Origin of the sequence: [Anoxybacillus] calidus (assembly GCF_013760845.1) — a bacterium.
Lineage (GTDB): Bacteria > Bacillota > Bacilli > Bacillales > Anoxybacillaceae > Paranoxybacillus > Paranoxybacillus calidus.
This window is the reverse complement of record NZ_JACDUU010000001.1, coordinates 57672-172266: the sequence shown is the minus strand read 5'-3', so window position 1 is coordinate 172266 and position 114595 is coordinate 57672. Positions and strand designations below refer to the sequence as shown.

125 protein-coding genes, 1 tRNA gene, 3 pseudogenes and 1 riboswitch (2 of these 130 only partly in view) are annotated in these 114595 nt (G+C 38.4%); of the genes and pseudogenes, 26 read left to right on the top strand and 103 right to left on the bottom strand.

Features of this window, described 5'->3' with window-relative positions; translation table 11 throughout:
- The 6 genes and pseudogenes from HNQ85_RS00930 to HNQ85_RS00905 form a co-directional block, all read right to left on the bottom strand.
- Positions 1–176 (bottom strand): annotated as a pseudogene (locus HNQ85_RS00930) (vitamin B12-dependent ribonucleotide reductase) (its annotated part extends 958 nt beyond the left edge of the window); the annotation flags it as partial.
- 174 nt (positions 177–350) lie between these two features.
- A complete protein-coding gene (locus HNQ85_RS00925) occupies positions 351–833 on the bottom strand; it encodes a helix-turn-helix domain-containing protein (protein ID WP_181535319.1) in 483 nt (160 codons plus the stop codon).
- A 12-nt stretch (positions 834–845) separates the two neighbouring features.
- Positions 846–938 (bottom strand): GIY-YIG nuclease family protein, encoded by a 93-nt coding sequence (locus HNQ85_RS17975; RefSeq protein WP_181535317.1) that lies wholly within the window; start codon positions 936–938, stop codon positions 846–848.
- Between the two features lie 138 nt (positions 939–1076).
- Positions 1077–1733 (bottom strand): annotated as a pseudogene (locus HNQ85_RS00915) (vitamin B12-dependent ribonucleotide reductase); the annotation flags it as partial.
- A gap of 354 nt (positions 1734–2087) precedes the next feature.
- Positions 2088–2873 (bottom strand): annotated as a pseudogene (locus HNQ85_RS00910) (ribonucleotide reductase N-terminal alpha domain-containing protein); the annotation flags it as partial.
- Between the two features lie 405 nt (positions 2874–3278).
- Positions 3279–4115 (bottom strand): lipoate--protein ligase family protein, encoded by an 837-nt coding sequence (locus HNQ85_RS00905; RefSeq protein ID WP_181535313.1) that lies wholly within the window; start codon positions 4113–4115, stop codon positions 3279–3281.
- A 266-nt stretch (positions 4116–4381) separates the two neighbouring features.
- Here HNQ85_RS00905 and HNQ85_RS00900 point away from each other — a divergent pair, with 266 nt between their 5' ends.
- Entirely contained in the window at positions 4382–4756 is a 375-nt protein-coding gene (locus tag HNQ85_RS00900) for a rhodanese-like domain-containing protein (RefSeq protein ID WP_181535311.1), read from the top strand.
- Between the two features lie 271 nt (positions 4757–5027).
- Here HNQ85_RS00900 and gcvPB read toward each other — a convergent pair whose 3' ends face one another.
- The 3 genes from gcvPB to gcvT are packed head-to-tail and all read right to left on the bottom strand — an operon-like array spanning position 5028 to position 8947.
- The gene (gene gcvPB, locus HNQ85_RS00895; RefSeq protein ID WP_181535309.1) at positions 5028–6485 is read right to left on the bottom strand and encodes an aminomethyl-transferring glycine dehydrogenase subunit GcvPB; all 1458 of its coding nucleotides are present in this window, start codon (positions 6483–6485) and stop codon (positions 5028–5030) included.
- Positions 6478–7824 (bottom strand): aminomethyl-transferring glycine dehydrogenase subunit GcvPA, encoded by a 1347-nt coding sequence (gene gcvPA, locus HNQ85_RS00890; protein ID WP_181535307.1) that lies wholly within the window; start codon positions 7822–7824, stop codon positions 6478–6480. The genes gcvPB and gcvPA overlap by 8 nt, the downstream gene beginning before the upstream one ends.
- Before the next feature lie 22 nt (positions 7825–7846).
- Complete coding sequence (gcvT, locus tag HNQ85_RS00885) at positions 7847–8947, bottom strand: glycine cleavage system aminomethyltransferase GcvT (RefSeq protein ID WP_181535305.1); 1101 nt, start codon at positions 8945–8947, stop codon at positions 7847–7849.
- 200 nt (positions 8948–9147) lie between these two features.
- A riboswitch (glycine riboswitch) is annotated at positions 9148–9238 on the bottom strand.
- Positions 9239–9501: 263 nt separating this feature from the next.
- Between gcvT and HNQ85_RS00880 the strand changes: the two genes are divergently transcribed.
- Positions 9502–11163: a DEAD/DEAH box helicase gene (locus HNQ85_RS00880; RefSeq protein WP_181535303.1), complete on the top strand. Its 1662-nt coding sequence runs from the start codon at positions 9502–9504 to the stop codon at positions 11161–11163.
- Positions 11150–11950 carry a YqhG family protein gene (locus HNQ85_RS00875; protein ID WP_181535301.1) on the top strand — a complete coding sequence of 267 codons (801 nt, stop codon included), beginning with the start codon at positions 11150–11152 and terminating at the stop codon, positions 11948–11950. Before HNQ85_RS00880 ends, HNQ85_RS00875 begins: the two co-directional genes overlap by 14 nt.
- Positions 11951–12033: 83 nt before the next feature.
- Here the strand turns inward: HNQ85_RS00875 and HNQ85_RS00870 are convergent, their stop codons facing one another.
- From HNQ85_RS00870 to comGA, 9 genes are all read right to left on the bottom strand, one after another.
- On the bottom strand, positions 12034–12213 hold the full coding sequence (locus tag HNQ85_RS00870; protein ID WP_181535299.1) for a YqzE family protein: 180 nt from the start codon (positions 12211–12213) through the stop codon (positions 12034–12036).
- 38 nt (positions 12214–12251) lie between these two features.
- A complete protein-coding gene (locus tag HNQ85_RS00865; RefSeq protein WP_181535297.1) occupies positions 12252–12758 on the bottom strand; it encodes a shikimate kinase in 507 nt (168 codons plus the stop codon).
- A gap of 72 nt (positions 12759–12830) precedes the next feature.
- On the bottom strand, positions 12831–13217 hold the full coding sequence (gene comGG, locus HNQ85_RS00860) for a competence type IV pilus minor pilin ComGG (RefSeq protein ID WP_181535295.1): 387 nt from the start codon (positions 13215–13217) through the stop codon (positions 12831–12833).
- Positions 13214–13657 carry a competence type IV pilus minor pilin ComGF gene (gene comGF / locus HNQ85_RS00855; protein WP_181535293.1) on the bottom strand — a complete coding sequence of 148 codons (444 nt, stop codon included), beginning with the start codon at positions 13655–13657 and terminating at the stop codon, positions 13214–13216. Before comGF ends, comGG begins: the two co-directional genes overlap by 4 nt.
- Positions 13654–13983 carry a competence type IV pilus minor pilin ComGE gene (gene comGE / locus HNQ85_RS00850; protein WP_181535291.1) on the bottom strand — a complete coding sequence of 110 codons (330 nt, stop codon included), beginning with the start codon at positions 13981–13983 and terminating at the stop codon, positions 13654–13656. Before comGE ends, comGF begins: the two co-directional genes overlap by 4 nt.
- Positions 13967–14407 (bottom strand): competence type IV pilus minor pilin ComGD, encoded by a 441-nt coding sequence (comGD, locus tag HNQ85_RS00845; RefSeq protein WP_181536468.1) that lies wholly within the window; start codon positions 14405–14407, stop codon positions 13967–13969. Before comGD ends, comGE begins: the two co-directional genes overlap by 17 nt.
- Complete coding sequence (gene comGC, locus HNQ85_RS00840; protein WP_181535289.1) at positions 14400–14696, bottom strand: competence type IV pilus major pilin ComGC; 297 nt, start codon at positions 14694–14696, stop codon at positions 14400–14402. Before comGC ends, comGD begins: the two co-directional genes overlap by 8 nt.
- A gap of 20 nt (positions 14697–14716) precedes the next feature.
- Positions 14717–15751, bottom strand: a complete 1035-nt coding sequence (gene comGB, locus HNQ85_RS00835) for a competence type IV pilus assembly protein ComGB (RefSeq protein WP_181535287.1) — start codon at positions 15749–15751, stop codon at positions 14717–14719.
- Positions 15748–16806, bottom strand: coding sequence for a competence type IV pilus ATPase ComGA (gene comGA / locus HNQ85_RS00830; RefSeq protein ID WP_181535285.1), 1059 nt, complete (start codon positions 16804–16806; stop codon positions 15748–15750). Before comGA ends, comGB begins: the two co-directional genes overlap by 4 nt.
- Before the next feature lie 534 nt (positions 16807–17340).
- Between comGA and HNQ85_RS00825 the strand changes: the two genes are divergently transcribed.
- Positions 17341–18063: a helix-turn-helix transcriptional regulator gene (locus tag HNQ85_RS00825; RefSeq protein WP_181535283.1), complete on the top strand. Its 723-nt coding sequence runs from the start codon at positions 17341–17343 to the stop codon at positions 18061–18063.
- Positions 18064–18118: 55 nt separating this feature from the next.
- A complete protein-coding gene (locus HNQ85_RS00820) occupies positions 18119–18361 on the top strand; it encodes a DUF2626 domain-containing protein (RefSeq protein WP_181535281.1) in 243 nt (80 codons plus the stop codon).
- Between the two features lie 38 nt (positions 18362–18399).
- Here the strand turns inward: HNQ85_RS00820 and HNQ85_RS00815 are convergent, their stop codons facing one another.
- Together HNQ85_RS00815 and HNQ85_RS00810 are read right to left on the bottom strand one after the other, a co-directional pair.
- A complete protein-coding gene (locus HNQ85_RS00815) occupies positions 18400–19533 on the bottom strand; it encodes a class I SAM-dependent methyltransferase (protein WP_181535279.1) in 1134 nt (377 codons plus the stop codon).
- A 151-nt stretch (positions 19534–19684) separates the two neighbouring features.
- Positions 19685–20320 carry an MBL fold metallo-hydrolase gene (locus HNQ85_RS00810; protein WP_181535276.1) on the bottom strand — a complete coding sequence of 212 codons (636 nt, stop codon included), beginning with the start codon at positions 20318–20320 and terminating at the stop codon, positions 19685–19687.
- A 102-nt stretch (positions 20321–20422) separates the two neighbouring features.
- Between HNQ85_RS00810 and HNQ85_RS00805 the strand changes: the two genes are divergently transcribed.
- Entirely contained in the window at positions 20423–20857 is a 435-nt protein-coding gene (locus HNQ85_RS00805; protein ID WP_181535274.1) for a hypothetical protein, read from the top strand.
- 81 nt (positions 20858–20938) lie between these two features.
- Positions 20939–21112: a DUF2759 domain-containing protein gene (locus tag HNQ85_RS00800; protein ID WP_181535272.1), complete on the top strand. Its 174-nt coding sequence runs from the start codon at positions 20939–20941 to the stop codon at positions 21110–21112.
- A gap of 41 nt (positions 21113–21153) precedes the next feature.
- Here the strand turns inward: HNQ85_RS00800 and HNQ85_RS00795 are convergent, their stop codons facing one another.
- The 6 genes from HNQ85_RS00795 to HNQ85_RS00770 form a co-directional block, all read right to left on the bottom strand.
- On the bottom strand, positions 21154–21471 hold the full coding sequence (locus HNQ85_RS00795) for an MTH1187 family thiamine-binding protein (RefSeq protein ID WP_181535270.1): 318 nt from the start codon (positions 21469–21471) through the stop codon (positions 21154–21156).
- Positions 21472–21531: 60 nt separating this feature from the next.
- Positions 21532–22728: a M14 family metallopeptidase gene (locus tag HNQ85_RS00790; RefSeq protein ID WP_409994104.1), complete on the bottom strand. Its 1197-nt coding sequence runs from the start codon at positions 22726–22728 to the stop codon at positions 21532–21534.
- Positions 22729–22967: 239 nt separating this feature from the next.
- Entirely contained in the window at positions 22968–24857 is a 1890-nt protein-coding gene (locus HNQ85_RS00785; RefSeq protein WP_181535268.1) for an LTA synthase family protein, read from the bottom strand.
- Positions 24858–25146: 289 nt separating this feature from the next.
- The gene (locus HNQ85_RS00780) at positions 25147–26118 is read right to left on the bottom strand and encodes an ROK family glucokinase (RefSeq protein WP_181535266.1); all 972 of its coding nucleotides are present in this window, start codon (positions 26116–26118) and stop codon (positions 25147–25149) included.
- Between the two features lie 7 nt (positions 26119–26125).
- On the bottom strand, positions 26126–26341 hold the full coding sequence (locus tag HNQ85_RS00775; protein ID WP_181535264.1) for a YqgQ family protein: 216 nt from the start codon (positions 26339–26341) through the stop codon (positions 26126–26128).
- Positions 26342–26470: 129 nt separating this feature from the next.
- The gene (locus HNQ85_RS00770; RefSeq protein ID WP_181536466.1) at positions 26471–27934 is read right to left on the bottom strand and encodes a spore germination protein; all 1464 of its coding nucleotides are present in this window, start codon (positions 27932–27934) and stop codon (positions 26471–26473) included.
- A gap of 132 nt (positions 27935–28066) precedes the next feature.
- Here HNQ85_RS00770 and HNQ85_RS00765 point away from each other — a divergent pair, with 132 nt between their 5' ends.
- A complete protein-coding gene (locus HNQ85_RS00765) occupies positions 28067–28936 on the top strand; it encodes a hypothetical protein (RefSeq protein WP_181535262.1) in 870 nt (289 codons plus the stop codon).
- Here the strand turns inward: HNQ85_RS00765 and HNQ85_RS00760 are convergent.
- The 6 genes from HNQ85_RS00760 to rpmG all read right to left on the bottom strand — a co-directional run bounded on the left by HNQ85_RS00760 (position 28917) and on the right by rpmG (position 33679).
- Positions 28917–30446, bottom strand: coding sequence for a rhomboid family protein (locus HNQ85_RS00760; RefSeq protein ID WP_246326755.1), 1530 nt, complete (start codon positions 30444–30446; stop codon positions 28917–28919). The two genes, HNQ85_RS00765 and HNQ85_RS00760, sit on opposite strands and share 20 nt — an antisense overlap.
- A 138-nt stretch (positions 30447–30584) precedes the next feature.
- Entirely contained in the window at positions 30585–31313 is a 729-nt protein-coding gene (locus tag HNQ85_RS00755) for an HAD family hydrolase (RefSeq protein ID WP_181535260.1), read from the bottom strand.
- A gap of 30 nt (positions 31314–31343) precedes the next feature.
- Positions 31344–31529: a hypothetical protein gene (locus HNQ85_RS00750; RefSeq protein ID WP_181535258.1), complete on the bottom strand. Its 186-nt coding sequence runs from the start codon at positions 31527–31529 to the stop codon at positions 31344–31346.
- 597 nt (positions 31530–32126) lie between these two features.
- Positions 32127–32903: a DUF92 domain-containing protein gene (locus HNQ85_RS00745; RefSeq protein ID WP_220129082.1), complete on the bottom strand. Its 777-nt coding sequence runs from the start codon at positions 32901–32903 to the stop codon at positions 32127–32129.
- Positions 32896–33465 carry a 5-formyltetrahydrofolate cyclo-ligase gene (locus HNQ85_RS00740; RefSeq protein ID WP_181535254.1) on the bottom strand — a complete coding sequence of 190 codons (570 nt, stop codon included), beginning with the start codon at positions 33463–33465 and terminating at the stop codon, positions 32896–32898. Before HNQ85_RS00740 ends, HNQ85_RS00745 begins: the two co-directional genes overlap by 8 nt.
- Before the next feature lie 64 nt (positions 33466–33529).
- Positions 33530–33679 (bottom strand): 50S ribosomal protein L33, encoded by a 150-nt coding sequence (rpmG, locus tag HNQ85_RS00735; protein ID WP_181535252.1) that lies wholly within the window; start codon positions 33677–33679, stop codon positions 33530–33532.
- A gap of 159 nt (positions 33680–33838) precedes the next feature.
- Here rpmG and HNQ85_RS00730 point away from each other — a divergent pair, with 159 nt between their 5' ends.
- Both HNQ85_RS00730 and HNQ85_RS00725 read left to right on the top strand, forming a co-directional pair.
- Positions 33839–34207, top strand: a complete 369-nt coding sequence (locus HNQ85_RS00730) for a hypothetical protein (protein WP_181536464.1) — start codon at positions 33839–33841, stop codon at positions 34205–34207.
- Positions 34207–34683, top strand: a complete 477-nt coding sequence (locus HNQ85_RS00725; RefSeq protein WP_181535251.1) for an endolytic transglycosylase MltG — start codon at positions 34207–34209, stop codon at positions 34681–34683. Before HNQ85_RS00730 ends, HNQ85_RS00725 begins: the two co-directional genes overlap by 1 nt.
- An 85-nt stretch (positions 34684–34768) precedes the next feature.
- Here HNQ85_RS00725 and phoU read toward each other — a convergent pair whose 3' ends face one another.
- The 9 genes from phoU to HNQ85_RS00680 all read right to left on the bottom strand — a co-directional run bounded on the left by phoU (position 34769) and on the right by HNQ85_RS00680 (position 44224).
- A complete protein-coding gene (phoU, locus tag HNQ85_RS00720) occupies positions 34769–35428 on the bottom strand; it encodes a phosphate signaling complex protein PhoU (protein ID WP_181535249.1) in 660 nt (219 codons plus the stop codon).
- 68 nt (positions 35429–35496) lie between these two features.
- The gene (pstB, locus tag HNQ85_RS00715) at positions 35497–36273 is read right to left on the bottom strand and encodes a phosphate ABC transporter ATP-binding protein PstB (RefSeq protein ID WP_246326773.1); all 777 of its coding nucleotides are present in this window, start codon (positions 36271–36273) and stop codon (positions 35497–35499) included.
- 84 nt (positions 36274–36357) lie between these two features.
- Positions 36358–37239 carry a phosphate ABC transporter permease PstA gene (gene pstA, locus HNQ85_RS00710; RefSeq protein ID WP_181535245.1) on the bottom strand — a complete coding sequence of 294 codons (882 nt, stop codon included), beginning with the start codon at positions 37237–37239 and terminating at the stop codon, positions 36358–36360.
- Between the two features lie 2 nt (positions 37240–37241).
- Positions 37242–38195: a phosphate ABC transporter permease subunit PstC gene (gene pstC, locus HNQ85_RS00705; protein ID WP_181535243.1), complete on the bottom strand. Its 954-nt coding sequence runs from the start codon at positions 38193–38195 to the stop codon at positions 37242–37244.
- Between the two features lie 80 nt (positions 38196–38275).
- Entirely contained in the window at positions 38276–39247 is a 972-nt protein-coding gene (locus HNQ85_RS00700) for a PstS family phosphate ABC transporter substrate-binding protein (protein ID WP_181535241.1), read from the bottom strand.
- Positions 39248–39463: 216 nt separating this feature from the next.
- Entirely contained in the window at positions 39464–41629 is a 2166-nt protein-coding gene (locus HNQ85_RS00695) for a peptidoglycan D,D-transpeptidase FtsI family protein (RefSeq protein ID WP_181535239.1), read from the bottom strand.
- 153 nt (positions 41630–41782) lie between these two features.
- Positions 41783–43072, bottom strand: coding sequence for an MFS transporter (locus HNQ85_RS00690; protein ID WP_181535237.1), 1290 nt, complete (start codon positions 43070–43072; stop codon positions 41783–41785).
- A gap of 239 nt (positions 43073–43311) precedes the next feature.
- Positions 43312–43920: a superoxide dismutase SodA gene (gene sodA / locus HNQ85_RS00685; RefSeq protein ID WP_181535235.1), complete on the bottom strand. Its 609-nt coding sequence runs from the start codon at positions 43918–43920 to the stop codon at positions 43312–43314.
- Positions 43921–44150: 230 nt separating this feature from the next.
- A tRNA-Ile gene (locus HNQ85_RS00680) sits at positions 44151–44224 on the bottom strand.
- A 302-nt stretch (positions 44225–44526) separates the two neighbouring features.
- Here HNQ85_RS00680 and HNQ85_RS00675 point away from each other — a divergent pair.
- The gene (locus HNQ85_RS00675; protein WP_181535233.1) at positions 44527–45300 is read left to right on the top strand and encodes a DUF1189 domain-containing protein; all 774 of its coding nucleotides are present in this window, start codon (positions 44527–44529) and stop codon (positions 45298–45300) included.
- 31 nt (positions 45301–45331) lie between these two features.
- On the opposite strand, the gene HNQ85_RS00670 is transcribed toward HNQ85_RS00675, so the two are convergent.
- Entirely contained in the window at positions 45332–47092 is a 1761-nt protein-coding gene (locus tag HNQ85_RS00670) for a methyl-accepting chemotaxis protein (protein WP_246326753.1), read from the bottom strand.
- A 175-nt stretch (positions 47093–47267) separates the two neighbouring features.
- On the opposite strand from HNQ85_RS00670, the gene HNQ85_RS00665 reads away from it, so the two are divergent.
- Entirely contained in the window at positions 47268–47600 is a 333-nt protein-coding gene (locus tag HNQ85_RS00665; RefSeq protein ID WP_181535231.1) for a hypothetical protein, read from the top strand.
- 157 nt (positions 47601–47757) lie between these two features.
- A complete protein-coding gene (ispG, locus tag HNQ85_RS00660; RefSeq protein ID WP_181535229.1) occupies positions 47758–48867 on the top strand; it encodes a flavodoxin-dependent (E)-4-hydroxy-3-methylbut-2-enyl-diphosphate synthase in 1110 nt (369 codons plus the stop codon).
- A gap of 56 nt (positions 48868–48923) precedes the next feature.
- On the opposite strand, the gene HNQ85_RS00655 is transcribed toward ispG, so the two are convergent.
- Positions 48924–49292: a DUF4190 domain-containing protein gene (locus HNQ85_RS00655; RefSeq protein WP_181535227.1), complete on the bottom strand. Its 369-nt coding sequence runs from the start codon at positions 49290–49292 to the stop codon at positions 48924–48926.
- 156 nt (positions 49293–49448) lie between these two features.
- Between HNQ85_RS00655 and HNQ85_RS00650 the strand changes: the two genes are divergently transcribed.
- Entirely contained in the window at positions 49449–50009 is a 561-nt protein-coding gene (locus tag HNQ85_RS00650; RefSeq protein WP_181535225.1) for a hypothetical protein, read from the top strand.
- A 59-nt stretch (positions 50010–50068) separates the two neighbouring features.
- Here the strand turns inward: HNQ85_RS00650 and HNQ85_RS00645 are convergent, their stop codons facing one another.
- Genes HNQ85_RS00645 through HNQ85_RS00635 form a run of 3 tightly spaced genes read right to left on the bottom strand, consistent with a single transcriptional unit; the run spans position 50069 to position 52105 of the window.
- Positions 50069–50488 (bottom strand): Fur family transcriptional regulator, encoded by a 420-nt coding sequence (locus HNQ85_RS00645; protein ID WP_181535223.1) that lies wholly within the window; start codon positions 50486–50488, stop codon positions 50069–50071.
- A 5-nt stretch (positions 50489–50493) separates the two neighbouring features.
- Positions 50494–51327: a metal ABC transporter permease gene (locus HNQ85_RS00640; RefSeq protein ID WP_181535221.1), complete on the bottom strand. Its 834-nt coding sequence runs from the start codon at positions 51325–51327 to the stop codon at positions 50494–50496.
- A 16-nt stretch (positions 51328–51343) separates the two neighbouring features.
- Entirely contained in the window at positions 51344–52105 is a 762-nt protein-coding gene (locus HNQ85_RS00635; RefSeq protein WP_181536462.1) for a metal ABC transporter ATP-binding protein, read from the bottom strand.
- A gap of 316 nt (positions 52106–52421) precedes the next feature.
- Between HNQ85_RS00635 and HNQ85_RS00630 the strand changes: the two genes are divergently transcribed.
- The gene (locus HNQ85_RS00630) at positions 52422–52682 is read left to right on the top strand and encodes a DUF2624 domain-containing protein (protein ID WP_181535219.1); all 261 of its coding nucleotides are present in this window, start codon (positions 52422–52424) and stop codon (positions 52680–52682) included.
- Positions 52683–52723: 41 nt separating this feature from the next.
- On the opposite strand, the gene HNQ85_RS00625 is transcribed toward HNQ85_RS00630, so the two are convergent.
- Complete coding sequence (locus HNQ85_RS00625) at positions 52724–53617, bottom strand: deoxyribonuclease IV (RefSeq protein ID WP_181536461.1); 894 nt, start codon at positions 53615–53617, stop codon at positions 52724–52726.
- An 18-nt stretch (positions 53618–53635) separates the two neighbouring features.
- Positions 53636–54946, bottom strand: a complete 1311-nt coding sequence (locus tag HNQ85_RS00620; protein WP_181535217.1) for a DEAD/DEAH box helicase — start codon at positions 54944–54946, stop codon at positions 53636–53638.
- 176 nt (positions 54947–55122) lie between these two features.
- Between HNQ85_RS00620 and vrrA the strand changes: the two genes are divergently transcribed.
- Both vrrA and HNQ85_RS00610 read left to right on the top strand, forming a co-directional pair.
- Entirely contained in the window at positions 55123–55614 is a 492-nt protein-coding gene (gene vrrA, locus HNQ85_RS00615; RefSeq protein ID WP_181535215.1) for a VrrA/YqfQ family protein, read from the top strand.
- A 79-nt stretch (positions 55615–55693) separates the two neighbouring features.
- On the top strand, positions 55694–56644 hold the full coding sequence (locus tag HNQ85_RS00610; RefSeq protein WP_181535213.1) for a 4-hydroxy-3-methylbut-2-enyl diphosphate reductase: 951 nt from the start codon (positions 55694–55696) through the stop codon (positions 56642–56644).
- A 129-nt stretch (positions 56645–56773) separates the two neighbouring features.
- On the opposite strand, the gene HNQ85_RS00605 is transcribed toward HNQ85_RS00610, so the two are convergent.
- The 33 genes from HNQ85_RS00605 to gpr form a co-directional block, all read right to left on the bottom strand.
- Positions 56774–57895, bottom strand: a complete 1122-nt coding sequence (locus HNQ85_RS00605) for a Nif3-like dinuclear metal center hexameric protein (protein WP_181535211.1) — start codon at positions 57893–57895, stop codon at positions 56774–56776.
- The gene (locus HNQ85_RS00600; RefSeq protein WP_181536460.1) at positions 57892–58596 is read right to left on the bottom strand and encodes a tRNA (adenine(22)-N(1))-methyltransferase; all 705 of its coding nucleotides are present in this window, start codon (positions 58594–58596) and stop codon (positions 57892–57894) included. The genes HNQ85_RS00605 and HNQ85_RS00600 overlap by 4 nt, the downstream gene beginning before the upstream one ends.
- 134 nt (positions 58597–58730) lie before the next feature.
- On the bottom strand, positions 58731–59093 hold the full coding sequence (gene cccA / locus HNQ85_RS00595; protein ID WP_181535209.1) for a cytochrome c550: 363 nt from the start codon (positions 59091–59093) through the stop codon (positions 58731–58733).
- Positions 59094–59254: 161 nt separating this feature from the next.
- A complete protein-coding gene (locus tag HNQ85_RS00590) occupies positions 59255–59797 on the bottom strand; it encodes a hypothetical protein (protein WP_181535207.1) in 543 nt (180 codons plus the stop codon).
- Between the two features lie 79 nt (positions 59798–59876).
- On the bottom strand, positions 59877–61001 hold the full coding sequence (gene rpoD, locus HNQ85_RS00585; RefSeq protein ID WP_181535205.1) for an RNA polymerase sigma factor RpoD: 1125 nt from the start codon (positions 60999–61001) through the stop codon (positions 59877–59879).
- 44 nt (positions 61002–61045) lie between these two features.
- Positions 61046–62848, bottom strand: a complete 1803-nt coding sequence (gene dnaG, locus HNQ85_RS00580; protein ID WP_181535203.1) for a DNA primase — start codon at positions 62846–62848, stop codon at positions 61046–61048.
- 351 nt (positions 62849–63199) lie between these two features.
- Complete coding sequence (locus tag HNQ85_RS00575) at positions 63200–64012, bottom strand: pyruvate, water dikinase regulatory protein (protein ID WP_181535201.1); 813 nt, start codon at positions 64010–64012, stop codon at positions 63200–63202.
- 12 nt (positions 64013–64024) lie between these two features.
- On the bottom strand, positions 64025–64654 hold the full coding sequence (locus HNQ85_RS00570) for a helix-turn-helix transcriptional regulator (RefSeq protein WP_343046478.1): 630 nt from the start codon (positions 64652–64654) through the stop codon (positions 64025–64027).
- Between the two features lie 166 nt (positions 64655–64820).
- Positions 64821–65579 carry a DNA repair protein RecO gene (recO, locus tag HNQ85_RS00565; protein ID WP_181535199.1) on the bottom strand — a complete coding sequence of 253 codons (759 nt, stop codon included), beginning with the start codon at positions 65577–65579 and terminating at the stop codon, positions 64821–64823.
- A gap of 31 nt (positions 65580–65610) precedes the next feature.
- Positions 65611–65754: a YqzL family protein gene (locus tag HNQ85_RS00560; RefSeq protein WP_181535197.1), complete on the bottom strand. Its 144-nt coding sequence runs from the start codon at positions 65752–65754 to the stop codon at positions 65611–65613.
- Between the two features lie 99 nt (positions 65755–65853).
- Positions 65854–66762 (bottom strand): GTPase Era, encoded by a 909-nt coding sequence (era, locus tag HNQ85_RS00555; protein ID WP_181535195.1) that lies wholly within the window; start codon positions 66760–66762, stop codon positions 65854–65856.
- Entirely contained in the window at positions 66755–67153 is a 399-nt protein-coding gene (locus HNQ85_RS00550) for a cytidine deaminase (protein ID WP_181535192.1), read from the bottom strand. The genes era and HNQ85_RS00550 overlap by 8 nt, the downstream gene beginning before the upstream one ends.
- Positions 67154–67279: 126 nt before the next feature.
- Complete coding sequence (locus tag HNQ85_RS00545) at positions 67280–67648, bottom strand: diacylglycerol kinase family protein (RefSeq protein ID WP_181535190.1); 369 nt, start codon at positions 67646–67648, stop codon at positions 67280–67282.
- A gap of 4 nt (positions 67649–67652) precedes the next feature.
- Positions 67653–68123 carry an rRNA maturation RNase YbeY gene (ybeY, locus tag HNQ85_RS00540; RefSeq protein WP_181535188.1) on the bottom strand — a complete coding sequence of 157 codons (471 nt, stop codon included), beginning with the start codon at positions 68121–68123 and terminating at the stop codon, positions 67653–67655.
- A complete protein-coding gene (locus HNQ85_RS00535) occupies positions 68120–70231 on the bottom strand; it encodes an HD family phosphohydrolase (RefSeq protein WP_409994103.1) in 2112 nt (703 codons plus the stop codon). Before HNQ85_RS00535 ends, ybeY begins: the two co-directional genes overlap by 4 nt.
- Before the next feature lie 247 nt (positions 70232–70478).
- On the bottom strand, positions 70479–71441 hold the full coding sequence (locus HNQ85_RS00530) for a PhoH family protein (protein ID WP_181535186.1): 963 nt from the start codon (positions 71439–71441) through the stop codon (positions 70479–70481).
- Between the two features lie 7 nt (positions 71442–71448).
- Positions 71449–72636 (bottom strand): sporulation protein YqfD, encoded by a 1188-nt coding sequence (gene yqfD, locus HNQ85_RS00525; protein WP_181535184.1) that lies wholly within the window; start codon positions 72634–72636, stop codon positions 71449–71451.
- 10 nt (positions 72637–72646) lie between these two features.
- A complete protein-coding gene (yqfC, locus tag HNQ85_RS00520) occupies positions 72647–72931 on the bottom strand; it encodes a sporulation protein YqfC (protein ID WP_181535182.1) in 285 nt (94 codons plus the stop codon).
- A 122-nt stretch (positions 72932–73053) separates the two neighbouring features.
- Positions 73054–73500, bottom strand: coding sequence for a GatB/YqeY domain-containing protein (locus tag HNQ85_RS00515; RefSeq protein WP_181535180.1), 447 nt, complete (start codon positions 73498–73500; stop codon positions 73054–73056).
- A gap of 15 nt (positions 73501–73515) precedes the next feature.
- Entirely contained in the window at positions 73516–73689 is a 174-nt protein-coding gene (rpsU, locus tag HNQ85_RS00510) for a 30S ribosomal protein S21 (RefSeq protein WP_003393897.1), read from the bottom strand.
- 220 nt (positions 73690–73909) lie between these two features.
- Positions 73910–74578 carry a deoxyribose-phosphate aldolase gene (gene deoC, locus HNQ85_RS00505; protein ID WP_181535178.1) on the bottom strand — a complete coding sequence of 223 codons (669 nt, stop codon included), beginning with the start codon at positions 74576–74578 and terminating at the stop codon, positions 73910–73912.
- Positions 74579–74819: 241 nt separating this feature from the next.
- Complete coding sequence (gene mtaB, locus HNQ85_RS00500; protein ID WP_181535176.1) at positions 74820–76175, bottom strand: tRNA (N(6)-L-threonylcarbamoyladenosine(37)-C(2))-methylthiotransferase MtaB; 1356 nt, start codon at positions 76173–76175, stop codon at positions 74820–74822.
- Between the two features lie 10 nt (positions 76176–76185).
- Positions 76186–76938 carry a 16S rRNA (uracil(1498)-N(3))-methyltransferase gene (locus HNQ85_RS00495; RefSeq protein ID WP_181535174.1) on the bottom strand — a complete coding sequence of 251 codons (753 nt, stop codon included), beginning with the start codon at positions 76936–76938 and terminating at the stop codon, positions 76186–76188.
- 15 nt (positions 76939–76953) lie between these two features.
- Positions 76954–77892, bottom strand: a complete 939-nt coding sequence (gene prmA, locus HNQ85_RS00490) for a 50S ribosomal protein L11 methyltransferase (RefSeq protein ID WP_181536457.1) — start codon at positions 77890–77892, stop codon at positions 76954–76956.
- Positions 77893–77917: 25 nt separating this feature from the next.
- Positions 77918–79048: a molecular chaperone DnaJ gene (dnaJ, locus tag HNQ85_RS00485; RefSeq protein ID WP_181535172.1), complete on the bottom strand. Its 1131-nt coding sequence runs from the start codon at positions 79046–79048 to the stop codon at positions 77918–77920.
- A gap of 203 nt (positions 79049–79251) precedes the next feature.
- The gene (dnaK, locus tag HNQ85_RS00480) at positions 79252–81084 is read right to left on the bottom strand and encodes a molecular chaperone DnaK (protein WP_181535170.1); all 1833 of its coding nucleotides are present in this window, start codon (positions 81082–81084) and stop codon (positions 79252–79254) included.
- A gap of 19 nt (positions 81085–81103) precedes the next feature.
- Complete coding sequence (grpE, locus tag HNQ85_RS00475; protein ID WP_181535168.1) at positions 81104–81706, bottom strand: nucleotide exchange factor GrpE; 603 nt, start codon at positions 81704–81706, stop codon at positions 81104–81106.
- 118 nt (positions 81707–81824) lie between these two features.
- Positions 81825–82859: a heat-inducible transcriptional repressor HrcA gene (gene hrcA, locus HNQ85_RS00470; protein ID WP_181535166.1), complete on the bottom strand. Its 1035-nt coding sequence runs from the start codon at positions 82857–82859 to the stop codon at positions 81825–81827.
- An 84-nt stretch (positions 82860–82943) separates the two neighbouring features.
- Entirely contained in the window at positions 82944–84086 is a 1143-nt protein-coding gene (gene hemW, locus HNQ85_RS00465) for a radical SAM family heme chaperone HemW (protein ID WP_181535164.1), read from the bottom strand.
- Positions 84087–84287: 201 nt separating this feature from the next.
- On the bottom strand, positions 84288–86114 hold the full coding sequence (lepA, locus tag HNQ85_RS00460) for a translation elongation factor 4 (protein ID WP_181535162.1): 1827 nt from the start codon (positions 86112–86114) through the stop codon (positions 84288–84290).
- Between the two features lie 300 nt (positions 86115–86414).
- Complete coding sequence (locus HNQ85_RS00455; protein WP_181536456.1) at positions 86415–86762, bottom strand: YqxA family protein; 348 nt, start codon at positions 86760–86762, stop codon at positions 86415–86417.
- Positions 86763–86793: 31 nt separating this feature from the next.
- Complete coding sequence (gene spoIIP / locus HNQ85_RS00450; protein WP_181535160.1) at positions 86794–87993, bottom strand: stage II sporulation protein P; 1200 nt, start codon at positions 87991–87993, stop codon at positions 86794–86796.
- A gap of 82 nt (positions 87994–88075) precedes the next feature.
- Positions 88076–89194 (bottom strand): GPR endopeptidase, encoded by a 1119-nt coding sequence (gene gpr / locus HNQ85_RS00445; protein ID WP_181535158.1) that lies wholly within the window; start codon positions 89192–89194, stop codon positions 88076–88078.
- Between the two features lie 214 nt (positions 89195–89408).
- On the opposite strand from gpr, the gene rpsT reads away from it, so the two are divergent.
- Positions 89409–89675, top strand: a complete 267-nt coding sequence (rpsT, locus tag HNQ85_RS00440; RefSeq protein ID WP_181535156.1) for a 30S ribosomal protein S20 — start codon at positions 89409–89411, stop codon at positions 89673–89675.
- Between the two features lie 228 nt (positions 89676–89903).
- Here rpsT and holA read toward each other — a convergent pair whose 3' ends face one another.
- The gene (gene holA, locus HNQ85_RS00435; protein ID WP_181535155.1) at positions 89904–90926 is read right to left on the bottom strand and encodes a DNA polymerase III subunit delta; all 1023 of its coding nucleotides are present in this window, start codon (positions 90924–90926) and stop codon (positions 89904–89906) included.
- A gap of 288 nt (positions 90927–91214) precedes the next feature.
- Here holA and HNQ85_RS00430 point away from each other — a divergent pair, with 288 nt between their 5' ends.
- Positions 91215–91349, top strand: coding sequence for a YqzM family protein (locus tag HNQ85_RS00430; protein WP_044894739.1), 135 nt, complete (start codon positions 91215–91217; stop codon positions 91347–91349).
- A gap of 356 nt (positions 91350–91705) precedes the next feature.
- Here the strand turns inward: HNQ85_RS00430 and HNQ85_RS00425 are convergent, their stop codons facing one another.
- The 3 genes from HNQ85_RS00425 to HNQ85_RS00415 all read right to left on the bottom strand — a co-directional run bounded on the left by HNQ85_RS00425 (position 91706) and on the right by HNQ85_RS00415 (position 95295).
- Positions 91706–94015, bottom strand: a complete 2310-nt coding sequence (locus HNQ85_RS00425; RefSeq protein WP_181535153.1) for a DNA internalization-related competence protein ComEC/Rec2 — start codon at positions 94013–94015, stop codon at positions 91706–91708.
- A gap of 145 nt (positions 94016–94160) precedes the next feature.
- The gene (locus tag HNQ85_RS00420; RefSeq protein WP_181535151.1) at positions 94161–94622 is read right to left on the bottom strand and encodes a ComE operon protein 2; all 462 of its coding nucleotides are present in this window, start codon (positions 94620–94622) and stop codon (positions 94161–94163) included.
- A gap of 58 nt (positions 94623–94680) precedes the next feature.
- Positions 94681–95295: a helix-hairpin-helix domain-containing protein gene (locus HNQ85_RS00415; protein WP_343046467.1), complete on the bottom strand. Its 615-nt coding sequence runs from the start codon at positions 95293–95295 to the stop codon at positions 94681–94683.
- 103 nt (positions 95296–95398) lie between these two features.
- On the opposite strand from HNQ85_RS00415, the gene comER reads away from it, so the two are divergent.
- Together comER and HNQ85_RS00405 are read left to right on the top strand one after the other, a co-directional pair.
- The gene (gene comER, locus HNQ85_RS00410; protein WP_181535149.1) at positions 95399–96229 is read left to right on the top strand and encodes a late competence protein ComER; all 831 of its coding nucleotides are present in this window, start codon (positions 95399–95401) and stop codon (positions 96227–96229) included.
- 367 nt (positions 96230–96596) lie between these two features.
- Entirely contained in the window at positions 96597–97028 is a 432-nt protein-coding gene (locus HNQ85_RS00405) for an RND transporter (protein ID WP_181535147.1), read from the top strand.
- A 234-nt stretch (positions 97029–97262) separates the two neighbouring features.
- Here HNQ85_RS00405 and HNQ85_RS00400 read toward each other — a convergent pair whose 3' ends face one another.
- Genes HNQ85_RS00400 through HNQ85_RS00365 form a run of 8 tightly spaced genes read right to left on the bottom strand, consistent with a single transcriptional unit; the run spans position 97263 to position 102298 of the window.
- Positions 97263–98006, bottom strand: a complete 744-nt coding sequence (locus HNQ85_RS00400; protein WP_181535145.1) for a class I SAM-dependent DNA methyltransferase — start codon at positions 98004–98006, stop codon at positions 97263–97265.
- A complete protein-coding gene (gene rsfS / locus HNQ85_RS00395; RefSeq protein WP_181535143.1) occupies positions 98006–98359 on the bottom strand; it encodes a ribosome silencing factor in 354 nt (117 codons plus the stop codon). Before rsfS ends, HNQ85_RS00400 begins: the two co-directional genes overlap by 1 nt.
- Positions 98356–98934 (bottom strand): bis(5'-nucleosyl)-tetraphosphatase (symmetrical) YqeK, encoded by a 579-nt coding sequence (gene yqeK, locus HNQ85_RS00390; RefSeq protein ID WP_181535141.1) that lies wholly within the window; start codon positions 98932–98934, stop codon positions 98356–98358. Before yqeK ends, rsfS begins: the two co-directional genes overlap by 4 nt.
- Positions 98921–99493: a nicotinate-nucleotide adenylyltransferase gene (locus tag HNQ85_RS00385; protein ID WP_181535139.1), complete on the bottom strand. Its 573-nt coding sequence runs from the start codon at positions 99491–99493 to the stop codon at positions 98921–98923. The genes yqeK and HNQ85_RS00385 overlap by 14 nt, the downstream gene beginning before the upstream one ends.
- A gap of 29 nt (positions 99494–99522) precedes the next feature.
- Positions 99523–99816: a ribosome assembly RNA-binding protein YhbY gene (yhbY, locus tag HNQ85_RS00380; RefSeq protein ID WP_181535137.1), complete on the bottom strand. Its 294-nt coding sequence runs from the start codon at positions 99814–99816 to the stop codon at positions 99523–99525.
- Positions 99810–100652: a shikimate dehydrogenase gene (aroE, locus tag HNQ85_RS00375; RefSeq protein ID WP_181535135.1), complete on the bottom strand. Its 843-nt coding sequence runs from the start codon at positions 100650–100652 to the stop codon at positions 99810–99812. Before aroE ends, yhbY begins: the two co-directional genes overlap by 7 nt.
- 21 nt (positions 100653–100673) lie before the next feature.
- Complete coding sequence (gene yqeH / locus HNQ85_RS00370) at positions 100674–101786, bottom strand: ribosome biogenesis GTPase YqeH (RefSeq protein ID WP_220129049.1); 1113 nt, start codon at positions 101784–101786, stop codon at positions 100674–100676.
- A complete protein-coding gene (locus HNQ85_RS00365; RefSeq protein WP_181535131.1) occupies positions 101783–102298 on the bottom strand; it encodes a YqeG family HAD IIIA-type phosphatase in 516 nt (171 codons plus the stop codon). Before HNQ85_RS00365 ends, yqeH begins: the two co-directional genes overlap by 4 nt.
- Positions 102299–102639: 341 nt before the next feature.
- Here HNQ85_RS00365 and HNQ85_RS00360 point away from each other — a divergent pair, with 341 nt between their 5' ends.
- A complete protein-coding gene (locus HNQ85_RS00360) occupies positions 102640–102780 on the top strand; it encodes a sporulation histidine kinase inhibitor Sda (protein ID WP_181535129.1) in 141 nt (46 codons plus the stop codon).
- Between the two features lie 25 nt (positions 102781–102805).
- On the opposite strand, the gene HNQ85_RS00355 is transcribed toward HNQ85_RS00360, so the two are convergent.
- Positions 102806–103588, bottom strand: a complete 783-nt coding sequence (locus tag HNQ85_RS00355; protein WP_181535127.1) for a phosphatidylserine decarboxylase — start codon at positions 103586–103588, stop codon at positions 102806–102808.
- A gap of 119 nt (positions 103589–103707) precedes the next feature.
- On the opposite strand from HNQ85_RS00355, the gene pssA reads away from it, so the two are divergent.
- From pssA to motB, 3 genes are all read left to right on the top strand, one after another.
- Complete coding sequence (pssA, locus tag HNQ85_RS00350; protein ID WP_181535125.1) at positions 103708–104247, top strand: CDP-diacylglycerol--serine O-phosphatidyltransferase; 540 nt, start codon at positions 103708–103710, stop codon at positions 104245–104247.
- A 328-nt stretch (positions 104248–104575) separates the two neighbouring features.
- On the top strand, positions 104576–105367 hold the full coding sequence (gene motA, locus HNQ85_RS00345; RefSeq protein WP_181535123.1) for a flagellar motor stator protein MotA: 792 nt from the start codon (positions 104576–104578) through the stop codon (positions 105365–105367).
- The gene (gene motB, locus HNQ85_RS00340) at positions 105360–106088 is read left to right on the top strand and encodes a flagellar motor protein MotB (protein ID WP_181535121.1); all 729 of its coding nucleotides are present in this window, start codon (positions 105360–105362) and stop codon (positions 106086–106088) included. Before motA ends, motB begins: the two co-directional genes overlap by 8 nt.
- Before the next feature lie 130 nt (positions 106089–106218).
- On the opposite strand, the gene ytvI is transcribed toward motB, so the two are convergent.
- From ytvI to HNQ85_RS00315, 5 genes are all read right to left on the bottom strand, one after another.
- Positions 106219–107247 carry a sporulation integral membrane protein YtvI gene (ytvI, locus tag HNQ85_RS00335; protein ID WP_181535119.1) on the bottom strand — a complete coding sequence of 343 codons (1029 nt, stop codon included), beginning with the start codon at positions 107245–107247 and terminating at the stop codon, positions 106219–106221.
- A 104-nt stretch (positions 107248–107351) separates the two neighbouring features.
- A complete protein-coding gene (locus HNQ85_RS00330) occupies positions 107352–108131 on the bottom strand; it encodes an undecaprenyl-diphosphate phosphatase (RefSeq protein WP_181535117.1) in 780 nt (259 codons plus the stop codon).
- 361 nt (positions 108132–108492) lie between these two features.
- Complete coding sequence (locus HNQ85_RS00325) at positions 108493–108738, bottom strand: pyruvate kinase (protein ID WP_181535116.1); 246 nt, start codon at positions 108736–108738, stop codon at positions 108493–108495.
- A gap of 85 nt (positions 108739–108823) precedes the next feature.
- Positions 108824–109777 (bottom strand): magnesium/cobalt transporter CorA, encoded by a 954-nt coding sequence (gene corA, locus HNQ85_RS00320; protein WP_181535114.1) that lies wholly within the window; start codon positions 109775–109777, stop codon positions 108824–108826.
- A 71-nt stretch (positions 109778–109848) separates the two neighbouring features.
- On the bottom strand, positions 109849–110445 hold the full coding sequence (locus HNQ85_RS00315) for a DedA family protein (RefSeq protein ID WP_343046466.1): 597 nt from the start codon (positions 110443–110445) through the stop codon (positions 109849–109851).
- Between the two features lie 225 nt (positions 110446–110670).
- Between HNQ85_RS00315 and sigK the strand changes: the two genes are divergently transcribed.
- Positions 110671–111384: an RNA polymerase sporulation sigma factor SigK gene (sigK, locus tag HNQ85_RS00310; protein WP_181535112.1), complete on the top strand. Its 714-nt coding sequence runs from the start codon at positions 110671–110673 to the stop codon at positions 111382–111384.
- Between the two features lie 412 nt (positions 111385–111796).
- Here the strand turns inward: sigK and HNQ85_RS00305 are convergent, their stop codons facing one another.
- The 4 genes from HNQ85_RS00305 to HNQ85_RS00290 all read right to left on the bottom strand — a co-directional run.
- The gene (locus HNQ85_RS00305) at positions 111797–111937 is read right to left on the bottom strand and encodes a YrzI family small protein (protein WP_181535110.1); all 141 of its coding nucleotides are present in this window, start codon (positions 111935–111937) and stop codon (positions 111797–111799) included.
- Between the two features lie 330 nt (positions 111938–112267).
- Positions 112268–112510 carry a YrhC family protein gene (locus HNQ85_RS00300; protein ID WP_181535108.1) on the bottom strand — a complete coding sequence of 81 codons (243 nt, stop codon included), beginning with the start codon at positions 112508–112510 and terminating at the stop codon, positions 112268–112270.
- Positions 112511–112582: 72 nt separating this feature from the next.
- On the bottom strand, positions 112583–113716 hold the full coding sequence (locus HNQ85_RS00295; protein WP_181535106.1) for a bifunctional cystathionine gamma-lyase/homocysteine desulfhydrase: 1134 nt from the start codon (positions 113714–113716) through the stop codon (positions 112583–112585).
- 2 nt (positions 113717–113718) lie between these two features.
- Positions 113719–114595: the 3' portion of a PLP-dependent cysteine synthase family protein gene (locus HNQ85_RS00290; protein ID WP_181535104.1), read on the bottom strand. It continues 47 nt past the right edge of the window; only the last 877 of its 924 coding nucleotides appear in the window; its start codon lies off the right edge, out of view; its stop codon occupies positions 113719–113721.

The window sequence follows — 114595 nt, the reverse complement described above, 5'->3', positions numbered from 1 at the left end:
TTGTTTTCCTCAAGGAAATAAGGGGTTGCGTCAATGACGTTATCTTGCATTCTCACGCCGATTTCTACGGTGCGTTTTAGCTTTTCGTAGTCGACGACTTTCTTTTCTTTGTCGACCATATTCGCTAAATTCACCGCTGCCAAGTTGCACACGGAATACGGCGCGAGTGGTTGTTCCAATCTGTTACCCTAGAGGCTTTTTATCCTCTAGTTCTAACGGTTCATTTCCCGTTAGTTCAGCATACGTTTTCATTAGACATATTGTCTAATGCTGCGGCCTCGTGGGCACTTAAAAGCTTTTAGGTAGTCAGCTTTTAAGTGGTCAGATTTTTTCTGACAGCATTATATTCTTCAACAATAACCCCTGTATCTTCTTACACCTCTTTCACTTCTATTCAGCATTGAGGCTATTTCTTTTGTTGATAGTCCATTCCGATACAGTTGAGCAATTTTCAATTTTTCCTCTTCAGTAATAACAGGTTTATGTTTGCTTCTTTTCATCGGTTGTATTTGATTTCTATTGAGTATAGTTTTAACTACTTTGTGTGTTACTCCCAACATTGAAGCAATCTCTCGTAAGGATTTTCCCTCATCTATCCACTTGAGAATCGTAAATTCTTTTTCTAACAACACTGGCTGACGTTTTGCTTTTTGTCCGCCCTCAGACAAGTTATATCCATTTGGATGGAGCGTACCAAGCTTTTGAATGTAATCAATCTCTTTCTCATTTAATTTTTCTTCAGGAATATTCGTCCCCCAAATAATAAACTGAAATGATTTTCGTCCATATTTTCTTATGGCTTTTGAAATTAGTTGATTTTCATTGGTCTTCAAAAGCTTTAAGTGTTATTTAAACCTATCTTCTGGATTTTGGATAGTCTGGCCAACATAACATTTTCCATTTATAACGTCTCTAATTAAATAAATTGAACCTGTCATAACTTTATGAAGAGGTTATTGTTGAAGTTTCAGCTCCTATGCGTTGCCCCTGACTGAGTTTTTAGGCTCAGCCTTCGGTTCAGGTTCCCATCTCAGGGTTCCTGCTTCATTCCGCAGTTTTTAACGTGAGGCAAATCATTCACCACACGGATTTGTCGCAACCACCTTTTGTCCGTACGCTCTTGCGTTTGTCATATCGTTGGCGTTGTCGATGAAGAAAATGCCCGGCTCCGCTGAATATGTCGCGCAAATGTTAATCAATTTCCAAAGCTCACGCGCACGAATTTTGCGGTACACACGAACACGATAGCCCATTTTCTCCCATTCTCGCACATCGCCAACTTCATGCCATTTCTCATTGTAAATACGCATTTCTTCTTCCGAATACGTTTCAATATCCGGGAAGCGCAATTCATACTCTCCGTCTTCTTCAACTGCTTGCATAAACTCTTTCGTCAAGCAGACGGAAATGTTCGCTCCCGTTAAAAAGTCTGGGTTATGCACACTGTATGTGCCGCCTGTGCGCAATTTTTCTTCGGCTTCTTTAATAATTTTCTCGTTGAAACCGCCGTAGCCCGGCACGTTTTTATAATTGACAATCGCTTGGTACATCGCGCGTTCTTGCTCGGTTAACGGCGTAAATTTCAATTTATCTTGCGCCGCTTTTTTAATGCCTTCATCTTCCATATTTTCAATCAAATAACGCAAAATGCGTGGATTTTGCATTTTTGAAATAATGAATTCAATAATGTCCGGATGCCAGTCGGCTAACATAATCATTTGAGCGCCACGCTGTTTGTTACTCACTCGTTACTCGAGTGGGCTAGGTCATTTCTGCCTAGCTCTCTAGTTTTCACTAGAGATCGGACTATTTCATCAAAGAGGGTGCTCCTCTTTGTCTCGTGCCCTAAACGAGCGTTACCGCACGTTTAGTCTACTCCTTCCATAACTGAATGTCTTAGGAAGTTTCGATAGTCTCTGAACCTTCATCTCCGTTTCCAGAGATGCTTGGCTGCTGATAGCCCATGCTCTATCCAACTTGTTTTTAAACCGTCACGCTTGCCGTTGCCAGCTACGTTGTGGTCAAGTTGGCTTTAGGGCGTCCCAGCAATTCACGAGATTTTACTCCCGCCGATTGGCGCTACTTTAACGGGAGCCACCTTGCTCAACAAGATGGGTTAATTTCGCGATGTCATCAAGCCATGAGACCGATCCGGACGATTTTCCGTTTACTCCGCGCGCTAATGTGTTGCGAGGGCGCAATGTTGAACCGTTCGTGCCCACACCACCACCGCGGCTCATAATCTCCATCACTTGTTTCCGGTGCTCGGAAATTCCTTCGCGGGAATCTTTCACAAACGGCATGACATAACAGTTAAAATAGGTCACATCCGTATCTGAACCAGCACCATACAACACACGTCCAGCCGGCACGAAATTCAAACTCACTAACTCTTGATAAAACTTTTCAAACCATTCTTTTCGTTTTTCTTCGGTTTTCTCGACAGCCGCTAAACCGGTTGCGTTTCGTTTGGCAATTTGTTCATAAAACACTTCAAGCGGCTTTTCAATTACATCAAGCGAACGGACTACAACTCCGGTTTCTGCTTCTTCTCCTTCGAGCACGTTTCGATACTCTTCTTCTACTAGTACCTTTGCTTTTTTATTTTCCCAATCAATGTCGATAATATATCCAAGTCCACGTGCTGGAAACTTTGGGTCTTCTTTTACGGTTAAAACGACAAAATCGCCGACACCTAACGTCAACTTCTCCGTATCTTTAAATGAATAACGATCCAGCATCACTAAACGAGAAACGCCTTTATACGTAATTTTCATATCCCCTGTAATCGGATGTACTTGTGGGAAAAGGCGAATATCCTCGTTCAGTTTTTCGATATTAATTTTCATTTTTTCCGAAGACGCAACCGTCATTCTCCAACATCTCCTCTTCTTTCAAATCTTTCTCGTCTTTCGAATTCTGTCTAGATTAAATTACCATATCGCAACAAAAAAAAGCAACTAAAAAAATCAATATATAGTATTATTTCCCGTATTACCCATACTACATATTGTGTTTTTGGTCAGATAATTACGATTTTGTCAAATAAAAAAAAGAGTAGAAAATGGAGAAAAAGGGAGTTATAAGTCAGAATCTCCCCCAATTTAAAGAGAAATGGAGAATTTTCGGGGTTGCTATAAAGATGGAATGACAAAATACCTATATAAAAGAGGCTGATTCAAATGATCAGCCCCCTCCAATACAATGTATAGAGTCAATCTAATAGAAACCATTCCTATAATCGCTAGAGGGAGTCAGACCCTTGCGAGCCAGCCTTTTTATCTTCTAAAATTCCATTCATCTGTTTCGTATTTTGTTCTGGCAATTTCATTCACATACTCAAGTTCTTCACTTGATAATGTATACGGTTCTAAAACGATATTAAGCCCTTTCTCAAATCCTTTATAAAATGCTTCTTTCGCCTCTTCCACCGTTATTTTACGGTCAGTTAGCTCGTTAATCGCAACCGCTTTATTTTTAAAATTGCGCTGCAAACGCTCTTTGACGCGCTCATTTGGATATTTAAACAAGCTAAACAGCAAGTCTTCATCAAGGTCGAGCAAAATAGAACCGTGTTGCAAAATGACCCCTTTTTGCCGCGTTTGCGCACTTCCCGCTACTTTTCTTCCTTCGACAACAAGCTCATACCAAGAAGGGGCATCAAAGCAAACGGCTGAGCGCGGATTTCTTAAATCCGCTTTTTCTTCTTCCGTTTTCGGCACCGCAAAATAAGCATCGAGTCCTAGTAATTTAAATCCTTCTAAAATTCCTTGTGAAATAACGCGGTACGCTTCCGTTACTGTTTTTGGCATGTCCGGATGTTCCTCAGATACGATGACACTATACGTTAACTCTTTGTCATGAAGCACACCACGTCCACCTGTCGGGCGTCTCACAAACCCAAGCCCATGTTTTCTTACAGCCTCCATATCAATTTCTTTTTCGACCTTTTGGAAATATCCTATTGATAACGTTGGTGGATTCCAACCATAAAAACGAATGGTCGGCGGAATCTTCCCCTCGCTATGCCACTCAAGCAACGCCTCGTCTAATGCCATATTAAACGCGGGTGAACAATTACCCGAATCGATAAAACGCCAGATTTCTTTTCCCATCTTTCAACCCTCTTTACTTTTCTTTTTTGTCTAGCTCGGCTCGCAACCGCTCGAAACATTTCAAATCCCCACTGCGGCGGCAATAGCCTCCTCGACGACTTTGAAATGCTGGTCGCGGTTAGGCGCTCGCCTCCGCTTTTCTTTATTATATTTGCCTTTACTAGTTTAACAAACAAAATAGTTTAATGGAAAACTCTTTGCTTCTCATTTACAACACTTATATAATAGAAATTGTCGAAATAAAGAGAGAGAAGGGGGCTCAAGTCGTGGAAATCGCATTAATTGTCCTTGGAGCAATTATCGCTTATTCAGTCTTCACGTATTTGATGCAACGAAAAATAGTGAAAACGCTTACTCAAGAAGAATTCCGGGCCGGCTATCGTAAAGCTCAGCTCATTGACGTTCGCGAACCAGAAGAATATGCGGCAGGTCATATTTTAGGAGCGCGCAACATTCCGCTTACACAATTGCGCATGCGCATGAAAGAGCTTCGTCCTGACCAGCCGATTTATTTATATTGCCAAAGCGGACTTCGCAGCGGCCGTGCCGCACAAATGCTTTACCGTAAAGGTTATCGAGACCTTTACCATCTAAAAGGCGGCTTCAAACAATGGACAGGAAAAGTGAAAACGAAAAAATAAAGGGGCTATTCCAAAGTTGTCTAACTTCACGTGAAATTCATCATATATAGTGTTCTCATCTAACCGTTATGTACTATATATGGTTGTGGGGACTGACACTTTGCTTTAAGGTCAGCCTCCTTATTTTTCGCCCATATTGATCATATACTAATTCTGCTATTAGATGAAATGGTCAAACAATAATAACTGATCATATGGTTCTTATAATGAAACTTAAAAGTGCGAAAAAAGTGATTCACCCAAAATGGGGCGAATCACTTTTTTTCGTCCATTATTGTTTTTGGTAACGCAAAATTGGTTTACGTGCCGCCGTTGTTTCGTCTAAACGTTTGACAACCGTTGTATGTGGTGCTTCTTGAACCATTTCCGGGTTTTCTTCCGCTTCTTTCGCAATTTGAATCATTGCATCGATAAAGGCATCAAGCGTTTCTTTTGATTCCGTCTCAGTCGGTTCAATCATCATACACTCTTCAACGATTAACGGGAAGTAAATCGTTGGCGGATGATAACCGAAATCTAAGAGACGTTTCGCGATATCAAGCGTGCGCACACCTAATTTCTTTTGTCGTTTGCCCGATAAAACGAATTCGTGTTTACAATGACGGTCATACGGCAAATCATAATATTCCGCTAAGCGGCGCATCATGTAGTTCGCATTTAATACTGCATATTCTGTAACTGCTTTTAAGCCATCTGGCCCCATTGAACGAATGTATGTGTAAGCGCGAACGTTAATACCAAAGTTGCCATAGAACGGTTTCACGCGGCCGATGGATTGCGGTCGGTCATAATCAAGATAATAACCGTTTTCCCCTTTAGAAACGACTGGTTTTGGTAAGAACGGAATTAAATCCGCTTTCACACCGACCGGACCAGAGCCTGGACCGCCGCCGCCGTGAGGACCGGTAAATGTTTTATGAAGGTTTAAATGCACAACATCAAAGCCCATATCTCCTGGCCTTGCTTTGCTTAATACCGCGTTTAAGTTTGCTCCGTCATAATATAGCTTACCACCGGCTTCGTGAACGATGCTCGCCATTTCTAAAATGTTTTCTTCAAAAAGGCCGAGCGTATTTGGATTGGTTAACATTAATGCTGCCGTATCTGGTCCTACTACTCGTTTTAAGTCTTCTAAATCGACTAAACCATTTTCATTAGATTTAACGGTAACTGTTTCAAAACCAGCCACTGTTGCCGAAGCTGGGTTTGTGCCGTGCGCCGAATCTGGAACGATGACTTTTGTACGCTTGTAATCACCATTTGCTTCATGATATGCGCGAATCATCATCAAACCTGTCCACTCGCCGTGCGCACCCGCAGCAGGCTGTAATGTCACCGCGTCCATGCCAGTAATTTCTTTTAAGTGTTCTTGTAAATCATACATTAATTCGAGCGCGCCCTGTACCGTCTCTTCCGGTTGAAGCGGATGAATATGCGCAAATCCGGAAAGTCGGGCGACATTTTCGTTCATTTTTGGATTGTACTTCATTGTGCAAGAGCCAAGCGGATAAAATCCAGAGTCCACACCATGGTTTCGCTTAGAAAGAGCTGTATAATGGCGCATAATATCAAGCTCAGACACTTCCGGAAGTTCCGGCTCTTGTATGCGAATATAATCGGCTGGAATTACTTCTTCGACATTGACTGCAGGAACGTCAAGCTCTGGCAGACTGTAACCGATACGGCCTGGTTTACTGATTTCAAAAATAAGCGGTTGATCTTTATGCATGGCTATCCCCCAATTCTTTGACAAGCATGTCGATTTCTTCTTTTGTACGCAACTCTGTTACAGCAACAAGCATATGATTTTCAAGCTCTGGATAATCACGCCCTAAGTCATAGCCGCCAATAATGCCTTTTTCAAGCAATTGTTTGTTTACTTCTTTTATCGGCTTATTGAGCTTCACGACAAATTCGTTAAAGAACGGACCCGTAAACGGCACTTCAAAACCGTTTTCAACGAATGCCTTTTTCGCGTAAAGCGCTTTTTGAATGTTCATCGTCGCCATTTCTTTTACACCCTTTTTGCCAAGCGCTGTCATGGCAACAGAAGCCGCTAAGGCGTTTAAGGCTTGGTTCGAACAAATATTTGATGTCGCTTTATCGCGGCGGATATGCTGCTCACGCGCTTGAAGCGTTAACACGAAGCCGCGACGTCCTTCTTCGTCTGTCGTTTGTCCAATAAGACGGCCCGGTATTTTTCTCATTAGCGCCGATTTTACCGCAAAATAACCGCAATGCGGTCCGCCAAATTGCGTTGGGATACCGAAGGCTTGAGCATCACCGACAACAATGTCCGCACCAAATTGGCCAGGCGGTGTTAATATGCCAAGTGCCAGCGGATTGCTCGCGACAACGAACATACTTTTACCTGTATGTGCAATTGTCTCAATGTCTTTCAGCGGTTCGATTTGTCCGAAAAAGTTTGGATATTGCACAATGACGCAAGCGACTTGCTCGTTCATTTCCGCTTTTAACGCTTCCAGATCTGTAACACCGTTTTTAAACGGAATTTCAACAATCTCGATCCCCGGTCCCTTCGCATATGTTTTCAACACATCACGATATTCAGGGTGAACCGCTTTTGATACAAGCACTTTTTTATTTTTTGTATGAGCTGCACTTAACATAGCCGCTTCTGCAAGTGCTGTACCACCGTCATACATCGAAGAGTTTGCAACATCCATTCCCGTTAATTCACAAATCATCGTTTGGAATTCAAAAATCGCTTGCAATTCACCTTGAGAAATTTCCGGCTGGTATGGAGTATAGGCTGTATAAAATTCCGAACGAGAAATGACATGGTCAACGATGACCGGAATGTAATGGTCATATACACCAGCGCCAAGGAATGACGTGTAACGTTTAATATCTGCGTTTTTTGCCGCAAGCTCTGTTAATTCCTTCATTAATTCTGGCTCAGATTTTGCTTTTTTAATGTTATATTCACCTTTAAAACGAACGCTTTCTGGAATATCAGAAAACAGTTCATCAATCGATTCAACGCCAATCGCTTTCAGCATTTCTTGTTTATCTTCTTCCGTCATCGGCAAATAACGATGAAGCATGGCAGTTTCTCTCCTTTTTCATTTATTTCGCGCGTTTGTAAAATGGGGTGGCTACCACTTTTGCTTTTAGACGTTTGCCGCGAACTTCCACGTATACTTCTGTATCAAGGCTTGCAAATTCTGTTTTAATCAAGGCTAAACCGATATTTTTCTTCAATGTAGGCGATTGTGTTCCTGTTGTGACAAAACCAATTTCTTCTTCACCTGCAAATACTTGATAACCGTGACGCGGAATGCCCTTATCAATCATTTCAATGCCAACAAGCTTACGTAAAGTCCCTTCTTCTTTCTGTTTTTTCAGTACTTCTTTGCCGATAAAATCGACTTCTTTATTCGTTTTGACCGCAAATCCTAAGCCTGCTTCAAGCGGTGTAATATCTTTGGAAAGTTCTTGACCATAAAGAGGGAGCGTCGCTTCAAAACGAAGCGTATCACGTGCACCGAGACCACACGGAAGCACGCCCTCTTCTTTTCCGGCTTCTAAAATGGCATGCCAAAGCGTCACCGCATCTTCTGCACGGCAATAAATTTCAAAACCATCTTCTCCCGTATAACCAGTGCGGGATACAAGCGCTTTTACACCTTGGAGGTCTACATCATCTTTAAATCCAAAAAATTTAATTTCTGATAAATCCGTTTCCGTTAATTTTTGCAGCACTTTTTCCGCAAGCGGTCCTTGCAAAGCAAGCTGAGCGATTTGCTCAGAAATATTCGTTACCTCCACATCACCAAACAGATGTTCTTTAAGCCAATCAAAATCTTTATCTGTATTTGCTGCGTTGACAACAAGAAGGTAATGATCATCTGCTTTTTTATAAATTAATAAATCATCGACTGTGCCGCCGTTTTCATAGCACATTAGACTATATTGAGCACGGCCGTCTGTTAATTTTGCAACATCATTCGTCATCACTTTTTGCAGGAAAGCAAGACTTTCTTTCCCTTTTACCTCAATTTCTCCCATATGTGACACATCAAATAAACCTGCGCGGGTGCGAACCGCTTCGTGTTCTTCTTTAATACTTGAAAACTGAACTGGTAATTCCCAACCACCAAAATCAATCGTTTTCGCTCCGTATTCAGCATATACGGAGAAAAGTGGTGTACGTTTCAGCTGTGTCATATGCTTCCCCCTTTTGCGTATGTCGCTTGTTGTCCTTTTTCGATTATTAGATTTCAAATAAGCAAAACTTTCAATAAAAAAGGACAGATTACCCCCATCATGAATATATGAAGGTCTCTGTCCTGGCACCTGAAAGTTTCCCTATTAAGCAATAGGTTTCCTCTTGGGTGGTTCACATATGTGAACACTCTCCAGAGTTGCGTCAAACAAGAGTCTTTTTGCCTGAGAGATTCACGTATTCCGCTTGCTCCTTCGGCGCTACAAAAACGTAGTCTCTCCCCTTGTTCTCATTCGCACATATATAATTTTCAAAAAAATGGTCAAACTATTAAAACAACACAGACAATGCGACAATTTTTTTAACTTTCTAATTTATTATTATACTACCATTAATCGACCTTTTAGAGCAACAAAAAATACGATTTTCCAGTTAAAAAAACGAAAAATAACCGAACTTTTACGTCATTTTTATTTATTTTGTTAAATTATTTTCGTACATATATGATATTCGATGTATTTATCGTTCGGAAAAAATATATAAAGGAATGATGAGAATGAAGGTTGAGATTGAATTTGACTCCACTTGGAAAGAAGGATTTCTTGAACGACTTGAACAAGATGGGCCTTGGTCAAGCTGGGATTTGTATCAACTTTCTTTAGAAGTTGCCCACCGTTTAAGCATTCCTGACTTTTACGGGCTGCAGGCACCGAACCATTTGCCGCATTTGACACCTCTACCTCATCAGCTTGAGGTCGCCAAACAAGTCGTTGAAAAAATGAACGGAAAAGCAATCTTAGCGGATGAAGTAGGGCTTGGGAAGACGATTGAAGCAGGGCTTATTTTAAAAGAGTATATGATTCGCGGCCTTGTGAAAAAAGTATTGATTCTCGTTCCAGCTTCTTTAGTATCACAATGGGTAACGGAGCTTAACGAAAAATTTTTTATCCCTGCTGTTCAGCAAAAAAAGAGTTATGTTTGGGAACAGTGCGATGTCGTCGTTTCTTCGATTGACACAGCGAAAAAAAGCCCGCACAAGGAAATCATTTATGAACAGAACTATGACATGATTATTATCGATGAGGCGCACAAACTAAAAAACAATAAGACAAAAAACTACGAGTTCGTGCAAAATCTGAAAAAGAAATTTTGCTTGCTGCTAACAGCAACACCGATTCAAAACCGTATTGAAGAAATTTTTCATCTCGTTTCTCTTTTAAAGCCGGGACACTTAGGGAACGCTGCATACTTTACTGAAAAATACGGAAAAACACGATCTTTACACGCAGACGAGCATTTAAAATCGCTTGTCAATAAAGTAATGATTCGTAACCGCCGGACGGATACCGGTATCGAGTGGTCGAAGCGGAACGTTGAAACAATGATCATTGAATTTTCAAAAGAAGAAAGAGAACTATACAATGCGGTTCAATCCCTGAAAAACATTTCTGCGGGAAGTCCATTTTCGCTCATTACAATGCTCCGTGAAGTATGTAGCAGCCGTGAAGCTTTATTTGTCACTTTGAAAAATATGCTTAAAAAACACGAAGGAGAAACTCCTCCTTACTTTAATGAATTAATCGAGAAAATCAACATGGTAACGAAAAACTCAAAAGCCGAAAAAGCGTTAGAACTGATTCAATCCATCAACGATAAGGTGATTATTTTTACGGAATATCGTGCAACACAATTATATTTGCAATGGTTTTTAAAACAGCACGGCATTTCGTCTGTCCCATTCCGAGGCGGCTTTAAGCGCGGAAAAAAAGATTGGATGAAAGAGCTGTTTAAAAATAAAATGCAAGTATTAATTGCTACAGAAGCAGGTGGCGAAGGAATCAATTTGCAATTTTGCCATCATGTGATTAACTATGATCTTCCTTGGAATCCGATGCGTCTTGAACAGCGCATTGGCCGCGTCCATCGTCTCGGGCAAACAAACGATGTTTATATTTACAATTTCGCTGTAAAAGATACTGTCGAAGAGCATATTTTAAAGCTTCTCTATGAAAAAATTCATTTGTTTGAACGGGTTATTGGGGAGTTGGATGATATTCTGACAAAAGTGGAACTTCATAATTTTGAAGACTATTTGCATGATATCTTCTTCAACTCCAGAAGCGAAGGAGAAATGAGAATCAAAATGGAAAATTTAACGGCGATGATTGATTTTGCCGACAACTTAAATAAAGGTGGGACGACATATGCAGCAACATGAAATTCATCATTTTCTTGAAAGATATTTCCGCGCCAATCAATGTGAAATTGCCGAAAATGGTGATGGCTATTTGATTACTGAATTAACCATTGATATGGATAAAGAATTAATGAATCGCCCGTTTTATTGGCATTATATCGAAAAAACGGGCGGCACTCCTGCCCCAATGACACTGACATTCATTACAAAACAAACGAAAGAAACAGAAAAACTCAAAGGTGAACGCCTTCACTTCGGGTCACCGCGACTGCATCAAATTTTTCAATCAGCACAAAAAAGAGGCAGCTATATTCGCCTTTATGAAAACATCCAACCTTCAGAACAACAATTCGTTCCGCTTCATCCCTGGCTTGGTCTGAATGTAAAAGTTTCCTACCAATGTGACCGTAAACGCGATTTTCTTTTATCACTTGGGCTTCACCTAATAAATGGAGCGATTGTCGAACAATTTCAAGATCGGTTAGAACAACTCGAACTAACTCCTAAAATACCGGATTATTGTTTTACAATCACACCGCTCATAAAACCACAAAGCGGAATTGTTCGGTTAGAACAGTACATTAAAAACATGATTCAACAAGACGATCACTCTTGGGCAGATGAAGCGTTAAAAAGATGGCAGGAAGATATAGAACTGCTTGACCACTTTTACGAAGAGATCGATGAAAGACCAGAATGTTATTATATAGAGAAAGAAGCATTAGAAGAGCAATATAAACCGCGCATCCACGTTTCGATTATAAATGGTGGTTTGTTTTATTTACAGCCGCGTCCAAATGTAAGTTAAATATCGAGGCTCTTTTACACGCAAAGGGGCAGACCTCAAGAACGCCCAATCGTTCAAGAAAGTCAGCCCCTTATGAGACAGCCTCATCGTTTTCGTCTAAACAATAACAGCAAGCCAAATGGCAAAATGCCAAACCAGCGATTTAAGAATGGTAGCTTTTCTTGCTTTCGTTGTTCTCTTTTTTTTCTTCTTTCTTCTTTCGGCTGTTCCATATAAGTGACGAACTGCTGCGTCACAAATTTCACATAATCATTCGTTGACAAGCATGGTCACCACCTGTTTTTATCATACAGTATGGCCATTACTTGTGCTGTTTAAGCATGGCAACAATATCGTCAACAATTTCTTCAATTGTCTTGTTCGTTGTATGAATCATAAAATGCGCTTCTTGATAATAAGGTAAGCGTTCTGTCAACAATCTTTTGATTTGTTCTTGTTTATTAGGTTGTTTTAATAATGGACGTGTCTCGTCACTAGCAAGCCTTCGTAAAATTTCTTCCGGTTCACAATGTAAATAAATGACGATACCATGCTTTTTCATCCAATCGCGATTTTCCTTTTGAATGACCATTCCTCCGCCAGTTGTTATAACAATGTTTTTAAGCGGAAGTGTCCTTAACAGTTCCCTTTCGTATTTTCGAAATGCGCTTTCTCCTTCTTTAGCAAAAATCTCATTAACGGACTTTCCCACTTTTTGTTCAATCATTTTGTCAGTATCAACAACCAAAAGACCTAAACGCTTTCCAAGCTGTTTGCCAACCGACGTCTTTCCTGCTCCCATAAATCCTGTTAAGAAAATGGCTTTCATCTTTGCTCTCCTCTTTATTTAACTCCGTTTTTTGTCACCTTATCATATTTCTTATCTTTTGAGAACAGGTGTTTAATATTTTTCTTTCCACTCTATCAGTTCCATGCCTGGGACAGATAAGGTAAACTCAGCTTTATATTCCAACTCGTTATTTGAAATACATAAAACATGAACATTGACTAGTTCTTGACTGAGCCGATTAAGCTGATAATGCGCTTTTCCGGTTGGATATACCACAGTCTCATCTAAGACAGTAACTGTGTCAGAAAGATTACTGAGTTTGTTTTTTATATCAGTCACTGCCATTTGCATAAGCCAATCTAGTTCATACATTTGTTGTTCATGATGGGCAAACTCTATTTCCATTTTATACAGCTCAATCACATGAACAAACAATAACAAAAGAAAGAAGGAAAAGATCATTGTGACAGGAAGGACAAATCCTTTTTCGTTGTTCATGATACTTTCTCCTTTGGTTGAAAAAATGTCATAATAAACATTTCATATTCCTTTCCTTGCTCTGTCATCACTTTAATGCGAAGTCCATCATGTTCCAGTTTATATTGAACACCGGAAATATATTGAAGTGAAATTTCATGTCCTTGTCCATTTACTCTCCTTCGAATCAAATTTCCGTATTTTTCAAAGCTAACTTTTTCACCATTAAACTTGTACAAATATAGGGTTGACTGCTTAATTTCCATTTCTCTTGCTTCCCTTACTTCAGACGTGATTTGCCGCGCAAATACTTGCCATTCCAGACGGCTAAAACGTTCTGATTGATGTTCCTTTATCCATTGAATGTTCAATAACATCGGCATGAACGATACGATGATGAAAAGGCCCGATAACGTAATAAGCATCTCGACTAACGTAAATCCACTGTTCGGTTTATTCATTTTTTCGTGTATCCACACCTTTCAACGGCGCGCTTTGTATAGTCTTGCCAACGAATGCATGCTTTCATGGTTCCGTTTTCTGTAAACTCCCAACGGATCGTATAAAGAACATCGTTGCGTCGAATCGTTTTATCGTGTAACGTTGTTAAATCATACATACGCAATTCTTCATTTAAAATTTGTTGAGCTATACTTTTCAATTCTTCATTTTTTCGTTCTAATGATATTTGGATAAATGAAGGAAGCAATATCGTCGCTACCAAAAGCCAAATTCCTAATGAAACAAGCATCTCAATCAGTGTAAATCCGTTACAATTTTTGCACATAAAACCGACCTTTCCCAAGCAAAAAGACGATTTTGTAAGTTTGTTTACCATAAGTAACTAAAATCGTTCCGGATTTGTTGACATTTCCATTTGGAAAAAAGATTAACGGTGATTGAAGAGTAACTGGCTGAATTTGCAGATTGACTGAATAGGAGCGCTGAAGGAGAATCCGTCCGAAAACACTCCCTTCCATCATTCGGTACACTGGTTGTTGATGATAAAAAACAATGACAACAGATGACTTATGCGTCATTGCATATTGTTGTGCATACAACATATCATCCTTAAACTGCTCAATAAAATAGTCGATTTGCTTTTTTTCAACCAGATGATCCATTTTTGGAACGCTTAACATGATTAATACGCTAATGATGGTAAACACAATTAACATTTCGATTAACGTAAAACCGCTCTCTTTACGCATCGTTTTCACTTACTTCTCCACTGCTATTAATCTGCAACGTATTTCCATTTGGGCATTTATTTGATTTGATATATTTTTGATCAATTAACTCTTGGATTGTCGGTATTGTTCCATTCTCCATTTCATAAGCTTTTACCTGAGCCTGTACCATTTTAATCAGCGCCTCACATCCTTTGTTGTTGATAACGCTATTGTGCTTTGTTACGTTCGGGATGGTAATGAGAATCAAAATGGAAATAATCATGAGGACAATTAACATTTCAATTAATGTAAATCCTTTTTGTTTCATGATTTTTAACCTCCTTATCGCTATAAATGGTTAATGACTTGAAACATCGGCAATAAAATCGCTAAATACATCAATACAACAAGCAAACCAATAAGAGAAAAGAGCAGCGGCTGAATAACGCGAAGCCATCTTTCTAATGTCTCTTCGATGCGCTGTAAGACGAATTGGCTATAGTGCAACAATTCCTTGTCCAATTCTCCGTTTGATTGCCCGTGACGGATGACAAGCGCCAATTCTTTTTCATAATATTTTCTCGATTGAATAATACAATCGAGCTTTTCTCCTTTGGCAAGCTGTTTCTTCATCCTATCAGCTTCAAACTGCAAAATTGGCAAACTCGTTTGCTTTTCAAACACTTGCAACGCTTCATATACAGAAAGGCCGCCATTTAATAAGTTGCTAAATTGGAACGCAAAAAGCTGTGAATGGTATAACACAACTAAGCGCCTCACAAAAGGAATCGCTAAATACCATTTCATTTGCGTAGCAGGATGTAAACGTTTAAATCCGATAAAGTACAAAATGATAAGAAAAAGAACAAACAAAAGAAATGAAATAAACACGTTAGGAAGAAGCGAAAAGGCATGAGTAAAAGAGGATGAGAGAAAGGAACCCTCAGCATAAAACGAAGAAGAAAGGTGGGCAAATTGTGGAAACAATATTTGTTGAATCAGTATCAACATCGTTATCATAAAGAACAACAAAAATAACGGATAACTAGATAACCTTTTTAGCCTGTTGATGTAACGGGCTTTTAACAAAAGCATATTCCCTGCTTCGCATAAGCCCTGGGCAAGATTACCATGCTGTTCTGCAAAAAATAAATATCCAATTGTTTCTGCAGGAAAATAAATCTTTTGCAATGCTTCATGAAGAGGAACGCCGGAACGAAGCTGCAAAAGACATTGCTGCAACTCCTCTCTCTGCGCAGACGATTGTTGAATTCCAAGAAACTCGATTGCTTGCGCTAGGGAATATCCTTTATCAAGGAGTTTTCCTAGACGAAGCAAAAACGTTCCCTGCTTCTCAAGTGACCATTTTTTCTTTCGTCTCATTTTAACATCCAACCTTGTAACAAGCGAGGGGATAAAAATCCGAGGGCAATTCCTTTTTTAATAGCATCCTGTAACGTTTGATAGCGATAGGTGACTTTTTCACCCCGCGCTTCTTGAATCGCTTTTGTGAGCGCTTCGCCATATAACAATTCATATACACAAGTGCGGCGAATTTTCCTTTGTTTTCGACAAATCGGGGAACATTGCTCACCGCAAAACGGACACTGTAATTCAACAAGCCGCTGAGCAGTAACCGCCAGCAACGTCTGTTCGATTTCCTGCAAGGAAACATCAAATTCCAGCAGCCGATAAATCGCACCAACCGCATTTTTTGCATGCAAAGTTGTTAATACTAAATGACCTGTAAGTGCGGCTCGAACCGCGATTCTCGCTGTTTCGGCATCACGAATTTCTCCAACCATGATGATATCCGGGTCGTGACGCAAAATCGCTTTTAATCCCGTTGCATATGTGATTCCAGCTTTTTCATTCACCTGTACTTGCAACACATTTTCTGTTCGCTTTTCAATCGGGTCTTCAAGCGTAATAACGTTTTGATTATATTTGTTTTTACACACATTTAATAGCGTGTACAATGTTGTCGTTTTCCCTGAGCCAGTCGGACCAGTAAAAATGATCAAACCATATGGATGTTGCAAAAGTGATACTAATTTTTTTATCGTACTTGGGAAAAGAGAGAGATGTGATAATGGGAGAAATGAATCTTGAAAAAGAAGACGAATAACGAGGCTTTCTTCATAAATCGTCGGCAAGGTGGACAACCGTAGATTTATAATGGTACTGCCTACTTCCATTTCCATCGCTCCATTTTGCGGGCGTCTTCGTTCACCGATATCCATATCGGCTAAAAATTTAAAATGAGCAATTAACCGTTCACACGTTTCTTTCATCATCACCTCTTTCTCGATCAATACTCCGTCTAGGCGAAACTGGACGATGGCATCATGTTTACGCGGAACAATATGAATATCTGATGCCCGCAGCGAACAAGCTTCCGTGAGCAACCGATCAGCCAATTGTTCAATTGTATTCATGTATTCCCTGATTACTAAAATCTATAAAAATCTAAAACCGCAACGGAATCAGGAAAACGTTGCCTACCGCTCGGATTCTCACCGAGTTCCATCAGGAAGGGATTTCCCTTGTCATTCACCTATTGTGAAAGACAACCCGTGGCTCGCTGTTAGCGATAGTCTAGTCATGCACCATTCCTTCCATCGGTCAGTACACGACAACGATTTTAGTAACCAGCTCTACACCTCCTTTTCATTGTTTCATTAGACATTATTCGCTATCCTTTTTGTTTTTCCTTCTTTTTTTCCTAAAAAATCACAAGAATTTTCATGATCATATTTAATCTTTTGTCATCAATAAAATTTTTCTTGCAGGCTTATCGTTTTTTTAATTGGACATAAGCGATTACTTCACATCATAATCATGCTTTATTTTATTTGAATAAATTGTGAATTTCTCACTAACCCTACAGTTAACTACTATAAATACCATTCCAATGAAAAAATGGCTGTATTATAATGGATTTAGCATGGAAAGTCTTAGGAGTGAAAAAAATGGAACAAACTCTAAAAATAACTAGTGTATTAGCTGATCCAACACGATATTATATTTATCAATACATTACGAAAAAGCACGGTGAAGTATCCGTTCAGGAAATTGCTGATGCCTTCCATATTCATCCGAATGTCGCCCGGCTGCATTTAACAAAATTAGAAGATGTTAACCTGCTTGTTTCGGAAACCCAAAAAACAGGAAAGGGTGGGCGCCCTAGCCGCTTATACCGCCTATCAGACGATGTCATTCAGCTTTACTTTCCATTTCGTGATTACCAGCTTCTTTCGAAAGTTGCGATTCAAGCGATGATAAAGCTTGGTGAAGTTGGAAAGCAAGCTTTATATGAAACAGGAAAACATTTCGGTAAAGAATTAGTTGAAAACCATCTCACCCATGAACAACCGATTAATCAATTATCATTTTCACAAAAAATAGACATTTTAAAAAAAGCAGCGGAAACGGCAGGATTCCATCCAACTTTTGATATTGATGAAAATGAAAACAAAATTTATTTTCGAATTTACAATTGTCCATTTAAAGAGATTGCGTTTCATCAGCCAGAAACCGTTTGTCATATGCATAGCGCCTTCATGCGTGGCATGCTAGAAACTTTATTTACAGAAGTGGAGTTAATTGAAGAGGAAAACATGACAAACGGCTGTGATGCCTGTTCTTATTTAGTCATTATCACAAAATCGAAAGCGATATTTACACAAGCATGAAATGTACATTATAATAGGTAGAGTCAGGGATTTGTTCAAAAAGGAGGGATACATAATGGATCGTATGTTCCGCGTATTAGCATTCTGGACTGGGATTTTCGCAGTAATGTTCTACCTCGGCCACATGCATACAACTTCTTTAATTTTCTTTGGCCAAACAGGTTTCTTCTTACTGTTAAGCTACTTAAAATTAACAGAAAGAATGTATATTTATATCTTTGGCGCATATTTAACGATTTTCTTTGCAGGGTTCACTTACTGGACAACATTTATGATGGTTCCAGGAATAGGAGAATAAAAAGCGATGAGCTTTATCATCGCTTTTTTATATACCCCTCATCTTCTAACGAAGGGATGCTCTTTAAACATGTTGTCCCATTGGATCAAAACATTTTTTTGTTGAATCATTACTTGAAAAGCTGTGCTTATTCCTCCGTCCATAAGTAATGTACGAATCGCTCGGTTTTGCCTGCTTTGTTCGGAAAACGGATTTGGGTCATAATGTTCCATTAAATACTCTAAAATTCCTGCCTCCAATAAAAATTGGTCTTGGCGAATGAGTTTGACAAACTTCCATCCAGCTTCTTCCCCATACATTCGCAAAGCATCCCATTGGATATGAGTCGTTAAATCCATCTCACCAGGAAAAACAAGCGGATTCGTTATAAGCTGATGTTGATAGTACCCGCGCAAACTTCCCTCACGGCGTGCAGGAAGCTGCCATTCTTCATCGGTATAACCGTAATCAACTGTAAATAGGACACCTTTTTGTAAAAGCGAGCCCATCTCAAGAATAAATTGTTTCATCATAAGCGGAACTTCAAAGCGCTGTCCATCTACTAAAGAAATGTTTCTCTCTTGCAAATAAGCAATAATTTCCTCGTTTTCAAGCGGCACCATCGTCTCAACCAATTGTCCCTCTCTTGATGTGATAAAAATTTCATAAAGGCCGTTCTCTTTTTTTTGAATGACATGAACAGGAAATGCATCAAACAGTTCATTACTAAATACAATTCCGCTAAATCGGGGAACATCTTGATAAAATTGTTCAATGCGTTCATACCAAACAATGCTTTCAGAAAGATGATGCAATGTTTCCTTTTGCTTTGTTCGATGATACGGGCTTGTTTCAATCATCATATATGTCAAACGATCATATGTATCAGGTGAACGTTTTTGCCATTCTTGTAACACCGCACGAGCAAATCTGCCATTCCCCCCGCCAATTTCGCAAATCAACGGTGGAATATTTTCTGTTTCCACTAATTGTATAAATATTTTAGCGAACAATTGTCCAAACACATCGGAAATATTGCTGCTTGTTATAAAATCGCCAAACCGACCGATTTTTTCCTTTTCGCGCATATAGTATCCGAGCTTCGGATCATATAAAGCTAAATGCATATATTCTGAATATGAAATTTTCCCCTCTTCTGAGCGCTCAATCGCTTCATGGATAAAACTTTTCATAAAACTCTCCTTTTTTATGTTTTCACTATTGACATAGTAATAAATTTATTATATTTTTAATATAGTAGCTTAACTATATCCCCTCCCATTATATGAATAGAACATCCCCCAAAAAAAGCCCTTCTCGATGATGGAGAAGGGATTTTTTCTTTTATTCAAAGCCATGTAAAAACGGATTTGTATCCATTTCCATACCGATTGTTGTTTCCGGACCGTGACCGGATAAAACAATCGTTTCTTCAGGAAGTGAAAGCAGCTTATCGTGAATACTTCTAAGCAGCTGCGTATGATTTCCTCCCGGTAAATCCGTACGTCCGATGCTTCCGGCAAATAAAGCATCTCCAGAAAACACCGCTTCTACCTCTTCACAATAATATGATACACTCCCTGGGGAATGTCCTGGCGTCTCCAAAACTTGAAAAATAAATTCGCCGATTTCTAACTTCTGCTCATGTGTTAAAACATGCTGTGCCTCTTTTACTTGCACTTCTTCCCCCAGAAAATAATACGAGCCGTTTAACATCGGATTTCCGAGCCAATCTTGTTCATTTTGATGAATATAAAGAGGTACATTCCATTTATTTCGTACATCATCAACTGCTCCGATATGATCAAAATGAGCATGTGTCAACAAAATCGCCAACGGTGTTAACCCTTGCTTTTCAATATAATCTACTAATTTCTTTCCCTCGCTGCCTGGATCGAAAATAATACACGTTCCATTTGAATGAGATAGTATGTATGCATTCGTTTGCAAAGGCCCTAATGGAATTCGTTCCCACTTCATATACATGCCCTCCAAATTTTATTTTTTAAAGACCATTCTATATTAACACTATTTTTTGTAAAATAGGAACTAAAAGACAAATTGCATAAGAGGAGAAAAACAATGCAAAAAAGATTAGGAGTAGAAGCGACAATAAAAAATCTTTTTACCGCTGAATTCGATAACGGAATCGTTGATAAAGACGGTGAATTGCTCATTTTCGAGTCGTCCATACAACTCCTTCCCTCGAACATAGAAACATATTCTCTTTTGGAATTAGAGAATCCCGAACGAACCGATTTATTTAATGACTATGGGTTTATATCTGAACAAGGTCGTACTTATCTTTATCAAGAAACCGTTATTGCCTTCTCAATCGTAGAGGGAGATGCTACAGAAATTGCTATGGCTCTTTTGCAATACGAAGAATACTTAATTGCAAAAGAGCACTGCAATAACGAAATCATTTATTTTATGGACAAAACTTACGAAGATTTGATAAAAAAAGTAGCAGCTGCTTATGATATAAATATCCACATTTTTGACCTCGACAAATAAGGAAAAAAAGATTACAATGTAAAGGAAATCAATCTTTTCCTACATATATTGGCGCATTTTCGACAAAAGGGGGTAAGTATAATGGGTTTAGTGATCATTTTTTCATTAGTGACATTACTAGCGCTTTACGGAGTCATTCGTTCATTGCGTGAAAAGAATATACTCGGATTATTATTTGGCTTAGGTACAGCTGCGGTATTCGGCTGGTTTACAATCATGACCGTTCTTCATCACGGATATCCGGTTGCTCACTAATATTAGCTTTGAAAAACACGCCTTCGTCATGACGGCGTGTTTTATTTGTCTTCCAGTTTCGTTTTTACACTCGCCACTTTATCAGCCATACGGCGTTGAATATCACGACGGTCATCAATGCGAATATTGGTCGCTACACGATGGATTCCTTTTGAAAACGGAACTTCATGAATGGCTTGAATCACTTCAAATAAAACAGCAAGCTCCCCTTCAATAATCGTGCTCATCGGCGTGAGCATAAAGTCAATTTTCCCTTGATCCTTATAGGTTTTGAGTACTTTTTGAATTTCTGCGACATACTCGCTTACGCTTGGAGAAGCTGTTCCAAGTGGTATGACGGTCACATCGACAATTGCCATATCGTTTACTCCTTTTTCGTGTTGATGTCATTTTGATTATACAACTAATCCCTTTTCTCCTCAATCCATATATAATGCCGCTAAAAAAAGGCCGAGACTGTCTTTGTATATGTCATCCAATTGCTCAATTGGCAGCGGATTGACGCCTTCTCCTAATTCAACCGTATATCCTTGCCTTTTCTGCGTATAAATGAACCAATCGCGATATCCAGCATGGCTGTCAATATAACGTACTGCCTTATATCCACTTACTCTAGAAAACTCATTGACAGTTTGTTCAGATTCAGCAGGTTCTAATCCCTCATATCCCCAATAAATTTCCTTTCCTTGCGTGTGAAACGCTAAAATCTTGGAAAAACAGCTTTCCTCTGTCAGGTGAGCCATCGCTATCGTTTCCGGTTCCGTCAATGGCGCAAAGCCAGGAAAATCCCGCGGAGCTGGTGCTTTTGGAAGTTTGCGTTCTTTTTCTACTTCCCATTTGGCTGGAAACTGATTATTTAAATCAATGCCGCGAATATTTGCTTTCCAGTTCGAAAAATCAAGACTGCCATTATTTATGCGAATCACTTCACCTCGATAAGGTTCCTCCTCAGGTGGCCCATTTAATACAAGGTTTACGCCATCAGGATTGACCATCGGCACAATCGATAATGTAATACGATCATAAAACGATAATACATCATACCCATTCAACATATGACCATTTGTTAACGCCAGCAAGTAATCATTCACAAACATCATAATGATGGCCGTTGTAATCCATTCATTCGCATGAAATGAACCGTTCATATGGACTTGTTTTGCACCTTTGCCGATTTTAATTTCGTATAAAGGAAGGCCGAGTACACTTTTTCCAATCGTACGTATTTTTATGAACGGATAATATTGATATAACTTATCCAATTCCTCTTTCATCGTCGCAAAATCATAGTTTCTTTTCCCATTCACAATCGGTTGATCCATTCGTTTCGGAATATTGAGCTGTTGACAAGCTATTATACCGTCTTCAGATAGCTGTGGATTTGCTCTCTTAAAAACTTCAAATGGCATCGAAAACGATTTTGCGATATTTTCCAATGTATCAGGAGTTTGCAGGGTCTGTTTAAACGTTTGATAACCGGGAATGTTTACAGTTTCCCCCTGCTTCAATTGCTCTGATGATAGATGTGGATTTGCGTCAACCAGTAACTCATAAGGAACAGCAAACCATTGGCTGTACATAGATAATGTATCTTTCAAGTATGCCGTTATTTTCAAATCTCTGCTCTCCTCCTCTCTACCTTATTTTCATCGTATGAAAAAATGCTTTGAAACATGAACTCCACTTATTGACATAATATTCGTTTACTGTCTCAGTAAGAGATCCTTTCGCCTTGCCAAAAACAAAAAAGAGGCCGACCCTCAAGCAAAGTGTCAGACCTCACAACACAATATATAGGACATTATACATTGTGAAATACACGTGAGGTCAGACACTTATGTGGGTCAGACCCTCTTTACTGTTTTGTTTCTTTTATCTTTTTGTTTTTATTGTCGTAAAAACGGAGCAAGTCACCGTATATGATTTTATCTGAGTAATCAAGTTCTTGTTTCGCTTTTTCCATGTATGGTTCACAATGAGAAACGTCTGTTTTTAAACCTGTTTTCTTATCATAACAGATGTTTTCTTTAAAGACATAATCTTTGGTGATAAAGCTACCATCACGCAATACAGCAAAATCCATTTTATCTTTAGCAAACAAATCCTGTCCAAAGTGTATATCATCTTTTGTATCGATACCTAATAAGTGAAGAAGCGTTGGTTTCACATCAACTTGACCAGATACTTTAGAAATTACTTTCGGGTGTTTGTCCGTCACACCTGGAATATGAATAATAAGCGGTACTCGCTGCAACTGCACATGATCAAACGGTGTAATTTCTTCCTTGCCTAAATACTGTGCCATTGCTTTATTATGGTTTTCAGAAATTCCGTAATGGTCACCATATAAAATAATAATGGAGTTTTCATATAATCCTTCTTTTTTCAATCTTTCAATGAACACCTTTAACGATTCGTCCATATAGCGAACCGTTGGGAAGTAACGATTTAGTGTACGGCTGTTTGATGTATATTCAGGAACCATTTTATCTTCTTCCTCTAGTTCAAACGGGAAGTGGTTCGTTAACGTAATGAATTTTGTATAAAACGGCTGAGGCAACGTTTTTAAATACGGAATAGATTGTTCAAAGAAATACTTATCTTTTAATCCCCAACCAACAGAATTTTCCTCATTCACATCAAAATATTCTTGGGCAAAATATTTGTCATACCCCAATGATTGATACATAATGTCGCGGTTCCAGAAGCTCTTGTTATTCGCATGGAATACCGCTGAATAATAGCCATGTTTTTTCAAAATTTCTGGTGTTGCCCTATACTCATTTGTCGCATGAGTAAAGAAGACCGCACCTCGTCCTAACGGATATAATGAGTTTTCAATTAAAAACTCCGCATCGGACGTTTTTCCTTGTCCTGTTTGATGATAGAAATTATCAAAATAGTAACTTTGTTTAATAAATTGGTTTAAAAATGGCGTAATTTCTTGTCCATTAATTGTATTGTTAATGACAAAACTTTGCAGCGATTCCATGGAAACGATAATAACATTGCGATTTTTCGCGATACCGAATAACTCTTTCTCTGGAGCTTTCTCGTTCGCACGAATGTAGTTTTCGATATCAGCAAGTTCACTGCTGTCTGCCAATGCCCGCTGTGCTTTTGATTTTGACTGAAGCACAATATCGTAAATGTGATAGTTGTATGTGCCGATGTTTTTCACCAGCATTTCACGGTCAAATGTTCTCGTTAACAATTCAGGGCGCTCTGTTTCCGCTAAACCTAAGTTGAATAATGCGATTGCAGCAACGATAAAATAATAAGCGCGTCGTTCTTTTTTCGTTACAGGTTCAAAATGGACGAGCGCTGATTTTTTTCGAACCAGCCACATCAATAACACAACATCTGCAAACATCATTAAATCTGTAAAGCGGAAAAGCTCAAACACACTGTTCCCCAAATCTCCCATATTGCTCGTTTGGAACAATACAGGGAGCGTGATAAAGTCATTAAAGAAGCGATAAAACATTACGTTCGCATATAGTACAAACGATGTAAGAAAACTTGTGACAATAATATAACGGTTGCGTGCTTTCTCCTTCATAAAGAACGAAAAACCAAACACGAAAAGCAAGAAACTTAGCGGATTAATAAACAAAATAAACTCTTGCTTCCATGACTCAATTTCTATATCAAAGCTAGTCTTATAGACAATATACGTTTTAATCCAAAGTAAAATCGTCGCAATTAATGCAAAACGATATTTGGTGAAAGATAGGTTTTTCATTCTATTGAAACCCTCCTTTATTCAAGAAGCGCCATATTCACCACGACACTCAAATGGAATTATTTGGTAAATTTTTACATAAATAGGTTTTTACTTAAGTAACCAACATCAATCTTAATACTTTTTTAACAAAAAAGCAATTCTTTTTCAAAGATAGGACGCTAGAATAGTAATGTCATAAAGATATTAAAGTTGTACACATTTTATAGACGAATTAGAATAGAAAAAGTTACAAAAAAGAAAGGAGTCAATAGAAAAATTATATTGACCCCCTTTATTACCGCCATATTTACTTCACAAATTTATTTTTTGCCAGCCAGGCTCCACCGATCACTCCTGCGTCATTACCTAACGTTGCGATTGTAATGTGAACACCCTCAGCGACACGTGGGAACGCAAAACGCTTCACATAGTGGCGCACTTTCTCGACTAGCATGTTTCCCGCCTTCGACACACCGCCGCCGATAACAATTTTTTCTGGATTGACACCGTTCGCTAAATTGGCTAATGCTAGGCCAAGATGAAAAGTGACATAGTCGATGATCTCTAATGCTAATGCATCGTTTGCTTTAGCTGCATCAAATACATCCTTCGCAGTAATCTTTCCGGTTTCTTCGTAAATTTGTCTTAAAATGCTTGCAGTTTCCGTGTTTGCTAATTTTTCTTTCGTAATTCTAACAATCCCTGTAGCTGAGGCAATCGTTTCTAAACATCCGGTTTTGCCGCAATTGCAAGGGGCGCCACCTTCTGGAATCGAAGTAATGTGCCCGATTTCTCCCCCGGCACCGTTTGTTCCATGAACGATTTGACCATTGACGATAATGCCACCGCCTACTCCGGTGCCAAGCGTCACGCAAATTAAATCTTTCGCCTCGTTTCCCGCACCTTTCCACATCTCGCCGATGGCGGCAATATTCGCATCGTTGTCGACAACAACGGGAAGCGACGTTTCTACTTCAAGCAAATCTTTAAGTGGGTAGTCTTTCCACGGTAAATTCGTCGTTTGATAAACCATCCCTGTCACCGTGTTCACCGGCCCAGGCGCGCCCATCCCAATACCGAGCAATTTGCTTTTTGTCTGACCAAGCTCTTCTAACTTTTGATCAATCGATTTAGCAATATCGGTTATAATGTTTTTTCCTTGTTCAGAATGGTCAGTACTAATTTCCCATTTATGTATTATTTCTCCATACATATTCACAAATGCCATCTTAATTGTCGTTCCGCCTAAATCAACACCAACTAACCATTTTTCTGTCATATTCATTTCATCCTTTATTTCTCTCTCTTTTTTCACGTTCCAATTGTGCTTCATGCCGCAGCAACAAAATGGCCATTTGATACTCTTTCACATCAATCAATTGTGATTGATACAGCTCTTTAATTTCCTCTTCCATCAGTTCCAAATCCGCTAAACGATCACCAACATAGATAATAATACCATATTTTTTTAATAGTTGTTGAACATCATAAATCGTTTTCATGTTTCCACCTATGTTATCGCTTATTGTGCATATTTTTTTCATACATGTACACTATAAAGTATATAAGAAACCATATCATCGTCAAGAATCGATCAAAAGAAAAAGAGTGCTAACAATGAACACTCTCTGTTAACGATCGGGATCTTTTGGATGTAAAATCGTCGGCCGGCGGTTCTTTAACGGAATCGGTGAGCGGATAAATATATCGCGCATCGCCCGGTAAGAGAATGGAATGAACGGCCATAAATATGGAATATTAAATGATTTCATGCGTATAAGCATCATCATCCATAACGTAATGCCGATGATATAACCATACATCCCAAAGAAAGCGGTCGCTATTAATAAGGCAAGGCGGACTAACCGGTTGGCTAGGCCTAACTCATAACTTGGTGTTGCAAATGTGCCAATTGTCGCAATAGAAAAATAAAGAATTACTTCATTCGAAAACAACCCGACTTCAACCGCGACTCCGCCAATCATTAATGCAGCCACTAAACCTAAAGCAGTTGCAAGTGAAGAAGGTGTATGAATGGCCGCCATTCGCAGCATATCAATGCCAACTTCAATAATAAATAATTGGGCAAACAGCGGAATATCTCCCATTTTCATATGTGTAAGAAAAGATAGAGAACGGGGCGATAATTCAGGATTGGTGACTAATAAATACCAAAGCGGCAGGAGAAAAATCGACGCCCACACCGCCAAAAAGCGAACCAATCGTAAATACGCCCCGACAATTGGCTTATTGCGGTACTCTTCAGCATGCTGTAAATGATGCCAAAAGGTTGCCGGTGCAATTAAAACGCTTGGCGAACCGTCTACCATCACTAATACATGCCCTTCATACAAATGTGCGGCTGCTGTATCCGGCCGCTCTGTATAACGGACGATTGGATAAGGATTCCAATGCCTTCCAGAAATAAACTCATCAATCGTTTTCTCCGCCATCGGCAGCCCGTCCGTATCGATTTTTTTAATCGATTCCTTCACCTTTTTGACAATTTCCGGATCAGCAATATCCTCAATATAACAAATACAAATATCTGTTTTGGAACGTCTTCCTACTTGCATATACTCCATTCGTAAAGAACGATCGCGGATACGCCGCCGCGTTAATGCTGTATTAAACACAATGGTTTCAACAAACCCGTCACGCGCTCCGCGGACAACCCGCTCCATATCCGGTTCCTGTGGCCCTCTCACAGGATATGTACGCGCATCAATTAAAATCGCATATGCTACACCATCAATTAATAATACGGTCGGTCCTGCCAGCACTCCATCGACAATTCGCTCTAAATCGTTTGTTTTCTCTAATTCCACATAAGGGACATAGACTTTCAATAACTTTTCTAACGGTTCGGACTGTAACACCTTTTCATCAAGAGTGGATAAATATTTCATAATATAATGTAAAATATCATCTTTAACAAAACCATCTATCATAAAAAAAGCCATTGCACGGCCTGCATACTCTACATCTAAATAAATAACATCAAAGCTTTTTCCTACCCCTAATCGTTCTTTTAAATATGTAATATTTTCGTCTAAATTTGCGGAAACAAGATGTTTGACTTCTTCATTTTCCATGTGTTCCACCCGCCTATTAACAGACATTTTTATCCCCCATCATTGCCAAATAAAAATCGTTTCATACATATTTTTTCTGTTGCGCTCATACATTTGTTAGTAACTTGTCCAAAATGCAGATGGAGGAATAAAATGAAGCGGATGATCCCACTTTCTATACTTATCATTTTGTTTGTCTTGCTCTACTTTTTATCACCTTTTTCAAAAGAACCACCAACAAGAGAAAGCATCATCTTTTTTCCTCTTGACCCAAATGTAACATTTACAAAAGCGGATACCCGCCTCGTTCTGGAGCCAAAAAAGAAAAATAATGAATATGTCTTACGCTGGTATACAACATCTAGTCTTGACCGTAAAGTATACTTACGCCAAGACATATCATTACTTTTTGCCAATGGACGTTTACTTGGAACATTATCGAAGTGGAAAGAGAATAGTCAAACGCTGCTGCAGGAAAAGATAGTAAAAGAGAAAAATAGTCAATTGTTTCAAGCAATTTCTTTTCATTACGGGGAAATCCATGACGGAGAGACCATTCGCAGCAGTCAAAAAATGAGCGGTGATTATTTGTATGTCATCGATTCAGCTTACAGTCCTTTCATGTCATTTCGTCAGGCAAGAACAACAGAACAAAAAGAATGGAAGCACGTATTGAGTCAAACAACTAGACAATTTCTTGATTATAAAACAAAACAATTAGTCATCCATTTTTCGATTCATGAAAAAAACTACTACCACTTCTATTTGCCGGAATTCATTGTTTATAACGAACAACCATTCCCGGACTTATCCATAGAAAAAACCCAGAAAATAATTGGAAACCTTTGGGAAGGGCTTTATAAAAATTATTTCCTGGGTATTAAAAAGAAAAATGGAACAATCGTTTCCCCTACCGGCAGCACGATGCCTGTTATTTTTATTAGTAAAGATTATACTCATCTTATTGTGCTTTTTGAAACAAGGGACGGAGAGAAAATACAGCTTATTCAGCAAATCTCTTAATATCCGAAAGCAGCTGCTTATATTTCTCATTTTCTGGATGCAAGTTGACCGCTGCTTCAGCTGCCTTTTCGGCATTGGTATATTCCTTTAAATCTAAATATACGAGAGCTAAATTGTAAAACGCTTCATGGAAGCGAGGGTTTGTCTTAACAGCTGACAATAAATATTGTTTCGCTGCTACGATATTCCCTCGTTTAATTTGTATGTAAGATAAAAGAAAGTCCACTTCAGCTTTATATATATCAGCACCATCAATACTTTTAAGCAAACGATACGCTCGTTCATACCTTTCTTTTTCAATGTAATGCTGTGCTAAGCCGATCGTTACTTTTACATCTTCACTCGAATGTTTGTGTAACCCTGAGTAAATTCCTGCGGTTACAAGAAAAACAATCAGGGCAAGAGAAACCAGCTGCTTTGAAACAAAACGATGCTTCGGTAAATGAACAATGCTTGCCGCCAAAAAGCCGCCGATGAGTCCGCCAATATGACCGGCATTATCAATTCCCGGAACAATAAATCCAAACAGAAGATTGATGCCGATTACACTTAAAATATTCATTCCCATTGTTTGCATAAAAAGATGACGATAAACGGTTCCAAAGTATAAAAGCGCGCCAAACAATCCAAAAATCGCACCGGAAGCTCCCGCGGAAACGGAAGACGTAAATAGAAAACTTGCAAGCGTTCCGAAAAATCCAGCAAATAAATAAATGATAAAAAAGCGAAAAGAACCGTAAAGACGTTCAACAGTTGTTCCTAAATAATACAATGCAAATGTATTCATTAGTAAATGAAAGAAACCAATATGCAAAAACACCGGCGTTAAAAACCGCCACCATTCTCCTTGTTTAATGAGTGGATTAAATTTTGCACCGTATTCGATGAGAACGCGCGTGTTCGTACTGCCACCCTTCCATTCAAGAAACAAAAACATGAGAACTTGTGCCACAATAAATAAATACGTAAAGAACGGTTTTCCGTATTCAAACAGCTGTTTTTCTTTTTCTATCTGTTCTCTGGCGAGAAACAGTGTTTTTTGTTTCAGCTGTTCAAGTTCGTCAAACGATTCATTTTCTACAGCAAAATCTGAAACTTCTATCTTCGTTGCTGTCATCTCGCTGAGCTTTTGCAAAGACTCTTTTACATTCGCCTGATGTAACACAATAGTATGTAAAACCGTTTCATTTTTCCCGTCAAACGTTAAAGGCTTAGCAATGAGAAATTCCCAATCATCAACGGGAGGATACGTAGTGACATAAATATTTAAGACTCGAGCTGAGCGCATAATATGCCTTTTCCGCAGCTGTTCGACAACTCTTCCTGTATACTCGATATCCCGTTGCAGCCAGCTGCTCCAGTCCACGTCATAACGGACTATTCTTATAAGCGGAGCTGCTTTATGTTGAAAGGATTCTAACCAAATTTCATTTTGAGACTCCGACAATTTAATAATCCGATAATTTTGTTTAACAAAATGGTGAATTAAATACCAATACAAAATGTTCAATATTTCCTCTCCCTTCCTTATCGCAAAGAAGCCGTTGAAATAAAGCAAAACTTCATCAATGAGTGGGGCCCCCACTGATGTTAGTTGAACTTATCGCACTTCTAGCGTCCGTTATCTCTCACCTGTAGAGGTGGAGTCTTACGGACGACTAGAACAGGATAAAGAGGAAGTCAATCCACTTACATCATGACATATTGCCAAAGGTTGATGTGTCGTAGTCGGCGGCTGCTTTCTCGTATTCAAATAAATGGCCTGCCACCTCGCTTCAAGCGCTCCCAACACATCAAGCTCCCAAGAGTCCCCTATATATAATTTATGCTTACTGTTTGGTGCAATTTTGTTTAATGCGTAATGAAAAATAGCTGGATTTGGTTTTTCTACACCAATCTCTTCAGAAATAATAATAAATTCATCTGAAAAAAAACGAGTAAATCCAAGATAACGAATTTTATTTCGCTGTATCTCACTCGTTCCATTTGTAATAATCCCCATCTTAATGGACTGATGATATAAATGGTCTAAAAGTGATTCCACTCCCCTCATCGGTACAACAAATTGACTAACGATATGGTCGAAATAATGATGAAACCAGTCCGCTAAATCTGTATTCGCTTTTATGTTAAAAGTAAGCATCGTATCAAGAAAGCGGCGCCGCCGATATTCGATTCTCGTCAAACGCCTGTATTGATAATCGCTCCAATATAAGTCACAAAACTTCTTGAAAGTGGAAAACCACGTTTCAAAACTTATATCGTATCCGCTTTTCTTCACAAACAGTAAAAAACAATGCTCAATCGCTCTTTTAAATGTTTGTTCATAATCGACAATCGTATCATCTAAATCAAAACAAATGATTTCCCAATTCATCTAAATCTTCCCAATGTAAACTCTATTGTATCACATTCGTTGCAATACTTGAGCATAAAATGCTTTGCGCACAAACGGAATATTCATTACCAAAAAAACAAACGCCTTTTGTAAAAATCGATTTTTAAAAAACAGATTGATCAACTTGTAACGATAGCGATATAATGCAAAACATCCGATTGCAAGAAAAACAATAGACATAATGCGGTTATACATCCTTTCATTCTCCTTTCATTCTCCTTTCATTTTTACTGCTCTTTATTCTTTTGTCCAATCTGTTACTAAATTATAGAAAGAAAATAAAAAGGACTGGGGCTGATCCCAAAGTGTCTGACCCCACGTGCATTTCACAATATATAATGTCTTATATATTGTGTTGTGGGTCTAACGCTTTGTTTGAAGATCAGCCTCTCCAGCCGCTTCATTCATTCGTGGAATGTACGATTCATAATCTCTTTTAACACTTTTACCAAATAAGCAAATTTTTCTTCTTCACTTCGTTTTCACTCAAGCACTTCCCAAATGCCGCTGCGATTGATGATGGTCGAAATACCAATAATAAATAATTGGCCATCTAAAATAAATCAGAAACTGTTAATATCGAATTTTCATTTTATAAAATCGCTTTCGTTAAAAGGACAAGCCCCATTGTGATTTCGTAATAGGTTGCTCTTTTACACTGGATAATATATATGAGGTATCGCGGATGTTGATAAACAAGCACTCTAAATTATCATAGCTATCTTTTTCTTTTTTCGTGGACAATCTCTAAAACTGAACGACGGTCACAAACAAGTTTTTTACACGATGCAATTATTGTAATGTTGTTACAAAAAAATACAATATCGTTGCAGAAATGATGGATAACCAATTTACCATATCATTATTAATAAAACGCCCACCTTTAAGCCTTATCGTGCCTTGACCGCAATGTTGCTTCTTCTCTGTCTCCAACCCGCAAACAGCGCAACAGTAATTAACTTGGCACACTGCCCCCATCCACGTATCGATCATGCTGCCAAGAAAGCCAAACAAACCAACAAAAACAAGATGTATATCATGCCATAAAACAAAACTAACGATTCCAACAAAGAGCGCTCCACCTATTGCCGCTATTGTGCCAAGCAGTGTCATTCCTCCTGAGGTTCCTCGTTCAACCATTTTCCATGTTGTAATTAAACGTGGCGATTGTTTGCTTAAACTTCCGATTTCTGATGCCCACGTGTCCGAATTAGCTGCAGCAATTGAAACGATAAACATTTCCAGCCAAATCGTGGAAGGCGAAAAAAAATAAATGAGGCTAATCACAGCCGGGACGCTTCCATTTGCCAGCACTTGCATATAATCGCGCTGATCTCCTTTTTCCACTTTTTCGAACATAGCCATCTTTTTATGTTTTTGAAATTTGCTCCAAAGACTCGAACTTACAAAAAACGCTCCAAGCATAATAAGCCCTTTCCACTCGAATCCAAGTGAAATCAACAATCCGACAAAAAAGGCAACAACAGCTCCCGAAACAGAAAGAGAACGAACAAGCCATCCACCAAAGGCAACAATGAACGTAACCACGATATAAATCCATTCATTCATCACAAACAATAACCTCATCATTTGTAATAATCATCTGTACAGGAATATCATGTTGCTCAACTGGTACTCTTTCAACCATTTGTACACTGTAGGCAAGCGAAATCGTCGCTTGGGTGAACTGTTGTAAATAGCGGTCATAATAGCCGCCACCGTACCCGATTCGATATCCGTCTCTTGAAAAAACAATTCCCGGCACAACCATTAAATCAATTTCCGCTGCTGCTACTTCCTTCGTTATATCTTCAATTGGCTCTAATAAATCAAAATATATAGATTCAAGCTGTGCAAATGAATGTATTTCACGAAAAACCATCGTTTTTTCGTCCGGATCACATTTTGGTACGCATATCCTTTTTCCTTCACGCCAAGCTTTTTCAATAATCGGTAGCGTATGTACTTCATTTCCTCTTGAAATCGTAATCCCAATGCATTTCGTCTTCTTCCAGACAGAAAGCGCGTATAGCTTTTCAGCAATCGCTTCGGAATACTCCTGCTTCTCTTTGTCTGTTAATTGTGTGAGCAGCTGTTTCACTTTTTTTCGCATTTTCTTTTTTTCTTCCATACGGATTTCACCTCTCTTTTCATTGTAGCAAAATAAAAAAGCAGCAGGAAATGTCTCCTACTGCTTACTTTGTTTCACGATGAATAGTTGCTTTTTTGTCTCTTGGGCAGTATTTTTTTAGCTCAAGACGATCTGGATTGTTACGTTTATTTTTTGTCGTAATATAGTTACGTTCGCCGCATTCTGTACAAGCTAATGTAATATTTACACGCATTGCTACTTCCCTCCAATACTTAATTAACTATAATCAGACTTTTCTATGATAGCACTTTTTTGTGTGAATTTCCATATTTAATTTATGTTTTTATTACACTTTCTATTTATAACAACATTCATAACATATATAATGAAATGGGGTGACATTATGGAGCATCTGATCGAATATACAATGATTGCGCTCGTTTTTCTGTCGTTATTATTGCTCATTTTATCCTTTTTTGCAAAAGATAAAATCAAAGGGCTCGAGGAACAAATAGACCAGTTGACCATGTCTTTCGTACAAGAAACATATCAGCTCAAAAAAAAATTAAAAATATTAGAAGAAGAGTTATTGATGAGCGACGAAGATATAATGGAAATTGTGCGAAAAAAAGCGCTCAACGATTCTACACAACTAGAGCGTGAACAAGTCTTGTCCCTTTATAAACGGGGATTTTCGTATGAACAAATTGCCAAAGAAACCTCGATGACAACAGAAGAGGTGCGAATGATGTTACAACAATACTTGCGGGGAATGAACTAATGGATAGAATTACCATTCGTACGTTTGCAATTGGAATGTTGTTAGCTACTGCTGTGATAGGCAGCATATACTATTATTCAAAACCAGCAAAATTGACAGAAACAGATATTCATTCTTATTTACAGGAAAAAGGTCTCATCGCAATCAGTACAAAAGAGTATAAACAACTGAAAGAGGCAAAACAACAATTACAATCTAATTCAGCAAATAAACAAGTAAAACTAGCTCAAAAAAATATCGACAAGCCAGAAACCATTTATTCTTATCAATTGGTTATTGATAAGGGGAAAACAGCCTCTGAAATTGCTAAAGAATTAGAAGAAGCCCAAGTGATCAACGATGCAGTGACTTTTATCAAATATTTAAGAGACCACGGTTTGACTCGTAAAATTCGCGGAGGTACATATCAAGTCAACAGTAATATGAATCATGAAGAACTTAGCAAAATGATTACAAAGTCTCGAACTAATCATTAAAGAAGAACTTCATCTATAGGATACCGTTTATGAAAATAAAAGTCCGCTCCTTTATCAATAGAAGGAGCGGACTTCACTTTTTAATTTAATCATTTAAATCATAATGTCTTCCTTTTACGAGATAAAACACACTTTCAGCAATGTTTGTCGCATGGTCAGCAACACGTTCAATATAACGGGAAATAAATGATAATTGCGTAATTTGCGAAATCGCTTCGCTATTGGTTTGCGTCGTCTGCAACAATTCTTTAATCGTTTGTCCATATAACTGGTCGACTTCATCATCCATATCCGCTACTTTTTTTGCAAGAACTACATCTTCCTCGTAATATGCTTTTAATCCTAACGAAAGCATCTCAAGGGCAATTTGATGCATTCGTACAATTTTGTCAATCGGAACGACAAACGGCTGTTCCCCGATACGGATCGTCGATTTTGCAATATTTACGGCAAAATCAGCAATTCGTTCGACATCTGTTGAAATTTTGATGGCCACAATAATACGTCGTAAATCAATTGCAACCGGCTGCTGCTTAGCAATTAATAAAATCGCAAAATCATTTATTTCCTCATCAAGCAAGTCGATTTTGGAATCACTATCAATCACTTCTAAAGCTCGATCTACATTTTTTGTCTGTAACGCATCGATAGACTTGCCAAGGGCAATTTCTGTTAAACTTCCAATCTCAATTAATTTTTGGCGTAATGTTTTTAAATCATAATGAAATTTTTCACGTACGGACATTTGTTTCTCTCCCCTTTTCTTGCTTTATTGAAAAAATCGTGCGAGCAACTCGCACGACTTCTTTGATATTAACCGAAACGTCCTGTAATGTAATCTTCTGTACGTTTGTCAGAAGGATTCGAGAATAATTTATCTGTATCTGTATATTCGATGACCTCTCCGTTTAAGAAAAAGGCTGTTTTATCAGAAATGCGGGCAGCTTGCTGCATATTATGAGTAACGATAATAATGCTATAGTTTTTCTTCAATTCTTGGACAAGTTCTTCTACTTTTAAAGTTGAAATTGGATCTAATGCTGAAGTTGGTTCGTCCATGAGAATGACATCCGGTTCAATTGCCAAGCAGCGGGCAATGCATAAACGTTGTTGCTGTCCGCCTGATAATCCGTACGCATTTTCGTGCAGACGATCTTTCACTTCATCCCAAATAGCCGCACCGCGTAAACTTCTTTCAACAATTTCGTCAAGTATTTTCTTGTCGCGAATACCATGAATACGCGGACCATAAGCAATGTTATCATAAATAGATTTTGGGAACGGATTTGGCTTTTGGAATACCATTCCGACTTGTGTCCGCAATTCCTCAACACGATAAGATTTATCAAAAATATTGCGACCGCGATACATAATTTCTCCAGACGTACGCACGTTCGGCACCAGCTCAATCATACGGTTCAACGTTTTAATATATGTTGATTTCCCGCATCCAGATGGTCCGATAATCGCTGTTACTTCGTTTTCATAAATATCCAAATCAATATTTTTCAAAGCATGATGTTCACCATACCATAGATTTAAATTTTTCGTACGATAAACAACCGCTTTTTCTCCCTTTACTTCATTCATCTTTTTTCGCTCCGTTCTTTCTTTTGTTACTGTTAACTCCATGGATAAAATCCTCCTTCATCCAATTTGATTGAGCACAATCACTTAAAATCTCTTTTGGAATTTATTTCGAATGAACACAGCGATCGAGTTCATGACAATGAGAACGAATAATAACACAACAATTCCTGCTGCTGCGACGTGTTGAAACTCTTCCTGCGGTCTTCCTGTCCAGTTGTAAATCTGCATTGGCATAACCGTAAACGTATCAAAAATGCTTTTTGGTAAGTAGGCAATAAATGTTGGAATACCGATAACAACAAGTGGTGCTGTTTCACCAATCGCACGCGACAACGCTAAAATACTTCCCGTTAAAATTCCTGGAATCGCTGCAGGCAAAACAATTCGATAAATCGTTTGCCATTTTGTTGCACCCATACCATAAGATGCTTCGCGAAGTTGATTTGGAACGGCACGAATGGCCTCTTGTGCCGCTACAACAATGACAGGTAATACAAGCAAACTCATTGTTAATCCTGCCGAAATAACGCTGCGCTCTAAGCCCATGCCGCGAACGAATACCGTTAAACCTAGCAAACCGAAAACGATGGACGGAACACCAGCTAAATTTGAAATGTTTGTTTGGATAAAGTCTGTAAAACGGTTTTTCTTCGCATATTCCTCAAGATAAATGGCCGTACCAACACCTAAAATAAGCGATAACGGAGCGACAATGACCATCAGCCATAAAGACCCGATTAAAGCCGCCTTAATTCCTGCTTCTTCTGGTCTACGTGACGCGAAATTTTGTAAGAAATCCATATCAAGCCAGCCAATTGCTTGAGTGAATATCCGATATAGAAGCACGACAAGGACGATTAAGCCAAAAACGGTAGCAAGAAAGAATAAAAATTTGAAAAAGTTGTTTTTTACAAGTCTCCCTGTCATGTTTTTTATCACTTTTTCTTGATCGATTAGTTTTTTCATTGTTAATATTCCTCCCTAAAGCGACGAGAAATATATTGGGCAAGCAAGTTCATCGCTAGTGTAAAGACGAATAACGTCATCCCTACAGCGTAAATACTATAGTAAATCGTTGTACCGTATCCGGCATCTCCTGTCGTTACTTGAACGATGTAAGCAGTCATTGTTTGGATCGACTGAGTAACATCAAATGATAATACCGGCGATGATCCTCCTGCCACAGCTACAATCATTGTTTCCCCAACCGCCCGGGAGATGGCTAATACGAAAGAAGCAATAATACCAGATGCAGAGGCAGGAAGTACGACTTTTAACGCTACCTCTAATTTCGTTGAACCAAGCCCTAAAGCTCCTTCACGAATCGCATTCGGTACAGAACTCATTGCATCCTCAGAAAGAGAGGCAACCATCGGAATAATCATAATTCCCATCACAATACCTGGACTTAGTGCGTTGAAAATTCCTAAATCAGGAATGATTTGTTTCAACAATGGAGTAACAAATGTCAATGCAAAGAAACCATAAACAATGGTCGGAATCCCTGCCAATACTTCTAATATCGGTTTGATGATTCTTCTTGTTTTATCTGATGCATATTCACTCAAGTAAATCGCTGATGCCAATCCAATTGGAATGGCTACAACCATTGCAATACCAGTCGTTAATAATGTTCCTGTTACTAATGGTGCCACACCGAACGAGCCACTTTCTTCGTTCCAAGGCAACCATTCTTTCTCTGTTAAAAACTCAACAATGGAAACTCTGCTAAAAAATGTAAACGTTTCAAATAATAACGTAAATAAAATTCCTAACGTCGTTAATATAGAAATCACTGCGGTTAGCAACAATAACTTCGGCATTAATTTCTCAACAAACATTAATCCGCTTTGTTTTGCTTTTTTCTCTTTAATCATTTCGCGGACAGAGTAAGTTGGACTGTCTTGTTTCGTAACAGCCATAATGCGAAAACCCCTTCCTTTCCATTTCATGGAAAGATGAGAAGCATCAATTAATGTTGCTTCTCATCTTGTTAACTTCATTATTTTAATCCTTCAAGAGTTTTTAATTGCTCATCATATTTTTCTTGTGGCAGGCGTACGTAACCTACTTCTTCAGCAAAATCGCCAGCATTTTCTAAAATAAATTTTGCAAAGTCATAAACTTGCGCTTTTTCTTTAAGAGCTTTTGTATTTACATATGTGAATAATGGACGAGAAAGTGGAGTGTATTCACCGCTTTGAATCGTTTCATTTGTTGGCTCAACAGGACCTTTTCCGCCATCAATTGGAACCACTTTTAATTTATCTTTATTCTCTAAGTAGTAAGCATAGCCGAAATAGCCGATCGCGTTTTTGTCTCCCGCTACACCTTGAACAAGCACGTTGTCATCTTCTGAAAGTTGTGCGTTCTTTACAAGTTCTGCACCATCGAGAATGACTTCATCGAAATAGTCGAATGTACCAGAATCATGTCCTGGTGAGAAGAATTTAATTTCTTCATCTGGCCAGCCTGGACGAATGTCAGACCATTTTTTCACTTTACCGTCTTCCGTCCACATTTTCTTTAATTCTTCAACTGTTAAGTGGTCAACCCAGTCGTTTTCTTTGTTTACAACAACTGAAAGACCGTCATATGCGATTTGGAATTCTTGGAATTCGATACCGCCGCTTGTAGCAGCTTGTTTTTCTTCATCTTTAATTGGACGAGATGCGTTTGAGAAATCTGTTTCACCTTTTGTGAATTTCTCAAATCCACCGCCAGTACCAGACTGACCGACAGATACTTTTACTCCTGGTTGCTGAGCCATATATTCTTCTGCTGCAGCTTCCATGATTGGGAATACAGTAGAAGAACCGTCCATTTTTACTTCGCCTTCAAGTTGTTCTGCAGCTTGATTTTTTTCTTTATTTTCGTTAGAACCTGTATTTTCAGCATCATTTCCACATGCTGTAGCAAATGCTAGCATGCTGCTCATCATTGCTGAAAAAGCGAGAAATTTAAAATGTTTCATTACTTAATTCCCCCTACGTATTTTCCTTGTTTTGTCCTACGACTTATAGATTACATGCCAACTATTAAAAGGGTTTTAAACAAATGTTAAGCTTTTGTAAACTAAATACAATAGGCAGCATTTCTATGATTATTCTCCCCTTTTTTTGTCAAAGATGTTAAACAGCAAAAAAAAGAAGACATCCCTGTTATAACAAGGAGTCTTCTTTACTATTATTTATTGCTCGTCTTCTTCAGTCATAGACATATCAGAATCAGACGGTACAGATGATGATTCTGTTTGTGCTTCACTTATCCGTTTTTGTTTTAGCTCAAAATAGGCATCTAAAATCTTTTCACCAATTTTTTTATTAATCGGGTAACTATTTCTCTCACTTTGATATGCCCAAGGTACAACAACAGAGAAAGCAATTTCTGGATCATCATAAGGAGCATAACCGACAAGCGTTAAGTTACGAGTTGGCGTCATAAATTTACTTTTTATCGGTCCGTCGTAGAACGCTTCGGCTGTTCCTGTTTTTCCTGCCGGACGATACGGTTTTCCGGCAAAAAAGGCACCCGCAGTACCTCGAGGAGTTTGCATTACACGTCGAAATCCTTCTTGTACTCTTTCAATATACTCCATTTTCATATCAACACGGTTTAATACAACCGGCTCAAAACCGCGAATAACCGGTCCTAATTGAGTGCCATCATGATCATCATTGTTTGGTTCGCGAATTTCTTTCACAATTTGAGGTTTCATTCGATAGCCGTCATTGGCAATCGTAGAAACATATTGCGCCAACTGCAGCGGCGTATACATATCAAACTGTCCAATTGCTAAGTCTAACAAATGCCCCGGCAACTTGCTGTTTCCTGGAAAACCGATGATTTCATTCGGTAAATCGATTCCTGTTTTAACGCCTAGACCGAACTGACTAAAATATCGCCGCATAATCGTAAATGCCTCCGGATCAATTGGTAATGAGTGATGCGGACGATATTTTGCATTACCAATCGCCATAGCGATTTTAAACATGTATACGTTTGAGGAACGCTGTAATGCGGTTAACTCATTGATTGCCCCCATCGTTTCATATGATTTTTTGACAGGTGTACCTTTAATATATAAAGGTTCATCTCTTAGCACCGTTCCAGGTTGAATGACACCTGTTTGCATTCCCGTTAACACGGTTGCTCCTTTTACAGCCGATCCCATTGCATAGGCGGACGTCATTGTACCAAGAGCGTAATCTTTCAGCTTTACTTTTCCATGTTCATCTCTTGTATACAGCTTTCCTGCCATAGATAAAATTTCGCCCGTTTTCGGATTCATCATCACAACAAACGCGCGGTCAAGCAGCTCCCTACCGCCACCTCGTTTTGCTATCATTAATTCTTCTTCAATAATTTTCTCCACTTTTTGTTGTAATTCGATATCAATTGTTAACACTACATCTTTGCCGCGCTGTCCTTTATATATTTCTTTTGTTTCAATCACATTTCCAGATTTATCGGTAATGTTTTTTACTTTTGCTTTTTGACCATGCAACACATCTTCATATTGCGCTTCTAAGTAACTTTTCCCAACGCGGTCATTGCGGCTGTAGTCGCGCGCTAAAAAGTATTCCAAGCGCTCTCGCGGCAACCCCTCTTCAGAAGAGGTAATACTTCCAAGGACCGAACGGAACGTATTTCCATATACATAATGACGCTCCCAGTCCGTTGTCGTACTCACGCCCGGGAGCTCTTCTAAATGTTCGCTTACAACGGCATATTCATCATTTGTAACTTCCTTATTTTTTACAATTTGTGGTGTTAACGCATAGCCGCTGTCTAGTTCCCGCTTAATCGCTAAGACTTCAAGTTCGTCGTTCTTAATTTCTTTTAAATCATCTTCTGTAATTCGTTCCAATGTAAGTTCATAAAGTTTTTTATCAATTTCTTTATTAGTCAGCTCTTCTTTTTTCCATTTTTTTTGCAACTTCTCTCGTTCTGCCTTCGGAATTTTCGCTTTCGCTTTTTCCGGACGTGTTAAAATCCAGTAGTCTTTCATGTCCCTTTCTGTAATTTTATCTGTCGGTTTCTCAATATATTGAGCCAGCTTTTGGGCAATTTCTAATGTTTCTTCCGGCTTCGTCGTTTGTGATCTTGTATATGTGATGGCATTTAATGGTGTATTGTCGACAATCACGCGGTGATACCGATCGTAAATTTTCCCGCGCGGTACTGGAGTACTAACGGTAACATTCTCCGTCCGCTCCACTTCTTTACGATAATGCTCTCCATAAACAATTTGCACAACGCCAAGACGTAAAATAAGGGCTGAGAACAATAAAAACACGACAAAAAAGAGCATATTTAGGCGAAAGGGAACTTGCGGTTTCTTTTTCTTTTTCAAGGAAGAGAACCTCCTATCGTTATACGATTTTTCCTTGTATGAAAACGAATCGTGAACTCTAGTTTTTCTATCTTCCCTATTGTAAAGGAAAGCTCACAAATTTTCTACAAAAGTATACTTCATGTACTCAAATAAAAGCGAAAAAAGGCTTCCCTATACAGGAGAGCCTCCTTCTTCATTTGTTAGCTTGGGGCGAACAATAGCATTTGTTTCATCTGATTGTGCCTGCTTGTCACTAAAGCGTACTTTTCGAATAAACCAATAAATGATCGCATGCCCTGTTCCAATAAACAACATTAATATGGGAATGCTTTTTTCTTTATCAAAAAATGTCACTGAAAACAAAAATAAGCAAATCGAAACAATTCTCCCACTATTTAAAAACAACTCGCGAACTACTATGTACTCAATTCGCATTTTTGTCGAATTCCAACTTCTTCCTATCACATCAAATGTTAAAGATGTGTAGGGAACGAGCAATACTGGATAGCCAATGGCAATCATCATCGCATACAAAATTAATTTTCCATAAGAAACATCAACGATAATGAGAAAAATTGCGCTGTACAACAATAAGCCGCCAAAAAGAATCGCCTTTTTTCTTTGATGATTTTTAATAAATCTCGATACAAAATAATAAACGACAAAGGAAGTCAAAGAATTGACTAAACTAAACGTACCGAGAGCAAGTTCACTCCCTGTGGTTATATATACTAACACAGAGATAGCAAAAACGAAAGTTCCTTCTCTCAATCCTTGAAAAAAGTGAGCATTTGTGATTAAGCGCCAATTTTTATTACGCTTTCGCTCTTTTAAAACCTGAAGAAATAAATAGTCTCCCTCTGCTTTCCTCCTTTGAAGAAAAAAGCTTAACACAACAGCAACAATAAATAAAAATAACGAAATCGAAAAAATGAGCGTATATCCTTTCAATTTTGTCAGCGATGAAATAATATATCCTGCGATAATCGGACCAATCATTCCAGCTACAGAGGATAAAATACCAAGAAAACCGTTAAAAAAGTCACGCGTTTCTGGTTCGGTAATTTCAAATGTCAACACATTAAAAGCTAACCAATAAAAGCCATAGCCGATTCCAAGTACCCCACCGAGTAGTAATAAATAATCATCTGCACGATTCCCAACAAACAGTACCGTCAAAAAGAAAATCGCTAAAAATGATACACCAAGACGTAATACAATAATTCGGTCGATTTTTTTGGCAAGCCTACCCGCTAGAATAAACGTAATTGGTTGCAATGTGACAACCGCTAAATTGTATAATCCTAAATCTTTAAACTCACCGGATTGTTTCCATAGATACACATTCACAAACGTGTTTGAAAGTGAAATGCTCAATGAATAAAATCCGCCTATCAATAACAGCAATATAAGTTCTCGATTAACCTCCACATCACCAATCATTTTTTTTAACATTGACATCATAAACTCCCCTTTGTATCTAAAGGGTAGTTTGTCAATATTATCAAATCCTATACCCGATACAGTGTAACAAAAAAAACCAGCGGATGAAGAATCCGCTGGTTAAACGTTTTTCTGATTGACTAGCTCCGGCACCTAGCTCTCTTATGTCAAATAACCTTCGCCCTTGAAGTGTTAGGCACTTCCACGGTCGAAGAATATTTTCCTTCGGCGCTAGGCGCTCGCCTCCGCTTTTCTTATTACTTCGCTGCGTTGTAGCGTTTTGCTACTTCGTCCCAGTTTACTACGTTCCAGAATGCAGCGATGTAGTCTGGACGACGGTTTTGATATTTTAAGTAATAAGCATGTTCCCAAACGTCTAAGCCAAGAATTGGTGTTTTTCCTTCCATAAGAGGAGTATCTTGGTTCGGTGTGCTTGTTACTTCTAGTTCACCGTTATTGACTACAAGCCAAGCCCAACCTGAACCGAAACGAGTTGTAGCTGCTTTTGTAAACTCTTCTTTGAATTTTTCAAAGCTGCCAAATTTCTTGTTAATTGCTTCCGCTAACTCCCCTGTTGGCTCGCCGCCGCCATTTGGAGAAAGAATAGTCCAGAATAGAGAATGGTTCGCATGGCCACCACCGTTATTGCGTACCGCTGTACGAATGTTTTCAGGTACAGCATCTAAGTTCGCCATTAACTCTTCGATGCTTTTGTTTTGTAACTCTTCATGACCTTCTAATGCTGCATTTAAATTTGTTACATATGTGTTGTGATGTTTTGTGTGATGAATGTTCATCGTTTCTTTGTCAATGTGCGGCTCAAGTGCATCATAAGCATAAGGTAATTGAGGTAATTCAAATGCCATAGAAATTCCTCCTTCAATATTATGTAATTGAACATGAAACATTCATTTACATAATTAATAAACATGAATGTTTCATAAGTTCTTCTAAAATAAGATTACCAAAATTGCCACAATGTTTCAATTTATTTGCCTATCACCTTCTCTATTATTTCTTACGACCCGCTGCAAATATTCTTTTCTTTCATAAAAATCAAAAAACCCCGCCTTATGAGCGAGGTATATACGACCGATGGACCCTGCAGGATTCGAACCTGCGACCGGACGGTTATGAGCCGTCTGCTCTAACCAGCTGAGCTAAGGGTCCATAATGATCCTTCTATCCTAATTCCTCATTATTACTTTGTTTTTTGTCCGTCCCGCTCTCAGTAAGCTGTTTCAAGATGTGGACCGAGCGGTACGCTGGTGTTACCTCAAAGAAGCTTTCTCGGGCGTGATCTAACCTGATGAGTTACATAACCAAAAAACGGTAAAAATTTTAATGACGTATTTAAAATTATCATATGAAGACAATATTGTCAATGATTACAACATAGTTGCTATTATAGTTGAGTTATTTTTTGTGACACGATAAAATGTACTTGGAAAGAAATGAAGGATGTGTGAAAGATGAATATTTTTACTCAGCTGTTTAAAAGTTTATATTCTCCAAAAGATATTGCTCGTTTTCGCTTTCAAGGAATTGGAAAAACAATTTTATACGTTTTCTTTTTAACATTCATCTCTGTATTACCAACAACTTATTATTTTGCCAATGGCTTTCTGGAAGGAATCAAAAATACAGGCGAACTGTTAAAAAATGAACTTCCTGCGTTTACGATCGAAAACGGTGAACTCCGTTCTTCAGCAGCTGAGCCTGTTATTATTGACAAAGGCGGATTCCGAATTATGTTTGATAGTACGGGACAAACGACAAAAGAAGATGTTGAACGCTATACGAACGCCATTGGTTTTCTAAAGCATGAGATTGTTCTTGTTGCCAATTCAGAGGCACAATATTATGATTACGCGATGTTTCAAGATATGAAACTAACAGACAAAGACATACACTCATTTATTGAAACATTGCAAGCTTTAATGCCAGTTATCGTCCCGGTTACGTTCGTGATCTTGTACATATTCGCAAGTGCAAGCAAATTTATCGGCATTTCGTTTCTTGCTTTTATTGGACTGATTATTCGCGGTACACTTGGCAAAAACATTAAATATAGACATACATGGATTATGTCTGCTTACGCCGTCACCCTTTCAACAATCTTTTTCACGATTATGGAGTCTCTACAAGTTATTGTGCCTTATGCCTTAGCGATTCATTGGTTTGTCTCTGTAACTGTATTATTTCTAGCGATTAAAGAAATCCCTTCTCCAAAACTTGCTGAATAAAAACAGGCTGTCTTGATGAGACAGCCTGTTTTTATTCCACTTGAAAAATTTTCGTCAACTTTTCGAGTGATTTGGATAAATCCGTCAGCTTTAAGCCGATTTGATACATATCTTTCATTTGATCGGCTTGTTCTTCTGATGAATTCAGCATTTGTTCGGTGCTTGCTAATGTTTGCTGGGAAACGGAAACAAATTCAAGCGTTGATTTTTCCATAACAGGAAGAGTTTCGTTAAGCTGTTCCAAACCATTTTTCATATGGGCTAAATGATTGCTGACCCGAGCAATTTGTGTCATCAATGTATCCAGCGATTGTTTCGCGTTGTTAGCCTTTGATAAGTAAGAAGTAATATTGTTTGATATCGTTGAAAACTCACTTGCTGCTTTTACTGCAGCGCTTTCCATCGATACAATCGATTGCGTAATTTCTTCGGTTGCTTTTGCTGATTGCTCTGCTAATTTTCTTACCTCCGTCGCCACAACAGCAAATCCTTTTCCTGCTTCTCCTGCTCTCGCCGCTTCAATCGCCGCATTGAGCGCCAACAATTTCGTTTGCTCAGCGATTTGTTTAATTAAATCAACGACTTTTGTAATCGAGTTAGAATGCTCTTTTACCCCATTAATCGTTTTTGACATCCTGCCAAATTCATTCCCTAATAAAAGAATTGCATCAATCATTTCTTTAATATTTTTCTCGCCATCTGTTGCAGAACGGTTCATATCATTAGAACTTTTTGAAATAATAACCATGTTATCAAGCGTTGTTGTAATTTGCTGTTTCATTTGCTCGAATGTATGAATACTGAAATCTGAAGTCGTTGCTGTTTCTTCTGCACCGCTTCTCACGATATGAATGGCACTCACCAATTCATGGCTACATTGCAACACATTTTCAGATGAGAGCTTCAATTCCTCGCCGGTTTGTGATAATTGAACCGTTGTTGCATCAATTTCTGCAATCATTTTTTTCATGTTTGTTAACATTTGATTAAAACTTTCAATCAGCGATTGAATTTCCGGAGTTGTTGCAACTATATCAATATTGGCACGCAAATCTCCTTGCTCTACTTTTTTCATCACATTTCGTAAAATCGTCAGTGGATTTGTTAAACTTCTCACTAACGCAATAATCATAAGCGACGATAAGATTACGCTAATAGCCACAGTGACGAAAGTCAGTTGCTTAAGTTGTTTGATCGTACCAATGTATGAATCTGTTGGCACGACTAACACATATAAGCCTTTTAACTCTTGTATTTCTTTGTATGCAAAAGTATAGTCCTTGCCTTTAATCGTGTAGTGAGATACTCCTTGTTTCTCTTTGTTTATTTTGTTAATTAACTCCGTCGAAAAGCGAATACTTGATCGTTCGCTAACTTTAAATGGTTTTGCCTCATTTTTCGTGATAAGAAAAAAATCCGCGCTTAATCCATCTTGAATCAGCTCTGCTTGCTGTTTTCTAATGCTGCTGTTGAGTTTATGTAAAAACTTATCTTCTTTTCCAACATATATGTACATTAAATTTTGTGCGATTTCATACATCGTATTTACTTCCCGGTCTAACCGGTTTTCAATGATTTTCATCGTCGTGTTTTCCGCTTTTTGATAAGAAACATATCCTACAATACTGATTGAAATAATAAGAACGCTTAAAAATAAAATAAGCAAACGACTTTGCAAGCTAACCTTTAATAGCCATTTTTGAATTTGGTTGTACTTCTTCATCGAACGATGTTGCTTTTTATTTCGAAAGCTGAACGTTAAGAGTTGTCTTTGTTTTTTTGTTACGTTCATTTTCTTATCCCCCAATCCAATTTTTCCCTCCTAGATAACATTTAGGAAAATTATACCAGAAACATGTTAACAAAATGTTAATTAAACATTAATTTTAAACCAACAAAAAACGAACATATTTTTCAAGGACAAACATAGATAAATTAAGTAAGAAGGATTTTGGGGGAATTTGGCTATGAAAAAACTGACAGGCTTTCTCATTTTATGTTTTGTCATATATATTGTTTATCACGACGTTACAAACGGAACATTACCTGCTGCAACCAAAGCAACAACAATATCTCACATTCAAGAAGCGAAATCCGAGAATAGAGACTCATTAAATTACAAAACGATGAAAATAAAAGCGGGAGATACGATTTTATCGATTATGGAAAAAGAAAGGAACGGACCTCTTCCCGTTTCCATTGAACAGTTAATAAAAGATTTTGAAGCCCTTAATCCCGGTGTAAAAACAGAATCATTGCAGATTGGAAAAACATATAAATTTCCTGTTTACAACGAATAAGGTATCGTGAATTTCTTGTCAACTCATCATTATCATTGTTACAATAATTCAGAAGAAAGTATGAACTAGGTCATAGTTCCTCTGAGATTATTGTTGTGGCATGATAAAGCAGTGGCCACCAATCCATTAACTAGTTTTTCAAAGGAGCGAATCACACGTGAGTGAAATTATCCATCGTTCAAAAACCCGTCCCGTTCGCGTTGGAAATTTAACAATTGGCGGGAGCAACGAAGTCATTATTCAAAGTATGACGACGACGAAAACACACGATGTCGAAGCGACAGTTGCAGAGATAAAACGCTTAGAAGAAGCAGGATGTCAAATTGTTCGGGTTGCATGCCCTGATGAGCGGGCAGCAAATGCCATTCCTGAAATTAAAAAGCGCATTAATATTCCACTTGTCGTTGATATACACTTCGATTATAAGCTTGCCTTAAAGGCCATTGAAGGTGGAGCTGACAAAATCCGAATTAATCCCGGAAACATCGGACGCCGTGAGAAAGTAGAAGCAGTTGTCAAAGCAGCGAAAGAACGTGGAATACCGATTCGCATTGGCGTTAACGCTGGTTCTTTAGAAAAGCGGATTTTAGAAAAATATGGCTATCCAACGGCTGATGGTATGGTTGAAAGCGCATTGCATCATATTCGAATTTTGGAAGAATTAGACTTCCATGATATTATCGTTTCATTAAAAGCATCTGATGTCCGTTTAGCGATCGAAGCATATGAAAAAGCAGCTAGAACGTTCGACTATCCTCTTCACCTCGGCATTACAGAGTCCGGAACATTATTTGCCGGAACAGTTAAAAGTGCTGCCGGGCTTGGAGCGATTTTAAGCAAAGGAATCGGTAATACGATTCGTGTTTCTTTAAGCGCTGACCCTGTTGAAGAAGTAAAAGTAGCTAGAGAATTGTTAAAGTCATTTGGATTAGCTGCTAATGCTGCAACATTAATTTCTTGTCCGACTTGCGGACGTATCGAAATCGACTTAATTAGCATTGCTAATGAAATTGAAGAATATATCGCTAAAATTAAAGCACCAATTAAAGTGGCGGTTCTTGGATGTGCCGTAAACGGTCCAGGAGAAGCGCGTGAAGCAGATATCGGAATTGCCGGAGCACGCGGTGAAGGGTTGTTGTTCCGCCACGGAAAAATCGTTCGCAAAGTTCCTGAAGAAACAATGGTTGAAGAACTAAAAAAAGAAGTGGACAAATTAGCCGAAGAATACTTCGCAAAACAAAAAGAAAAACAATCACAAAAAGCTTGACGCTTAACGCGCCAAGCTTTTTCTTTATCGCTTTAACGTATTTTGGGACAGACCCCTTAACGATAAAATGGTAGGACGAACATTGCGATGATGATGGAAACGACACCAATGCCAATTGCCCAAGCTCCCAATGTCTCGGCGCCGCGTCTGCGGGCAATGAATCCTAAAATAATCCCGGTTGCTCCAAGAATGACCGGCATTATAAATAAGGAAACAATGGAAACCACAAGGGCTAACCAGCCAAGACCTTTTCCATTCGCTTCTTCATCGTTTCGATCGTATTCCTTATTTTCTTCACGATGGAAAGTGCGGACTGGCTCAGCCACTTCCGCTGCCGTTTCCTCCATAAAATCTGGCTCGCTGTTTGGTTGCATCATCGATTGTCCCTTGGTTTCGTTATACGTTTGTTTACGATCATCTACCATGCTTTTTTCCCTCGCTTTCTTTAAGTGAGGAGCATTTATTAGTATGGTTGTTCTATTGTAAAATATCGCTGTTAATGTTTTCATAACGAGGGAAAAAACATAACTCATATGTTACAATAGGACAAGAAACACGTCTTAAAGGAGTGCAGCTTTAGAATGAAAAGATTAGGTATTGACATAGATGGTACTGTAACATGTCCGACTACATTTATTCCTTACTTAAACAAATCATTTAATAAACAATTAACTCTTGACGATATTACTCAATACGACCTAGCTCCGATACTCGAGACAACCGAAGAAGAACTCAATCAATGGATGGATAAGTATGAACCGATTATTTACCGTCAAGCCCCATTAGCTGAACATGCATTAGATGTAATCAATGACTGGAAACATCGATTTGAGCTTTTCTACATAAGCGCACGCGGGAAACATTTATACGACATAACAGAAGAATGGTTTAAAGAAAACAATGTTCATTACCATCACATTGAATTAGTTGGCTCTCATGATAAAATTGAAGCGGTCAAAAAACACAACATCGCTGCTTTTTTCGAAGACAAATATGATAATGCGTGTGATATTGGTGAGCAATGCAATATTCCCGTTATTTTATTTAATACACCATACAACCAAGGACCGCTTCCAAAACAAGTGATTCGCGTAAATAGCTGGCTCGAGGCGAAAAAGCATATCGATGCCATTTTCAAATAGCAAAATGTAAAGGTCTGCTTCCTCCATACAGTGTAAAAATGTTGGAGGAAGTCAGACCTTTATACATTATGTTGTATACATTCTGGGCATTTTCCATATATTTCAAATTTATGATTAGAAACTTCGTACCCTCGCAAATCCTCTGATAATTCTTTCATCGGACAAGTAGCAATCTCTTTCGTTTTGCCACATTCTATACAAATAAAATGGTGATGATGATGAGTGTCACATTTAAAACGGAAATGCTTCTCTCCGGATAATTCTGTCATTTCTAAAATCCCCAGTTCCACAAACAGAGACAAATTGCGATAAATCGTATCAAAACTTAACCCCGGATAACGTTCTTTTAAAGCATCTAGTACATCTTTCGCCGTTAAATATTTATTTGCCGTTGCAAACAATTGCAGCATGTCCTCGCGTTTGTCTGTATGCTTAAACCCTTTTTCTTTCATTAATTGAATCGCTTCTGTTACATTCATACTTTCTAGCTCCTTCTCCATTTTTTCCATATAATCACAAGAAGCAAAATAAGAACAGCAAGCATGACAATCGTTCCGCCAGGCGCTAAATCAAGATAATAAGCAAAAATTAATCCGAGAATAACCGACAATTCACCAAACAAAATAGAAAACACAATGGTTTGTTTAAATCCTCTGGCGATGCGAATACTTGCCGCTACAGGCAATGTCATTAATGAAGATACAAGCAAAATCCCGACAATTCTCATGGAAGCAGCAATGACCAATGCCACTAATATAATAAAAATGAAATGAACCGTCTTCGCCTTAATTCCCGATGCAACCGCATGTTCCTCATCAAAAGATAGAAGAAATAATTCTTTGTACAGTAAAAAAATCGTCACAATAACACCCAATGTAATAAACAGTACTGTCCATAAGTCAGAGCGACTTACCGCGCTTACGCTTCCGAATAAATAAGAAAATAAATCCGTATTAAAACCATCTGCCATGGAAATAAAAATAACGCTTAAACCAATTCCGCTTGATAAAATAATTGGAATGGCAAGTTCTTGATAATGTTTATACACGGAGCGTAATTTTTCAATAAACAACGAGCCAGCAACCGAAAATGCCATCCCCATATAAAAAGGATTAAACAGAAAAGAACTAATAAATTTCTTTTCTAATAACAAACTTGCAGCAATTCCTGCCAACGTCACGTGGCTAAGCGCATCAGCAATTAAAGACAGGCGGCGCACAACGATAAAAACGCCTAATAAAGGAGCTACGATACCAATTAAAACACCAGTGAAAAAAGCATTTTGCAAAAACTCGTACTGAAATATAGCTTCAACCATTTGATCTATTCCCCCATTAATGGTCATGAGAAAGCACGTGAAGATGATGACCGTAAAATTGCGATAATTCTTTGCTATCTAATTGTGCAAACTCTTGAGCTTTCCCGTGAAAATGCAAATGTTTATTAAGACAGGCAACATGAGTCACTTTCTCCGTAATCGTTCCGATATCATGCGTCACTAATAGAAGCGTAATGCCTAAATGACGGTTCAACTCATCAAGCATATTATAGAAATTTTGCACATGATGTACATCAACCCCGACAGTCGGCTCATCTAAAATGAGTAAATCCGGATGACTGACGATTGCTCTGGCAATAAATACACGCTGCTGCTGACCGCCAGAAAGCTCACCAATGTTGCGATTGATAAATGGTTTCATTCCAACCGCTTCAATTGCATCAATAACTGCCTGCCTATGCTTTTTTGACAAAAAACGAAACATTCCAAGCTTAGACGTTAAGCCGCTTGCAACAACTTCATAAACGGTTGCTGGGAACCCAGTATTAAAGCTATTTGCCTTTTGCGAGACAAACCCGATTCGATGCCAATCTTTAAATTCAGAAATCGGTGTACCGAATAAATAAATCGTTCCTGTTTGTGGCTTTAACAAACCTAAGATGCACTTTAATAACGTTGATTTTCCGGAACCATTTGGACCGACCAAGCCTAAAAATGATCCCTTTGGTACAGAAAGATTAATGTCTTCAAGGACATTTTCCTTTTCGTAGCGGAAAGATAAGTTTTCTATTTTCAACACAATTTCCTGCTCATTCATCATAATAATCACCTAGCATTCAAAAAATTAAGAACGATTACGATTTAACCATTAAAGTAGTATATACGAAGCTGATGCCTTTGTAAACTAAGCCTAATGAAGCGCTGACGTAAATTTTACCCTTTTTAATCGAAAATGCCGCTAAAGATGCTCCTAACAAAATCATTGTCAAGCGATATAAATCAATGACTTACACTTTCTTTTTTATGTTGTCGATGCAGCAAAATACTCCCTACTATTTCCACCTTTTTTCTAGATTTATTATAACACCTTCCCCTCTTCCTTTTCATACGATAAGAATGAGGAGGAGAGGACGATGAATATTTATCAACAAATTATTAATCAAAAAATCAAAACAATTACCCCTGAGGAACTTGTTTCATATAGCCAAGATTACGGGATTACGTTGACAATCGAGGAAGCGAAAAAAATTATCTATATTGCCCGACACAATAAAATTAACGTATTTAATCCCCAAGAACGTATGAGGTGGGTGAAAGAGTTAGCAAAAATCACTTCTCCGCAAACAGCCAAACAAGCAAATGAACTATTTTTGAAATTTATAAAGAAAAAATAACGTAAAAATGGGCGATCCCAATTATCGAGATCGCCATTTTTTCATGCCTGCATAATTTTTGTAAGGAGTTCGGGATCAAAGGTTTGCTGACGTAACATAGCAATTTCAAACTTATACGGTGGCTTTTGCTGCTTTTTATCTTCTCCTACATAAGGAGTCTCTAAAATTTTTGGAACATCTTCCAGTTGCGGATGATGAACAATGTAATTGAGCGCTTTAAAGCCGATATAACCGAAGCCGATATTTTCGTGACGGTCTTTTCGACTTCCGCGCGGATTTTTGCTGTCATTAATATGAAGCACTTTTAAACGGTCTAACCCAATGATTTTGTCAAATTCGTTTAATACACCATCGAAATCTTCAACAATATTATATCCGGCATCATGAGTATGGCACGTATCAAAGCAAACAGATAGCTTTTCATTATAAGTGACCCCATCGATAATCTGTGCCAACTCTTCAAAACGACTTCCGCACTCTGAGCCTTTTCCTGCCATTGTTTCCAAGGCAATTTGCACATTTTGTTCACGCGTTAACACTTCATTTAGTCCTTCAATAATTTTTTTAATTCCTGCCTCTATTCCCGCACCCACATGCGCTCCCGGATGGAGAACAATTTGTTTCGCACCAATCGCCTCTGTTCGTTCAATTTCCGAACGTAAAAAATGAACGCCAAGCTCAAACGTATCAGGATTTACTGTATTTCCAATATTGATAATATACGGTGCATGAACAACAATTTCCTCGATGCCGTGTTCTTTCATATGGCGAAGACCTTCTTCAATATTCAATTCTTCAATTTTTTTACGTCTTGTGTTTTGCGGAGCCCCCGTATAAATCATAAATGTATTCGCGCCGTATGAAACTGCTTCCTCACTCGCAGCTAACAGCATTTTTTTTCCGCTCATCGATACATGTGAACCAATTTTCAACATCATCAAAACTCTCCCTTTTTATTTCCTCTTTGAACGAAGCAAACGCTTTTTCTGTTTTTCCATCTCTTCTTTCAATTTTTTCTTATATCCAGGTTTCACTTTCTTTGGCTTTTTCACAGTCTTTTTAATGATTTGCTCAATTTCATCGTCTTCTTTCTTCCGTTTGCTCCGCTTGTTCCACTCCGGTAAGTCGACCCATTCGTCCCGCACAATGTCGCGATGAACAAATTCGATTCCCATTTTTTCAAGTTTCGCTAGCGAGTCTTGGTCAGAAGGTTCGTAAATAGTTACCGCTATTCCCGAATAACCTGCCCTTGCTGTTCGACCAACACGATGCACATAAAATTCTAAATCGCGAGGCAATTCATAGTTAATCACATGGCTGACCCCTTCAATATCAATACCTCTTGCTGCTAAATCCGTCGCGACAATATATTGAAACTCTAGATTTCGAATTTGTTTCATCATTTTTTTTCGCTCTCTCGGCGTTAAGTCACCATGTAAAATTCCTACTTTTAATCCTTTTTCGATTAACGCCATTGCTACCTCATCGGCCATTTTTTTCGTATTCGTAAAGACAATCGCTAAATACGGATTATATAAAAGAAGCATGTCATGAAGCAACTTTACTTTATCACGATGTCGAAGCGGAACAAGAACATGTTCAATTTTTTCAGCCGCTACTTGTTTGGGAGCAACATGAATATATTTTGGGTTTTCCATATATTTTCTCAAAAACGGCTTTAGCTTTTCCGGAATCGTCGCTGAAAACACTAACATTTGTAAGTTTTTTGGCATTCTCGCAGCAATTTGATCGACATCATAAATAAACCCCATATCAAGCATTAAATCCGCTTCATCAATGACAAGCATTTTTGCTGTATGCACATTAAGCGCCTGTTCTTTCGCTAAATCATTGATTCGCCCTGGAGTGCCGACAACAATATGCGGTTGTACTTTTAACTTTTCAATCGTTCTTAACTTATCAGTCCCCCCGACAAAGCAACGTGCTGTAATTTGTTCTTCATCAGGACAAAATTTAGTAATTTTTAATATTTCATGGTAAATTTGTGTTGCTAATTCGCGTGTCGGTGCGGTAATGACCGCCTGTACTTCATGAAGATTTGGATGAATTCGCTCGATAATCGGTAATAAGTACGCATGTGTTTTTCCTGTTCCCGTCTGTGATTGGCCAATCACACTTTCTCCGCGAATAATGCTTGGGATGATTCTCTCCTGAATTTCTGTTGGTTTATAAAATTGCAAATGCTTAATCGCTTCTATAATGAAAGGCTTCAAGTTAAACCGTTCAAATAACGTCTGTTCCATTGCCTATACTCCTTTCAAAGTAAACTAACACCGCTAAATAACCCGATTTATCATTATATATGATTTCTTACTAAAACTCCAACAGTAGTGCTAGTTTTTCCGAAAAACACTTTTTTCCCTTTTCGCATAAAGTATCAAGAAGAAACATTGTTTATAGATGAGAAAGGAGGGAATAGATGATGTTTGGAAGACATCCCATGTTCGGACCGATGCGTTCTCAAGGATTTATGAATATGCCATTTTACAACCAGCCGTTTTCGCCACGGCCTGGACTTGGTGGATTTTTGACACGATTATTTTCAAGAGGCCAAGCCGCTTCCCCTAATTTTTTCAGTATGGGAATGCCGCCAATACAAAATGCCGCAAATTCTTTAAACACTGGAGGCGGTATTGTCAATATGTTAGGAAACGTACAAAAAGCGCTCGGAGTCGTTCAACAAGTCACTCCGATGGTACGGCAATATGGGCCACTCATAAAAAACATTCCGTCTATGATTAAGCTGTTTAAAGAATTAGAACCTGCTGATGAAACAAGTTCACATACGAAACAAGAAAACGAAACAGAAACAAAAAAAGAACGCGATTTACCAACGACATCCAATAAAAAGAAAGAGTCTGAATCAATCAAAGAGCCAAAAGGCGTCTCCAAACCGAAGCTATATATTTAGTCTTTCTTTGTATTATTCCTCCTTCTTTTATATAATAAAAGAGTTATAAGAGTACTTAATCGGAGGAGGAACCCCGTTTATGGAAGTTATAAAAATTACGCCAAGAGGCTATTGTTACGGCGTTGTCGACGCGATGGTCATTGCTCGCAATGCAGCACTTGATCCTACACTGCCAAGACCGATCTACATTTTAGGAATGATCGTTCACAATAAACACGTAACAGATGCATTTTCCGAAGAAGGTATCATTACGCTTGACGGCCCAAACCGCTTAGAAATTCTTGAAAAAATTGATAAAGGAACCGTTATTTTTACGGCACATGGCGTATCTCCAGAAGTAAGAAAACGCGCACGGGAAAAAGGGCTTGTCATTATCGATGCTACTTGCCCGGATGTAACAAAGACTCATGAACTGATACGTGAAAAGGTTGCTGATGGTTACGAAGTTATTTATATCGGTAAAAAAGGACACCCTGAGCCGGAGGGAGCTGTCGGCGTTGCACCTGAAAAAGTTCATCTTGTCGAAACCGTTGAAGAGGTAGAACAACTCCATATTCAAAGCGATAAAATTATTGTGACAAACCAAACAACGATGAGTCAATGGGACGTCGCTCATATTATGGAAAAAGTAAAAGAAAAATATCCTCATGTTGAGATTCATAAAGAAATTTGTTTAGCTACTCAAGTACGGCAAGAAGCGGTTGCAGAACAAGCAAAAGAAGCGGACGTTACGATTGTCGTCGGCGATCCAAAAAGCAACAACTCCAATCGCCTTGCACAAGTATCGGAAGAAATTGCGGGAACAAAAGCATATCGTGTCGCTGATGTAACGGAAATCGAAATTGACTGGATTAAAGATGCGAAAAAAGTTGCCGTTACTGCCGGAGCTTCGACCCCGACACCGATTACAAAAGAAGTCATTGATTTTCTTGAACAATTTGATCCAAATAACCCCGAAACATGGAAACGTGAACGAAAAGTTCCGTTAAATAAGATTTTACCGAAAGTGAAAAGCAAGAAACAACAATGATGTAAAAGGCACCATAATAAAGAAAGGCTGACCTAAAAGCAAGTGTCAGACCCCACAACTATAATATATAAACACTATATATTATGGAATGTGTGAGATCAGACGCTTATGGGTCAGCCCTTTCTATCGTTACACAAACGTGAATGGGTCTGTATTCACTTCAGATACATAAACTTTTGTATTAAATTTCTGTTTAGCAAATTTCTCATGCAAATAGCGGGCTACACCTTGTTTCATGACTTTCTCAACATTATGTCCAGGGTCAACGACATTAAGCCCCATCATCATTGCATCATGAGCAACATGATAATACAAATCTCCTGTTACATATACGTCAGCACCGCTAAACTTTGCATGGGAAATATATTTGTTCCCATCTCCACCGATGACCGCCACTTTTTTGACGATATCGTTCAAATTGCCGACGACACGAACGTTTTTTACCTCGAATGCTTTTTTTACATACTCAGCAAACTGCTCCAATGTCATTTCCTCTTTTAAACGTCCAATTCGTCCTAGACCAAACACTTTTCCTTTGTTTTCAATCGGATACACATCATACGCTACTTCTTCGTACGGGTGTGCTTTTAACATAGAAGCGATCACTTTTTTCTGTAACGAGGCTGGAAAAATCGTTTCAATACGCACTTCTTCAACCTGTTCAAGCTTTCCTGCTTCACCAATAAACGGATTCGTCCCCTCTTGCGGTAAGAAGGTACCAAGCCCTCTGCTGTTGAACGTACAATGGCTATAATTGCCGATGTGTCCCGCACCGGCGTTACCTAACGCTTCACGTACCGCCACGGCATGAGTTTCCGGTACATAAACAACTAGCTTTTTCAATTTGTCTTCGTATGTAGGAACAAGAATTTCTACATTTTCCAGCTCGAGCGCTTCTGCTAGCCAATCATTTACACCGCCATTGGCAATATCTAAATTCGTATGTGCCGCATAGATGGCAATATCGTGCTTTATACATTTTTCCAATATACGTCCTTGTACTTCGTCCGTAATGATCTGTTTTAATGGACGAAAAATTGGTGGGTGATGCGCAATAATTAAATCGACGTCTTTTTCAATCGCTTCATCTACTACTTCTTCAAGTACATCAAGTGCAATCATCACCGTTTGAATCGGCTTGTTGAGCGTACCAACTTGCAAACCGATTTTATCGCCTTCCATCGCTAAATGCTTTGGCGCCAATTGCTCGAAAAGCTGAATCACTTCATAGCCATTTGGTGTTTTACTCATCCTAATATCCCCTCTACTAATTGGATTTTTCGTTCTAGCTCTTTTCTTTTCGCAAGAGCTTCATCCGTTGTCGCTTTTTTACTCAGTTCATGAACAATTTTTCTCCATTGAGCGATTTCTTGGTGCCATTTCTTTTTAAACGCTTCATTTTGTTCTTTCATTAAAAACGGACCTAAGAGCACTTCTGCTTCTAAATCAACATAAGGCTTCTTTCCATCGCCCTTTTCCGCTACTAACACTTCATAAATTTTTTCATCTTCTTCAAGAATTCGTTCAGCAATCAGTTCCCAATCGTGGTCGATTAACCATTGACGAACGACATGAGCTCCAACGTTCGGTTGTAAAATGAGGCGTTTTACCCCAACAAGTTTTTCTTTTCCTTTATCTAAAATATTTTTTATTAATGTTCCTCCCATTCCCGCGATGGTAATGCAATCTACTTCATTTGGCTGAATCACTTCAAGCCCATCACCTTTGCGCACTGAAATAACATGCTCAAGCCCCGTCTTCTTTACTTGCTCTCTCGCAGAACAAAGCGGACCATCGGTAATCTCACCGGCAACTGCCATTGTAATATAACCGTTTAAATAAGCATAACATGGTAAATAAGCATGGTCCGAACCAATGTCAGCCAGCTTTGATTTTTTCGGAATAAAACTTACTACTGTTTCAAGGCGTTTCGATAATTTTAACTCGTTCATTTCTTCACCACAATCCTGCATGTTTTTTCTCGTTTATTATTATAATACATGGAATGCTCCCGTTCTTACAAATAGAGGGAGTATTTATAAATATAACAAAAAAATCCCTTCACCGAAGTGAAGAGACTTTTTCATTACTTTAATTTAGAAAGCCATTTTGCCATTTCGTCCGCTTTGTCAGCAGGCACTAATCCAGCTGGCATGTTACCGCGACCATTTTGTATCACGTTCTTAATTTCATCTACAGAAAGTCTGTCGCCAACACCTTTTAAGGATGGACCAACGCCGCCTTCATAGTTTGCTCCGTGACAGCCCACACAGGTTTGTTTGTAAATATCTTCCGGTTTTGCCGCCGCAGTTTCTTCCGTTTTCGCGCCGCCTTCTTTTTCTTTTGCGACTTCTTTCATATCGCCTAATCCTTTCCAAGAGAGGCCAAAAACAAGTACAAGACCAAAGAACATGATAAGAAAAAACGGGATTAATGGATTTCGATTCATTATTTAACCTCCTTTATGTATAACGGTTCATTCGAAGATATAAAAAACGGTACAAACAATTTTATTTTACTGTAAATTATAGAGAAGGAAAAGCCCTAATGTACACCTTATTTTATATTTTCACAAACTAGACAAAATTCAGGTTACACATTGATAATGAATTATAAGAAAAGCGATAACAATAATAAAACGAAGCCAACAACTCCCGATATAGCAAAGTAAAGAAATTTTAAACGTATACCTATAAACATCCATAACAAGCAGTTTAAAAAAATCACAAATCCAGAAATTTCTTTTTCATTATAAAAATAAAAGTCACTAAGTTCCACGGAAGCAAGAAACAAAATTAAAGCTCCGTTAATGAGAGGAATATGGATGAACTTTCGCTCGCGCGCAAAAAGAAACATCCCTCCAAAACAAATTGTCAAAAAAATGAGAAAAATGATGGTTTGCAAAACAAATGACAATTCAGTAAAATAAATGACAAGAACAGTAATTGGCATTAAAAGACAAATCACGCTAATGACAGACAAGCGAAAAAGATAAGAGCGGTTATTCTTGGAAAAAGAACGATATCGGTCTTGATAAGTGGTTCCTTCCGTATATAGAGCGAGCAAATAGTCACAATATTGTTCCGGAAGAAGCCGTGAGCGCTTCCAATATTGAATTTCCTTAATAATTATTTCTCTTCTTTGTTCGTTCATCTGACCGTTGACCCTTTCTATATGCAAAACAGGAATAGTTTACCTCTATTGTAAGAAGTAAACTATTCCTTGTAAATCTTTACTCTAAAAAGTCTTTTAAGCGTTTGCTCCGGCTTGGGTGACGCAATTTCCGAAGCGCTTTTGCTTCAATTTGACGAATGCGCTCACGAGTAACGCCGAATACTTTACCGACTTCTTCAAGAGTGCGGGTACGGCCATCGTCTAAACCAAAACGTAAGCGAAGAACGTTTTCTTCACGATCTGTAAGTGTATCCAGTACATCTTCCAACTGTTCTTTCAGCAGTTCATATGCAGCATGTTCAGAAGGGGAAGTCGCTTCTTGATCTTCAATAAAGTCACCTAAATGTGAATCATCTTCTTCACCGATTGGCGTTTCCAAGGAAACTGGCTCTTGAGCAATTTTTAAAATTTCTCTTACTTTTTCCGGAGTCAAGTCCATTTCTTCAGCAATTTCTTCTGGTGATGGCTCGCGGCCAAGATCCTGAAGAAGTTGACGTTGCACTCTGATTAGTTTATTAATTGTCTCTACCATATGAACAGGAATACGAATTGTACGCGCTTGGTCAGCAATCGCACGAGTAATTGCCTGACGAATCCACCAAGTTGCATACGTGCTAAATTTATATCCTTTGCGGTAATCAAATTTTTCAACAGCTTTTAATAATCCCATGTTTCCTTCCTGAATTAAATCAAGGAACAGCATACCGCGACCTACATAGCGCTTGGCAATGCTGACAACAAGACGAAGGTTCGCTTCTGCAAGGCGACGTTTCGCTTCTTCGTCACCTTGTTCAATTCGTTTCGCAAGTTCGATTTCTTCTTCAGCTGACAAAAGTGGAACACGACCAATTTCTTTTAAGTACATACGAACCGGGTCATTAATTTTCACTCCCGGCGGCACCGTTAAGTCATTTAAATCAAATTCTTCTTCTTTATCGAGAACGTCTAAATCCGGATCGTCATCTAAATCAGATTCGCTAACAATATCGATTCCTTGCTCACTTAAATATTCATAATATTCATCTACTTGATCAGGGTCGAGATCAAAACCGGACATACGCTCTGCAATTTCTTCATACGTGAGAACACCACGTTTTTTTCCAAGTTCTACTAACTGTTCTTTTACTTGTTCTAGTGTTACATCAGAATCTGTTTGTTTTGAACGAGCTGAATTCTCAGCCATTTTGTCTCCTCCTTCCAAAACTTAACAACAAATAATAGGAGCATTTACAACAACAACTTTTTCATTTCAATCATTTCTTTAGCAATTCGAGCAGCTTTTATAAAATCTTTTTGTCGTTCCGCTTCGTTTTTCTCGATCTCTTTTTCCTTTAGCTTTAACCATTTTGGATAATTCAACACATGTTTTATATAGTCATTTAACTCTTGGGAAGAGATGTCTTCATTAATGAGAAGCATCGATAACTCAGTCACTAATTTTTTTAGCTGTTCATCGTTTAAACGCTGAATAAAAGCACTTACATCTGGCTCATTTCCCTCTTCATAAAACGCGTACAAGTAAGTGACAATCGCCCGATGTTCTTCAATATTAAAGTTTCCTTGCACAGCCTGTTGCACCGTGAATGCAACCTCTCTGCTTCGCAACATATGTGCAATCAACATACGCTCTGCATTATGAAAAGCGGGAAGCAACTTTTTCTCGGTTGTTTGTTTACTTACAGCAACTTTATACAAAGAAGAACTTTCATCTTTTCGATTACTTTGTCTATAGCGATGCAACTGTTGTCGCAATGCCTCTAAAGAAAGAGAAAACTCGTTTGCCAGCTGCCGCAAATAGTAATCCAATTCAACAGGATTAGAAAGCTTAGCAAGCTCCTGCAATACTTCATCAACGTAACGAATTTGATCACTTTCGTTTTGCAAGTTTTTCCCTTTTTTTAAATATGTCATTTTAAATGACATAAAAGAAACGCTTGCGTCAATGACATCTGTTCTAAACCGCTCAGGTCCAAATTTGCTTACATATTCATCAGGATCAAGTCCGTCCGGCATTGTGGCGATTTTCACATAACATCCTGCCTCTGTCAATAATTGAGAGGCACGAAACGCCGCCTCAATCCCGGCCTTATCTGCATCATAACAGATAATAACCGACTCCACATTTCTTCGAAGAATTCGCGCTTGCTCATCTGTTAGAGACGTTCCCATTGTCGCAACGGACTGAGGTAAACCAGCCTTAATCGCCGCAATCACATCGGCAAACCCTTCGAACAAAATCGCCTGCTGATTTTTTCGAATATGTACACGGGCATTGTGGAAATTGTACAAGATTTTGCTTTTATTAAAAATCATTGTTTCTGGACTGTTTAAATATTTAGGTTGACCTTCTCCTAAAAGTCTACCAGAAAACGCAATTGTTGCGCCTTGATGATCATGAATTGGGAACATAATTCGGTTGCGGAAGCGATCAAAATAAGAGCCATCCTCTTTTCGAATAACAAGACCGGCTTTTTCCATCATATCAAGCGAAAAGCCATGGCCCGCTAGCAGCTTGGCCGCAACGTCCCATGAATTTAAAGAGTAGCCAATTTCAAACTGTTCAATGATTTCACGCGTGAAACCGCGAGCAAGCAAATAATCAAGCGCTTCTTGTCCTTCCTTTGTGTTTAAGAGCAAATGATGGTAAAATTTCTTTAGAAGCTCATGAGCTTCAATCATTTTCGAAACTTCATTTGCTTTTTGATTTGCGTTTGGACGGCTCTCGATGTGCGCATCAGGCAATTCGATATTTGCCTTTGAAGCTAACCGTTTTGCAGCCTCAACAAAAGAAATCCCTTCTATGTCCATAAGAAAAGAAAAGACATTGCCACCTGCTCCACAACCAAAACAGTGAAAAATTTGCTTATCTGGAGAAACGGAAAAAGAAGGTGTTTTTTCTCCATGAAAAGGACAAAGTCCAAAATAGTTCCGCCCCTGCTTTTTTAGTTGAACGTAGTCACTAATGACGTCAACAATATCTACAGAACGCCGAATCTGTTCAATCGTTTCCTCAGGAATACGGTAACCCATAATAACCGCTCCGTATCTTATTATTCTAGACCTATGCCAAATCTCCTGCGAGTTTCGACAAATTTTTTTCTAAGCTTTGTATAGTCGGTTTTGATTTCGTACGTTTCTTTATTCTACATGACTCCACAAAATCCTGCTACTTTCGAATGGTTTTACAGACGATTTTTGTCGAATATTTCAATTCACTATCTCTTGACAAGTAACTATAAATAGTTTATTCGTTCTATGTCAAACCTAAACCTGTTTATATACATTTTTATCACAATTTTTTATTATAATATAAATATTAATAATACGCTATAAAAAAATTCAAAACAAAATAAAAGCACATTTCACTAAACAGTGAATGTGCTACAATTGCCCTTTTTTGGCGATGATATTCATAATGACGTTGGCTGTTTCTTCCACTGCTTTGTTTGTAACATCAATAACATCGCAACCAATTTGTTGAACAACTTGATCAAAATAATCGAGTTCCTCTTTAATGCGATCAATATTAGCATAAATCGCTTTATCATCTAGACCAAGGGCTTTTAATCTTTCCCGGCGAATATGATTTAATTTTTCCGGGCTAATTTTTAACCCGAAACATTTTGTTGGCGACACTTTAAACAACTCTTCAGGTGGTTCGACTTCTGGAACAATCGGCACATTAGCAACTTTAAAGCGTTTATGCGCTAAATATTGTGATAATGGGGTCTTTGATGTTCTAGATACACCGATTAATACAATATCGGCACGCAAAATCCCCCGTGGATCACGTCCATCATCGTATTTTACAGCAAATTCAATGGCCTCTATTTTTTTAAAATAATCTTCATCCAACACTCTTACTGGACCAGGTTCGTTGCGAGGTGTTAAACCAAACAAATTTTCCATTTTTCCAATAAGTGGCCCAATAATATCATACACTTCCACCCCTTCACGTGCCGCTTCTTCCATTAAAAACTGGCGCATTTCTGGCACGACCAATGTGAAAGCGATAATTCCTTGATTCATCTTAGCAAGCGCTACTACTTCTGCTAATGTTGTTTTATCTTCTACATAAGGCACTCGCTTTAGCTGTATGGAAGGGCTATTAAATTGACTTGCTGCCGCCTTCACAACTAACTCAGCTGTCTCCCCACCAGAATCGGAAACAACATATACGAATCGCTGGCTCATCTCAATCCCCCTCTAAATCAAATCGTCTTTTGCTAAATCAACGAAAGCCTTTGTCATGTTTGTTTTTGTAATTCTACCGACTACTTCATATCCTTTCTCCGTCTTTTTTACTACTGGCATCGCATCAATTTGCTTTTCAATTAACCTCTGTGCAACTTCAATTAATAAGTCATCTTTATAACACATCGTAATATTTGGCATCCTTGTCATTATAATATTAACAGGGATGGAGCGTAGTTCTTGTTTTCCGATGCTTGCCCGCAACAAATCTTTACGGGAGAGAACACCAACTAATAATGAATCGTTGTCAATGACAAACAACGTGCCAACATCTTCTAAAAACATCGTCACAATCGCATCATATACGCTGACACTTTCATTCACGACAACAGGAATGGATTGATAATCAGCTACTTTTATTTTTTTTATTTTATCTGCCAGCAATTGCGATCCTGTTTTTCCTGTATAAAAATAACCGACTCTTGGTCTTGCTTCCAAATAGCCAGCCATTGTTAAAATCGCAAGATCAGGGCGAAGTGTCGCTCTTGTTAAATTTAGCTTTTCAGCGATACTTTCTCCTGTAATTGGTCCATGATCCTTTACAATCTGCAGAATTTGTTCTTGGCGCTTATTGAGTTCGATTTTAACTCACCACCTTATAAAAAGATCAAATAGGCTATACTCATTATAAAATATTATAACTGAATTATCTTTTTTACATAAGGAAAAATATAACAAAACAATATATAAAACGGGAAAAGGCTGTCCCAAACAAAAGGGCAACCTCTTATCAAATATATCCTCCTCTTTAGGATTGTAAACCTTTCCTTAATTGTTCCATTTGCTTTAAAAAGCGTTTTGTTTTCAAAGCTAACCCTGAATATTCTTCATAATAGGCGGAAATGATTCGATGCAGCTCTTTTTTCGTTTCTTCTTTCACCGAGATTTTCCCTAACCGAGACAAATCAACATAATAAAGCAATCTTAACAGCTTAATCACGCTAGGAGAAACATGGAAACAGTAAGGGTCTTTATCATAACAATAATGGCAAATAAAGCCCCCTTCCTTGACCGAAAACGCAAACTTCCCTTCGGTTCGCTGACAAACCGCACAGCCATCTAATTTCGGATATAATCCTAAAACATTTAACATTTTCATTTCGTAAATGTATGTAAGTATATCTAAATCCAATCCTTCATTCATATACTGTAATGTTTGCAAAAGCAATTCAAACAAATAAGGGTTCGGACGCTTATCTTCCGTCGCCTTGTCCGTTAACTCGACAATATAAGAGGCATAAGCAGTCGTAAAAATGTCTTCACGAATTCCCCTCATCGTCTGAATTGCTTCTCCTTGCTGCAGAGTGCCTACACCATGGCTTTTTTGAATTAAAAAATGACCGTATGTAAACAATTGAGTAACAGCAGAAAGGCGGCTGCTTGGTTTCTTCGCTCCTCGCGCCATTGCAGCCACCTTTCCCCACTCTCTTGTAAACAACGTAACAATTTTATTGGTTTCGCCGTAATCGGTTATACGAATGACAATGCCTTCACATTTTTCAAACAAAACCATCACCACTCAAGCTGATTCAAACAGCTCAAAAAACCGGATAATCTATTTCTGCTATTTCCTGTTCTTTCTTTTCGGCTGTATCTTGGTTCTCTCTTTCCAACTCCTTAAAAAGGAGATATGTGTCTATATTGCCTGTTTGGCTAAAAAGTTTCCAAGTAAACTCTAGCATCGAACCACACCTTTCCGCCGTAGGCATAGCATATAATTCAAGATTGTAGTTATAGGTTAGCCTGGCCGTTTCAAAATCATGCTATATAAAATTTGTTAATTAATACTCATCTTCCCTGAAACCGAAATCACGAAGCTGCGAAATCCTGTTACGCCAATCTTTTTGCACTTTTACCCACAGTTCTAAAAACACTTTGGAGCCAAGCAACGCTTCAATATCCACTCGTGCCCGTTGGCCAATTTCCTTAAGCATTCGGCCTTGTTTTCCAATGATAATTCCCTTTTGTGAGTCGCGCTCGACAATGATGGTTGCGCTCACATAGACCGTACTGCTGTCCTGGCGTCGTTCAATTGCATCAATGACAACTGCAATCGAATGCGGAACTTCTTCACGCGTCAAATGCAATGCTTTTTCGCGAATCAGTTCGGCAATGATAAATCTCTCTGGGTGGTCCGTTACTTGGTCTGCTGGATAATATTGTGGCCCTTCCGGCAAATATTTTTTTATTTGTTCAATTAATGTTTCCACGTTATTTCCTTGCAGAGCGGAAATCGGAACAATCTCTGCAAATTCATACAAGGATTTGTATTGTTCAATTAGCGGCAATAAATCATCAGGGTGTACTTGATCAATTTTATTAATGACTAAAAATACAGGAGTATTAATTTTTTTCAATCGTTCGATAATAAAAGCATCGCCGCGTCCAAATCCTTCTTCAGCATTAATCATAAATAAAATCAAATCGACTTCTTTTAAGGCATTTTCCGCTACCTTCATCATAAAATCGCCAAGTTTATGCTTTGGTTTATGAATTCCAGGGGTATCAATAAAAATGACTTGTGCATCATCTGTTGTGTAGACACCTTGAATTTTATTGCGTGTCGTTTGTGGCTTATCGCTCATAATCGCAATTTTTTGTCCAATTACCCGGTTTAAAAACGTTGATTTTCCTACATTTGGTCTTCCGATAATAGAAACAAACCCTGATTTATATCCTTCTCTACTCATGCAAATCCTCCGATGAAAATGCTCCTGGTAATAGTTCTCTGACTGTTAGTTCTGTTATGTCACCTTTGAGATTCGTTAAAATGACCTTCATCTCCGGCGAACATAACTCTGAAATGACTTGTCGGCACGCCCCACAAGGTGGTACAGGGCGAGGTGAATCAGCAATTACTGCCAACGCTGTATATTCTTTGTCTCCTTCAGAATATGCTTTAAATAAGGCTGTACGTTCAGCACAATTACACATGCTGTAAGCAGCATTTTCAATGTTGCAGCCGCGGTAAACTTTTCCTTCTTTCGTTAATAATGCTGCCCCAACTTTAAATTTGGAGTAAGGAACATATGCATATTCTCTTGCCTTTTTGGCTTCTTCAATGAGTTGGTTAATATCCAAGTACAGTCTCCCTTTCCTTCCAAATGAAGCACCACTCTATTTCTTATTTTACACGAATCTTATTTAAAATTCATCTTTCTTTAGAGATAAAATTAACAGAAAAATAAGAATTTTTTATCAATCACCTCAGCTTACGAGTGCTATGAAATGAGGAAAAAAGATGATTGCACCTATTATAACAGATATAATCGCAAACACAAAAACCGCTCCTGCAGCAACGTCTTTTGCTATTTTAGCGAGCGGATGAAATTCAGGGGTAATTAAATCAACAACCCGTTCAATGGCGGTATTCACCATTTCTAGAGAAAATACAACGCCAATAGTGATAAGAATGAGCAACCATTCCGTTTTTGAAAGGTCGAACATCCAAGCCGCCATACAGACAAATAAAGCGGCTACACAATGAATCTTCATATTTTTTTCATTTTTAAATGTAAAAACGATACCTTCCCATGCAAAGGAAAACCTTTTTAATAATCGTTTCCACTCTTTCATCGTCTTAACGTTTCAACCCGAATTGTTCAAGAATTTGTTCTTGTTTAGAAAACATTTCTTTTTCTTCTTCTTCCGTCTCATGGTCATATCCTAATAAATGAAGAAAACCGTGTACTACTAAAAAACCAAGTTCTCGCATGAATGAGTGACCATACTCTTCCGCTTGCTCCCTTGCTTTTGGAACGGAAATAATGATGTCTCCTAGCACAGGCGGAATCTCTGCACCGACAATCTCGATTTCTTCGTCCCCCATCTCTTCAAGGGCAAACGAAATCACATCTGTCGGCTTGTCTTTACCGCGATAATCGCGATTAATTTCGCGAATTTTTTCATTATCAACAAACGTAACGCTTACTTCTGCTTCATCTTGGACATTCTCTACTTCCGCTGCATAATTTAGCAATTTTTCAATCATATCCATTTGTTCTTCTGTTACTTCGTTTGTTTCATCAATAAAATCAATGATTAATGTCATGCTTGTTTCACCTTTTCCTTTCGAATTTCAGGATATTCAATTCGCGAGTGAAAAACGCCGTTTAGCGTCTCGCAAAGCGATTGAGCTACAAGTTCCAGCTCTTTCAGTGTAATGTTACATTCATTGAACTGATTATCTTGCAAACGATCAGCAATAATGCCGCGCACGACCTTCTCAATTTTTTCTTGCGATGGATTCGACAGCGATCGAACGGCTGCTTCAACGCTATCGGCAATGCTAATAATAGCCGCTTCTTTTGTTTGCGGTTTCGGTCCGGGATATCGGAATTCTTCTTCTGATACATAACCGGATTGCTGTTTTGCTTTATGATAAAAATATTTCAATAAAGTGGTCCCATGATGCTGCTCAGCAATATCTATTATTTCTTTTGGCATCTTATGCTTTTTTAACATAGCTACTCCATCGGCGACATGAGCAATGATGATGTTTTTGCTTAGCTGCGGCGACAAATGGTCATGAGGATTATCCCCTATTTGGTTTTCAATAAAATAGCGGGGACGCTTTGTTTTTCCAATATCATGATAATACGCAGCAACTCTAGCCAGCAAGCCATTCGCTCCAATCGCTTCGCATGCTCCTTCTGATAAATTCGCTACCATTAGGCTATGGTGATATGTTCCTGGGGATTCTGTCAAGATTTTCCGTAATAAAGGGTGGTTAGGATTCGACAGCTCAATTAATTTCATTGATGACAAGATCCCGAAACCAGCCTCTAAAAATGGAAGCAATCCAATCGTTAATACTGAGGAAAAAATGCCAGAAATAATCGCCATCATGACAAAAATTCCTATTTCAATCAGCGAATAATGGCCGTTATTCATAAAAACTATCGCTATAATCATTACAGTATTAACAAGCGATACAAAAAGTCCAGCTTGCAAAACTTTAGCTTTTTGAAGCTGTTTATTTAAAAATACAGCTCCAGCTAAACCGCTGGCCAGTAAATAAACCCCAGCAGAATAGTTGAACGTTCCAGTAATTCCCTCATTAAACATAATGCTTCCGCATATTGCATAAACAATATTCGTCACAACAGCCAATTGCTCATTGAAAAGGATGCGGATTAAAATGGTTCCAACAGCAACAGGAACTACATAGGCAACATCGGTTAAGTCAATTTCCTGAAGCAAACTTATGAGCTTCATCATAATTAACGTAATCGTAAAAATAGTCACGTATACAAATAAATAAACATTTCGATGATGATTTTCCGGCTTAAATCTCCAAAAATAATATAAAATCGGTGTTAATAACAATATAACAAAAATGCCAAGGCCGATAAAAGGCTGAATGGTCTTTTCGCTCTCCAACAGGCCGACAAGCTTTAATTGTTTGTAAATTTCATTCGTAATAAACTGTCCTTCTTCAACGATAATTTGCCCTTGCAATATTTTTACCGGTTTCACTTCATCCATTGCTTGTCTTCGCTTCTCTTCTGTTGCTGCTTTGTCGTAAATGACATTAGGAATAATAGCATATCTGGCCAATTGAACAACCGCATCTTTCAGTTTATTGTTAACAATCACATACTTTAATTCATTACCGACGCGCATTTTCGCATAATCTAAATCTTTTGAAGTAATCCGTTCGCTCATGATCGTATTAACTGCCGTAACGGTCGCTTCTTTTGCTAATTGTAAATTGGATGGTTCAGCTGTTAATAAAGAATTCCACTGTGTTTCTGACAGATGAGTATATAAATCGCTCGGCAACTTTTCTTTTAACTTTTGTAATTTTTCTAAATGAGTCGTTGACGTTTCTGTTTCTTCCTGAACTTCTGAAATCGTATTGAAAATAGATGAGATTAAATCAACACGGTTTTCCGCATACTCTTTTTTTAATGTATAGACGTCCGCTACGCGATCAGCCGCTTCTCTCCTCATTTTCTCGGTTTTTTCCTCATCTTCAATCGTAATCGGCGAGCGAATTGTTTCCTTAGAAATTTCAAATAGCTGTATATTATATTGTTCCGGCTTCACATGATGATATAACAAAACAAATGTCAATAACGCAAGCAAACCAAACATGGTATAGGGTAAAAATCGAGCATGTTTCATGTTTTTAACTGCTGAACCAATCCTCTTCACCGTTTTCCCCTCGCTTTTTAAACATCCATTCCTATATATCGCTCTTTTTAATTGCCTGAAACCTTTTCTAAAAAAATAGACCCATACAAATAGACGATGGGTCACTTTTTTAGGTTATTAAAAACGTCAAAGCAAATTTACTTTAGCCGAATCCCCTCTACTTTATTGGCCAACACATTGGAAATGCTTTTTTAGCCGCATTGGACACCTATCCGCAGCGCCAAATAACAAATAGCAAAACATCTGTCTATATTCCTGCTTTTTCATATGCGTCAATAATTTTTCCAACAAGCGGATGACGAACAACATCAGATTGTTCTAAAAAAACAAAAGTAATGTCATTGACATTTTGCAAAATTTCTTTTGCTACAGCTAACCCCGATTTTACTCCTTTTGGCAAATCGACTTGTGAAATATCACCAGTGATAACCATTTTTGAACCAAAACCTAATCTTGTTAAAAACATTTTCATTTGCGCTGGAGTTGTATTTTGCGCTTCATCTAAAATCACAAACGCATCTTCTAACGTGCGGCCCCGCATGTACGCAAGCGGTGCAATTTCAATCGTCCCTCGTTCAATCAACCGCTGCGTATGCTCGGGTCCTAACACGTCATTCAACGCATCATACAAAGGCCGTAAGTATGGATCCACTTTTTCTTTTAAATCTCCCGGCAAAAAACCTAAATTTTCTCCCGCTTCAACAGCTGGTCGCGTTAAAATAATGCGTTTCACAAGACCGCTTTTTAATGCGTTCACAGCCATAACAACAGCTAAATACGTTTTCCCTGTACCGGCTGGACCGACACCAAATACAAGGTCATGCTTTTTAATGGCTGTTACATATTGACGTTGGCCTAACGTTTTTACACGAATCGCTTTTCCTTTTGCGTTTTTCGTAATCTCCTCTTCATATAGCTCTGTGAAATAGTCAATTGTGCCATTTTTCGCCATTTGAATGGCATACATTACATCGCGCTCACTGATTGAAATTCCTTTCCGAACGACAATCAATAAATGGCGCAACACATCATCGACTAGTTGAACACGTTCAACATCACCAGAAACACTCACTGTTTCCCCTCTCGTCACAATGGAAACATCTAGTTCTTGTTCAATTCGTTTTAAATGAACATCATGAATGCCAAAAAGTGCAATCGCTTCGTTTGGATTTTCTAACTGCTGATTAATTGTTATTAGCTTTTCTGACATCCTCTATCTAGTCTCCTTGAATAATAGGTTGTGGTATCCCAATATTTTCTATTACTTGGTAATGCATCTCTACTCTTACTTTACCATTCTCTTTCGCTCGGTGCAAAAGTTTTTCGCCTTTAATGGAGGCATCATCTTCGAGTTGGCTGAGCAGTTCTTTACGCGCTATTTCTTTTGCTTTTTGGAACGCCTCTTCCCATGAATAGTTTCTCTCTACTTTCTCCTTTTCGCGATAAATGACACGCTCGTAAAAAAACGGCAATTCCCACCGCCAAAAACGAAACGGTTTTTTTTGCAGTTCGATTTCATAATGAGAAAATGTCGGCTTTTTAAATCCCCAAACTGGCAAAGATATATTTTTAAACGAGAGATAATGTTTTTCATAATATTTCCCCGTAAACACATGAAATGTTGATTGAAGAGGCAGGACAACTGTAGACTTGTACCATGTTTCCCCAAAAATTTTTCCTCGTGCTGGCACCATTTTCATTTGCCCTTCTTTTCCTATAAAACCTGAGACTAAAATTTGCCCTTTCGACACATAATCATTGACTGACACAAGTGGTTGTCCTTCTTCGACAAACATATTCGTAATCACTGCTTTCTTTTTAGCCACTAAATGACGAACCCCGATCTTTTTTTCCGGCTTTGGTTGATTTTTTTCCACCACTTGAAAATAAAAAGTCGTCCCTTTTAACTCGACACCAACCCATGTAATCGCGTCAATATGGTCTGTCAGCTTTTTTTGAATTGTATCCGGGTCATCAACCATAAATTGAAAAGCTCCTCTTTCAATCCCCATCTTTTTCAACTCTTTCAGGATTAAATACTCCGTCTCCGGTTTCGCTCCTCTTACTTGAATGTTCCATACCATATTAGAAAAAAGAAAGATCATCAATAAAAACAAAAATGTTCCTATGAAAAAGCCGCTATTTAATAATGTCTTTTTGATAAGGAACGGCACTCCACTTCTGTCTGTAAAATAGAGCTTGCATTCGCTTTTTCTAGCAATGAGACGAATCTTGGAAACGTCTTTTAAAAGCATATAAAAGCTTGCCGTATACTCATTATGCTTTTTTACTTTCCATATAAAAATATCATTTCGTAAACAAGCATTAATCAATCTTTCTATACCTCTTCCTTTAATTTCCACTTTGACACTGCCTGAAAAATAGTTCAACCATTGGTTCTTCATATTTCTCCCCCTACTCATCTAAATAAAGAACTTGGCTAATTTTCCCCTCTAGCAAAATTTCCTCAGGCAAAATCGTTTTAATGACAAACGTTTCTCCTTTAACGAGGAGTTGACCTTGTTTTAAGAGCAGTCGAATTTCTTTATCGCTAAAAGAAAGCAATCCTCGATGATTTTCTATGTATATATGTATTTGTCCAATCATCGTTATGCGCGGAAGATCCATTAAAATATCAGCGGGTAGTCCCATTTTATTTGTTAACCAATTTCTCATCTGCCGCCGCCATTTTCCAATCATAAAAAGACCCCCCTTTCATCTCATATGTATGAGAGAAACAGAGGGGATAGCACTTGATTTTCTTTATTTGGTAATACGATCTCAACATAAAAAAGACTGCTTCCATTAGGAAGCAGTCTTTTTTAAGATAAATGCTGCAAAACTAATTTGTTCACTAGAGAGCCATCCGCTTTTCCTTTCACTTTCGGCATGATTGCTCCCATTACTTTACCCATATCAGCCTTTGAAGAAGCGCCTACCTCGGCAATCGTTTCTTTAATTAATTGTACAATCTCTTCTTCACTTAATTGCTTTGGCATATATAATTCAAGAATCTGAATCTCTGTTTTTACTTTTTCAACAAGGTCTGAACGACCAGCGTTTTCGAATTCTTGGAGGGAGTCTTTGCGTTGCTTTAATTCACGAGAAAGCACAGTAAGCTCTTCGTCTTCGGACAACTGGCTTTTGCCGAGCTTAATTGCTTCATTCTGCAATGCAGCTTTGACCATCCGAATGACGGAAAGTTTTTCTTTTTCCTTATTTTTCATCGCTTGTTTCATATCATCATTTAAACGCTCAAGAAGACTCATGAAATACACCCTCTTTTAATACTTGCGCTTTCTAGCCGCTTCAGACTTTTTCTTGCGTCTTACGCTTGGCTTTTCATAGAATTCACGCTTTCTTGCTTCTTGTAACGTACCAGTCTTCGAAACGGCACGTTTGAAGCGACGAAGAGCATCTTCAAGCGATTCGTTTTTACGAACGATTGTTTTTGACATCCTACTTCCCTCCCTCCGAACAACACCGCTAACATTTCGATTGACATGCTCTAAACATGTACTTATCAATTATAATATAAGGAAACATTAAGGTCAACTAAAAAAGAAAACTCTTCCATAAAAAAAGGATGACCTAAAGCATCAGCCTACCTATCCGTATATCATGTTTATTAAGTGTATGAAGGCTAGACACTTATAGGTCAGTTCCTACAGTTTTCAATTAATAGCCTGTTGTTGTTTTTCCTTGAACAAGTGCTACACCAGAACTTGTACCGATGCGAGTCGCTCCTGCTTGGATCATCGCTTCTGCTCCTTGAAGATCACGAACACCACCGGATGCCTTTACGCCGATTTCCGGTCCAACTGTTTTTCGCATAAGCGCAACGTCTTCAACAGTTGCACCGCCTGTAGAAAAGCCAGTGGAAGTTTTCACATAGTCTGCTCCCGCTTTTACAGCTAACTCGCAAGCACGCACTTTTTCTTCTTCTGTAAGTAAGCAAGCTTCGATAATCACTTTAACAAGCGCTTTTCCTTTTGCTGCATCAACAACTGCCCGAATATCGCGTTCAACCAGTTCATCGTTACCGTCTTTTAGCGCCCCAATGTTGATAACCATATCAACTTCCGTTGCACCTTTTTCAATTGCGTCTTTTGTTTCAAACGCTTTTGTCTCCGGTGTGTTTGCTCCTAATGGGAATCCAATGACTGTACACACATTGACGTCTGTTCCTTTTAAAAGCTCTGCAGCTGTTTCTACCCATGTTGGATTTACGCAAACAGACGCAAAATTATATTGTTTTGCTTCCTCACACAATTTCACGATTTGCTCTTTTGTTGTATCTGCTTTTAACAATGTATGGTCAATCATCTTTGCAATATTTGTTGTCATATACAAAAATTTCTCCTTTCACATCAAGAAGTCTGACATCTATCATCATACCATTATCTTTTAAAAAAAGCGAGCTTTATGTATAATCTATCTCTAAATTTTTATTATAAACCCAAAGAAAAGAAACTGCCCAAAAGCAAAGTGTCGGACCCCACAACTACCATATATAGTACATAACATTCGATCAGAGCACTATCATATGATGAATTTCACGTGAGGTCAGACACTTTTAAGGCAGTCTTTAAGAACTTAATTGTATTTTTTCAAGAACGTCATCTTCAACAACGCGGACAAATTCCCCTTCATTATACGGATATCCTGCTTTTGTAATTTTCACTTTAACAAGCTTTCCAACCATATCTTCGGTTGCTGGGAATTTTACTTTCAAATAGTTATCCGTATAACCGACATATAAACCGCTGTTTGGTTCTTCTTTATAACGTTCTTCTGGAATAACTTCTAATACTTGTCCTTCAAATTCAGATGCATATTCTTTTGCCAGTTGATCAGACAGAGTGATAAGTCGATGAACGCGCTCATTTTTCACTTCTTCATCGATTTGGTTCGGCATTCTTGCAGCTGGTGTTCCTGTGCGTTTAGAGTATGGGAATACATGTAGTTCTGAGAAACGGTTGTCACGAATAAAATTATACGTTTCCATGAACTCCTCTTCAGTCTCTCCTGGAAAACCGACAATGACGTCCGATGTAACAGCTAATCCTGGCAATGCTTCACGTAATTGCGCGAGGCGCTCCGCAAAAAATTCTGTTGTATACTTGCGGCGCATCCGCTTTAACACGCTGTTTGAACCGGATTGAAGCGGAATGTGCAGGTGGCGGACAATTTTATTCGATTTTTTTAATACTTCAATAACTTCATCAGTAATTTGACTTGCTTCAATCGATGAAATCCGAAGACGCTTCAAACCGACGACTTGCTCATCAATATCGCGAAGCAATGCCGCAAAGTTATAATCTTTCATATCTTCACCGTAACCGCCTGTATGAATACCTGTTAAAACGATTTCTTTATAGCCGGCATTTACAAGCTGCTGAGCCTGACGAATCACTTCCTTCGGATCGCGGGAACGCATAAGCCCACGCGCCCAAGGGATAATACAAAATGTGCAAAAGTTATTGCAGCCTTCTTGAATTTTTAATGACGCGCGCGTCCGGTCCGTAAATGCCGGAACATCCAATTCCTCAAACACACGCGCTTTCATAATATTGCTTACACCGTTAATCGGCTGACGCTCGCGCTTAAATTGTTCAATATAATCAAGCATTTTCACCCGGTCTTGTGTTCCAACAACAATATCAACTCCAGGAATAGCCATTACTTCTGCCGGGGAGGTTTGCGCATAACAGCCCGTTACACAAATGACAGCATCCGGGTTTTGCCGAATTGCGCGGCGAATCACTTGGCGGCTCTTTTTATCTCCTGTGTTTGTTACTGTACACGTGTTAATGACGTATACATCAGCTATGCTTTCAAATTCTTTTCGCTCATAACCGGCTTGTTTAAATAATTGCCAAATCGCCTCTGTTTCATAATGATTTACTTTACAGCCTAATGTATGAAATGCTACTGTTGGCATCATTCTCACCTCACATTAATTCCAATTGATAAGAAACCGCTGCTAATAAATAAAGAGGAGCCGTTTCTGTGCGCAAAATCCGCGGGCCGAGACTACAGGAAATAAAGCCGTTTTCCTTTAATAATGATACTTCTTGCTCGGAAAAGCCGCCTTCTGGACCGAAAACAGTAAGAAGCGACTGTCCTGGCTTTATTTTACGTAATATCTCTGTCAAATTGGCTCGTTCGCCATTCCTTGCTTCTTCCTCGTAAGCAATGATTTTATAATCAACTTTCGTGGAAAATTCAATTAATTCGCGAATGGTCATAGGATGATGGACGACAGGAATTCTTGTCCGTTGTGATTGTTCCGCCGCTTCTTTCGCAATTTTTTCCCATCGCTCCACTTTTCGATCTCCCTTTTTTTCGTCCCACTTAACAACAGAGCGAGCCGCCAAAAAGGGGATAAACGAGAAAGCGCCAAGTTCTGTTCCTTTTTGAATGACAAGTTCCAGTTTATCCCCTTTCGGCAGCCCCTGGACAATATAGACATTGATCGGAAGCTCCGTCTGCTCTTCTACCCATTCTATAATATTGGCAATGACCTCATCATTGGTAATTTTTGTTATTTTACAGAAAGCCGCCTCGCCATTCTCGTTACAGCAAACAATTTCTTCTCCTTCGCGCATCCGCATAACACGGACGATATGATGATAATCATCGCCAACAATCATAACTTGTTGGTCATTGAAAAATTGCTCATTAGAAACAAAATAACGTTGCAAAGCGACACCTTCTTTTTACTCTTTTCTTGCAATAAAAGCAACCCAATCTTCCATGACTAACGTTTCTTCAATAATAAACCCGGCACGAATCAGTCCATCTTTTACTTCTTGCTTTTTTGCTTGAATAATTCCCGATGTAATAAAGAAACCGTCTTTTTCCAGCAGACGATACGCATCATCGATAAAACGTAAAATAATTTCCGCTAAAATATTCGCAACAATGATGTTTGCTGGTTCTTTTATATTGTCTAACAAATTATTTTGTGATACAGTTACAACGTTTTGCACTTTATTTAATTTCACATTCAACTTCGCGCTATCAACGGCCACTGGGTCTAAATCGAGTGCTTTGACTGATTTTGCTCCAAGCATCGCTGCGGCAATACTTAATATACCTGAGCCTGTTCCAACATCAATAACGGTATCATTTGGATGCACGCATTTTTCCAACGCCTGAATGCACATGACTGTTGTTGGATGCGTCCCTGTTCCAAATGCCATGCCCGGGTCTAGTTCGATAATAAGTTCATCACTTGAGACTGGTTCATACGTTTCCCAAGTCGGGACGATCGTAAACTTTTCAGAAATTTTTACGGGATTGTAATATTTTTTCCATGCTGTTGCCCATTCTTCTTCGTTAACTTCACTAATCGTGATCGAGTTTTTCCCTAAATCGATATCATACAACATTAGGTTGTTAATCGCTTGTTTAATTTCCTTGACTGTCTCTCCTAAGAAACTATTGACCGGTAAATACGCTTTAATAATAACTCCTTCTTCGGGATAATCATCAGGATTGAGTTGGTAGATTTCCCCGAAGGAAGTGTCCCGCTCTTTCGTCAAATCAAACGGATCTTCAATAACAACACCGCCTGCTCCCGCTTCGTGCAAAATATTCGAAATCGCCTCAACCGCTTCATGTGTCGTATGAATGCTAATTTCTGACCATTTCATCATCTACCAACTCCATTTTCCGAAATTATTCTCCCTTAAACGCCTTTTTCATTTTATCAAAAAAGCTGTCCTGCGCTCCATGTTGAGCGCTTTGACCGCCTAATCGGTCAAATTCACGCAATAACTGCTTTTGTTTTTCTGTTAATTTCGTCGGTGTGACAACACGAACAATAATGTGCTGGTCTCCTTGACCATAGCCTCTCACATTAGGCACACCTTTGCCTTTGAGGCGGAATTTCGTACCTGTTTGCGTACCAGCTGGAATTTTTAGCTTCACTTTTCCATGAAGAGTCGGTACTTCGATTTCATCTCCCAAAGCCGCTTGAGCAAATGTAAGTGGAATTTCGCAATAAATATCATCTCCATCGCGTTCAAAAAACTCATGCGGTTCTACGCGAAAGACGATATATAAATCTCCAGGTGGTCCGCCATTGATGCCGGCTTCTCCCTGTCCGGCGACACGTAATTGCTGACCATCATCAATACCAGCTGGAATTTTGACGTGAATTTTCTTGCGTTTTTTCACTCGACCGCTTCCACCGCACGTTGTACATTTTTCTTTAATAAATTGTCCTGTACCGTCACAATAATGACATGTTCTTCGATTGACAATGCGGCCAAACGGCGTCACTTGTTCGATGCTAATTTGTCCTGTACCTCGGCAATGGGAGCACGTTTCTTTTTTCGTTCCAGGCTTTGCTCCGGAGCCGTGACACGTATCACATGTTTCTTCGCGTGGAATTTCGATATCTGTTTCTTTCCCGAACGCTGCTTCCTCGAATGTTAATGTCATTGTATACTGTAAATCAGCCCCTGCTCTTGGCGCATTCGGATCACGACGTCTTCCCCCACCGAAGAAAGAACTGAAAATATCTTCAAAACCACCGAAGCCGCCGAAATCAAAATCAGTCCCGCCAAAACCGCCAAATCCTTGATTTGGATCCGTATGACCAAATTGATCATAATGAGCACGCTTTTGGTCATCACTTAATACTTCATATGCTTCTTTAATTTCTTTAAACTTTTCTGCAGCATCCGGTGCTTTATTAATATCTGGATGATATTGTTTTGAAAGTTTTCGGTACGCTTTCTTTATTTCATCTTTCGTGGCATTCTTGCTTACTCCGAGAACCTCATAATAATCTCGTTTGCTCATTACCATCCACTCCCGATTCACTCACATAACGGTAATTGTAACATTTGTCTCTTTATAAACGCAATATTTTTCATATTAAAATTATATATACCTAAAACAAATTCAGACAATGTTCCTTTTCATAGCAAAAAAGTCAAAGCCAAGACAGGCCTGACTTTGACTTTTTATACAATCGAACAAAGGAAGCGACTAGACTAAACATTTTACTTATCATCTTTTACTTCTTCAAATTCCGCATCAACGACATTGTCGTCTTTTTTGCTAGCGTTGTCTGTTCCAGCTGTTTGCTGTGCTTGTGCTTGTTTTGCCGCTTGTTCATACAACTTAACGGAAAGTTGTTGAACAATTTCTTGCAATGCGTTTTTCTTCGCGCGAATCTCTTCGATGTCGTTTTTCTCTAGCGCTGCTTTTAATGCATCTTTTGCTTCTTGCGCTTTTTTCACTTCTGCTTCATCAACTTTTCCTTCAAGCTCTTTTAATGTTTTTTCTGTTGTGAACACTAAATGGTCCGCCTCGTTGCGGAGCTCGGCTTCCTCTTTACGTTTTCTGTCCGCTTCCGCATTTTCTTCCGCTTCTTTAATCATGCGTTGAATTTCTTCTTCAGAAAGACCTGATGAAGATTTAATAGTAATGGATTGTTCTTTGTTTGTCCCCAAATCCTTCGCACGTACATGAACAATACCGTTTGCGTCAATATCAAACGTTACTTCGATTTGTGGTACACCGCGCGGAGCAGGCGGAATATCTGTTAATTGGAAACGACCAAGCGTTTTATTGTCAGCAGCCATCGGACGTTCCCCTTGTAATACGTGAATGTCAACCGCCGTTTGGTTATCGGTTGCTGTTGAGAAAATTTGCGATTTACTTGTTGGAATCGTCGTGTTGCGCTCAATTAATTTTGTGAATACTCCACCCATTGTTTCAATACCTAATGAAAGCGGAGTAACGTCAAGAAGCACAACATCTTTCACATCTCCAGCGATAACACCGCCTTGAATCGCTGCACCAATCGCAACAACCTCGTCAGGGTTTACTCCTTTATGCGGCTCCTTACCGATTTCTTTCTTAATTGCTTCTTGAACAGCTGGAATACGCGTAGAACCACCAACAAGAATAACTTTATCGATATCGCTTGCTGTCAGTCCTGCGTCTTGTAATGCTTGACGAACAGGTCCCATTGTGCGTTCGACAAGATGAGCAGATAACTCTTCGAATTTCGCGCGAGTTAATGTTGTTTCTAGATGCAGTGGACCTGTTTCGTTTGCGCTGATGAACGGCAAGGAAATTTGCGTTTGCGTTACACCAGAAAGATCTTTTTTCGCTTTTTCTGCTGCGTCTTTTAAGCGTTGTAACGCCATTTTATCTTTTGATAAATCAATGCCGTGCTCTTTCTTAAATTCTTCTACTAGATAATCAATGATCACTTGGTCAAAATCGTCACCGCCAAGGTGGTTATCACCAGCAGTTGCTTTTACTTCAAATACGCCATCGCCAAGTTCAAGAATCGATACGTCAAACGTACCGCCACCTAAGTCATAAACAAGAATCGTTTGGTCTTCATCCATTTTGTCAAGTCCGTAAGCAAGCGCTGCTGCTGTCGGCTCGTTAATGATACGTTCCACTTCTAAACCGGCAATGCGGCCCGCATCTTTTGTTGCTTGACGTTGCGCGTCGTTGAAGTATGCAGGAACTGTAATAACCGCTCTTGTTACCGGTTCTCCTAAGTATTCTTCAGCATATGATTTTAAGTATTGCAAAATAATCGCAGAAATTTCTTGTGGCGTATATTGCTTTCCTTCAATTTCCACTTTGTAGTCTGTTCCCATATGACGTTTAATAGAGATGATGGTGTTTGGATTTGTAATCGCTTGACGTTTTGCCACTTCCCCTACTTGACGCTCACCGTTTTTAAACGCCACAACAGATGGAGTTGTCCGGTTTCCTTCAGGGTTTGGAATAACTTTTGGTTCTCCGCCTTCCAACACGGCTACGCAAGAGTTCGTTGTACCTAAGTCGATACCGATAATCTTGCTCATAGTAACACCCTCCTATGTCTTATTGGCTAACTTTTACCATTGATGGACGAATCACACGATCTTTCAATTTATAACCCTTTTGAAATTCTTCTACCACTGTATTTGGTTCATAGTTGCTGTCTTCTACTTGCATAACCGCCTGATGCAAATGCGGATCAAACGGCTTGCCTACAGCCTCGATAACCTCGACACCTTCTTTTTTCAAGGCATCAATTAACGAACGATAGACCATTTCCATTCCTTGAAGAATCGATTTTGTTTTATCATCTTCTGCTTCCACCTTAAGAGCACGTTCGAAGTTGTCTAAGGCAGGTAAAATGTCTGTCACTAAACTTTGAGCGCGATATTTTTCCGCTGCCTCAAAATCAAGTCTTGTGCGACGGCGGAAATTGTCAAAATCAGCATGAAGACGAAGATAGCGATTTTCTAATTCTTGCAGCTTCTCTTCAAGCTCCGCAATTCTTTTCTTCGCAGCCGTTAACTCATTATTTTCTTCTGTCTGTTCTTCTGTCTGTTCTTCTGTTTGCACAGACTGCATTTGTTCAGAAGTTTCTTCCACTTCAACGGCTGCTTCTTCTGATTTGTATGTAGTCGCTTCTTCTTGCTGTAATTCTTTCTCCATCGATTTCACCTCCCTCGAAGAGATCATCTCTATATATGATATATGTCTACATATGTATGAAATTCAAAGGAAAGGATGGAATGTTTTTACAATCCATCCACTATCAATATGACCAACCTTAGTTATTTTGATACCATTGCGTAAGTACTGTTGATAAATCAGAGGCTACACGATTCAATATCGTAATGACGCGGGAGTATTCCATGCGCGTCGGACCAAGAATCGCGATCGTTCCTAGCTGCTCAGTTCCAGCAGAATACGTTGCTGTAATTAGGCTGCAATTTTCCATTCCGCGCAATTGATTTTCCTTACCGATTGTCACTTGAATGCCTTGTTTATTATGCTTGCGCAATAAGTTGTAAAAATCTTTTTCTTGCTCAATCATTGTCATAATGGAACGCACTTTTTCGATATCATTAAACTCTGGTTGACTGAGCATGTTCGTTTTTCCGCCAAAAAACATTTTTTCCGCTGGCTGCAAATCCAACGTGTCAGAGATCGTTTTTAACATGCTATCATAGTTGCGAATATGCGCTCTTAAGACATTCGCTATCTCTTTATAAATTTTATCCTTCAAGTCAACAATCGGTACACCAATGAGACGCTCGTTTAAAATATTGACCATTTTTTCTAAATCAGATGGGTTAATCGAAGATGGAATCGTAATGACCCGATTTTCGACATGACCCGTATCAGTTACAATAATTGCTACAGCCGTTTCTTTATTCAACGGAATAATTTGGATTTGTTTTAGTTTATTTTCCTTTACAGCTGGTCCAAGAACAATCGACGTATAATTGGTCAAATCCGATAAAATTTGCGCTGATTTTTGCACAATTTTTTCCAGTTCATAAATACGCTCAGCAAAAATCGATTTAATTTTTTCGATATCATCTTGCGTTAATCGTTGCGGTGATAATAGATGGTCAACATAATATCGATAGCCTTTTTCCGATGGCACTCGACCGGAGGAAACATGTGTTTTTTCAATGTAGCCAAGTTCCTCTAAATCCGCCATCTCATTGCGAATCGTTGCTGAGCTGAACGTAATTTCCTCTTTTTTGGATAATGTTCTAGAGCCTACCGGCTGACCAGAACGGATAAAGTCATCAATAATAGTTTGTAAAATAAGTAATTGGCGATCAGTTAACAACTATCATCACCTCTGTTAGCACTCATAGACCTTGAGTGCTAAATCTACTATTAAGGTATCAAATCCATACGTTTATGTCAACGTTTATATTACACCGATAAACGCTTGAAATACTTCATTTCCAAGCAGTTTGCCGCGGTGTGTAAGACGGATATGGGTATCTGTTTCTTCGAGCAGTCCCCTTTGTTTTTGCTCGGCAATCTGATTGCCAAATACATCATAAAGAGAGCGGTGATATTTTTGCACAAACTTTTCTTTAGAAACCCCTTCCGTTTTCCGTAGCCCAAGAAACATTTCCTCTTCCATTTTTTCTGCCAACGTAACCTCATGACTTTCTATATACGGAAAACCGGTTTCTTGAATAAGGTTCATATATTTTTTTAACGGTCCGGCATTGACATTTCTCTTGCCGTGTACATAGCTATGCGCCCCGGCACCGATACCAAAATATTCTTCATTATTCCAATACGTCAGATTATGACGGCTTTCAAACCCAGGCTTTGCATAGTTGCTAATTTCATATTGTTTGTAGCCATGACGTTCCATTTGTTCCATTGCCCATTCATACATTTCTGCTTCCTCCTCCTGAGTAGGCAATGGAAGCATGTCTTTTTTCCATAAATTATAAAACACTGTTTTCGGCTCAATAATTAAAGAATAAGCTGAAAAATGCTCGACATCGAGTGAAAAAGCAATATTAAGCGTTTCTCGGAAATGATCGATTGTTTGTTCGGGAAGACCGTACATTAAATCAATGCTAATATTGGAAAAACCGATTTCTTTCGCCATTTCAATCGTTTGCAATACATCATGTTTTCGATGCGTGCGCCCAATTTTTTGCAACAACTTGTCATCGAATGTCTGCACACCGAAACTAAGGCGGTTCACCCCTGCTTCTTTTAACAGTTTCAGCTTCTTTTTTGACAATTCATTTGGATTTGCTTCAAACGTGAACTCCACCTCGTTTACATTAAAACGAAAATACTTATAAATACTATTTAAGAAACGATCTAGCTGCTTTATCTCTAGAACAGTCGGGGTACCGCCTCCAACAAAAATGGTTTTCAGTTCAGCAGCCGGAAAGTTCTCTATTATGTTTTTCATTTCTTTCTCCATCGCCTGTAAGTACTCATCTACTGGCTGTCCTTTAAAAAATACTTTATTAAAATCACAATAATGGCAAATTTGTGCACAAAATGGAATATGAAAATATGCTGCTTTAATCAAGAATGATCACAACCTTCTTAATGCATAATTTGACATGCCATCTTTTATCTGCACCGATTAAACTAAAAAACAAGGGGCTGACCCATAAGCGTCTAACCTCACGTCCATTTCACAATATATAGTTCATTTATCTATTATGTCCTATATATTGTGTTGCGGGGTCTGACACTTGTTTTTAGGTCAGCCTCTATTTATCTGCTTTTATTTTTTGTCATCGATCTTCAATACTGCCATGAATGCTTCTTGCGGTACTTCAACGGAACCGACTTGCTTCATGCGCTTTTTCCCTTCTTTTTGCTTTTCAAGAAGCTTACGTTTACGAGAAACGTCACCGCCGTAACATTTGGCAAGCACGTTTTTCCGCAATGCTTTAATGGTTGAGCGGGCAATGATTTTGTTACCAATTGCCGCTTGAACAGGTACTTCGAACTGCTGGCGTGGAATTAAATCTTTTAGTTTTTCAACAATCACTTTGCCACGCTCATAAGCAGAGTCGCGGTGAACGATAAACGACAACGCATCGACTTTTTCACCGTTAAGGAGAATATCCATCTTCACAAGCTTAGAAGGCTTGTAACCAATTAACTCATAATCAAATGAAGCATAGCCTTTTGTGCTTGATTTTAAGGTGTCAAAGAAGTCATAAACAATTTCTGATAACGGAATTTCATAAATTAAGCTGACGCGCTTCTCGTCTAAGTATTGCATATCAACAAAAATACCGCGCTTACTTTGACATAATTCCATTACAGGGCCAACATAATCATTCGGAACCATAATCGTTGCTTTAACATACGGCTCCTCAACGCGTTCAATTTTTTGCGGATCCGGCATATTGGAAGGGTTATCGACTTGAACTTCTGTGCCGTCCGTTAAATATACTTTATAAATAACGCTTGGCGCCGTGGTAATTAAATCAATGTTAAATTCACGCTCAATTCGTTCTTGAATAATTTCCATATGCAATAATCCTAGGAAACCACATCGGAAACCAAAACCAAGCGCTTGCGACGTCTCCGGTTCGAATTGCAACGCCGCATCATTTAGCTGTAATTTTTCCAACGCTTCACGTAAATCGTTATAACGTGCCGTATCAATAGGATACATGCCACAGAAGACCATCGGATTTAAACGACGATATCCAGGCAAAGGCTCATCCGCAGGATTTTCTGCGTCTGTAATCGTATCCCCGACGCGCGTGTCACTCACATTTTTAATAGACGCTGTTAAAAACCCTACATCGCCAACAGTGAGTTCATCCACTAATTTTGGCTTTGGTGTAAATACACCGACTTCCACGACCTCAAATTCTTTGCCTGTTGCCATCATTTTAATCTTTTGTCCCGGCTTTACCGTTCCTTCGACAACGCGAATATAGGCAACAACACCTCGGTAAGAATCATATAAAGAGTCGAAAATCAACGCTTTTAGCGGTGCATCAGGGTCACCAGATGGAGCTGGAACTTTTTCTACGATTTGCTCAAGAATTTCTTCTATTCCAATTCCAGCTTTTGCTGAGGCTAGTACTGCTTCTGAAGCATCTAACCCAATCACATCTTCAATTTCCTGGCGAACGCGCTCCGGCTCTGCGCTAGGTAAATCAATTTTATTAATAACAGGCAAAATTTCTAAGTTATTATCTAAAGCTAAGTAAACATTTGCCAGCGTCTGCGCCTCGATTCCTTGCGCAGCATCGACGACAAGGATGGCCCCCTCACAAGCGGCTAAACTGCGTGACACCTCATACGTAAAATCGACATGTCCTGGTGTGTCAATTAGATGGAAAATATACTCTTCTCCATCTTTTGCCTTATATTTTAGTTGAACGGCATTTAATTTAATGGTAATCCCGCGTTCGCGCTCTAAATCCATTGAATCTAGCATTTGTTCTTTCATTTCACGCTCTGATAACGCACCTGTTTTTTCAAGAATGCGGTCAGCTAACGTTGATTTTCCATGGTCAATATGAGCAATAATGGAAAAATTACGGATTTTCTCTCGTCTTTTTAATCTTTCTTCACGATTCATATTCTTTCACTCCTACTATAATCCCGAAACTACACTAGCTTTGATTATAGCAACACAATGAGTAAGATTCAATTAGATAAATATGAAAAAGCGGATCGTCAAACACCACAATAGCGAAACAGAAATTTTCTAGTGCATAAAGAAAACTTAGCAACCATTGTACATTTGCAGTTTTCATATTCATTTTCATAAAATAAAGAACTGACCCATAAGTGTCCGACCTCCCGCACAACCAACAATATTTTATCCATTCTTAATGGTTGCGGGGCCTAACACTTTTCTTTCGGGTCAGCTCAGTCTCTATTGGTTATCATGAAATAATCGATCAGCGATATTAAGCAATTGTTTGATTCCGGAGCGAACTCCATCCGCTAATTGTTTACCAAGTTCGGAAAATAGATTAAATGTTTTCATCTCTTCCAACTTTTTCTTTTTTTCTTCTAAATCTTCACCTTTGATTGTGTTTCCCATAATAGAAGCGGCTATTTCTCCTTTATCATCCTCTGAAAAACGAATCACCTCTTGAAACGATGGATCATCGTACCCTTTCATTTGCTTCAATCCTTTATTTGCTTGCTGCATCCCTAGTAAAACTCCAACGAATAAAATCACAACTGCTACACAAAAATGAACGGTAAATTTGATCATCACCCTGCTACTCCCTTGTAAAGTTTTCTGCTTATTTTTTTTGTCCAGATGCTGGGGATTGTACTTTTTCCGCTTGCCAGTAATACTCGCTAAACACATCGGCAACAGCCGAAGCGGTGCGGAACAATTCTTCAAACGTATTATCTACACCGCCAAATTCAATTAAAATAGCATTTTCGGATAAATCTTGATTGAACTTTCCGTTCGTCCCCGCTCCTTTTTTCTGAATAACTCCCTTGCTAAGACCAGGATATTTTTGTTGTAGCAATTCATGAAGATCTTTGGCAATTTGCAAGTTCTTTTCATATTTTGCATTGTTTCCACCAATAATAAATACAATACGTGCATAATTACGACCATTAATAGTAACTGTTGTATCATTTCTACGCCGAGTATCGCGATGAATGTCGATGAAGTATTGTAAGTCACGATTTTTCGTCATCGCCTCCTCTACGGTTTTTCTTGACACATCATATGCTTGATAGTATTTCATTCCGTTTTTTACTAATTTATCGATAAAATCCTCCGTATTTACTTCAGCACCAATTCCCCGCTTCTCCATTTCCTCCGCGAGTTTCTCCCCGACTTTCGTTACATTGACCGTTGGATGAAAAGCAGCATCCAAATCAGTTACTCCTTTTAAAGCTGGTAAATATGATTCATGTGTATGAGTATGATAAATATAGACCACTTTTTTTCCATTTGTCGTCATTTTAGGAGGCGGCACCGGTTTCTCTTCGCTCGATTTCTCTGCCTGTCCTAAGCTTTCAACAGAGGCTTCGCGCTCAGCAAGCATCACTTCAAGTGGTGGCGCAGACTCGTATGGCATATTTGTATAATCCAATCCCTCACCTGCAACGATAATTTCGCTATCAAAAATAGAAAAGCCTGGTAGTTCACTACCTAGCAAGCTGCGGGGATCTTCCAGATTAACGCTTGTCATCATTTCAAACATCATTGAAGAGTACTTAGGTTTCCTTTTTTCCACAGGTAATACTTGTGAAAAATAATGATTTTCAAAACTAAACAAATGAACAAAAGCTTCCCCGGGAAAATGAGTTGCTACATTGTTCACCGAGGAAGATGTAATTCGATATTCGGGCTTCAATGATGTCATCACCCCAACAACTGTAAACATCATCATAAACCCTAAAATCGCTAACATAACAATTTTTTTGATGCTTGTCCCATTGACCGTTATCATCATTTGCTGAGAACGAAATCTCCTCATGTTCTCACCCTTTCCAAGCTTGTCTACTAATTTAACAGTATGATCAAGCTAGAAAAGATAGAACATGTTTACACATTTTTCATTAATGAGTATAAGCTCCTGTATTATATTGATCGATATCGTTATGAAGGGCCGCATTGAGTCCACTCGCGAGAATATTCGCCATATCTTCAATAAACATATCTACCTCTTTCGGTGTGACCATAAGATTATGGCCAAGAGGTGCTAAAACTTCATGAATAAACTTCCGCTTTTCCTCATCACTTAACGTTCCAATCATTCCAAGAAAAGCAGAACGATGTTGTTCGTTTGGCATGTCTTCTTCTGTCAATACTTTTCGTTCACCAAATGTCAACCCCGCTGGTGTAAGCGCACTTGATGGACGTTTTCCTTCTTTGATTTCTCTGCCAAAGTGCTTCAGCATAAAGTCAATTGTATCGCTCGTAATCGATACGGCATCAACAACGGTAGGAACACCAATCGCAATGACAGGAATACCGAGCGTCTCTTTACTCAACTCTTTTCTCTTATTTCCAACTCCTGAACCAGGATGAATGCCTGTATCAGAAATCTGAATCGTTGCATTGACTCTTTCAAGAGAACGCGCTGCCAATGCATCAATCGCAATAACAAAATCTGGTTTTGCTTTTTCAACGATCCCGCGGATAATATCGCTCGTTTCAATTCCCGTCATCCCCATTACCCCTGGAGCAATTGCACTAACAGAACGAAAGCCATCCGCAACACTTTCTGGTTGAAGATGAAATAAATGCCTTGTAATGAGCAAGTTTTCGACAGTCAACGGCCCGAGTGCATCTGGTGTTACATGTTCATTTCCAAGCCCAACAACAAGACAGCTTGCATCTTCAGGAATATTTAACTTTTTTAAAAATGTAGAAAATTCTTTCGCGAATACTTTCTCTACCTTTCTTTGTAGCTCTGTATCATGTTCACGAATTCCTTGTGCTTCAATCGTTAAGTAAATCCCTGATTTTTTGCCAATGGATTTTGCTCCTTGTTCCGTTACCTTCACATAGGAAAGTTTAATCCCGTCTATTTCACGGTCTTGAATAATGACTCCTTCAATATGTGAATGAGTTTCACTCTTTTGTTCCAATCGTTCTTCAACAGCGATTTCATGCGCTTCAACTGCTAAATCGGTTCTAACAGAATACAGGCTTAAATCTAGTGAACGTGTCATCGTTTTCCACCTCAAAACTGTCATTTTTATGTATTTTCACCGTTTTCACTCCTTTTCATTCTTGCCTTTTTGGAAAGAGAGTAAGTATTTTCAACGGATTAGTATTGCATAATTGAAATCAGTTTGATAGAATATCACTTGTTCTTAATAAGTTCATTCGATCGCGAACAATCGAGCTTATCATATTCTCGACAGCATTACGGAGGTGAAAATAATGCCAAACATTAAATCTGCTATTAAACGCGTAAAAACAAGCGAAAAGCGCCGCGCACAAAACGCTGCACAAAAATCTGCGATGCGCACTGCCATCAAAAAATTTGAAGCGCTTGTAGAAGCAAAAGACGTTGAGCAAGCACAAGCTGCGTTTGTCATTGCTTCTAAAAAAATTGATAAAGCGGCAAGCAAAGGTTTAATCCACAAAAATGCAGCAAGCCGTCAAAAATCTCGTTTAGCGAAAAAATTAAACAGCATTCTTGCTTAATCATGATAAAACGATCCTTTGAAAAGGGTCGTTTTTTATTTAGAAAAGCGAAGGCGAGCGCCTAACGCCGTATAGAAAATGTTCTTCCGACGAGAAGTGCTTGTCACTTCGAGGGGGAAGGTTATTTGGCACAGAGAGCTAGGCGCTGAAGCTAGACAACTAGAAAAGCGGAAGCGTCGCGATTACTCTTAAAGGTTATTCTTCGAAAACAAAAAAGAGCGGTTCGTTTTACCGCTCTTCATTTAATTTCATTAAGAACAACTCAACAATCAAACGCTTATCCATCAAACCGGCTTTCATCTGATAATCCGCTTCTGCTAAATCATTGATAATTCTCATTAACTCCTCCAATGAGAACAATTTAGCTTGTCCTAATGCCAATTTCACACGAAACGGATGTACTTTTAACAGCGATGCTATTTGCTGTTGACCATATCCTTTTGCTGCTAAGCTTTTCGCTTGATAAATGAGGCGAAATTGATTAGCAAGCAACGCTAAAATCTTAATCGGCTCCTCGTTATTCTGTAATAAATCATAAAAAGTGCGAAACGCTTCATGCAATTTACGCTGTACGACCTTTTCAATTAATACAAAGATATTTTGTTCCAATGAACGAGGAACAAGCAGCCGCACTGTTTCTTCTGTGATTGTTCCACCTTCTCCGACAAACAACGTTAACTTATCCAGTTCATTTGCCAATATCGTCAGAGTAGTCCCAGCAAGCTGTAATAACAAATCAACTGCTTCTTTTTGAATGGTCACGTTCGAAGATAGAAGATGCTCGTCAATCCACCGTCTTATTTCTTGTTCGTTTAACGGTGAGGCAACAAACACTTCTGCTCGTTTGAGTAACATCTTCGTAATTTTCTTTCTCTCATCGAGTTTCTCATACAATCCGGTAAAAACAACAACGGAAAAAGGAGATGGCTCTTCTATGTATTGTTCCAGTCGTTTCGTATTATGTTCGACTTTCTCTTTTCCTTTTTCCGCTGTCAAAAAATAAGGATTTTTCACTAACACTACTCTTTTATCGCCGAAAAACGGTAAAGTTTCCGCATCTTCAAGTGCGACCTCGACCGGCGTCTCTTCACAGTCATAAGCCGATAAATTGAACTCTCTCTCTTCTTCACGAATCGTTGATTGAATAATTAAATTATGCGTTTTGTTAATTAAAAATGGTTCCGTGCCGTATAATAAATAAACGGGAGAAACATGTCCCTGTTTAATTTTTCTCCAAAAATCAATCATCATTGTTCTCTGCTCCATTTCATGATCAAAACCGTTCATTATGTAAGATACAACGTTTCCTCAACTTTTACAAGGGGACCAGCTAACCGAAAAAAGCCGATCCCCCATTTATATAAACGCTGATCACTAAGTCCTAGGAACCTTAGTCATCAACGGTTATTATTAGTTTTTCCGGCCAAAGCTGAACTATTTGTGACAACTCTTGTCAGCGAAGGAAATGGACAATGTCGTATAGATTTTTTTTATTTTTTCGCTTATACTAATTAATGATTGCGTGAGGAGGGGTAACAAATGAACGAGTTTGAAAAAGATGTCAGATGTAAACGAAATGACGCAGTAGACTCTGCGGTTGGATTCATCGTTTCATTTGGATTCTTCGCAACGATGTTTATCATCGCAACATTAGTTAAGTTTTTTGGAGCGTAAATCCATTACAAGAAACGAACTACAAAAGGCCTAGGATGAAGTGATCGAAACGGTTTTTAGCCAGGCCGCCAGAGCATGAATGAATTCGCTTATAAAAGTCTAGTGGAACAAGTATAAGTTCTGTATGCAGATACAGAAGAAACTCTTAAGTACACTAGAACCTGCCGGTTTTAGTCGTGCAGAAATTCAGTCAGAAGGGACTGACCCAAAAGTGTCTGACACTCACGTGAAATCCATCATATAACGTTCTCATCGAACGTTATATATAATAATATGATGGTTGTAGGGTCTGACACTTTGCTTTAGGGTCAGCCTCTTTTTTATGTCTTGTTTCGATACGTTTTGTTATTTATATGCTATGGCAGCATCGTTGTAAAGGTTCCAGATTTTTTCGTATAAATAAATTGAATTGCACCATGCCAATCTGTCCGTAAAATGGTGATATTGTGCGCACGAAGGCGCTGAATAACCGTTTCGTGTGGATGCTGATATCGATTATGCTTGCCTACAGAAATGAGCGCAACTTTAGGCTGTATTCGCTTTAACAACGCTTCCGAAGTCGATGTATCGCTGCCATGGTGGCCCACTTTCAATACATCAGCACGCAAACTTGGAAATGCATGAAGGAGTTCTTTCTCTCCGCTTTCTTCTAAATCACCTGTAAACAGCCATGTCACCCCGCCTAAATTTGTATATAAAACAATGGAGCGATTGTTTTTGCTTTCTTCACTTTCTGTATTTGTTGGTGACAATACATAAAACGAGATGCCTGCTGCGTTCCACTTTTCCCCGCGACTTATTTCTCTTACAAAAACATGATGGCGCTTTGCTGCTTTTACTAATCTTTGCTGCAACCGATCTTTATTTCCTCCCTTTCCAATGAACAATTCCTTTACGGTGGTTTGTTCAATGATGGTTTGCGCCGCTCCCATATGGTCATAATCACCATGCGTAATAATTAACTTATCTAGCCTCGATACTCCTTTTGCCTTCAAAAAGGGAACAACCACATCGGCTCCAACTTCAAATTCATCTTTCCGTTTTCGCCAAGACGGTTTCGAAAAAGAAACAACACCGCCTGTATCAATTAAATACACTCCTTTTCGATATGGCAGTTCAATATAAATACAATCTCCCTGTCCTACGTCAAGCAAAACAACCTCTCCATAACGATCCAAATAAGGAGTGAACCAATCAACAATGATAACGCATACCAGAAAAAATACGCCCTTATATTTTCTCCATCCTTGACTCATTTTTTCAAACTCGACAAAAACAAATAAAATCGCTATACAATAAAAAAACAACATCAACGAAGACGGACGTCCCAATGTCAATGAGAAAGAGGAATGAACAGCTAAAAATTCGATTAGTTGATTTGTCAAAAGCAATATTTTTTCCAGCATAAAAATAAATAACTTGCCAACTGGTGTAAATAAATAATGACCTATTAATGAAATGAGCGATAACGGTAAAATAATAAACGAATATAGCGGAACAAAAACGAGATTTAGTGGAAAGCTGAGAAGAGAAATTTCAAAAAAATGATATAAGAGAAGCGGAAGTGAACTAAGTTGGGCAATTACGGTTGTTGACACTAATTGAAGCAAAGGTGAAGATTGTTGCAAAATCATGTGAGAAGATAAAATAAGCCCTAAAGTGGCAATAAATGATAATTGAAAGCCTGCTTGAAATAAAGCATAAGGATTCAATAGCAGCATAATGATACACGTTGTGCTAAGCGAATCAATCAGAAGCAGTTTTGTCGGCCACTTCAGGCTGATTAACACAATACCCGCCATTAACGAAGCGCGCACGACTGACGGAGAAGCGCCTGTCAGAACTGTATATAGAGGCAAAAGAAAAATGAGAAGCAGTGCAGCTGTTTCTCTAGTCATTCCAATACGGATAGCCAGAAAAAAACTCATACCTATTAACATTGTTACATGCAGTCCGGAAATCGCCAGAAGATGGATTAAACCTAGCTTTTGATACCCCTCAAGAATCGTTTCGCTCATCTGCTCTCGTTCACCGTAGACGAGTGCTTGGACAATACCGATTGTCGCTGAAGGGAAATATTGTTCGATATAAGCAATTCCTTTTTCTCTCACGGCTATAAGCTTTTCATAGAAGCTAAGAGGAGTAGAACGGCAGTGATCTAGAGAAAGAGTATGTGGTTTCAGCAGCCAATGAATGCGTTGAAAGTATAAATATTTTTTATAATTAAAAGCATAAGGATTTCTCGCTGCTTCCGGAACTTCTAACACTCCTGCAAATGAACACACCATTCCAACTGAAAGAAGCGACAATTTCTTTTTTTCTTCTTTCGAACGAATCCGATAACTTATCTTCACTTTTTCCCGTTGTGGTGTTTCTGCTGTTCCTATTAACCTGTCGCCGTCAATTGTAACGGGCGTAACCAATCTGACAGAAAATTGTGTCATCGTATCTTTTAACATTGTTCGATTTTTCCCATCTATATAAATAAAATACACATAAAACACTATCATTGCTGCCAGACAAAACAAACATATTTCGCGTTTCCGAAACAGTAAAAAAAGAAAATAAACCGAAGATAAAATAAGAGGATACACATGAAGAGAAAAGTAGCCGAGAAGAATGCCGAAAATCGCGGACAGAGCAATATAAATGAAATTTCCTTTCATCTTTCAAAAATCCCCTTTTATATATGTAAAGCTGCCAAGTCTGACCCATAAGTGTCTGACCTCACGCACATTTCACATATATCTTTCATTGATCCGAATATTATGTTGTGAGGTCTGACACTTTGCATGGGTTATCCTCTTCCTTTTATGACTTGTTTAAAAAAGAAAATACTTTCGTTGAATCAAATGGAACTTGTTCAACATGAACGTTTGCTTGTTTAAAAAGTTCGATGGCATAAGGATGGTTTTTATAATCCTGCGCATAATAAACCGCTTTAATACCGCTTTGAATAATCGCTTTACAACAGTGCAGGCACGGAAAATGGGTGACGTATATTTCCGCTCCTTCTGTGGGTACGCCAAATTTTGCACATTGAATAATCGCATTCATTTCCGCATGAATGGTACGGACGCAATGATTATCAATGACATAGCAACCTTCGTCAATGCAATGGGCACCACCAGCAATCGAACCATTATACCCTCCAGCAATAATTCGTTTATCGCGTACAATTGTTGCCCCGACTGCTAGGCGTGTACACGTGCTACGCATCGCGAGCAAATGGCTTTGTGCCATAAAATATTGATCCCACGTAATTCGTTCCATAAAGCCTCTCCCCTTGCATGAATAAGCTCAGTATAACAATAGTTTAGCGGGGTTTCATTTATCGTACAACCACTTGATCCTTTATTTTCTCTAGCGATTTCTCACCAATCCCGGTCACATTTAATAAGTCTTCTATTTTTTGAAACGATCCATGTTCTTCTCGGTAAGCGATAATCGCCGCTGCTTTCGCTGGACCGATGCCGTGAAGCTGCTGCAGTTCTTCCACCGTTGCCGTATTAATATTTACTTTCCCCTCATTTGCAGTCGAGGTTGTTACTGAATCTGAAATGACCGATCCGCTCGCCTCTTCACCGATTTTGGGCACATATATAACCATCTCATCATGAACTTTCGCCGCAAGATTGACCTTTGTTTGGTCTGCTTCCTTCGTAAATCCACCTGCTAAGGCAATCACATCTTTTACACGGTCTGTTTCTTTGACTTCGTATACGCCTTGATGAACGACCGCTCCCTTAACATCTACGAATATAGTCAAAGCTGTTTTTTCGTCGTTTTTTTCTTTCTTCTCTTCTATTGTTTCGTTCGAAGTTACTGCTTCATCCAAAAGTAATGGTTCACCATCGTACCGCTGTTGGCTAAACCAAAATAACACAACAACCGTTAATGATAATACAATGGATAACTGCATTTTATATTTCTTTATGATTTCCACTTTTTTTATCACCCTTTCCAATTTAATCATAAAAATAAATAAATTCTCATACATATCGTTTAGAAGGAAAGCATCGGTTTCGCTGTAAAGGAGGGATTGACTATTGAATATAGGATTTATTGGGACGGGAAATATGGGGAGAATTTTGATTGAAGCCTTTGTTGAATCAAAAGCAGTAGACCCAAGCCAGCTTGTGATTACAAACAGAACGATGGCTAAGGCAATGGATATACAAAAAAGCTATCCTGAAATCAAAGTCGTTTCAAGTGGAGAAGAAGTCATTGAACAAGCCGATCTTATTTTTATATGTGTCAAACCGTTAGACATTCACCCCCTTTTAGTTCGCTTATCTTCCCGCTTAACAGCGCGGCATTGTATCGTTTCTATTACAAGCCCGATTACAGTAAAACAGCTCGAATCTCTTGTTCCTTGTTATGTTGTCCGAGTGATTCCAAGCATTAATAACCGTGCTCTTGCCGGCAGTTCACTCGTTACATTTAGCGAGCGATGTGCACCACATTACCGAATATATATAGAACAATTATTTAAAAAAATTTCTCAACCTTCCTATATCACGGAAGACATTACAAGGGTCGCTTCCGACATTGCAAGTTGTGGACCTGCTTTTTTTAGTTATTTACTGCAACGCTTTATTGAAGCTGCTGTGCAAAAAACAGCAATTACAAAAGAGCAAGCGACTACGTTGGCAAGCGACATGATTATCGGTTTAGGGGAATTATTGAAAAAAAGAGTATACACACTTCCAACGTTACAAGAAAAAGTGTGCGTAAAAGGCGGAATTACAGGCGAAGGCATTAAAGTACTAGAAAAAGAACTCGGGGAGATATTTGAACATGTGTTTGAAAAAACGCACGAGAAATTTCGTGAAGATATTGAACAAGTGAAAAAACAATTTGATAGTAATATTCCATAAAAAAGAGAAGATTCCTTCTTGATTTCATAAAAAATAACCATCGAATATGATCGAATGGGTTCATTTCAGAGGTGCAAACAATTAAATCACAAATAAAAACACACAGAATTTCGCAATAGAAAGCTCTGTGTGTTTTTATTGATTGATCTAGATTTTTAACGCATCAACTAAAAAATACAAGCTAAATCGCATCCTTATTCCCAAGCAATGAGATAATGATTAGAGGATGTGTGAATAACCTGTGATTTTGTACGTGAACTTGTAACTCCGTTAAAAGGTTATTGGATATTTATGTTAAAATAATTATAGGAAATGATTAAGCTAACTGGACAGTTCAATTTATTAGGAAAAAATAAAGGGAGATTCAATGAAGAACAAAAGTCATTTAAAAACAATTAACTGGTTTATTTTCGGACTTCTTATTTCAATAGGAGTTATTACAGCAATCATCACACTATTAGATTTAAATAATTTAAATGATACAACACAATCTTTAGATGGCAGGCAATCCCGTGCTGAATTCCGTTGGAGTTCTATGCACACAGCTATGACAGTTGTATTACTTATCCTTTCGACTTTTCTAGCTATAGGTTGGAAGCGTTTATTTCCTTTTAATGTTCCCATTGCTTTAATAATAGCTGGTTTCTATTATGAGTTGTTCTTCCTTACATTTACTGTAGGATGGGTTGGCATTCAAGGAATGATTGGGTTATTACTCGCTCTACTAACAGGAGTAATTTTAATAATTTCTCATTCTGTTTTCATATTTATTAAACGGAAAAAAGCCATTAAAAGTTAACGGTTCTTTAGTTATTACAAATTTGAAGTTTCAATTCTCCATTTCTGAACTAAGGGGGCGATAATTGAATAAGGGTTAGTAAAAAAATGAGCTTGGAGAAACTTCTCTAAGCTCATTTTTAATGTGAATGGTTCTGTGAATTTATTGGTGGATATTTTGCCATTTATCCTGTGATTTAACATGTGTTTTACTTTTTTGTACCTCACAAGTGAACCCACTAATATCGATCGATAGCTATTTTTTAGCAACGAAAAAAATTCTTTCTGATGTTTCAGTTGGAAGTTCATCGGTAAAATCCGCACTAATGTCCAACACTTCAAATCCAGTGGACAAAAGCCATTGTTTATATTGCTCAATCTCATACGTACGTTGCATATGCCATTCATCGAAACGCTCATACATACCGTTAGGCCGCTGAACAAAGAAAGTAAGTTCATGTTCTACACTGTATGGAACGTCTCCAGGGAAGCAGTTCCAAATATAACTGATTTTCTCTTCATTGTTCGCAAATGTTTGATTGGCAAACACATGCTCCATTTTATAAGTAGAATGAACATCAAACATGAACAAGCCTCCATCATGCAGATGCTCATAAATACGGGCAAATGTTTGTCTTACTTCCACTTCACTTTGCAAATAATTAAGAGAATCACAAAAGATGACAACACAATCAAACGGGGAAAATCCCTCTAGCTCCATCATATTTTGCTGAAAAAACTCAACCAGTACTCCGCTTTTTTCTGCTTTTGCTTGAGCAACAGCCAGCATATCTTCTGATAAGTCAATCCCTGTTACTTGAAAGCCATCTTGGGCAAGCCGTATCGAGAGCTCGCCCGTACCACAGCCAACATCGAGCAAACGCGTAGAGCTAGCTCGTCCATATCGTTTCACTTTTTTCTTTACAAAATCTCTCCATGCCTCATATGGAGCATCATTCATTAAATAGTCATACAAATAGGCGAATTGTTCGTATGCCATTACTGCAAATCACTCGCTAAATCTTCGAGCGGCGCATCGCCCCAAAGGCGCTCTAAATTATAATAAGCGCGTTCATCTTTATGAAACACATGGACAACAACATCGCCTAAATCCACTAAAACCCACTTAGCTTCCTCAAATCCTTCTAAACGTTTGACAGGAATTTGCTGTTCTTCTGCCTTTTCTTTAATTTCTCGAGCAATTGCCTGCACTTGTTTTTCAGAGTTCCCATGACAAATCATAAAATAATCAGCTACAAGGGAAATACTCTTCATATTTAATGCCACAATGTCTTCCGCTTTTTTATCGTCTGCAGCTTTTACTGCTACACTTAAAATTTCACGTTCTGTCATCTAGCTGATTCCCCCTTTAATTCCATAATTAATGAATTATAAGTATAAAATGTATCCGGATAGATAGCTTGATTTTTGTTCATCAAAAATTGAATCGTATTTTGCAGGGCTTTTATTAACGCTTTATTTAAATCTTGCTTAGCTAGTTCGCGAACTTCGTCCACTCCTGGAAAAACGCGGCCTGGTTCAATATAATCAGCTACATATACAACTTTTTCAAGCAACGTCATATCGCGACGTCCTGATGTATGATAGCGAATCGCATCTAATATTTCCATATCGTTAATTCCTACTTCTTTCTCTACTAAATATGCCCCAACCGGTGCATGCCAAAGCTCAGTATTATATAAAAGCAAATCTTTCGGCATATTTTGCTCTAAAATGATTCGCTTCATCTCTTCTTTCGGGCGAAATTTCGCATAATCATGGAAAATGGCCGCTAACTCCGCCTTTTTCACGTCAGCTCCATATTGTTCTGCTAAAGCAATGGCTGTCTCCATCACACCGATTGTATGTTGATAACGATGTTCCGTTAGTTGTTTTTTGACAATTTCTAACGCCTCATGTCGCTCCATATAACTCCTTCTCCTCAATGTATAATTTTACATTCTCCGGCACTAAATATTTAATGCTTTTTCCTGTTTTAATCCGCTTGCGAATTAAAGAAGAGGAGACACCAAACTCCGGGACTTCCACTTCAATAATCGGATAAGAAGTCTGCAGTGAGAAGCCCGGACGTTTGACACCGACAAATGTGACAAGTTGAATGAGCTCATCAATTTTATACCAATTCGGCAAATATTCAACCATATCAGCACCAATAATAAAATAAAATTCGTAGTTTTTATATATATGTTTCAACTTACAAATCGTTTCATACGTATAAGATGGACCTTCTCTCTCAAGTTCAATCGTTTGAATTTTAAACTGCGGATGATCATCAATGGCTAATTCAAGCATTTTCAAGCGATCGAAGCTGTCCGTTACTTTTTTTCTTTGTTTATGAGGAGGGATACGGTTTGGCATAAACCATATTTCAGACAAGTTTAAAAATGTTAACACTTCGTTCGCCATTAATAAATGTCCGTTATGCGGCGGGTCAAATGTTCCGCCAAAAATGCCGATTTTTTTCATCTCTCACCCTCCTCATAAGTGCCTTTTTGTTAGCTTGGCAATACGATTTGCTTATTTTCTTTTGATTCTTTATATAAAACGATGACATTCCCAATAATTTGTACAAGTTCTGCCTGCGCTCCTTCAGCTAATTGGCGCGCTACCGTTTCACGGTCCTCTTCACAGTTTTGTAGCACGCTCACTTTAATCAACTCACGCGCTTCTAAGGCATCAACGATTTGTTTAATCATATTCTCGTTAACGCCTCCTTTTCCCACTTGAAAAATTGGATTTAAATGATGAGCTTTAGACCTTAAAAACCGTTTTTGTTTACCTGTTAGCATATTTTACCTCCTAGCTGTTGAATAACAATTTGTTTCATTCTATTTATATCGGGAAAGATGCCTGTCCATTTTTCAAACGCTAATGCTCCTTGGTAAACGAACATTCCTAAACCATTTTGCGTGATTGCTCCGCATCGCTTTGCCTCTTTTAACAACAGTGTTTCTAGCGGATTGTATATAATGTCACTTACAACCGTACCTTTTTTTAAATTGGCAAGCGAAAGAGGGATCTCTTCCACATTGGGATACATTCCAACTGATGTTGTATTGATAATAATGTCGTAATTCCCTAATAAATGTTGTGCCTCATGAATCGAATAAGCCCTCGACAAAACCGAAATGGTTCTCTCATTAATCAATTCCTCTGCTTTATTCACCGTGCGATTGCAAAGATCGATACACGCCGCTTTACTATTTGCAAGCGAAAAATAAATTCCTCTTGCTGCTCCGCCGGCGCCGATAAGTAAAATACGTTTTCCTGACAGCTCAATGTTCAACTCTTCACACAATGCACGGACAAATCCCTCTCCATCGGTATTATAGCCAATAAGACGCCCGTTTTCATTCACAACCGTATTGACAGCACCAATTTGCAAGGCGATTTCATCGATTTCATCTAAAAATGGAATAATCGCTGTTTTATGAGGAATCGTGACATTAAAACCAGCTATTCCAAGCGCTTTCATCCCCTGAACAGCATCCTTCAGATGCTCTTTTTCCACGTGAAACGCATGATAATACGCATCAATGCCGGTTTGTGTAAATGCATCGTTATGCATAAGCGGCGACATCGAATGATGCACCGGACAGCCAATCAGCCCGAAGAGCTTTCTCATCCCCTCTCCCCCTTAACATTTTTAAATTAAAGATTTCCGTAAAATAACGTTTACTCCTTTTGGAACATAGGCAACGATTTGTGCTCCCGGCTCATTGCATGTCACCCAGCCAAGGCCGGAAAAAACAATATCCGTTTTTGGCTCTTTAATCGTAAAAGAGTGAGCGACTAGCGATGGAAATTGTTCGATATAGCTTGCTCGCGGCGGCTGCAGCAATTCACCGCGTTGATTTTCATATAAATGATCCGCCTTTTCAAGCTTTGTGCGATGAATATTTAATTCATTTGAGAAATAGCAAACAAACGAACGCCGTCCACCTTTGACATAGTCAAGTCGAGCGAGACCACCAAAAAATAACGTCTGACCTTCATTTAATTGATACACTTTTGGCTTAATTTCTTTTTTTGGCGTGATTACTTTTAAATCTTTCTTGTCTACATAGTGAGCCATTTGATGATGGTTAATAATTCCTGGCGTATCATACATCACTGCTCCGTCCTCTAACGGAATCTCAATCATATCCAGTGTCGTTCCCGGAAAATGCGAAGTCGTAATTACATTCCCTTCACCGGTCACTTCTTTTATAATCCGGTTGATGAACGTAGACTTACCTACATTCGTACATCCAACAACATATACATCTTTTCCAAAGCGATAATGTTCAATCGCTTCCATCACTTTTCTCATGCCGATTCCTTTTTCAGCGCTAATTAAAAACACATCAATTGGCTTTAGTCCTAAATCTTTGGCCGATTTCTTCATCCAATGAATGAGTTTTGTATATTTTACCGATTTTGGCAGCAAATCCACTTTGTTTCCGACAAGCAAAATATTGTTTTTACCGACAAAGCGGTGTAACCCCGGCAGCCAGCTGCCATTGAAATCAAAAATATCAACAATTTTAACAACAAGGCCGTCTGACTTTCCAATTCCGTGCAAAATTTTTAAGAAATCATCATCTGTTAACGAAACGTCTTGAACTTCATTGTAATGCTTTAGACGAAAACAGCGTTGGCAAATAACCGTTTCCTTTTCTAGCGCAGCAGGAGGGGCATACCCGATTTGCTTTTCATCCTCCGTTTGAATTTGTACCCCACACCCAACACAGCGAATTATTTGTTGTTCCACACTCATTCCTCCCAATAAATCATTCCTTTTTGTTTCATCATATTTAAAATTTTTCGTTCAATTTTCCGATTAATGCGCGTAAAAAATCCATCTGTATCAGCAACCGGCACAACTAAAATCGTATGTACTCCAAACCGGTTGCCTCCTAATACATCTGTCAATAACTGATCACCAATGACGACAACTTCTTCTTTTTTCAACTTCATGAGCTGTAACGCCCGCTGAAAAGCGCGCGTTAATGGTTTCCTCGCCTCGAAGATAAATGGGATATTTAACGGTTCTGCAAACGATTTTACTCGTTTTTCGTTATTATTCGATACAATCGTGACTTGAATGCCTTGATTTCGCATATTTTCGAACCATTTTACCAAATCAGGAGTAGCAGTCGGACGATCCCATTCTATAAGCGTATTATCAAGATCTGTAATAATCCCTTTGATCCCTTTTTCTTTCAAGGTTTCTGGAGTAATGTCAAAAATGCTTTTGACATGCTCATTAGGCAAAAAATATCGCAGCATCACGTTACACCTTCGCCTTTCTATAACATTAAACCTTTAAACATGATACATAATTTTTTTTATTGTTTCAAAACAAACTTAGACAAATATATACAAACTAAAAAAAGTTTTCGACAAACACTTAACTTTTTCAACATTTGTGGATAAGTTTATTCACATTATCCATACACACCTAATCACTTATTCTTATGATTATAAACACAATTTCCACAACTTATCCACGAAAAGATGTGGATAAAGGAACGGTTGTTCTATCATCTTAATCATGATAAATTATAAATAACTTACCATTATATGTATTTTTATACGCATTCATTCCATAATTGAAAGGAGTTTCTATAATGAAAAATTTATCAGATGAGTTGCTGATTGAATCTTATTATAAAGCAATAGAACTTAAATTAAGTCCAGATTTTATTGAATTAATTAAGAGAGAAATTTTCCGCCGCTCGTTAGGGCATAAAATTAAACTCTCCTCATAATGAGCCAAGAAGGGGCTCTATTTTTTTATTGTTTTAAATATCCGATTCTTTCACCGACTTTGATATCCATTGGCACTTTAATCGCTGGATCGAGCTCAAATGTATCCTTTTCAAATAATAACACTACCGTTGAACCAAAAGAAAAATAAGCCATTTCCTCTCCCTTTGTAAGATATTCGTCTTTATGCGTCAATTCGATGCTGTTCACAAACATCGCCCCTACTTTTACAATCGCTGCATGCTTTCCATTTACATTTACTTCGGTAATCAGACGGTAGTTTTTCGCTAAAGGTTCCTTTCCATATTTTAAACCTAGCCGATTCACTGGATAAGATTTTTTACCAAGTGACCACTGATTCGTAATCACACCAGATATTGGACTATGTATGCGGTGATAATGGCTCGGGCTTAAATATAAAATAATAAACAATCCGTTTAAATATTTTTCAGCTGCTTGATTGCTTCCAAGCATTTCTTGAACGGAATAAGCTTTTCCTTTAACAACAATTTCTTTTGTTTCTGTAATGGTTCCGACATCTTCAATGACGGCATCCACAGGGCTAATCACGCTGTTTTCTGTTTGGTCAATCGGTCGGATTCCCTGCTTTAACTTACGAATAAATAATTGTTGCAATGTTTTATATTGTTTTAAATTTTTTTCCATTTCGCTTTGGTTAATACGATAAATCTTTGCATAAGATGGAATAAACAATGCACTGAGCCGCGATTTAGTAAATAACGCAATTAGTTTTGAGGATACGGAATGATTTGTAAGTTCTATAAATAAACGATAAAACAATTTTAACAAGCCTAATTCCCTCCGTTTTTGAAAGAATCATTTTTACTACTTTCCATATTATAAATAAAATGTTTATAATTGAAGTACGCAACGTTCCGCGTCCCATCTCTAAAAAGGAGTGAGGAGAAGTGTTTTTATCGGATTATCTGGACCATACTTTGAAAAAACTAAAAGCCCATACAGCGAACGCATTAACATTAATCAATCTTTCTTTAGGTGGATTTTCAATCCTTTTTACATTAAAAGGACAATTAAATGTAAGTGTGCTGCTTATTTTCTTAGCTGCTCTTGCTGACCGGTTTGATGGGACCGTGGCGCGGAAATTAAATATTGAATCAGAGCTCGGCAAACAATTGGACTCAATGAGTGATATTATATCATTTGGAGTAGCACCTGCACTATTGCTTTATCAAGGTTTATTACATGAATTTGGTGTTCCAGGTGCGTTTTTTACGATTTTATATATTGGATGCGGAGCATTTCGTCTTGCCCGTTTCAACATTACGGAAAATAACGGATATTTTTCCGGACTCCCAATCACAGTAGCAGGAGTACTGCTAACATTAAGCTATTTAACGATTCATTATTTTCCACCGCAATTTTTTATCTTTCTAATGATTATCTTATCATTTTTAATGGTAAGTACTTTTAAGCTAAAAAAAGTTTAACTAGAAGTGGGCTGTCTCGTGAGCGTCTCAACTTCCTTAAACAATTACAGTATTTATGGTTATGATCTCTCCTACCCCATAGATATTGTAGAGGGATGACGCATGAGGCAGCCTTTTATATGTTACTCATACTAAATTCCCTTTTCAAAGTAATGCATTAATTATATGATAAATTTGGAAGGACAATAGTTTACTAATATATTAAAACTATCTTTACTTTTATGAAACTGCCATCATGAGAAGAATCGTTGCGTAAAACAATAACGTACAAACGATGAACACCATTATTTTCGCACTAACATCTTGACTAATACATAGAGGTGATTATATGGACAAAACATCAATTATCGGCATTATTCTTGGCATCATCGCTGTAGGAGTTGGAATGGTTTTTAAAGGAGTAAGTCCTTCCGTATTGATTAACCCGGCTGCTATTTTAATTATTATCGTCGGAACGATAGCATCCGTTACAATCGCCTTTCCAACGAGCGAAATTAAAAAAGTGCCAAAATTGTTTGGCGTGATATTTAAAGAGCAAAAAATTCCAACGATTGAAGAACTTATTCCGCTTTTTGTTGAATGGGCAAACATTGCCCGTCGCGAAGGATTATTAGCATTAGAAGCAAAAGTGGAAGAAATTGATGACCCATTTTTACGCAACGGCTTAAGCATGGCGATCGATGGGCAGACGGAGGAATTTATCCGCGATGTCATGACCGAAGAAATCGCAGCGATGGAAGAACGGCATCAAGCAAATGCAGCCATTTTTACACAGGCAGGAACATATGCCCCAACATTAGGAGTACTTGGAGCAGTAGTCGGTTTGATTTCCGCATTAAAAAACATGGAAAATATTGAAGAGTTAGGAATTGCCATCAGTGCCGCTTTCGTTGCTACGTTGATGGGGATTTTTACAGGTTATGTATTATGGCATCCATTTGCTAATAAATTAAAAAGAAAATCAAAAGAAGAAGTAAAAGTGCGCCAAGTAATGATTGAAGGAGTTCTTTCCATTTTAGAAGGACAAGCACCCCGGGCAATTGAGCAAAAATTAGCTTCTTATCTCCCAGAAACCGAAAGAAAAAAGGTGCTGGTGGAGGGAGATAGACAAGATGACTAAAAAGAAAAAACATCATGATGAAAATCATATCGATGAAACCTGGCTCATTCCATATGCAGACTTGCTAACTTTATTATTAGCACTTTTTATCGTTTTATTCGCCAGTAGCCAAATTGATTCAAAAAAATTTCAACAAATTGCCCACTCATTTAATAGTGCTTTAGAAGGAGGAACAGGTGTTCTTGAGTTTCAAAATCCAGTAGAGGAAGAATTAGAACAACCTCCGTTAAATCAAAAAGGTGAAATCAATGAAAAAAGAGAATTACAACAAGTACAACAAAAAATTAATCACTATATTGAGCAAAAAAATTTAACTGGTCAACTTAAAACGACATTAACAGAAGAAGGACTGCTTGTTACTATTTTAAATGATGTATTATTTGATTCTGGAAGCGCTGAAGTAAGGACGCAAGATCGAAAACTAGTCAAAGAAATTTCCCAGCTGCTTGTCATGAACCCACCACGCAGCATTATTATTAGCGGTCATACCGATAATGTACCGATTAATAATTCACAATTTGCATCGAACTGGGAACTAAGCGTGATGCGTGCCGTTAACTTTATGAGTTTATTATTAGAAAACAAGCAGCTTGACCCTCGTTGGTTTAGCGCAAAAGGCTACGGTGAGTATAAACCAGTTGCCTCCAACCATACAGAGGAAGGAAGAAAGAAAAATCGCCGCGTTGAAATTTTAATTTTACCAAACGAACCAACCAATTAAAAAGAGGATGACCCTACAGCAAACGTCAGACCCCGCAATCCCCATACATAGTACATAAGAACACTATATATGATGGATTTCTTGTGAGGTCAGACACTACTTATGGGTCATCCTCTTTTTCATTTCTCTGCTAAATTTTAAAGGAAATTTTAATAATTCCCGCCTTAATCATCGTATCTACAATAATGACAAGCGCCGGCCCTAAAAATAAACCGGCAAACCCAAGCAACTGAAAACCTAAATAAACGCTAACTAATGCCGCAAGCGGGCTAATTCCTAAATTGGAAGAGAAAATTTTCGGCTCAATTATTCTGCGAATAACCGTAATGACGATAAACAACACAATAAGCCCAATTCCTAACCCTTGATTTCCGTTCATCAAGCTGAAGATAGCCCAAGGCACAAGAACGGATCCCGTTCCTAAAATCGGTAAAATATCTACTACTACAATTAATAATGATAAAATGATTGGATACTCGACCCGTAAAAGCAACAAGCCGACAAACGCCAATAAAAATGTAATTAAACTTAATAAAAATTGCGCCTTTAGAAAGCCAATTCCTGCCTTATTCAACTGTGTCATAATAATGGTTAACCGTTGTTTCGTATCAGCAGATAAATATTTTTCAATTTTTTTCTTTAATCTAGGCAGATCCAAACTAATAAGAAAAAGAGCGATTAAGTAAATTAAAAAATGAATAATCAACCCTGGAATAGCCGTGATATAATGAATAATTGACTCCGTTAAATTTTTCGCAAAATTAAGCAGTAAGTTTTTAATGGCCTCAACGCTGTTTTCCAATGAAATAATAATTTCTTTCGGAATTGAATGGGAATACAGTTCCCATTTTTTTATAAACTGGTCGACAACCACAGTAAATTCCGATAAGACAGAAGGAAGTTTTTGTGAAAATGTAATCACCTGTTCAATAATAATAACGATCGTAACGTACGAAGCAAAGCCAATGACAATAACAAACAAGGAAAAAACGGTCGTTACTGTATGAATTCGTTTAAACTTGTATTTTTGCTGCATCTTTTGCACGAATGGCTCTAGTAAAAGAGCGGTAATAAGCGCAAATATTAACGGTAGGCTATAAGGAATTAAATAAAAAAGAATCGCTAATAGTACAACAAGTGTAATAAACTTTTTTACCATCGTCTTCGTTCATCTCGTTTCTATCATAATTGCAACTTCTATGTTAAATATAGCGAATGACTGTCGCAAAAATCAATAAAAAAACGGTCTTCATAATGACCGTTTTAAAATTTTCCTGTTGCTTGAAAAGCAATAATAATGAATCCAAGAATCCATACATATACCGCAAATACTTTTAATGAATGTTTCTTTAAATAACCAATCATCCATTTGACTGCCAAATAACCGAATAAGGCAGAAGAGATGGTTCCGACAATTAAGGAAGGAACAGAGATGTTCTCGACATTTCCTTGGACTAAATCAACCGATTGCAACACAATTGCCCCAGCGATGGCTGGAATCGATAATAAGAATGAAAAATAGGCTGCTGTTTCACGATCAAGTTTGCGGATTAGTGCCGCAACAATCGTTAATCCAGAGCGGGAGATAGCTGGGAAAATAGCTGCCGCTTGAAATGTTCCAATCACGAATGCATCGGTATATGTAATATCATCCATTCGTTTATATCCATTTTTGATTCCATCAGCAAACCAAAGAAAAAGCCCTGTTATTAAAAATTCCCAACCGATGGTTATACCTGTTTTCGAGATTTCTTCAAAATAATCTTTAAACAGCAAACCAATCACAACCGCTGGAATCGTTCCAACGACTAACAAAAACGTTAATTTGCTAAACGGCTTTCTTAAAATATACAAAAGCTCTTCTTTATAAATAATAAACACGGCAAGCAATGTTCCGATATGAAGCATCGTATCGAGAAACAATCCCGCCTCATCTAAGCCAAATAGATGTCTGCCCAAATATAAATGACCGGTACTGCTAATCGGCAAAAATTCCGTCAAGCCCTGAATAAGACCTAAAATAAAGGCTTCGAACTTCGTCATTTTATCCCACCTATCTTTATTTTATTCCACTTAATGTATTATATTGATATTTGTCCAAAGACACCACTATTTTTTCATTCCATATACAAATACATAATCGCAGCTGACCAATTCTATAACAATCACTCCGCAAATAGCTCGCGGTCAGAATAGCGGGCTTTTGCCATTTTCGGCTTAGCGATCGTATAAACCAATGTTACAAAAGATGACTTGCAACTGTTGCTTTAAACCATAAATAAAAACACAGGAGAACACCTCTTCTCCTGTGTAAGTTATCATTTTCCCCTCTTACAGAACATACTTGTTTCTTTTTTGTTTCCTTTAATAGGCTATGTAAAATAAATGACTCTCCTTGTTTTAGTTAAATGTTATCTCCTTCAATCTCCCCTAACCGAATTTTTGAACCTTGTAAATCCCCTAGAATTTTCACATTTGTTGCCAACTTTTCGTTTAAAGAGCGAACGGTGTGAATCACTTCATGATAGCTTTCATGATTACCATGTGACAAGTTAAGGCGTACAATGGTCATTCCGTGTAAAATAAGCTCCTTAATCATATCTTCGTCGCTTGTCGCCGGGCCAATCGTGCAAATTTGATCAATAGCCAATATAATCTCCCTCTTTCATCAACTGATTCTAACATTCCAATTGTTTCCGTTAATGATCTTTTACAAAAAGGGAGCATTTATCACTTTATCGATCAAACCACCCTTTGCGGCGAAACCAGAGATACATCGAAATTCCTAAAATCGCCATAAATCCAAGAACGGCAAAGTAACCGTATTTCCATGACAGTTCCGGCATGTATTCAAAGTTCATTCCGTATATTCCGGCAATAAATGTGAGCGGCATAAAAATAGTAGTAATTACAGTCAGAACCATCATAATCGAATTAGTCCGATTGGCATTGATGGATAAATAATTATCGCGGATATCAGATGTTAATTCGCGATTCGCTTCAATCATCTCCGCAAGTTTTAATAAATGGTCATATATATCTTCAAAATGCGAACGCTGATCCTTCGACATTTCTATATGAGTGGAATTTAATAATCGGTACAAAAGATCCCTCATTGGAAACACCGTTCGCCGCAGTTTTAACAATCTGCTACGAATGTCAAAGATTTGGTTTATTAATAACTCTAAGCGTTTTCCCTTATTTTTATTATCAACATCATTTAACTCATCTTCAAGTTCATAAATGATTGGAAAATATTCATCGACCAGTTTGTCCAACACTAAATAAAATGCGTAAATCACCCCTTTTTTCCAAGAAGATCGATGCTGGTACATTCGATTCCAGGCCAAATCGATTTCAGATAATATTTCATCATGATAAGTAACTATATACCGATTGGATAAAAATACATCAACTTCTCTCGTCTCAAGCGTATTTTTATGCAAAGAATGAAGTACAAAAAAGTTATAGCCGTCGTAATAGTCAAGCTTTGGCCGTTGTAAGGCGTGAAAGCAATCCTCTATCGATAACGGGTGAAAACGAAAAAATTGTGAGAGTGTTTCTTTCTCTGTTTCATTAGGCGCTTGAAAATCGACCCAATACCAAATAATGTTTTCCTCCACTAATTGATCAAGTGGTAAATTCATTAACAGCTCATGTTGCTTAGTTAATGCCATTGTTCGAATCATGTGAAGTACTCCTTCATTTCAAAAAATGACGAACCTGCAAGTCAGTCTTACAGGCCCGCTTAACAAAGTTATTATTTCCCTTTTCTTTTCTTGATAAATCTCACTAATATGTAAAGAAGTGTAGCAATAATAGCTCCTGTAATAACCGGCTGCAAATAAGGTCTTGCCATTTCATCAATTTGCTGCCAATTGTCACCTAACTTTTCACCGAGATAAATAAAGAAAATCGACCATGGAATCACAGCAGCCGTTGTGTATAGCGTAAATTTAGACAGCGGCATTTTGGCAATTCCGGCTGGTATCGAAATCGCATGGCGCACAACCGGAATAAAACGAGCGGTAAAAATAACCCCTGTTCCATATTTTTGAAACCATTCCTCAGATACATCAAGATGTTTTTTATTAATCAACAAATATTTACCGTATTTATCTAAAAATGGACGGCCGCCGTAATATCCCATCCAATAAAGAAAAACTTGCGCGAGTGTACCGCCGATCGTGCCGGCAATGACCGCACCGATAAACGTAATTTCCCCGCGCGATACTAAATATCCTGCATAAGACAATACAATTTCACTCGGAATGATCTCAATCATTAATCCAAGCGCAACCCCTATATATCCTAGGTCCGCTAAAAACGTAAAAATCGTTTGAATCAGTTCATGCACTTTATTTCCCTCCTATGTATGTACAAAGACAAGCTTCTTTTTTAAACGATATTCCGAAAAAATTATACTATACCATTATACATGAAAGAAAAAAGATTAGCGTTCTTTTTAATACTTAGCCGCAATTTCTTATCTTTTTTTCATAAATAAACACGGACAGACTTTGATTTTCATACATATAGAATAATAGGCAAACGCCTAAAATTATTGGCGTGAGGTGAGAAGATGTCCGGTTTATTATCTGCGTTAGCTTTTATTGTAAAAGAGCTACTGTTTTTAGTGTCATATGTCAAGAATAATGCATTTCCTCAACCGTTAAGCCCACAAGAAGAAGAAAAATATTTACAGCTTATGGCACAAGGAGATCAGAAAGCAAGAAACATTTTAATTGAACATAACTTACGCCTTGTTGCCCATATCGTAAAAAAATTTGAAAACACAGGAGAAGATACGGAAGATTTAATTTCCATCGGTACGATCGGTCTTATTAAGGCAATTGAAAGCTATTCCCAAGGGAAAGGGACGAAACTTGCCACCTATGCGGCTCGGTGTATTGAAAACGAAATATTGATGCATCTCCGTTCTTTAAAAAAAACGAAAAAAGATGTCTCCCTTCATGACCCGATTGGTCAAGACAAAGAAGGGAACGAAATCAGCCTCCTCGATATCTTAAAATCCGAATCAGAAGATGATGTCGTTGATATGATCCAATTAAACATGGAATTAGAGAAAATTAGAAAATATATTGACATTCTTGATGAACGTGAAAAAAAAGTGATTATTAGCCGGTTTGGCCTTGATTTACAGAAGGAAAAAACGCAGCGGGAAATCGCCAAAGAACTTGGCATTTCAAGAAGCTATGTATCTCGAATTGAAAAGCGGGCGCTCATGAAAATGTTTCATGAGTTTTATCGAAACGAAAAAGAGAAGCGGAGATAGCCACATACTTTCGCAAAGTAAAAGGAGCAATCGTTAAGGGATTGCTCCTTTTCTTTATTATTCTGCTTCCACGCTTACTTCTGTGCCAATAATTAAACCGATCGTTGCTGTAATAATAATCCCCATCACCATTGCGAACATCCCGTTTTCCTCCCTTATGCTTCTTTGATTTTATTTTACATTTTGAAAAAACCAGTGGATTACACGGGATGTGAACAATTTATGAAAACGTTTGTTTAATGTCTTCTTCTTTCTTTTGCGAAAAGAGAGCGTAAATAAGAAAACCCGTAACACCCATTCATTCCCCCTGCCATTCAATTAGGTGGAATCTCCCGTCCCCAAAATCCACATAATAAGCAAATACTTTATCGTTTCCATTGAAAAAAACCCCTTTCCTTTTCCAATTTTGTGATTAAAACGGTCGGTAAACTTTACATTTACGGTCTACTATTTCTTCTTCAAGCTGACGCACATAACGGTAATGCTCCAATTCTTCGTTTGTCGGCTTTCGTATTTCAATTGTCACCGTAATAAAAAACAAATGAATCGTCATTCCATTTCACCTCCTTTAAACAAAAAACCGCAGGTACAGTGTCGTCCTGCGGCTTTGGAAATAAAAAACCACAGGCAACGAACTATTCTCCCTGCGGCTACAACTCGTCTAACGTATAAAACTACTGCTTGTGAACAACGGTCGGTCGAATAGTTTCGAATCGGCTTATAAAATTGTACATTATGAATGTGCCAGTTTTCATCATCATTGTATTCGACCTCCCTTTTGAAAAATTTTATAGAGGTAATTATATCCAAAACTTCCATATTTGTAAACAGCAATTTAGAAAAATAAACAATAGCCCTATCCGTTATGGTGCAACGGATAGGGCTATTGGTCAAGTTCGCGCAATAGGCGAATATATTTGACAGCTTTTTGGTAAAAGGAAAAAGCTCCGACTAATAAAATAACAATAAGGCCAAGCAAAAACGGTTTCTTTTCTATCGCAATCATCGATTGGTCTGCTGGGATGAGCATACCAATATAGAAAAAGACGCTTAACGCTAATAAAACACCCGCATATGTTTTATAGTCAGTTGCTTTTTCTTTCCATTGTTTTTTTTGTTGTTCCATCATATCCCCCACTTTCCTCATTAAATGTACCATATGTTTCGAAAAATGGGGGATGTAATTTTAACCAACTGCCTACTTTAACGCTTGAGCTAAATCCTCTATTAAATCTTCCACATCTTCTAATCCAACAGAAATGCGCACTAATCCATCCGTAATGCCAAGCTCTTCGCGGCGCTCTTTCGGAATCGAAGCATGCGTCATTTTAGCCGGAAGCGAAATTAAACTTTCCACTGCTCCTAAGCTTTCCGCAAGCGTAAAGTATTTTACGCTGTTTAGCAGCTGATCGGCTTTTTCTGCGCTGCCCACATCAAAAGAAACCATACCACCGAATCCGCGCGCTTGCTTTTTCGCCACTTCATGATTTGGGTGAGATTCTAAGCCCGGATAATACACTTTTTTCACCGCTGGATGGCTCGCTAAAAATTCCACGATTTTGCGTGTATTCTCCTCATGCTCTTCCATACGAATTCCAAGCGTCTTAATTCCGCGCATTAATAGCCATGAATCGTGTGGACCAAGAATGCCGCCTGTTGAGTTTTGGATAAAATGCAAATCCTGTGCAAGTTGCTCTGAATTCACGACAACAAGACCAGCAACCACATCACTATGGCCGCCTAAATATTTTGTTGCGCTGTGAAGAACAATATCAGCGCCAAGCGTAATCGGTGTTTGCCAGTATGGCGTGCTGAATGTATTATCGACAATCGTTAATAAGCCGTGTTTTTTCGCCAGCCTTGCCGCTTCTTGAATATCCGTAATTTTTAAAAGCGGGTTGGTTGGAGTCTCGATGTAAATGGCTTTTGTATTTGGTTTGATATTTTTTTCAATGTTTGTTACATCGCTCGTGTCAACAAACGTTGATTCAATTCCTAAACGGTTTAACACTTTCGTCATAACACGGTATGTGCCGCCGTATACATCGTCTGTCAAAATCACATGGTCGCCGCTGTTAAACAACATCATCACAGCTGTAATCGCCGCCATACCAGAACTGAATGCGAAACCAGCATGACCTTCTTCAAGATCTTTAATTAGCTGCTCTAATGCATGACGAGTTGGATTTCCCGTACGCGAATATTCAAATCCTTTATGTCCGCCGATTCCCTCTTGTTTGTAAGTACTTACTTGATAAATTGGAACCGAAACAGCCCCTGTATGTGGGTCTCCTGAAATACCACCGTGAATTAATTTCGTCTTACGTCTCATGATTAAATCCCACCTTCATAAATTTTTTTGCTTAAATAACGCTCACTGCTGTCCGGGAAAATAACGACAATATTTGTTCCCGGTTTCGCTTTTTCTGCTTCAACGAGTGCCGCATGAAACGCTGCTCCGGAAGAACTCCCTACAAGCAATCCTTCTTTTGCTGCTAATTCTTTGACGCGCCGGAAAGCGTCTTCATCCAATACAGTATGAATCGCATCGAAGTAACTTGTATCCATATATTCCGGAAGAAACTCCATACCGATTCCTTCCGTCTTATGCGGTCCCGGCTCTCCTCCGTTCAAAATCGAGCCTTCTGGTTCAACGATAACCGTTTTAATTTTTGAGTTCTTTTCTTTTAAAAATTGCGCCGTTCCCATAAATGTACCGCCTGATCCCGCTCCAGCGACAAAAATGTCAATTTGTCCGTCCAGTTGTTCCCAAAGCTCAGGTCCAAGCGTCTTGTAGTATGTTCGCGGATTGGCGGGATTAGCAAATTGCTGTGGACAATAGGAATTCGGAATTTCTTTTGATAATTCTTGTGCCTTCTTTATCGCACCTTTCATTCCTTCGCTCGTTGGTGTATTAATAACCTTAGCTCCTAGCGCTTTCATTAGCTCTTGCTTTTCGACGCTAAATTTTTCCGGAACACAAAAAATGACGTTAACATTTTTGCCGATGGCCGCCAGTGCTAATCCGATTCCAGTATTCCCCGCTGTTGGCTCAATAATGGTGCCGCCTTCTTTTAATTTTCCTGTCTCGAACGCATCACGTAACAATTCCTGGCCTAAACGATCTTTAATGCTGCCACCTGGATTAAAATATTCAAGTTTAGCGAACAAGCGCACTCCATCTGGTAACGGAAATTGCGTAATCTCCACG

What these genes read in the sequence shown, in the direction of transcription:
- pstC (WP_181535243.1), bottom strand. Translation starts at nt 38,195, where the DNA reads ATGGCTGTTACGAAACAAGACAGTCCAACTTACTCTGTCCGCGAAATG.
- comGC (WP_181535289.1), bottom strand. Translation starts at nt 14,696, where the DNA reads ATGAAACAAAAAGGATTTACATTAATTGAAATGTTAATTGTCCTCATG.
- HNQ85_RS00880 (WP_181535303.1), top strand. Translation starts at nt 9,502, where the DNA reads ATGAAGGTTGAGATTGAATTTGACTCCACTTGGAAAGAAGGATTTCTT.
- HNQ85_RS00545 (WP_181535190.1), bottom strand. Translation starts at nt 67,648, where the DNA reads ATGAAAGAGTGGAAACGATTATTAAAAAGGTTTTCCTTTGCATGGGAA.
- rpsT (WP_181535156.1), top strand. Translation starts at nt 89,409, where the DNA reads ATGCCAAACATTAAATCTGCTATTAAACGCGTAAAAACAAGCGAAAAG.
- rsfS (WP_181535143.1), bottom strand. Translation starts at nt 98,359, where the DNA reads ATGACAGAACGTGAAATTTTAAGTGTAGCAGTAAAAGCTGCAGACGAT.
- HNQ85_RS00655 (WP_181535227.1), bottom strand. Translation starts at nt 49,292, where the DNA reads ATGGTAGATGATCGTAAACAAACGTATAACGAAACCAAGGGACAATCG.
- comGB (WP_181535287.1), bottom strand. Translation starts at nt 15,751, where the DNA reads ATGAGACGAAAGAAAAAATGGTCACTTGAGAAGCAGGGAACGTTTTTG.
- sigK (WP_181535112.1), top strand. Translation starts at nt 110,671, where the DNA reads ATGTCCGGTTTATTATCTGCGTTAGCTTTTATTGTAAAAGAGCTACTG.
- HNQ85_RS00795 (WP_181535270.1), bottom strand. Translation starts at nt 21,471, where the DNA reads ATGGCAATTGTCGATGTGACCGTCATACCACTTGGAACAGCTTCTCCA.
- sodA (WP_181535235.1), bottom strand. Translation starts at nt 43,920, where the DNA reads ATGGCATTTGAATTACCTCAATTACCTTATGCTTATGATGCACTTGAG.
- pstB (WP_246326773.1), bottom strand. Translation starts at nt 36,273, where the DNA reads ATGAATGAAGTAAAGGGAGAAAAAGCGGTTGTTTATCGTACGAAAAAT.
- comGF (WP_181535293.1), bottom strand. Translation starts at nt 13,657, where the DNA reads ATGAATAAACCGAACAGTGGATTTACGTTAGTCGAGATGCTTATTACG.
- motA (WP_181535123.1), top strand. Translation starts at nt 104,576, where the DNA reads ATGGACAAAACATCAATTATCGGCATTATTCTTGGCATCATCGCTGTA.
- HNQ85_RS00820 (WP_181535281.1), top strand. Translation starts at nt 18,119, where the DNA reads ATGGATCGTATGTTCCGCGTATTAGCATTCTGGACTGGGATTTTCGCA.
- comGG (WP_181535295.1), bottom strand. Translation starts at nt 13,217, where the DNA reads ATGAACAACGAAAAAGGATTTGTCCTTCCTGTCACAATGATCTTTTCC.
- HNQ85_RS00330 (WP_181535117.1), bottom strand. Translation starts at nt 108,131, where the DNA reads ATGACGAAGTTCGAAGCCTTTATTTTAGGTCTTATTCAGGGCTTGACG.
- HNQ85_RS00645 (WP_181535223.1), bottom strand. Translation starts at nt 50,488, where the DNA reads ATGAATGTAACAGAAGCGATTCAATTAATGAAAGAAAAAGGGTTTAAG.
- comGD (WP_181536468.1), bottom strand. Translation starts at nt 14,407, where the DNA reads ATGCGTAAAGAGAGCGGTTTTACGTTAATCGAAATGTTAATTGTGTTT.
- HNQ85_RS00590 (WP_181535207.1), bottom strand. Translation starts at nt 59,797, where the DNA reads ATGAACGAACAAAGAAGAGAAATAATTATTAAGGAAATTCAATATTGG.
- HNQ85_RS00425 (WP_181535153.1), bottom strand. Translation starts at nt 94,015, where the DNA reads ATGAAAGGAAATTTCATTTATATTGCTCTGTCCGCGATTTTCGGCATT.
- HNQ85_RS00805 (WP_181535274.1), top strand. Translation starts at nt 20,423, where the DNA reads ATGCAAAAAAGATTAGGAGTAGAAGCGACAATAAAAAATCTTTTTACC.
- HNQ85_RS00700 (WP_181535241.1), bottom strand. Translation starts at nt 39,247, where the DNA reads ATGAAACATTTTAAATTTCTCGCTTTTTCAGCAATGATGAGCAGCATG.
- HNQ85_RS00905 (WP_181535313.1), bottom strand. Translation starts at nt 4,115, where the DNA reads ATGGGAAAAGAAATCTGGCGTTTTATCGATTCGGGTAATTGTTCACCC.
- HNQ85_RS00770 (WP_181536466.1), bottom strand. Translation starts at nt 27,934, where the DNA reads ATGGAAAATGAAGAAGTCAAACATCTTGTTTCCGCAAATTTAGACGAA.
- dnaJ (WP_181535172.1), bottom strand. Translation starts at nt 79,048, where the DNA reads ATGAGCAAACGAGATTATTATGAGGTTCTCGGAGTAAGCAAGAATGCC.
- yqfC (WP_181535182.1), bottom strand. Translation starts at nt 72,931, where the DNA reads ATGATTGGAAAATGGCGGCGGCAGATGAGAAATTGGTTAACAAATAAA.
- HNQ85_RS00305 (WP_181535110.1), bottom strand. Translation starts at nt 111,937, where the DNA reads ATGACGATTCATTTGTTTTTTATTACGGTGACAATTGAAATACGAAAG.
- HNQ85_RS17975 (WP_181535317.1), bottom strand. Translation starts at nt 938, where the DNA reads ATGACAGGTTCAATTTATTTAATTAGAGACGTTATAAATGGAAAATGT.
- HNQ85_RS00385 (WP_181535139.1), bottom strand. Translation starts at nt 99,493, where the DNA reads ATGAAAAAAATCGGCATTTTTGGCGGAACATTTGACCCGCCGCATAAC.
- HNQ85_RS00670 (WP_246326753.1), bottom strand. Translation starts at nt 47,092, where the DNA reads ATGAACGTAACAAAAAAACAAAGACAACTCTTAACGTTCAGCTTTCGA.
- HNQ85_RS00780 (WP_181535266.1), bottom strand. Translation starts at nt 26,118, where the DNA reads ATGACAGAAAAATGGTTAGTTGGTGTTGATTTAGGCGGAACGACAATT.
- yqfD (WP_181535184.1), bottom strand. Translation starts at nt 72,636, where the DNA reads ATGAAGAACCAATGGTTGAACTATTTTTCAGGCAGTGTCAAAGTGGAA.
- HNQ85_RS00800 (WP_181535272.1), top strand. Translation starts at nt 20,939, where the DNA reads ATGGGTTTAGTGATCATTTTTTCATTAGTGACATTACTAGCGCTTTAC.
- HNQ85_RS00810 (WP_181535276.1), bottom strand. Translation starts at nt 20,320, where the DNA reads ATGAAGTGGGAACGAATTCCATTAGGGCCTTTGCAAACGAATGCATAC.
- HNQ85_RS00605 (WP_181535211.1), bottom strand. Translation starts at nt 57,895, where the DNA reads ATGAGTAAAACACCAAATGGCTATGAAGTGATTCAGCTTTTCGAGCAA.
- HNQ85_RS00690 (WP_181535237.1), bottom strand. Translation starts at nt 43,072, where the DNA reads ATGTCAATGTTAAAAAAAATGATTGGTGATGTGGAGGTTAATCGAGAA.
- HNQ85_RS00755 (WP_181535260.1), bottom strand. Translation starts at nt 31,313, where the DNA reads ATGAATTGGGAAATCATTTGTTTTGATTTAGATGATACGATTGTCGAT.
- HNQ85_RS00360 (WP_181535129.1), top strand. Translation starts at nt 102,640, where the DNA reads ATGAAAAATTTATCAGATGAGTTGCTGATTGAATCTTATTATAAAGCA.
- HNQ85_RS00560 (WP_181535197.1), bottom strand. Translation starts at nt 65,754, where the DNA reads ATGCTAGAGTTTACTTGGAAACTTTTTAGCCAAACAGGCAATATAGAC.
- HNQ85_RS00635 (WP_181536462.1), bottom strand. Translation starts at nt 52,105, where the DNA reads ATGAATGAGCAGGAAATTGTGTTGAAAATAGAAAACTTATCTTTCCGC.
- cccA (WP_181535209.1), bottom strand. Translation starts at nt 59,093, where the DNA reads ATGAATCGAAATCCATTAATCCCGTTTTTTCTTATCATGTTCTTTGGT.
- motB (WP_181535121.1), top strand. Translation starts at nt 105,360, where the DNA reads ATGACTAAAAAGAAAAAACATCATGATGAAAATCATATCGATGAAACC.
- corA (WP_181535114.1), bottom strand. Translation starts at nt 109,777, where the DNA reads ATGATTCGAACAATGGCATTAACTAAGCAACATGAGCTGTTAATGAAT.
- HNQ85_RS00600 (WP_181536460.1), bottom strand. Translation starts at nt 58,596, where the DNA reads ATGAACGAGTTAAAATTATCGAAACGCCTTGAAACAGTAGTAAGTTTT.
- HNQ85_RS00725 (WP_181535251.1), top strand. Translation starts at nt 34,207, where the DNA reads ATGGATAGAATTACCATTCGTACGTTTGCAATTGGAATGTTGTTAGCT.
- dnaG (WP_181535203.1), bottom strand. Translation starts at nt 62,848, where the DNA reads ATGGGTTACCGTATTCCTGAGGAAACGATTGAACAGATTCGGCGTTCT.
- HNQ85_RS00400 (WP_181535145.1), bottom strand. Translation starts at nt 98,006, where the DNA reads ATGGCATACGAACAATTCGCCTATTTGTATGACTATTTAATGAATGAT.
- HNQ85_RS00405 (WP_181535147.1), top strand. Translation starts at nt 96,597, where the DNA reads ATGAAGAACAAAAGTCATTTAAAAACAATTAACTGGTTTATTTTCGGA.
- dnaK (WP_181535170.1), bottom strand. Translation starts at nt 81,084, where the DNA reads ATGAGCAAGATTATCGGTATCGACTTAGGTACAACGAACTCTTGCGTA.
- ytvI (WP_181535119.1), bottom strand. Translation starts at nt 107,247, where the DNA reads ATGGTAAAAAAGTTTATTACACTTGTTGTACTATTAGCGATTCTTTTT.
- HNQ85_RS00865 (WP_181535297.1), bottom strand. Translation starts at nt 12,758, where the DNA reads ATGAAAGCCATTTTCTTAACAGGATTTATGGGAGCAGGAAAGACGTCG.
- yqeK (WP_181535141.1), bottom strand. Translation starts at nt 98,934, where the DNA reads ATGGAGCGACATGAGGCGTTAGAAATTGTCAAAAAACAACTAACGGAA.
- ybeY (WP_181535188.1), bottom strand. Translation starts at nt 68,123, where the DNA reads ATGACATTAATCATTGATTTTATTGATGAAACAAACGAAGTAACAGAA.
- pstA (WP_181535245.1), bottom strand. Translation starts at nt 37,239, where the DNA reads ATGAAAAAACTAATCGATCAAGAAAAAGTGATAAAAAACATGACAGGG.
- gcvPB (WP_181535309.1), bottom strand. Translation starts at nt 6,485, where the DNA reads ATGCATAAAGATCAACCGCTTATTTTTGAAATCAGTAAACCAGGCCGT.
- lepA (WP_181535162.1), bottom strand. Translation starts at nt 86,114, where the DNA reads ATGAATCGTGAAGAAAGATTAAAAAGACGAGAGAAAATCCGTAATTTT.
- HNQ85_RS00295 (WP_181535106.1), bottom strand. Translation starts at nt 113,716, where the DNA reads ATGAGACGTAAGACGAAATTAATTCACGGTGGTATTTCAGGAGACCCA.
- HNQ85_RS00825 (WP_181535283.1), top strand. Translation starts at nt 17,341, where the DNA reads ATGGAACAAACTCTAAAAATAACTAGTGTATTAGCTGATCCAACACGA.
- phoU (WP_181535249.1), bottom strand. Translation starts at nt 35,428, where the DNA reads ATGTCCGTACGTGAAAAATTTCATTATGATTTAAAAACATTACGCCAA.
- HNQ85_RS00745 (WP_220129082.1), bottom strand. Translation starts at nt 32,903, where the DNA reads ATGAATGAATGGATTTATATCGTGGTTACGTTCATTGTTGCCTTTGGT.
- vrrA (WP_181535215.1), top strand. Translation starts at nt 55,123, where the DNA reads ATGATGTTTGGAAGACATCCCATGTTCGGACCGATGCGTTCTCAAGGA.
- HNQ85_RS00300 (WP_181535108.1), bottom strand. Translation starts at nt 112,510, where the DNA reads ATGGAACAACAAAAAAAACAATGGAAAGAAAAAGCAACTGACTATAAA.
- HNQ85_RS00420 (WP_181535151.1), bottom strand. Translation starts at nt 94,622, where the DNA reads ATGGAACGAATTACGTGGGATCAATATTTTATGGCACAAAGCCATTTG.
- HNQ85_RS00750 (WP_181535258.1), bottom strand. Translation starts at nt 31,529, where the DNA reads ATGTATAACCGCATTATGTCTATTGTTTTTCTTGCAATCGGATGTTTT.
- HNQ85_RS00640 (WP_181535221.1), bottom strand. Translation starts at nt 51,327, where the DNA reads ATGGTTGAAGCTATATTTCAGTACGAGTTTTTGCAAAATGCTTTTTTC.
- era (WP_181535195.1), bottom strand. Translation starts at nt 66,762, where the DNA reads ATGAGTAGAGAAGGATATAAATCAGGGTTTGTTTCTATTATCGGAAGA.
- HNQ85_RS00530 (WP_181535186.1), bottom strand. Translation starts at nt 71,441, where the DNA reads ATGTCAGAAAAGCTAATAACAATTAATCAGCAGTTAGAAAATCCAAAC.
- yqeH (WP_220129049.1), bottom strand. Translation starts at nt 101,786, where the DNA reads ATGAGTGTGGAACAACAAATAATTCGCTGTGTTGGGTGTGGGGTACAA.
- gcvT (WP_181535305.1), bottom strand. Translation starts at nt 8,947, where the DNA reads ATGACACAGCTGAAACGTACACCACTTTTCTCCGTATATGCTGAATAC.
- holA (WP_181535155.1), bottom strand. Translation starts at nt 90,926, where the DNA reads ATGATGATTGATTTTTGGAGAAAAATTAAACAGGGACATGTTTCTCCC.
- yhbY (WP_181535137.1), bottom strand. Translation starts at nt 99,816, where the DNA reads ATGCTAACAGGTAAACAAAAACGGTTTTTAAGGTCTAAAGCTCATCAT.
- HNQ85_RS00430 (WP_044894739.1), top strand. Translation starts at nt 91,215, where the DNA reads ATGAACGAGTTTGAAAAAGATGTCAGATGTAAACGAAATGACGCAGTA.
- rpmG (WP_181535252.1), bottom strand. Translation starts at nt 33,679, where the DNA reads ATGCGTGTAAATATTACATTAGCTTGTACAGAATGCGGCGAACGTAAC.
- HNQ85_RS00630 (WP_181535219.1), top strand. Translation starts at nt 52,422, where the DNA reads ATGAATATTTATCAACAAATTATTAATCAAAAAATCAAAACAATTACC.
- prmA (WP_181536457.1), bottom strand. Translation starts at nt 77,892, where the DNA reads ATGAAATGGTCAGAAATTAGCATTCATACGACACATGAAGCGGTTGAG.
- HNQ85_RS00785 (WP_181535268.1), bottom strand. Translation starts at nt 24,857, where the DNA reads ATGAAAAACCTATCTTTCACCAAATATCGTTTTGCATTAATTGCGACG.
- deoC (WP_181535178.1), bottom strand. Translation starts at nt 74,578, where the DNA reads ATGACAACAAATATTGCAAAGATGATTGACCATACATTGTTAAAAGCA.
- mtaB (WP_181535176.1), bottom strand. Translation starts at nt 76,175, where the DNA reads ATGCCAACAGTAGCATTTCATACATTAGGCTGTAAAGTAAATCATTAT.
- HNQ85_RS00765 (WP_181535262.1), top strand. Translation starts at nt 28,067, where the DNA reads ATGAAGCGGATGATCCCACTTTCTATACTTATCATTTTGTTTGTCTTG.
- HNQ85_RS00620 (WP_181535217.1), bottom strand. Translation starts at nt 54,946, where the DNA reads ATGGAACAGACGTTATTTGAACGGTTTAACTTGAAGCCTTTCATTATA.
- gcvPA (WP_181535307.1), bottom strand. Translation starts at nt 7,824, where the DNA reads ATGCTTCATCGTTATTTGCCGATGACGGAAGAAGATAAACAAGAAATG.
- rpoD (WP_181535205.1), bottom strand. Translation starts at nt 61,001, where the DNA reads ATGGCTGAGAATTCAGCTCGTTCAAAACAAACAGATTCTGATGTAACA.
- HNQ85_RS00610 (WP_181535213.1), top strand. Translation starts at nt 55,694, where the DNA reads ATGGAAGTTATAAAAATTACGCCAAGAGGCTATTGTTACGGCGTTGTC.
- HNQ85_RS00875 (WP_181535301.1), top strand. Translation starts at nt 11,150, where the DNA reads ATGCAGCAACATGAAATTCATCATTTTCTTGAAAGATATTTCCGCGCC.
- spoIIP (WP_181535160.1), bottom strand. Translation starts at nt 87,993, where the DNA reads ATGAGGAGATTTCGTTCTCAGCAAATGATGATAACGGTCAATGGGACA.
- HNQ85_RS00775 (WP_181535264.1), bottom strand. Translation starts at nt 26,341, where the DNA reads ATGAAAACGATTTATGATGTTCAACAACTATTAAAAAAATATGGTATT.
- comGE (WP_181535291.1), bottom strand. Translation starts at nt 13,983, where the DNA reads ATGTGCAAAAATTGTAACGGATTTACACTGATTGAGATGCTTGTTTCA.
- HNQ85_RS00515 (WP_181535180.1), bottom strand. Translation starts at nt 73,500, where the DNA reads ATGAGTCTTCTTGAGCGTTTAAATGATGATATGAAACAAGCGATGAAA.
- grpE (WP_181535168.1), bottom strand. Translation starts at nt 81,706, where the DNA reads ATGGAGAAAGAATTACAGCAAGAAGAAGCGACTACATACAAATCAGAA.
- HNQ85_RS00455 (WP_181536456.1), bottom strand. Translation starts at nt 86,762, where the DNA reads ATGATCAAATTTACCGTTCATTTTTGTGTAGCAGTTGTGATTTTATTC.
- HNQ85_RS00815 (WP_181535279.1), bottom strand. Translation starts at nt 19,533, where the DNA reads ATGAAAAGTTTTATCCATGAAGCGATTGAGCGCTCAGAAGAGGGGAAA.
- HNQ85_RS00650 (WP_181535225.1), top strand. Translation starts at nt 49,449, where the DNA reads ATGAAAAGATTAGGTATTGACATAGATGGTACTGTAACATGTCCGACT.
- HNQ85_RS00575 (WP_181535201.1), bottom strand. Translation starts at nt 64,012, where the DNA reads ATGAGCCAGCGATTCGTATATGTTGTTTCCGATTCTGGTGGGGAGACA.
- HNQ85_RS00625 (WP_181536461.1), bottom strand. Translation starts at nt 53,617, where the DNA reads ATGTTGAAAATTGGTTCACATGTATCGATGAGCGGAAAAAAAATGCTG.
- comGA (WP_181535285.1), bottom strand. Translation starts at nt 16,806, where the DNA reads ATGAATACAATTGAACAATTGGCTGATCGGTTGCTCACGGAAGCTTGT.
- HNQ85_RS00665 (WP_181535231.1), top strand. Translation starts at nt 47,268, where the DNA reads ATGAAAAAACTGACAGGCTTTCTCATTTTATGTTTTGTCATATATATT.
- rpsU (WP_003393897.1), bottom strand. Translation starts at nt 73,689, where the DNA reads ATGTCAAAAACAATCGTTCGTAAAAACGAATCGCTTGAAGATGCTCTT.
- HNQ85_RS00365 (WP_181535131.1), bottom strand. Translation starts at nt 102,298, where the DNA reads ATGCTGCGATATTTTTTGCCTAATGAGCATGTCAAAAGCATTTTTGAC.
- gpr (WP_181535158.1), bottom strand. Translation starts at nt 89,194, where the DNA reads ATGACACGTTCACTAGATTTAAGCCTGTATTCTGTTAGAACCGATTTA.
- HNQ85_RS00740 (WP_181535254.1), bottom strand. Translation starts at nt 33,465, where the DNA reads ATGGAAGAAAAAAAGAAAATGCGAAAAAAAGTGAAACAGCTGCTCACA.
- aroE (WP_181535135.1), bottom strand. Translation starts at nt 100,652, where the DNA reads ATGAGAAAGCTCTTCGGGCTGATTGGCTGTCCGGTGCATCATTCGATG.
- HNQ85_RS00675 (WP_181535233.1), top strand. Translation starts at nt 44,527, where the DNA reads ATGAATATTTTTACTCAGCTGTTTAAAAGTTTATATTCTCCAAAAGAT.